Source organism: Glycomyces sp. NPDC047010 (assembly GCF_040644205.1).
Lineage (GTDB): Bacteria > Actinomycetota > Actinomycetes > Mycobacteriales > Micromonosporaceae > Glycomyces.
Genome location: NZ_JBEYVY010000006.1, coordinates 334,361 through 424,554 on the forward strand (window position 1 = coordinate 334,361; position 90,194 = coordinate 424,554).

Below are 90,194 nucleotides of genomic sequence, written 5' to 3' on the forward strand. Positions count from 1 at the left end.
CGCGCTTCCCGGAGGCGGTGGCCTTCTCGTGGACGTACTTGGCGATCGGGGTGGAGCCGACGAACGAGACGGCCGCGATGCCGGGGTGGTCGAGGATCGCGTCCACGGCGGCCTTGTCGCCGTGGACCACGTTGAACACCCCGTCGGGGAGCCCGGCCTCGGCGTACAGCTCGGCGATCCGGTTGGAGACGGACGGGTCGCGCTCGGAGGGCTTGAGGATGAACGTGTTCCCGGTGGCGATCGCCATGGGGTGCATCCACATCGGGACCATGATCGGGAAGTTGAACGGGGTGATCCCCGCGCACACCCCGAGGGGCTGGCGGAAGTTGAAGACGTCCACGCCGCCGGAGACCTGGTCGGAGTAGGAGCCCTTGAGCGCGTCGGCGATCCCGCACGCGTACTCGACCACTTCCCGCCCGCGGACGATCTCCCCGCGGGCGTCCTCCACGACCTTGCCGTGCTCGGCCGAGATGAGCCGCGCCAGCTCGTCCTCGTGCCGCACGAGCAGCTCCCGGAAGCGGAACATGACCTTGGTGCGCTGCGAGAGCGACGAGTCGCCCCAAGCCTCGAAGGCCTTCGCGGCGGCGGCCACGGCCGCGTCCACATCGGCCGGTTCAGCGAGCAGGACCTCCCCGGTGGCCGCGCCGGTGGCGGGGTTGCGGACCGTGCCGGTCCTCATTGCGGCGCCGCGGGTGAAGGCCCCGCCGATCCAGTGTTCGATGGTCGTCATCGCTGGTCCCTCAGAGGTAGTGGCGCTGGGCGCGCCGATTGTCGATGTAGGCGTCGAAGGCCGCGCGCGTCGAGTCCAGTTCGGACACCTCGCTGACGGGCACGTCCCACCAGGCGCTCTGCGGCAGGCCCGGCGAGTGGAGGTCGGTCTCGACATGGACCACAATGGTTCCGGTGGCGGCCTTCGCGGTCGCCAAGGCGGCCTTGAACTCCTCCAGGCTGCTCGCGGTGAGCACGTTCGCGCCGAGGCTGGCGGCGTTCGCGGCCAGGTCGACCGGGAGCACGTCCCCGTCGAGGAGCCCGGACTCGGCGTCCCGGTACCGGTACTTCGTGCCGAAGCGCTGGGAGCCCAGGGACTCCGAGAGCGCGCCGATCGAGGCGAAACCGTGGTTCTGGACGATCACGATGACGACCTTCAGGCCCTCGGAGACCAGCGTCGGGATCTCCGAGGCGAGCATCAGGTACGAGCCGTCGCCGACGAGCACGTACACGTCCCGGACCGGGTCGGCGAGCTTGCAGCCGAGCCCGGCCGCGATCTCGTAGCCCATGCAGGAGTAGCCGTACTCCACGTGGTACTGCTTCGGGTCCCTTGAGCGCCACATCATCTGGAGGTCGCCGGGCATCGACCCGGCGGCGTTGACCACCACGTCGCGCTCGCCCATCGCGTCGTTGAGCGCCCCCAAGATCTCGGTCTGCGCGGGCAGCGGCTCGTGCCCCAGGTCCTTGGCGCGGTCGATGACGCCCTGCCACTCGGCCGCGAGGCCCTGCGCGCGGGCGGTCCAGGCCGCGTCGGCCCGCCACTCCCCCAGGCCGCGGCCGAGCGCGTCGATCCCGGCGCGGGCGTCGGCCACGAGCATGGACGCACTGTGCTTGGCGGCGTCGAGGGCCGCCACGTTCAGGTTCACGAACCGCGCGTCCCCGAACACGGTGTGACTCGCGGTCGTGAAGTCCGAGTAGCGGGTCCCGATGCCGAGCACCACGTCCGCCTCGGCCGCGAGGAGGTTCGCGGCCCGCGAACCGGTGGAGCCGAGCGCGCCCACGGCCTGCGGGTGGTCCCACTGGACCGAGCCGCGCCCGGCGTGGGTCTCGGCGACCGGGACGCCGTGCGCGGCAGCGAAGGCCCGCAGCTCCTCGGTGGCCCGCGAGTAGACGACCCCGCCTCCGGCGACGATGAGCGGTCGCTGCGCCTGACGCAGGACCGCAAGGGCCGCTTCGAGTTCGGCGGCGTCGGGTTCGGGACGGCGCACGGTCCAGACGCGCTCGCGGAAGAACTCCGCGGGCCAGTCGTGGGCCTCGGCCTGCACGTCCTGCGGGAGGCAGAGCGTGACGGCGCCGGTCTCGACCGGGTCGGTGAGGACCCGCATCGCCGCCAGCGCGGACGGGATCAGCTGCTCGGGGCGCCAGACGCGGTCGAAGTACTTGGAGACGGGCCGGAACGCGTCGTTCACGGACACGTCGCCCGCGCGGGGGTCCTCCAGCTGCTGGAGCACGGGGTCGGGCGCGCGGCTCGCGAAGATGTCGGAGGGCAGGAGTAGAACTGGGAGCCGGTTGACCGTGGCGAGCGCGGCGCCGGTGACCATGTTGGTGGAGCCCGGACCGATGGAGGCGGTGCAGGCGTAGGTGGAGAGGCGGTCGGTGGCCTTCGCATATGCGGCGGCGGCGTGGACCATGGCCTGCTCGTTCCTGGCGAGCAAGTAGGGCATGTCGGCTTCGCCGGTGCGGGCGGCCTGGAGGAGGGCCTGGCCGAGTCCGGCGACGTTGCCGTGACCGAAGATGCCGAACGTGCCGTTGACGAGTCGGCGGCGCTCAGTGTCGCGCTCGGTCCACTGGTTGGCGAGGAAGCGGACGAGGGCCTGCGCGGTGGTGAGGCGGACGGTGCTCATCGGTCGGTCTCCCAGGTCGTGCGGATCCAGGCGTGGGCGGGGTCGTCGGTGATGCGCCAGGCGCGCTCGGGGCCGGGTCCGGCCATGACGTTGAGGTAGAACAGGTCGTAGCCGGGGGCGGCGGCGCTGGGGCCGTGCCAGCCGTGCGGGACCAGGACCACGTCGCCGGAGCGGACCTCGGCGTTGACGTCGATGGGGCGCTCGGGGGTGCCGTAGACGCGGTGGAACGCGAAGCCTTCGGGGCGGTCGATCTCGAAGTAGTAGACCTCTTCGAGCACGGATTCGCCGTCGCGGTCCTCGTCGTGCTTGTGCGGCGGGTAGGAGGACCAGTTCCCGCCGGGGGTGACGACCTCGCAGACCAGGAGCCGGTCGGCGTCGAAGGTGCCGGGGAGGCAGTAGTTGCGCACCTGGCGGGCGCAGGTCCCGGCGCCGCGGTCCTCGACGGGGACGGCGTCGGCGGTGCCGTACCGGAACGGGAGGCGCTGCTCGCAGACCGCGGAGGTGAGCGCGAAGCGGCCGCCGGTGAGGGTGGTGACGGTGGCGGCGGCGTCGCGGGGGACGTACGCGAAGTCGGTGGCGGCGGCGAAGACGTCGGGGCGGCCGCGGAGGGCGAGGGCGTAGCCGTCGCAGGCGACCTCGCAGGAGCCGGAGAGCGGGAGCACGAGGTGCTCGGCGTCCCCGGTGGTGAAGGTATGGGACGCACCGGGTTCGAGTTCGAGGATCTTGAGGCCGGAGTAGGTCCAGCCGGCGGACTCGGGGGTGACGACGGTGTCGTAGAGGCCGTCCTCGGTGGAGCGGGCGGGCAGGTGGTATCGGTTCACAGCAGGTCCACCACTTTCCGGACGGCCGCGGCGACGTTGCCGTCGGCCGGGTAGAGGAGGGATCGTCCCACGGTCAGGCCGATCGCGTTCGGTGCTTCGAGGGCTTGCGCCCACTTGTCGCGCTGGGCGTCGAGGTCGGCGACCTCGCCGCCGAGGAGCACGACGGGGAGGGTGGTCGCGGCGGCGACGCGGGCGGGGTCGGGGGCGGTGGGGAGTTTGAGCCAGGTGCGGGCGGTGGTGGTGCCGAGCCCGGAGGCGATGGCGACGGACCGGACGACCGCTTCGGTGGAGAGGTCGTTGACGGTCTTGCCGTCGCGCTTCGTGGAGATGAAGGGCTCGACCATGGCGATGAGGCCGCGGTCGGCGAGGTCGTCGATCGCGTGCGCTGTGGCTTCCAGGACTGCGGGCGTGGCGGGGTCGGCGAAGTCGATGCGGGTGAGGGTCTTGCCGCCGTCGAAGCCGAGGCGCGCGATCCCGGCGGCGGTCATGCCGGTGAAGCGGTCGTCGATCTCCCAGGCGGCCCCGGCGAGGCCGCCGCGGTTCATGGACCCGAAGACGCTCTTGCCTTCCAAGGCGCCCAAGAGGAGCAGGTCTTCGAGGATGTCGGCGGTGCCGAGGACGCCGGTGCAGCCGGGGTCGGCGAGGGCGGTGCGGAGGCGGTCGAGGAGGTCGGCGCGGTCGGCCATGGCGAGGGGGTCGCCGCCGGTGCCGAGGGCGCCGCGGGCGGGGTGGTCGGCGGCGATGACGAAGCACTTGCCGGAGGGCCCGACGGGGCTCGCGGCGCGGGTGCGCGCGGCGGCGGCCTCGGCGACGGCGTCCGGCCGCTCGACGCGGGTGCGGGTGAGGCGGGCGAGTTCGTCAGCGCGCATCGGTGCCGCTTTCAACCGCTGCCTCTGCGAGCTTGGCGTCCACTTCGGCGGCGGTGGGCATGGCGGAGGAGCAGGCGAGGCGGCCCGCGACGATCGCTCCGGCGGCGTTGGCGCGGGCGATCACGGTCTCCAGCGGGAGGCCGGAGAGGAGCCCGTCCACGAGGGCCCCGCCGAACGCGTCCCCGGCGCCGAGGCCGTTGACGACCTCGACGGGCGCGGGCGGGAGCTCGACCTCGCCGGAGTCGTCCACGGCGAGCACGCCCCTCGGGCCCTGCTTGACGACGGCGAGCTTGACGCCCTTGTCGCGCAGGCGCTTCGCGGCCTCGCGGGGGTCGCGGGTGCCGACGGCGACCTCCACCTCATCGAGGTTCCCGACCGCGACGTCGGCGAATTCAAGCGCCCTCTCCACCCACCGCCGCCCTTCATCCGGGCTGTCCCAGAACATCGGCCGCCAGTCCAGGTCGAGGACGGTGAAGCGGCAGGGGCGGCTGGCTTCGAGGGCCGCGAGAGTGGCGGTGCGGCTCGGCTCGGCGCACAGGCCGGTGACAGTGGCCCAGAAGACGTCCGCAGAAGCTATGGCAGCGAGGTCGAGGTCCTCGGTCGTGACGTTCAGGTCGGGGGCCTTGGGGAAGCGGTAGAAGTACAGCGGGAAGTCGTCGGGCGGGAAGACCTCGCAGAACGTGATCGGCGTGGGGTTGGCCGGGTCGGTCCCCACGAAGCGGTCGTCGACCCCGAACTCCCCCAGGGCCTTGCGCACGTACGCCCCGAACGGGTCGTCGCCGACCTTCGCGACGACGGCGGCGCGGCGCCCGTACCTGGCGGCCGCGACGGCCACGTTCGTCGGGGAGCCGCCGAGGTACTTGCGGAACGACTCGACCTCGGGGATGGGGACGCCGGTCTGCGCCGGGTACAGGTCGACCCCGATGCGGCCCATGGTGACGACCGCGAAGGGGCTCGGACCGGTTCGCCGCTGCGGGGCCAACGGTGCCTCCTCTGGGGGCATGGTGGGGCGGCCGCCGGGGAGGGCGGTCGGCGTTGGTACGGAAATGTCTGGTTAGCGCGCGCTACTAGAGCGCGCTAGTACGGATAGAATGGCATGCGCCACGTCACCCGGTCAAGGGGTCGCGTATGAAAAACTTCATCACGAGCAGATCGGAAGGACCACGACCCGATGACCCCCCCGAACCCGCGCAGAGGCGCCGACCGCACCCCGGCACCGCGGTCGCGCAAACCCACCATGGCGGACGTCGCCGCCGAGCTCGGCGTCTCCCGCGCCCTCGTCTCCCTGGTCTTCAGGGACCAGCCCGGCGCGAGCCCCGAGACGCGCGAGCGCGTCTTCGAGGCCGCCTCGCGCCTGGGCTACAAGCCCGACATGGCCGCGCGGCTCCTCGCCCGCGGCCGCAGCAAAGTGCTCGGCGTGCTCTTCACCGCCCGCAACCCCCACCACGTGGACCTCGTCGAGGCCATCTACCCCACCGCCGAGGAGCTCGGCTACGACCTGGTGCTCAGCGCCGCCGTCCCCAGCCGCGACGAGCACAAGGCCGTCGAGGCGCTCGTGGGCCACCGCAGCGAGGCGCTCCTGCTGTGCGGTCCCACGATCAGCGAGGAGGACATCGCCGACCTGGGCGCACGGCTCCCCGTCGTCGTCCTCGGCCGCCACCTCAAGAGCGCGCCCGTCGACATCGTGACCTCGTACGACCGGCCCGGCGCCCGCGAGGTCGTGGACCACCTCGTCGGCTTGGGCCACCGCGACATCGCGCACGTCGACGGCGGCTCGAAGCCCGGCGCGCCCGAGCGGCGCCGCGCCTACCGGGACGCGATGCGCTCCCACGGCCTCGCCGACCGCATCCGGATCATCCCCGGCAACCACACCGAGGAGGGCGGCCAGGACGCCGCGCGCGGGATGCTCGCCGACGACGCGGTGCTGCCGACCGCGGTGTTCGCCTCGAACGACCAGTGCGCGATCGGCCTGCTCGACGTGTTCACGCGGGCCGGGGTGAAGATCCCAGAGCAGGTCTCGATCGTCGGCTACGACGACTCGCACATCGCCGGGCTCAGCCACATCGACCTGACCACGGTCCGCCAGGACGTGCCGCGGCTCGCGCGACTCGCCGTCGAGGCCGCGGACGAGCAGCTCAGGGGCGTCCGAGAGCCGGGCGCAACCCTGAAACTGGAGTCGAAGCTGGTCGTGCGCGGCACGAGCGGCCCGCCGACCCAGCGCTAACCCGATCGGGTGAACGGGGTCGCGGCGAGCCGGTTCTTGTCACACCCGCGGCGGAGCATCGCCACTACGGTCCCCCGTGGTGGGTGGGGGTTGTGGACGGCTCATCCTTGACATTCACGTCCGTCAATGACAGGATGTGCGTGGAATCGCTCCCAACCCCTGCGAGGAGAGCACCCCCATGCCGCGACCCGCACGACCGATCCGATCCCGGCGCCGACACCTGGCACTCGCCGCCGCGACCGCCTTCGCGCTCGGGGCGGCCGCCGCCGCGCCCGCCGCGCAGGCGCAGGACGAACCGACCGACCTGATCACCAACGGCGACTTCGCGAACGGCACCACCGGCTGGTGGACCACCGCGAACCTCACGGGGGCCGTCGACGTCGGCGAGTGGTGCATCGACGTCCCCGGCGGCACCGCCAACGCCTGGGACGCGATCGTCGGCCAGGACGGCCTCCCGCTCGCCGCGGGCGAGTCCTACGAGCTCCAGTTCACCGCGCGGGCCTCGACGGACGTGAGCGTCCGCGCCCTCGTCCAGCGCCCCGTCGACCCGTGGCCCACGGCCATGGAGGAGTTCCCGGCGCTGGGCGCCGAGGCCCAGGACTTCAGCTACTCCTTCACCGCCGGGGCCGACTGGACCGACGCCCAGCTCGCGTTCCAGATCGGCCGCCACGCCGAGCCGTGGCAGCTCTGCCTATCGGAGGTCAAGTTGCTCACCGGTGCCGAACCGCCCGTGTACGAACCGGACACGGGCCCGCGCGTGCGGGTCAACCAGGTCGCCTACCTCCAGGACGGCCCCAAGCGGGCCACCCTCGTGACCGACGCCGAGGACGCGCTCCCCTGGCAGCTCCACGCCGCCGACGGCGCGGTCGTCGCCGAGGGCGACACGGCCCCGCACGGCGCCGAGTCCACTTCGGGCGCATCGGTCCACGTCATCGACTTCTCGGGGGTGACCGCCGCGGGCGAGGGCTTCACGATCACCGCCGACGGCGAGACGTCCTACCCGTTCGCGATCGGCGGCGACGCCTACCGCGACATGGCCGTGGACGCGATCTCGTTCTACTACCCGCAGCGCTCCGGCATCGCCATCGACGACGCCGTCGCGCCCGGGTACGGCCGCGAGGCGGGGCACGTGGACACGGCCCCGAACCAGGGCGACGGCGCCGTCCCCTGCTACGCCGGCGCGTGCGACTACACGCTGGACGTCACCGGCGGCTGGTACGACGCGGGCGACCACGGCAAGTACGTCGTCAACGGCGGCATCTCCGCCGCGCAGCTCCTGTCGGTGTACGAGCGGGCGCTCCACGCGCCCACCGGCGACACCGGGCGGCTCGCCGACGGCTCCATGCGCATCCCCGAGCACGGCGACGGCGTCCCCGACGTCCTCGACGAGGCCCGCTGGGAGGTCGAGTTCCTCATGTCCATGCAGGTCCCGGCCGGTGAGGAACTCGCTGGCATGGCGCACCACAAGATCCACGACGAGCACTGGACCGGCCTGCCGCTCCTGCCCGCCGACGACCCGCAGGCCCGCTACCTCCAGCCGCCCTCGACGGCCGCGACCCTGAACCTGGCCGCCGCGGCCGCGCAGGCGTCGCGCCTGTTCGAGCCGTACGACGCCGAGTTCGCGGGCCGGGCCCTGGAGGCCGCCGAGACCGCCTGGGCCGCAGCGCTCGCGCACCCCGACGTGTACGCGCCGGAGACCAGCCCCGACGGCGGCGGCCCCTACGGGGACTCCAAGGTCGAGGACGAGTTCTACTGGGCCGCAGCGGAGCTGTTCCTGACCACCGGCGAGAAGACCTACGAGGACTTCGTGCTCGACTCGAAGCTCCACGACGCCGACGTGTTCACCGCGGGCGGCTTCTGGTGGGCCGAGGTCGCGCAGCTCGCGAAGCTCGACCTGGCGCTCGTTCCGAACGCCCTGCCGGGCCGCGACGAGGTCGTGGCGCAGGTCGTGGCCGGGGCCGACCACTACCTGGCGGAGCAGGACGCGAGCCCGTGGGACCTCGGGTACGGGGCGGACGGGACCTTCGAGTGGGGCTCGAACAGCGTGGTGCTCAACCGGCTCGTCGTCGTCGGCACCGCGTTCGACCTCACCGGCGAGGCGCAGTACCGCGACGGCGTGGTCTCCGGCCTCGACTACGTCCTGGGCCGCAACGCCCTCGGGAACTCCTACGTCACCGGCTACGGCTCGCACTTCTCGGAGAACCAGCACAGCCGCTGGTACGCGAACCAGCTCGACCCGGCCCTGCCGAACCCGCCCGCGGGGACGCTCTCGGGCGGCCCGAACTCGATCGCGGGGACGTGGGACCCGGTGGCGCAGCGGTGGCTCACCGGCTGCGCGCCGCAGCGGTGCTACATCGACGACATCGGGTCGTGGGCCACGAACGAGCTCACGGTGAACTGGAACGCGTCGCTCGCGCAGGTCGCGAACTTCGCGGCCGACCAGTCCGGCGGGGTGCGGACCGCGCCGAGCTGCGACGTGGAGTACCGGATCAACGGCCAGTGGCCGACCGGGTTCAACGCGCAGATCCTGGTGACGAACACCGGGACGGTGCCGCTGGAGGACATCACCCTCAAGTGGACGCTGCCGACGGGCCAGTCGGTCGTCCACTCGTGGAGCGTGCGGCTCGACCAGGACGGACAGGTCGTGACGGCCACCGACGTGGCGGGCGGCAAGGCCCTCAAGCCGGGTCGGACCTTCACGTTCGGGTTCATCGGCGCCAAGGACGGGCGGCCCGCGGTCGCGCCGTCATGGGTCGGCTGCACCACCGGGTAGCCCAGGCGCCTTACTGCTTTACCGCGCCGCGACCGGGAAGGGTGAGCCCGGGGACGGCGAAAGGGGCGGCCATCGTTCGATGGCCGCCCCTCGACGTGCGTCCGGGCCGGTCGGGCCGCGGCAGTGCGTCGTTCACCGGGGCCGGTGGGCCCCGGACGGACTAGTTCGCGTGGGCCGCGAGTTCGTCGTCGGTCCAGTCGCAGACCGTGTCGACGTCGGAGACGCCGAGCAGGCCGAGGCTGGCGGCGTTGCTCCAGTCCCAGTTGAGCGCGCAGACGTTGGAGGCGACGTTGACGCCGTTCGGGTTCTGGTCCCACCCGTTGCACAGGCTGGTCACGTCGCTCTTGCCGACGTTGAGCAGGCTGAGGACGTCGCCGCTCCAGTTGCCGACGCAGAGGTTCGACAGGAAGTTCACGCCTCCCCAGTCGTCCGGGTCGTAGTGGCCGCCTTCGGACGGGCCGGCCGCGAACGCCGGTGCGGCGGCTCCGGCGGCGAGGGCTGCGGCGGCGCCTGCCGCGATGGCGGATTTGGCGATGAAACGAATCACTGTCACCTCTCAGTACTCGGTGTCTCGTGTGACCCTTTGATGCCAGGTCGGCCATGAATATAACTACGGCACCGGCCATGCAAAGCCGAATCGAGAAAACCGCGCAACGATCGGGTGACGGCTGGAATTTCGGGAGCGTCTCCACAAATCGGACCCCTGGGGACCCCCCATTTTCAATCCTGCCCCACGGGTACGACATTTCTCCGCCCGAACCTAACTCGCATTCAGGAAGCGGCGAGCGGGCCTACGGCGAGTGCGGCCGCGGCCCCGAGGAGGATCGCAGGGCCGTACGGGAAGTCCTTGCGGCCCATGGCGATCACCACCGCCGCTTGTCCCCCGCCGATGCACGCGGTGGCCGCGAGCGCGACCGCGGCGGTGCGCCAGTCCTCCCACGCGAGCACCAGCCCGAGCAGCCCGGCGAGCTTCACGTCCCCGAACCCGGCCTGCCCGGCGGCGCAGGCGATCCCGAACAGCCCCATCGCCACCGCGGCGATGACGGCGGCCCGCAGCAGCCGGTCGCCGCCGCCCGCGGCGACGAGCAGCGCGGCGACCGCCGGGTACAGCGGCAGGATGAGCACATCGGGCAGCCGCTTCTCGTAGGCGTCGATCCACCCGGCCGCGATCCCGGCCGCACCCACAAGGGACAGCGCCATGAGATGCAGCGGTCCCTCACCGCGCCAGGCGATCAGCACCGCAGCCCCGACAGCGACCGCCGCAACCAGCCACCACGCGGGCCGCCGCTCCGTCGCGACCACGACCGCCCGCCGCACCCCCGGAACCACGAACATCGCGACCACGACCGCCCCGGCGTACAACATCCCCCGATGCTCGCACTCCGCCTGCCCCACAACCCGCAACGACCCGCCGCCGAGCGCCGCTTCGCAGCGCTCGGCGCTCGGCGCTCGGCGCTCGGCGCTCGGCGCTCGGCGCTCGGCGCTCGGCGCTCGGCGACGGATTGTCGTACCCCGATGCCATCGTTGAATCCGGGGGCGGCCGAGAACCGACACGCCCGAGCGCGTGATCCGGTTGGGGCCCACCGATGTCGGACCCCTGTGGGATCGTTGAAGACGGGGGCGACGGCGAAGCGACACGCCCGAGCCCCGGATTGGGACCAACCTCCCGACGGCCCAATGCATGAGGGGCGCGGCCTGGCGGCCGCGCCCCTCATGTCGAGCCGGTGCTACTTCCTGGTGCGGCCGTTGCCGGTCTTGGCGCGCCTCGCGGCGGCGCCCGTGCCGTTGCCCTTGCCTTCGAGGCCGAGGAGCGGGCGCAGGTACTCGCCGGTGTGGCTCGCCGCGATCGCGGCGATCTCCTCCGGGGTGCCGGTGGCGACGAGGGTGCCGCCCTTGTCGCCGCCCTCCGGGCCGAGGTCGATGACCCAGTCGGAGCACTTGATGACTTCAAGGTTGTGCTCGATCGTGATGACCGTGTTGCCCTTGTCCACCAGGCCGTCGAGGACCCCGAGGAGCTTGCGCACGTCCTCGAAGTGCAGGCCGGTGGTCGGCTCGTCGAGGATGTAGACGGTCTTGCCGGTCGAGCGCTTCTGGAGCTCGGAGGCGAGCTTCACGCGCTGGGCCTCGCCGCCCGACAGGGTCGGGGCCGGCTGGCCGAGGCGCACGTAGCCGAGGCCGACGTCCACGAGGGTCTTCAGGTGCCGGTGGATCGACTGGATCGGCTCGAAGAAATCGGCCGCCTCCTCGATCGGCATGTCGAGGACGTCGGAGATGGTCTTGCCGCGGTAGTGGACCTTGAGCGTGTCGCGGTTGTACCGGGCCCCGCTGCACTCCTCGCACGGGACGTACACGTCCGGCAGGAAGTTCATCTCGATCTTCAGGGTCCCGTCGCCGCCGCACGCCTCGCAGCGCCCGCCCTTGACGTTGAAGGAGAACCGGCCCGGGCCCCAGCCGCGGACCTTCGCCTCCGGGGTGCCCGCGAAGAGCTTGCGGACCTTGTCGAACACGCCCGTGTAGGTCGCCGGGTTCGAGCGCGGCGTGCGCCCGATCGGCGACTGGTCGACGCCCACGACCTTGTCGACCCCGTCGAGGCCCGTGATCGTGCGGTGCTTGCCCGCGACCAGCTTGGCGCCGTTGATCTCCGAGGCGAGCGTGTTGTAGAGGATCTCGTTGACGAGCGTGGACTTGCCCGAGCCGGACACGCCGGTCACCGAGACCATGCAGCCCATCGGGAACGCCACGTCGATGCCCTTGAGGTTGTTCCCCGTGGCGCCCTTGACGACGAGTTCGCGGCTCGGGTCGAGCTTGCGGCGCTGCTCCGGGACCGGGATGCTGCGGCGGCCCGCCACGTAGTCGCCGGTGATCGAGCCCTCGGCGTCAGTGAGGCCCGCGACCGGACCGGAGTAGATGACCGCGCCGCCGTGCTCGCCGGCGCCGGGGCCGATGTCGACGATGTGGTCGGCGATGCGGATCGTGTCCTCGTCGTGCTCCACGACGATGAGCGTGTTCCCCAGGTCGCGCAGGCGCTCCAGCGTGGCGATGAGCCGGTTGTTGTCGCGCTGGTGCAGGCCGATCGAGGGCTCGTCGAGCACGTACAGGACGCCCACGAGGCCCGCGCCGATCTGCGTGGCGAGGCGGATGCGCTGGGCCTCGCCGCCCGAGAGGCTCCCGGCGGCGCGGGCGAGGGTGAGGTAGTCGAGGCCGACGTCGAGCAGGAAGCGGAGGCGGGCCGTGACCTCCTTGACGATCGGCGCGGCGATCATCGTGTCGCGGTCGGAGAGCTTGAGCGCGTTGAAGAACGAGGAGCAGTCGTTGATCGAGAGGGTGCAGACCTCGTGGATCGACAGGCCCTCGACGGTGACCGCCAGGATCTCCGGCTTCAGGCGCGTGCCCTCGCAGGTCGAGCACGGGATCTCCCGCATGAACAGCTCGTACTTCTCGCGCGTCCACTCCGAGTCGGTCTCGTGGTGGCGCCGCTCGACCCACGGGACGACGCCCTCGAAGCGGGTCTCGTAGGAGCGGCGCTGCCCGCGCTTGTTGCGGTAGGCGACCTGGAGGGTCTCGTCGAACCCGTAGAGGACGGCCTTCTGCGCGTGGCTCGGCAGGTCGGCCCAGGGGGTGTCCACGTCGAAGCCGACGGCCTCGCCGAGGGACACGATCTGGTACAGGAAGTAGTCGCCCATACCGACCGAGGACCACGGCGCCAGCGCGCCGTCGCGGATGGTGGCCTCCTGGTCGCGGATGACCAGCTCCGGGTCGACCTCCTTGCGGACGCCGAGGCCGTGGCAGACCGGGCAGGCGCCGAACGGGGCGTTGAAGGAGAACGTGCGCGGCTCCAGCTCGTCGAGCTGGAGCGGGTGGTCGTTGGGGCAGGCGAGCTTCTCGGAGAAGCGGCGGGTGCGGGCCGGGTCGCCTTCGGGGACGTCGACGAAGTCGAGTTCGACGACGCCGTCGGCGAGGCCGAGCGCGGACTCGACGGAGTCGGTGACGCGCTGCACGGAGGAGGGCTTGACGGAGAGTCGGTCGATGACCACGTCGATGTCGTGCTTCTCCTGCTTCTTGAGCTTGGGCACGTCGGTGAGGGCGTAGACCTCGCCGTCGACGCGGGCGCGGGCGTAGCCCTGCTGCTGGAGGTCGGCGAACAGGTCGACGAACTCGCCCTTGCGCTTGCGGACGACGGGGGCGAGGACCTGGAAGCGGGTGCCCTCCTCCATCGCCATGATCTGGTCAGTGATCTGCTGCGGCGACTGGCGGCCGATCTCCTCGCCGCACTGCGGGCAGTGGGGGACGCCGACGCGGGCGTAGAGGAGGCGCAGGTAGTCGTAGATCTCGGTGATGGTGCCGACGGTGGAGCGCGGGTTGCGCGAGGTGGACTTCTGGTCGATGGAGACGGCCGGTGAGAGGCCCTCGATGAAGTCGACGTCGGGCTTGTCCATCTGGCCGAGGAACTGGCGGGCGTAGGCCGAGAGCGATTCGACGTAGCGGCGCTGGCCCTCCGCGAAGATCGTGTCGAACGCGAGGGAGGACTTCCCGGAGCCGGAGAGGCCGGTGAAGACGATCAGCGAGTCGCGCGGGAGGTCGAGGTCGACGTCCTTGAGATTGTGCTCGCGCGCGCCGCGGACGACGATCGTGCCTGCTGAGTGCTGTTTCGGTTCGGTCGGTGAGTGCTCGTTGGCCACGTTGGGAATCTAACCTTCGGGTCCGACAGTTCTGGGAGGCCCGCTGTACGAAAAAGCGCCGGGGTGGCCCCGGCGGCGGGCCGCCTGTCGAGGTTACCTCGCTCGGAGCTGGGGTTCGATCCCCGAGTGTGAGCTTTCACTCATCCTTCACCGCCAAGAAAAACGGGCGGGGGCTGTCGCCCCGGCCCGTTCAGGTTCACTCGTCAGTCGTACTTGTACAGGTCGTAGTCGTCCATGATCCCGATGAGCTTCTCGGCGTACTTCGGGTCGGTGGCGTACCCGGCCTTGTGGATCTCGGTGGCGAAGCGTTTGGCGTCGTCGGCGTGGTCCATGGCGGTGGCGTAGCGCGACCAGTTGGAGAGCAGGTCGCCGTGGTCCTGGAACGAGTCCTCGACGGAGGCGTAGGCGCGGAAGGTCGCGTCCATGTCGAAGCAGCCGCCGGTGGGGCTGCACTCGAAGGTGGCGTAGTCGCGGCAGCCGAGGGCGTGGTCGCCGGGCGAGCCGAAGCACTTCATGCCGAACAGGTTGTGGTCCTCGCGGGCGAGCGCGCCCTTGCCCCAGCCGGTCTCCAGGATGGCCTGGGCGAGGGTGACGGAGGCGGGGACGCCGGTCTCGCGGTCGCTGGCCTGGGCGGCGGCGGCGTGGGCGTCGATGAAGCCCTGGTTGCCGCCGCGCGGGACGGCGGGCGGGTCCTGGCCGCACCAGGGGAGCCAGGGGAGGCCGGCGCTCCATTTGATGTAGGCGGCGCTGAGGTAGCGCTTGTCGCCGATCTTGTACCAGACACCGGACTTCCCGGCGGTGCCGTCGACCTGCTGGCCCCAGACCTGGCATTGGACGAGGACGCTGGCGCCGTTGGCGAGGCCGCCCTGGCGTCCGGCGGTGGAGGAGGCCGCGGCGCGGACGTTGAGCTCGCCGCCGCCGGTGGTGACGGTGGAGGAGGTGGGCGCCTTGGTCTTGGCGGCGCACCAGGGGACGTCCTGCGAGGGCGACCAGGTGACGTAGCCGTTGGAGATCCAGCGGTCGGTGCCGATGCGCAGCCAGGTGGAGGAGGTGCGCACGTGTCCGGCGATCTGCTCGCCCCGGGTCTTGCAGTAGACCTCGGGGTTGGCGCCCTTGGCGAGGGTGGCGACCGCTTTCTGGTCGGTGGCGGGTCCGGATCGCACGTTGATCGTGCCGGAGGTCGTCGAGACGATCGCGCCGGTGATCTTGGCGTAGCCGGGGAGCGCGCCGACGAGGATCGCTCCGGCGGCGAGTGCGAGAACCATAACGAATCGGATGGATATATGGATTGCGCCCATAGCACGACAGTGTATGAATGGGCGGACGATCTGTCATGGAAAGCATCAATGTGAGCAGTACTCTCAGGCGTGGCGGGGGCGGGGTGTCCGCGATCACCTGGGTTGACGCCAGGTGGACGGGCTCACTGAGCGACAATTGTCGTCGTGTCTACACGCTCTGACTTGCGAAACATCGCCATCGTCGCCCACGTCGACCACGGCAAGACCACCCTCGTCGACGCCATGCTGAAGCAGGCCGGCGCCTTCCGCGAGGGCGCGGCCGTCGACGACCGCGTCATGGACTCCGGTGACCTTGAACGCGAGAAGGGCATCACGATCCTCGCGAAGAACACCGCGGTCCACTACGCCAACCCCGCCGACGGCTCCGAGATGATCATCAACATCATCGACACGCCCGGCCACGCCGACTTCGGCGGCGAGGTCGAGCGCGGCCTGTCCATGGTGGACGCGGTGGTCCTGCTGGTCGACGCCTCCGAGGGCCCGCTGCCCCAGACCCGCTTCGTGCTGCGCAAGGCCCTGACCGCCCGCCTGCCGGTCATCCTGTGCATCAACAAGACCGACCGTCCCGACGCCCGCATCGACGAGGTCGTCAACGAGACGTACGACCTCTTCCTCGACCTGGACGCGGACGAGGACCAGATCGAGTTCCCGATCGTCTACGCCTGCGCGCGCGACGGCGTCGCCTCGCTGAACAAGCCGAAGGACGGGACGGTCCCGGAGGACTCCGACAGCCTGAAGCCGTTCTTCGACACGATCATCGAGCACGTCCCGGCCCCGGAGTACACCGACGGCGCGCCGCTCCAGGCGCACGTGACGAACCTCGACGCCGACAACTTCCTCGGCCGCATCGCGCTGTGCCGCGTGGAGGAGGGCGAGCTGCGCAAGGGCCAGACCGTCACGTGGATCAAGCGCGACGGGACCCAGCAGAACGTCCGCATCACCGAGCTGCTCATGACCGAGGCGCTCACCCGCAAGCCCGCCGAGAAGGCGGGCCCCGGCGACATCTGCGCGATCGCGGGCATCCCCGACATCATGATCGGCGAGACCCTCGCCGACCCGGAGAACCCGGTCGCGCTGCCGCTCATCACCGTCGACGAGCCGGCGATCTCGATGACCATCGGCACGAACACCTCGCCGCTGGTCGGCAAGGGCGGCAAGGGCCACAAGGTCACCGCCCGCCAGGTGAAGGACCGCCTCGACCGCGAACTGGTCGGCAACGTCTCGCTCCGGGTCCTGCCGACCGAGCGGCCGGACGCCTGGGAGGTGCAGGGCCGCGGCGAGCTGGCCCTGGCGATCCTGGTCGAGCAGATGCGCCGCGAGGGCTTCGAGCTCACCGTCGGCAAGCCCGAGGTGGTCACGAAGCAGGTCGACGGCAAGACCCACGAGCCGGTCGAGCGCATGACCATCGACTCCCCCGAGGAGCACCTGGGCGCGATCACGCAGCTCATGGCGACCCGCAAGGGCCGCATGGAGACCATGACGAACCACGGTTCGGGCTGGGTCCGCATGGAGTGGCTGGTGCCCTCCCGCGGCCTCATCGGGTTCCGCACCGAGTTCCTGACGCAGACCCGCGGCACGGGCATCGCGCACTCGATCTACGAGAAGCACGAGCCGTGGTTCGGCGAGCTGCGCACCCGCAACAACGGCTCGCTGGTGGCCGACCGGGCCGGGGCGATCACCGCGTTCGCGATGATTAACCTCCAGGAGCGCGGCGTCCTGTTCTACGGGCCGACCACCGAGGTGTACGAGGGCATGATCGTCGGCGAGAACTCGCGCTCCGACGACATGGACGTCAACATCACCAAGGAGAAGAAGCTCACCAACATGCGCGCCGCCGCGGCCGACTCCACGGAGAACGTGGTGCCGCCGCGCCTGCTGTCGCTGGAGCAGTCCCTGGAGTTCTGCCGCGACGACGAGTGCGTGGAGGTCACGCCCGAGACCGTGCGCATCCGCAAGGTCGTGCTGGACCAGAAGGAGCGCGGGCGCACCGCCTCCAAGAACAAGCACAAGTAAGCGCCGCGAGACGAGGGACGGGGCCCGACCGGAAGGTCGGGCCCCGTTCTGCGTGCGCTGCCTAGTCGTCGTCGCGCTTGTTGTCCCTCTGCGCGAGGAAGTGCTCGAACGCGGCGCCCAGCTCGTCGGCGGTCGGGATGCGGCCCTCCTGGAGCATCTCGTCCGCGTCGGCGGCCTCGGTGAACGAGTCGTACTGCTCCTCAAGCGTCTTCACGACGTCGGCGACCTCGTCGGACTCGGCGACCTGCTCGGCGATGTCCGTGTCCACTTGGGCGCGTTCGGTCTCCAGCTCCGCGTCGGCGGGCAGGTCGAGGCCGGTGGCCTCGCGGATGCCCTCCAGGAGCCGCATCGTCGCGGCCGGGTAGGTCATCTGCATGACGTAGTGGGGCACGTGCACCGACAGGCCGATCGCGTCGCGGCCGGACTCGCCGAGGCGGTACTCCAGCAGGCCCGCGGCGTTCCCGGGGACGGTGACCTCGTTGAACACGGGGCGGTTGTCGAAGACCAGTTCGGGGCGGGTCGCGTGGACGGTCATGCCGAGCGCGCGGGTGTGCGGGACGCCCATGGGGATGCCCTGGAACCCGAGCGTCAGCGGCACGTGCCAGTGCTCGACCAGGTCCTCCACCGAGTCCACGAACCGCTCCCAGGCGAAGTCCGGCTCCGGCCCGGTCATGAGCAGGAACGGCTTGTCGGAGGCGTCGCGCATGAGGTAGACGACCAGCTGCGGCGCCTCGAAGTCCGACCAGCGGTCGATCGAGAACGTCAGGTTGGGCCGCCTGGACCGGTAGTCGATGAGCTGGTCGACGTCGAATGAGGCGATCGGCGTGTGCTCGCAGGTCTTGAACAGGTGGTCCACGACCCCGCGTCCCGCCTGGCCCGCGTCCATGAACCCGTCCAGGAAGTGCAGCAGCACCGCTCCCCGGGCCTCCGGCGGCTCGGCGAGGACTTCACACAGTGCCCAAGGGTCATCGTTCAAAACAATCGGCTCCTTCTTCCTTGACGCCTTCGATGCTAACGCCGGACGCCGACCCCCGATTCCCCCTCGGGGAGGTTTCCGGGAAGCATCACGCCCCGCCTCATCCCCAGACGTCGAACACCGGAGCGGGGGTCGTCGCGGGACGAACCCCGAAGTAGCCCAAGGCGAACTCGTTGATCTCCTTGAACGCCTCGCCCGTGGTCGAACCGCCGCCGCCCCCGCCGGGGACGTAGACGCTCACGGCCACGACGTACTGCGGGTCCTCGGCCGGCGCGAACCCCACGAACGAGGCCACGTTGCCCGGCGCGTACTCGCCGTCCACCACGAGCCCGCCCGTGCCGGTCTTCCCGGCCAGGTGGTAGTTCTCCAGCTGGGCGTTGCGGCCCGTCCCGGTGTCGGCCGCGATGGGCGCCTGGAGGAGGTACTGGAGCTCCTGCGCGGTCTCGGTCGAGATGACCCGCCGCGTCTCCGGCTCGTCCTGCTCCTCGACCGATCCGTCCGCGTTGACGAGGTGGTCGATCACCGTGGGCTGCACGTACACGCCGTCATTCGCGATGGCCGCGTACACCGCCGCCATCTGGATGATCGTCGCGGTGCCCTCGTGGCCGATCGGGACCGAGCCGTACGACGTGCCCGACCAGTTCTGCGGCTCCTGGAGGATGCCGGTGGCCTCGCCCGCGACGCCGACGCCGGTCAGCTCGCCGAGTCCGAACGCCCGCTGGTACTCGTACAGCTTGTCCTTGCCGATGCAGTCGGCCAGCTCGATCGTGCCCACGTTCGAGGACTGCGCGATGATCCCGGCGAGGCTGAGCACGGCGTCGCCGTGCTGGTAGGTGTCGTGGTACTCCTGGTCGCCCTTGGTGATCGTCTGGTTGACCGGCATCGTCCCGTCCGGCGTGATGCAGCCCTCTTCGAGCGCCGCGGCGAACACGATCGCCTTGTGGATCGAGCCCGGGTCCACAGTGGCCTGGGTGCCGTAGTCGCGGTACGCCTCGTCGCTGTCGACGTCGAACGGGTCCGCCGCGTCGTACGTCGGCGTGGAGGCCATCGCCAGCATCTCGCCGGAGTGGACGTCCATGACCATCGCCGAACCGAACGTCGCGTCGTGGTCGGTCACGGTCCGCTCCAGGATGTTCTGCACCTGGAACTGGAGGTCCGCGTCGATCGTCAGCTGGAGGTCGTTGCCCGGCTCGGGCGACTCCTCCCGGTAGAACGCGCCCGGGATCGGCTGCCCGGACTGGCTGCGCTCGTAGGAGACCTCGCCGTCGGTGCCCGAGAGCCACTCGTTGTACTGGGCCTCCATGCCGGCGAGGCCCTCGCCCTGGTCGCCCCCGGTGAAGCCGAGGATGTTCGCGGCCAGGTCGCGGCCGGGCACCACGCGGCGCTCGTCGTCGCCGACGATCAGCCCCGGGTTCCCCATCTCCTCGATCTCGTCGCCCACCGCGAGGTCCACGCCCCGCTGGAGGTACGCGAACCGGATTGGGTCGCCCTGCGCGGTCTCCTTCGTCGAGATGATCGGCTCTATCTCCGAAGCCGGGCGGCCCAGCAGTGTCCCGAGCGCCCTCGACAGCGTCGCCGGGTCGCCTTCGACCATGCCGGGGTCGACCGCGATGTAGTTCGCCTCGATCGAGTAGGCGAGGCGGTTCCCGTTGCGGTCCAGGATCGCCCCGCGCTCGGCCGGGAGCGGCTCGGTCGTGAGGCGCTGGTTCATCGCCTCGGCCGCGTACGCCGCGGAGTCGGTGACCTGGAGCTGGATCAGGCGCGTGCCCGAGAGCACCAGGAGGATCATGACGAACGCCGCGGCCATGCGCAGGCGCCGCCGCGGGCTGCCGAGCTTCGGCAGGTGCGGCAGCGGCTTGACGACCACGGGGCCGGTCTCGCGGGAGAGCGGGCGGCGCTGGGGGCCGAGGGTGCCGGTGCGGCGGGTCGCGTTCGAGCGGACGGTCCCGGTGCGGCGCACCGGCTCCGACCTGGCGCTGCGGCGGGGACCGGAGGTACGGGGGGCGGGGCGGGTCTCGGTGCGGGTCTCGGGGATCGTGCCGGTCTCGCGCTCGCGCCGCTCGCGGGAGCGGGCCGCGGCCTCGCGGCGGCGCTTCGCCGCGAGGTCCTCGGTCCCGTTCTCCTGCTGTGCGGCCCGGTTGCGCTCGCGGCGCGCGGCCTCGCGGTCGCGCGCCCCGTTCTCCCTGGCCCGGTTGTCCTCTCCCGCCTCCGCCGCCTCGCGGACCGTGCGTCCGCGGGGCGTGTACCGGCGCGCCCGGCTGATCGAGGAGGGGTCGCGCCGGCGCGGGGGATCGGCTTCGGTCATCGAACTCCCTACTCCTCGTTCCAGGGCATCTCGATGGTCTCCCCGCCGGGGAGGTACAGGAACGTCACCTTCTCCGGGTGCACCATGCCGAAGCGGGACGCCTCGGCCTGGAGGTTGTTCGGCGAGTTCAGATTCGTGAGCTCGTCGGCCAGCGCCTGCTCGGTCTGGTCGAGGTCGCCGCCCTGGCTCCGCAGGTCCTGGAGGTGGTAGGCGTCCTCGTTGATGACAGAGTTGAGCAGCAGCAGGCCGACGATGCCCGCGACGACGAGGCCGACGATGCCGCCGACGAACGCCGGGCGGGGCACCTCGACCGGCTCGGGGGCCGGCTTCGCCGAAGTGCGCTCGCTGGTCTTCGTCCGCGGGATGACGACGGTCTCGCGCTGCGGCGCGGCCGGGGCGCGGGTCGGCGCTTCGACCAGGTCCTCAACGGGCGCGGTCTCGACGGGCGCGGGCTGGACGGCGAGGTTCCCCTCGAACACGGGAGCGTCGGAGGAGTCGCCGACGAGGCCGCGGCGCCGCGAGGACGCGGCGCGGGCCCGGCGGCGGGCGGCCTTGATGATCTCCTCGGGGTCGGCCTGAGCACGACGGTACTGGTCGCTCATGTTGCGCCTCCTGCTCCTGTGGACGGTGCGATCCGTTCGGCCGCGCGGAGCCGGGCGGGCGCCGATCGCGGGTTCCGGTCGAGTTCGGTCTGGGTCGGTTGCTGGGCCTTCTTCGTGAGGAGTCGAAAGGTGGGCTCGGTGCCGGGGAGGTCGACGGGCAGTCCGGCGGGGCTGTTGGACTTGGCGCGCTTGGCCAGTTCCTGCTTGGTGATGCGGTCTTCGAGGGAGTGGTAGGAGAGGACGACGACGCGGCCGCCGGGGTTCATGTGGTCGAGGGCGGCGGGCAGGGCCCGCTCCCAGGTGTCGAGTTCGCCGTTGACCTCGATGCGGAGCGCCTGGAAGGTGCGCTTCGCGGGGTTGCCGCCGGTGCGCTTGCCCGCCTGCGGGATGGCGTCCTTGACGAGTTCGGCGAGGACGGCGGTGGAGGTGATGCGCTCCTGGGCGCGGGCCTTGACGATGGCGGAGACGACGCGGGTCGCGAACTTCTCCTCGCCGTAGGTGCGCAGGATCCTGACGAGCTCGCCGGGCTCGTAGGTGTTGACGACGGTCTCGGCGGTGAGGTCGTCGTCGGGGTTCATGCGCATGTCGAGGGGCGCGTCCTGGCTGTAGGCGAAGCCGCGGTCGCGCTGGTCGAGCTGCATCGAGGAGACGCCGAGGTCGAACAGGACCGCGTCGAGGGCCTTGAAGCCGTTGTCGCGCAGCACGTCCGGGATCGCGTCGTAGACGGCGCGGGCCGGGAGGAAGCGGTCGCCGAATCCGGCGAGGCGCTTGGACGCGAGGTCGAGGGCGTTCGGGTCGCGGTCGACGCCGATGACGGTGAGTCCGGGGTGCGCGGTGAGGAGGGCCTCGGTGTGGCCGCCGGCGCCGAGGGTGGCGTCGACCGCGAGCGCGCCGGGCCGGGACGCGGCGGGCGCGAGGTACTCCAGCACCTCGTCGAGCATGACGGGCACGTGCGGTGCGTCGGACATTGCGCTCACCTCCTTCTCACATTCCTTCGGGCAGGTCGCCCTCTTCGATGTCGGCGAAAGCCTCCTCGGAGGCTTCCAGGTACTCGTCCCAGGTCGGGGCGTTCCAGATCTCGACCCGGTTGGAGGCGCCGATCACGACCAGGTCGCGGTCGAGTCCGGCGTAGTCGCGGAGCCGCTGCGGGATGGTGACGCGGCCCTGCTTGTCGGGGATCTCGTCGTGGGCCGAGGCGAAGAACACGCGGCTGTAGGCGCGCGCGGTCTTGCTGGACATGGGGGCCTGCTGGAGGTTCTCGGCGATGCGGGTGAACTCCGCTTCGGGGAACACGTAGAGGCACCGCTCCTGGCCCTTGGTGATCACGACTCCTTCCGCCAGTCCTTCCCGGAATTTGGCGGGAAGGATGACGCGGCCCTTGTCGTCCAGGCGCGGGGTATGGGTGCCGAGGAACATCGGCGCCACCCCCCGTGACTCTCAGACTGCGCGGCCTCCCCGACCGCTCCGGCGGGTCACCTGCCCCGCCATTGCGCCCCACCTTACTCCACTCTCCCCCACCTATGGGGGTTGTTTCCGCGTGGCATCCGTGTTGGGCGCGGCGTCGGAGCTGGTCAGGGGTGGTGGAGGGGAGTGGAGTGACGCTTGCGCAACAGGGGGCGCGAAAGGCGAGTTTCACTCACTGTTCACTCGTTCGAGTGGCCTGGGACGCAGGGGATCCGACGCTGCGCGACGCAGGGCGCACGCTGCGTCGCCGATCCCGCGCACGGGCCGTCCCCGATCGGTCACAGTGGAGGGCGGGGGCGGGCGGGCTCCGCTGGGGCGGGGCGCCTCACGCTTCACCGCCGCTCGTCACGGGTTCGCCGAGTCGTGTGACAAACTCTTCTCAACAGTCGCCGAGTCCGTTCAAGCCGAAAGCGAGCCCGCATGAGCGCGAATCTGACCCCACGCGCGAAATTCGCCACCACGCTCCTCAGGACCGCGGCGGCGCTGTCGCGCGCCACGGGCCGGGGCGACGGTTCGGTGATCGGCGGCCGGGTCGGGTTGATCGTCGAACCCCGGCTGCTCGAACTCCTCGCCGAGGGGCGGCACGTCGTGCTGATCTCCGGCACCAACGGCAAGACCACGACCACGCGGTTCACCACGGCCGCGCTGGAGTCGATCGGGAAGGTCGCCACCAACTCGTTCGGCGCGAACATGCCCACCGGGCACACGACGGCGCTCGCGAAGGCCCCCAAGGCCGAGTACGCGACCCTCGAATGCGACGAGCACTACCTGGGGCAGCTGCTGGACGCGGCCAGCCCGAAGGTCGTGGCGCTGCTCAACCTCTCCCGGGACCAGCTGGACCGGGCCATGGAGGTGACCGCGCTCGCCGCGAAGTGGCGCCAGACCCTCCAGGCGTCGGCCGCGCAGACCACCATCGTCGCGAACGCCGACGACCCGCTCATCGTGTGGGCCGCGTCGGTGTGCCCGCGCGTGGTGTGGGTCGCGGCGGGCCAGAGCTGGACCGCGGACTCGGCGATCTGCCCGAACTGCGGCGCCCACCTGGACCGCTTCGGCGAGTTCTGGCGCTGCACGAACTGCGGCCTGAACCGTCCGAGCCCGCAGTGGTCCGTCGCCCACCAGGGCGAGGCCGTGGTGGGCCCGGACGGGCGCCGCTACGAGCTGAACCTCCAGCTCCCGGGCCGGGTCAACCGCGCGAACGCGGCGACCGCGCTCGCCGTGGCGAGCCTGTTCGGGGTGGACCCGGCGCTGGCGGCGCCGCGGCTGTCGGAGGTCGCGTCGGTCGCGGGCCGGTACGCGAAGGTCGAGCGGGACGGGCGGCACCTGCGGCTGCTGCTGGCGAAGAACCCGGCGGGCTGGCTGGAGTCGTTCGACATGATCGACCCGGTGCCGCCGGTGGTCCTGTCGCTGAACGCGCGCGAGGTCGACGGCTTCGACACGTCGTGGATCTACGACGTGGACTTCACGTCCCTGGCGGGCCGGAAGGTCGTCGTCACGGGCGACCGGCGCACCGACCTGGCCGTGCGCCTGGAGGTCGACGGGGTCGACTTCCTGGTGGTGGACGACATCCGGGCGGCCATCGCGGCGGTGCCGCCGGGCCCGGTGGAGGTCGTCGCGAACTACACGGCGTTCCAGGACATCCGCGCCGAATTCAACCGGGTCAACTAGCGAGAAGAGAGCGACCGACCGTGGCAATCAGCACCCTGCGCATCGTCTGGCTCTACCCCGACCTCCTGTCGACCTACGGGGACCGGGGGAACCTCCTCGTGCTCGCCCACCGGGCCCGCGCCCGCGGGATCGACGTGGAGCCCATGCAGATCCGCTCGGACCAGCACATCCCGCACACCGCGGACATGTACCTCATCGGCGGCGGCGAGGACGGCCCGCAGGCCGTCGCGGCCGACCGGCTCCTCCAGGACGGCGCGCTCAGCCGCGCCGCCGAGGCCGGGAAGCCGATCCTCGCGATCTGCGCGGGCTACCAGCTCCTCGGCTCCTCGTTCTACGCGAACGGCCGCGCCTACGAGGGCCTGAACATCCTCGACCTGCGCTCGGACCGGGGCCCGTCGCGGGCCGTCGGCGAGATCGCGGGCGACGCCCACCCGCAGCTGGGCATCGGCCCGATCACCGGGTTCGAGAACCACGGCGGCCGCACCCACCTCGGCGAGGCCGTGCAGCCGCTCGCGCGCGTCACCGCGGGCGTCGGCAACGACGGCGCGACCGAGGGCGCCTGGGCCGGGCACGTCATCGGCACGTACATGCACGGGCCGGGCCTGGCCCGCAACCCAAAGCTCGCGGACCTGCTGCTGGCGTGGGCGGTCGGCGTCGACCCCTCGCAGCTCCCGCCGCTCGACGACACGTGGCCCGAGCGGCTGCGCTACGAGCGCTTCCAGGCGCTCCAGACCGCGTCGCAGTAGCGGCCCGGGGCGCCGACCGGGACCTGTCGCGTGGTCCACTCGCATTAGGCTGGGCAAAACACCCGAAGCCAGTTAGTTTTGCTTGAAAACTAACTGGCCCCCCTTTTGCGCGCGTGGAGGACCCATGGACTGGCCCCGAGGTCTCGACGGCCTGAGCTACGGCGGCGACTACAACCCCGAGCAGTGGCCCGAGGACGTCTGGGACGACGACGTCCTCCTCATGCGCGAGGCCGGGGTCAACCTCGTCACCGTCGGCGTGTTCTCCTGGGCGCGACTGGAACCGCGCGAAGGCGAGTACGACTTCGGGTGGCTCGACACGGTCCTCGACAAGCTCCACGCCGGCGGCATCCGCATCAACCTCGCGACCCCCACCGCCTCCCCGCCGCCGTGGTTCACCCTCGCCCACCCCGACGCGCTCAACGTGCGCCCCGACGGGGTCCGGCAGGTCCACGGCTCCCGCGACACGTACGACGTCAGCGCGCCCGCCTACCGGGAGGCGTCCCGGCGCATCGCCGCCGCCCTCGCCGAGCGGTACGCCGAGCACCCCGCGCTCGCCATGTGGCACGTGCACAACGAGTACGGCTCCGCGTCCCACTCCGAGCACGCCGAGCGGGCGTTCCGCACCTGGCTCGAAGCGAAGTACGGCACGCTCGACGCCCTCAACGACGCCTGGTGGGGCTCCTTCTGGAGCCAGCACTACGGCGAATGGGACCAGGTCCTCGCCCCGCGCGCCACCCAGTACCTCGCCAACCCCGCCCACGAGCTCGACTTCAAGCGGTTCACCTCCGACGCGATGCTGGAGCACTACAAAGAGCAGCGCGACCTCCTGCGCGAAGCCAACCCCGAGGTCCCGATCACCACGAACTTCGTGTTCGGCCAATGGGTCCCGGTCGACCCGTGGAAATGGGCCCCGGAAGTGGACCTCGTCGCGTTCGACTCCTACCCCTCCCACCCCGACGAGCGCGCCGAGCAGCAGAGCGCCCTCCACGCCGACCTGGCCCGGTCCTGGGCCGGAGGCGACTGGCTCCTCATGGAGCAGGCCGCGGCCACCGTCCACTCCAAGGACGGCGCGATCGCCAAGACCCCCGGGCGCATGGCACGCCACTCCATGGTCCACATCAGCCGCGGCTCCAAGGGCGCCATGTTCTTCCAGTGGCGCGCCGGGCGCGGCGGCGCCGAGCAGTGGCACTCCGCGCTCCTCCCCCACGCGGGCAAGAACACCCGCATGTTCCGCGAGGTCACCGAGTTCGGGAACACCCTCCCCGGCATCGCGCACACCGTCGGCGAGCCCGTCGACGCCACCGTCGCGATCCTGTGGAGCCCCGAGTCGTGGTGGGCCACCTCCGGGGCGCACCTGCCCGCGCCCGTCGACTACCTGGAGAACGTCGCGCAGATCCACCGCGTCCTGCGCGACCGCGGCGTCGTCGCCGACTTCGCCGCCCCCGACGGCGACCTCTCCAAGTACTCCACCGTCATCGCCCCGACCACGTACGTCCTCTCCAAGGCCGCCGCCGAGAACCTTCGCTGGTTCACCGCCGGGGGCGGGCGCCTCGTCGCCTCCTACCTCACCGGCGCCGTCGACGAGCACTGCCAGGTGTGGCTCGACGGGTACCTCGGCGGCCTCACCGACCTCTTCGGCGTCCGCGTCACCGAGCACCTCCCCCAGCCCTCCGGCGAGCGCCGCGCCCTCTGGAACTTCGGCGCCGCCGAGCGCTTCTGCGAGCTCGTGGAGCTGCGCGGCGCCCAGTGCGTCACCCAGTACGCCACCGGCGACCTCGTCGAGGGCCAGCCCGCCGTCACCGTCAACCCCTTCGGCGAGGGCGAGGCGTGGTACGTCTCCTGCAAGCTCGCCGACGACGCCTGGGACCGCCTCTTCGAGGAGCTCGAACTCACCGGCCCCGGCGGCCCCGGCCTCGACGTCGTCGACCGCGGCCCCTGGCGCTTCATCGTTAACCACACCGACCGGGAAGTCCAGGTCGCCCACGTCATCGTCCCCCCCGGCTCCTGGGCGGTCGACAAGAAACCCCAATAGGCCGGTTTCGGCCCGGGTGCTCGGAGGGGGGTCATACGCTCGCTCGTATGGGAGACCGGCCGACTGCGGCGAGCATGAGCAAGCGGGAGCTGTACACGCTCTTCGGGGCGCTCATGCTCACGATGCTGCTGGCGTCGCTCGACCAGACGATCGTGGGCACGGCGCTGCCGACGATCGTCGGGGACCTGGACGGGATGGGCGACTACACGTGGGTCGTCACCGCCTATCTGATCGCGACGACCGCGTCGACGCCGCTGTACGGGAAGCTGTCGGACCTGTACGGGCGGCGGCCGGTCATCCTCGTGGCGATCGTGATCTTCCTCGTCGCCTCGGCGCTCGCGGGCCTGTCGCAGAACATGCTCCAGCTGATCGTCTTCCGCGGGCTCCAAGGGCTCGGCGGCGGCGGGCTCATCTCGCTCGCGTTCACCGTCGTCTCGGACGTGGTGTCGCCGCGGGACAGGGGCAAGTACCAGGGGTTCTTCGGGGCGGTCTTCGGGATCTCCTCGGTCGCCGGGCCCGTGCTCGGCGGGTGGCTCTCCGAAGTGGACTGGCGCTGGATCTTCTACATCAACCTGCCGCTCGGCCTCGCCGCGATGATCGCCGTCGACCAGGTGCTGCGGCGCCACTCGTTCCCGACCCGGCCGCGGCGCATCGACTACCTCGGCGCGGCGTGCCTCGTCCCGGCCGTGGTGTGCCTGCTGCTGGCCGTCACGTGGGGCGGCGACGACTACGCGTGGGACTCGGGCGTCATCATCGGGCTGTTCGCGGCCTCGGCGATCCTCGCGGTCGTGTTCGTCGTGGTCGAGACGCGCGCGGAGGAGCCGATCCTGCCGCTGCGGATGTTCCGGCAGGGGACGTTCGCGCTCGCCAGCGTCATCGCGCTGATCTTCGGCGTCGGCATGTTCTCGGGGATCGTGTACATCCCGCTGTTCTTCCAGATGGTCCGCGGCTACTCCCCCACCGCGTCGGGCCTGCTCATGATCCCGATGATGGCCGGAATGGTGCTCACGTCGGTGTCGTCGGGGTTCGTGATCTCGCGGATCGGGCGGTACAAGTGGTTCCTCGTCGCCGGATCGATCGTCATCACCACCGGGCTCGCGCTGTTCACGCAGCTGCACGTCGAGACGCCGCTGTGGCTGTCGAGCCTGTACCTGCTGGTCCTCGGCATCGGCATGGGCATGTTCATGCAGCCCTTGGTGCTCGCTATGCAGAACATCGTGCGGATCGAGGACCTCGGCGCGGGCACGAGCACCAACAACTTCGCCCGCTCGCTCGGCGGCGCGATCGGCACGGCCGTGCTCGGCGCCGTCATGACCACGAAGCTGAACGACGAGCTCGCCGCGAATCTCCCCGGCGCGCTCGCGAAGCTCACGCCGGAGGAGGCGGCCGGGTTCGGGAAGACCGACCTGTCGGCGGTCATGGAGTCCCCGACGGTGGTCGCGCACCTGCCGGAGCCCGTGCGGATCGTCGTACGGCAGGCGTTCACCGACGGCCTTGACCTGGTGTTCGTCGTCGCGGCCGCCATCGCCGCCGTCACGATCGTCCTGACGCTGTTCCTGCCGAACCTGACGCTGCGCGGCGCGAAGCCGCCCATGGACGACGACGCGAAAGCGTGCGAAGTGCGCGCCGAGACGGCCCCCTGACACCCCGCCTGGATGTCCCTACCGGACGATTAGAGGAGGAGACACGCATGGAAGTCCTGATCGTGGGCTCGGGCAACATGGCGCGCGGCATCGGGTTGCGCCTCGTGCGCGGCGGGCACCGGGTCCGCATCGCCGACCGCGAACCCGACAAGGCCGCCGACCTGGCGGCCGAACTCGGCGACAGCGCGGCGGGCGAGCCGCTCGACAGCGCCGCCGGGGCCGAGGTCATCGTGCTGGCGACGCCGTACGAGGGCAGCAAGCAGGTCGCGGAGATGTGGGCCGCGGACCTCGCGGGGAAGACCGTGATCGACATCTGCAACCCGGTCGACTTCAGCACCTTCGACGGGCTCGTCACGCCCGAGGGGAAGTCCGCCGCGGAGGAGATCGCCTCGGCCGCGCCCGGCGCGCGGGTCGTCAAGGCGTTCAACACGACGTTCGCGTCCCGCCTCGCCGAGACCGTCCGCCTCGACGTCTTCGTCGCGGCCGACGACCCGGACGCCAAGCAGACCGTCGTCCAGCTCTGCCTCGACGGCGACCTGCGCCCGATCGACGTCGGCGCCCTCAAGCACGCCCGCGCGCTCGAAGCGTTCCAGCTGCTCCACATGAAGGTCCAGGACCAGATCCAAGGCGGCTGGTCCACGTCCCTGACCTTCGCCGCCGCCTGACCGACCTGCGAACCGAGGCCCCCGCGCGGTGCGCGGGGGCCTCGCTCGCTACACAGTCGAATCGACGACGAAGTCCCGGCCGAGGCCGAGCAGTACGGCGTCGGCGGTCAGCAGGGTGAGGCGGTGCTGATACGCCTGCGAAATGATCAGCCGGTCGAACGGATCATGCCGCATCAGTTCGGGGAAGTCGCGCAGCCCTTCTGCGTGATCAGCCGAGATCTCAAGGAGTTCGAGCCCGTTGGACTCGACCTGGTCGGCGAAGTCGTCGGGGATCTTGAGCTTGCCGAGCATCGACTTGATGGTCAGCTCCCAGACCGTTGCGACGGAGACGTGCACCGCCGACGCCGCCTCGATCCGCTGCCGCGCCCGGTCACCGAGACGGGAGTTGTCGTCCATGACCCACAGCGCGGTCTGGCTGTCAAGCAGGAGCATCGGCGTCTCCGTAGAACATCGCCTGAATGTCGGGGTCGATGCCGAACGCATCGTCGTCGTACTCGATCCGCCCTTTCAGACCGCCGAATACCACCGGCCGATTGCGGTGCGGAATGAGGTCGACGACCGGTTTCCCTGCCTTCGCGATGACGATGTGCTCGCCACGGGACGCCCGCTCGATCAGTCGCGACAACTGGGTCTTGGCCTCGTGGATGTTCACGACGTATGCCATGCAGGGATCATAGCATGGTTAGTCGGACTTAGCTAAGTCCTTGCGGGGATGAGTGAGGCTCCGGTCGGGGCCTGCCTGTGGGCCTTGAGGAGCCAGATGCCGCAGGTGAGGAGGGTGAGGGCTATGGCGATGTGCATGGCGAAGGGGACGGGTTCAGTGGTGAGGATCTGGGTGAAGTCGCTGGCGGCGTGGAAGAGGATGAGCGGGAGGACCCAGGTGAAGCGGAACTGGTAGGCGCCCAGGGCGAAGCCGTAGACGCCGGTGAGGACGAGGATGGTGAGGAGGTCTTCGGTAGAGGGGCTGCCGGTGGCGAGGAGGGAGAGGTGCTGGAGGCCGAACATGACGCCGGCGAGGACGACGGCCCAGGTGGAGGAGAAGGCCGTGCGGAGGGTCTGGAGGACCGCGACGCGGGAGGTGAGCTCCTCGTTGACGCCGACGAGGAGGAGCGTGAGGGCCCACAGGCCGAGGCCGGGGGCCTGGGACGCGAAGCCGCCGGGGTAGGCGAGCCAGATCAGGGCCTCGATCGCGAAGGGGAGCAGGAGGAGTGCGGCCTTCTTCGACCTCCAGAGGACGAACAGGCCGGAGTGCTTCCACAGCTTCAGCCAGGTGACCGCGCCGATCGCGAAGGCGGCGCACACGGCGTTGGCGAACAGGCCCGTGTACCAGCCGCTGATGCCGAGGTCGGGGGCGATCTCGATGGCGCCGATGATGAGGCCGAAGCGGACCAGTTGGATCGCGGCCGCGAGGACGAGGGCGCGGGCGGGTGAGGTGCTGATGGCGGCGTCCTTCGTGGAGGGGGCGGGACGGCCTCAGTGTAAGTCGGCGGCGCCCGGGACGACGCGGACGCGGAAGCCTATGGCGCGGTAGGCGGTCTCGGTGAGGAGGGACTGCTTGGGTTCGGCTATGTCGCCGAAGTGGGCCGAAGGATGCAGCTTCGCGAGGCGGGGGTCTTCGAGGATGCCTTCCACTACGCCGCCGGTGACCAGGGCGTCGAAGTGGGCGTTGCCGAGGACCGCGAACGTCGCGTCCCTCGCTCGCTTCTCGGCGGCGTGCGCCTGGCCCTCGCGGCGGCGGGCGAAGCGCTGCTGGGACTGGCCGCCCGCCTTGGTCTTGCCCTGCACGTAGGCGGTGTCGGTCTTGGAGGTCTGGATGCGGCCGTCTTCGAGGACGCCGACCGAGTAGGCGCCCTTGCGGGCGAGGAGCACGGCGAGGCGGCGGGGTTCGAGGGCGTAGGCGCTCAGGTGCTCGGCGGCGGTGAGCGGGTCGTCGTCGAGGAGCCAGCCCGCGGGGAGGCCGTCGGCCAGTGCCCATTGGACACCGGCCGACGTGCCGTCGTTCGATTCGATGGTCCACGCGTTGCCCTCGGCGTGGTGGGCCGCGATGCCGCCGTTGCGGGCGGCGAAGTTCTCGACCCAGCGCCTGAGGCGCTCGGGCTGGACCTCTACGACGCTGCCGCCGCCGGAGGCGGGGCGGATCTTGACCATCTTTAGACGTTGAAGCCTAGGGCCCGCAGCTGGTCGCGGCCGTCGTCGGTGATCTTGTCCGGGCCCCACGGCGGGATCCACACCCAGTTGATCCGCAGGTCGGAGGCGAGGCCGCCTTCGGCGCCGGAGCAGAGGGCGGAGCGGGACTGGTCCTCGATGACGTCGGTCAGCGGGCAGGCCGCCGAGGTCAGCGTCATGTCGAGGGTGACCACGTTGGTCTCGTCGATGTGCACGCCGTAGATGAGGCCGAGGTCGACGACGTTGATCCCCAGCTCGGGGTCGACGACGTCCTTCATGGCTTCGAGGACGTCGTCCTCTTTGGCCTTGACAGTGTCGGTCATGCGTCGGTCCTTCCGGAGGTCGAGGCCGCTTCGGCGCGGACCAGGGCGTCCTTGAACGCCATCCAGCCCAGGAGCGCGCACTTGACGCGCATCGGGTACTTCGAGACGCCCGCGAACGCGACGGCGTCCTCCAGGGTCTCCTCGTCGCCCTCGCCCTGGCCCTTGGAGTTCATGAGCTCGGTGAACTCGGCCAGGCGGGCCAGCGCGTCGTCGACGGTGGCGCCGCTGACGAGCTCGTAGAGGACGGAGGCGGACGCCTTGGAGATCGAGCAGCCGACGTTCTCGTAGGAGACGTCGGCGACCTTGTCGCCGTCCACGTGGACCCGGAGGGTGATCTCGTCGCCGCAGGTCGGGTTGACCTGGTGCGACTCGCCTTCGTAGGGTTCGCGCAGGCCGGCGCCGCGCGGGTGCTTGTAGTGGTCCAGGATGACTTCCTGGTACAGCTCGTCGAGATTCATCAGGTGAACACCTTTCGCACCTTGCCCAACGCGTCCACGAGCCGGTCTATTTCCTCGTGCGTGTTGTACACGTACGCGGAGGCGCGGGTCGTGGCGTTGACGCCGAAGCGGTCGCAGGTGGGCTTGGCGCAGTGGTGGCCGACGCGGACGGCGACGGCCTCCGAGTCGAGGACCTGGCCGACGTCGTGCGGGTGGACGCCTTCGAGCGTGAAGGAGACGGTGGCGGAGCGGCCGATCGGGACGCGGGGTCCGATGACCGCGAGGCCGTCGACGGTCTCCAGGCGTTCGAGCATGTACCCGGCGAGTTCCTTCTCGTGGGCGCGGACGTTCTCCATGCCGAGCGCGTCGAGGTAGTCGACGGCGGCGGCGAGGCCCACGGCTTCGGCGATCGGCGGCGTGCCGGCCTCGAACTTGGCGGGCGCGTCGGCGAAGGTCGTCTTCTCCATGGTGACGGTCTTGATCATGGAGCCGCCCGTGAGGAACGGCGGCATGGCGTCGAGCAGGTCCGCTTTCGCCCAGAGGACGCCGATGCCGGTGGGCCCGAGCATCTTGTGTCCGGTGAAGGCGATGAAGTCGACGCCGAGTCCGGCCACGTCCACCGGAATGTGCGGGACGGACTGGGAGGCGTCGAGGCCCACCAGCGCGCCCACTTCGCGGGCGCGGGCGGTGATCTGCGAGGTCGGGTTGACGGTGCCGAGCAGGTTCGCGACGTGCGTGAACGACACGAGCTTGGTGCGTTCGGTGATGACGTCGGGGACCGATTCGAGGTCGAGGCGGCCGTGGTCGGTGATGCCGATCCATTTGAGGACGGCGCCGGTGCGCTGGGCGAGCTGCTGCCACGGGATCAGGTTCGCGTGGTGCTCCATCTCGGTCACGACGATCTCGTCGCCGGGGGCGAGGCGGAGCCTCGGGTCGGCGTGCGGGTCGAGCGCGGCGTTCTGGAACGCGTAGGCGAGCAGGTTGATGGCCTCGGTGGAGTTCTTGGTGAACACCACTTCGTCGGCGCTGGGGGCGCCGATGAAGGCGGCGACCCGGGCGCGGGCGCCCTCGTAGGCCTCGGTCGCCTCGGCGCCGAGGGTGTGGACCGAGCGCGAGATGTTCGCGTTCGAGTGGTCGGTGAACCGGCGCATGGCGTCGACGACCTGGACGGGCTTCTGCGAGGTCGCAGCGGAGTCCAGGTAGGCGAGCTGCCTGTCCCCGATCATGCGCTTGAGGATCGGGAAGTCGGCGCGGACGGCTTCGACGTCGAGCTTGGTGACAGCCTCCACGGGCTCCTCCTGGTCTAGGCGGCCTTCGTGCCGACGTAGGACTCGTAGCCTTCGGCTTCGAGCTTCTCGGCGAGTTCCGGGCCGCCTTCTTCGGCGATCCGGCCGTCGACGAAGACGTGCACGAAGTCGGGCTTCACGTACCGCAGGATGCGGGTGTAGTGGGTGATGAGGAGGACGCCGGAGTCGGTGGTCTCCTTGGCGTGGTTGATGCCTTCGGAGACGACGCGGAGGGCGTCGACGTCGAGGCCGGAGTCGGTCTCGTCGAGGATCGCGAACTTGGGCTTGAGGAGCTCCATCTGGACGATCTCGTGGCGCTTCTTCTCACCGCCGGAGAAGCCCTCGTTGACGTTGCGGTTGATGAACGCCTCGTCCATCTTCAGCTCGGCCATGGCGCCCTTGAGGTCCTTCATCCAGGTGCGGAGCTTGGGGGCCTCGCCGTCGACCGCGGTCTTGGCGGTGCGCAGGAAGTTGGAGACGCTGACGCCGGGGACCTCGACCGGGTACTGCATGGCGAGGAAGAGGCCGGCGCGGGCGCGCTCGTCGACGGTCATGGCGAGGACGTCGTCGCCGTCGAGGAGGACCGTGCCGCCGGTGATCTCGTACTTCGGGTGCCCGGCCAGCGAGTAGGCCAGGGTCGACTTGCCGGACCCGTTGGGGCCCATGATGGCGTGGGTCTCCCCGGAGTTGATGGTCAGGTCGACGCCGTGCAGGATCGGCTTGGCGCCCTCTTCGGTGTTGACCGAGACGTGCAGGTCGCGGATCTCAAGCTTGCTCATTACTGGCTTCCTCTAGGCGGTTTCACTGGTGGTCTTGGGCTTCAGGCTGAGGTAGACGTCGCCGTCGCGCAGTTCGACCGGGTAGGTCGGGACGGGCGTGGTGGCGGGCGGGCCCGACGGCTTGCCGGTGCGCAGGTCGAACATGGACCCGTGCAGCCAGCACTCGATCGAGCAGTCGTCGACGTCGCCCTCGGAGAGCGCCACGGCGGCGTGGGAGCACTCGTCGTAGAGGGCGAACACCTCGTCTGACTTGCGCACGAGCACGATCGACGTGCCGTGGATGTCGGCCGCGACGGGCTCGGACTCCGGCAGGTCGTCGAGCGCGCACACGCGCAGGAAGTCGGGATCGGTCATTTGGCCGCGGCTCCGGCGTCCAGGCGGGCGACGACGAGTTCGGTGAGCTCCTCGCGGAGGGCCTCGTCGGGGACCTTGGCGACGATCTCGTTGAAGAAGCCCTTGACGACGAGGCGGCGGGCCTCGGGCTCGGGGATGCCGCGGGACTGGAGGTAGAACAGGTGCTCCTCGTCGAAGCGGCCGGTCGTGGACGCGTGGCCGGCGCCGGCGATCTCTCCGGTCTCGATCTCCAGGTTGGGGACCGAGACGGCGCGGGCGCCGTCGGAGAGGACGAGGTTGCGGTTGATCTCGTACGTGTCGGTGCCGGTGGCGGCGTCCTGGATGAGGATGTCGCCGACCCAGACCGTGCGCGCGGTGTCGCCCTGGAGGGCGCCGCGGTAGTTCACGTTCGAGCGGCAGTCGGGGACGGAGTGGTCCACGAGCTGGCGCTGCTCCAGGTGCTGGCCGGTGTCGGCGAAGTACAGGCCGTACGCGTCGACGGAGCCGCCGCGGCCCGCGTAGTCGATCGACAGGTACTGGCGGACCAGGTCGCCGCCGAGCGTGACGGCGATGTGGTCGAGCTTCGCGTCGGTGCCGAGGCGGGCCTTCTGGTGCTCGACGTGCGTGGACTCGCGGTCCCACTCGGCGAGGACGACGAGGCGCAGGTGCGCGCCGTCGCCGACGGAGATCTCCACGTTGTCGCCGAGCCGGGCCTGGCCGGTGTGGCGCAGGATCAGCGTCGCGTCGGCGTGGTGCCCGATCTCGATGTACGTGTGGGCCCAGGTGGCGCCGTCGAGGCCGCCGCCGGTGACGTCGATCCAGACGGGCTCGGACACGGCGGTCTCGGGCGCGACGGACACGAGGAGGGCCTTCTCGGTCTTGGCCCACGCGACCGCGCTGGGGCGGTCGAACGGGGTCAGGATCGAGCCGAGCCGCTTGTCGTCCTTGCCGACCGCCTGCGCGCCGACCCCTTCGGGGAGGCTGCGCACGGCGTACTCGGCGGCCTTCGCCGCCGGGGCGGTGCCGGTCGCGTCGAGCCCGGCGAGGCGCTTGACGGGCGTGTACCGCCAGTCCTCCTCGCGGCCGTTCAGCTCCGGGAACTCCTCCGGGTCGAAGGAGCGCAGCAGCTGCGACTTCGTCTTCGGGGGCACCTCGCCGAGGCCGTGGGTGTGCGGCTTGGGCGCCACTTCAATGCTCATAGAAAACTCTGGTTCCTAGTCTCCGGGCCGGGTCGCTTAACCGACCGCGCCTTCCATCTGGAGTTCGATCAGGCGGTTCAGCTCCAGGGCGTACTCCATCGGCAGCTCCTTGGCGATCGGCTCGATGAAGCCGCGCACGATCATCGCGGCCGCCTCGTCCTCGGTGAGCCCGCGGCTCATGAGGTAGAACATCTGGTCCTCGCCGATCTTGGAGACCGTGGCCTCGTGGCCCATGTCGACGTCGTCCTCGCGGATGTCGACGTACGGGTACGTGTCGGAGCGCGAGATGGTGTCGACCAGGAGCGCGTCGCACTTGACGGTGGACTTCGCGTGGTGGGAGCCCTCGTCGACCTGGACCAGGCCGCGGTAGGAGGTGCGCCCGCCGCCGCGGGAGATCGACTTCGACACGATGGTCGAGGACGTGTGCGGCGCGGCGTGCGTCATCTTCGCACCGGTGTCCTGGTGCTGGCCCTCGCCGGCCATGGCGACCGACAGGACCTCGCCCTTGGCGTGCTCGCCGACCATGACCACGGCCGGGTACTTCATGGTGACCTTCGAGCCGAGGTTGCCGTCGACCCACTCCATGGTGGCGCCCTGCTCGGCGATCGCGCGCTTGGTGACCAGGTTGTACACGTTCGAGGACCAGTTCTGGATCGTCGTGTACCGGACGCGGGCGTCCTTCTTCACGATGATCTCCACGACCGCGGAGTGCAGGGAGTCCGAGGAGTACACGGGGGCGGTGCAGCCCTCGATGTAGTGCACGAACGAGCCCTCGTCGGCGATGATGAGCGTGCGCTCGAACTGGCCCATGTTCTCGGTGTTGATCCGGAAGTACGCCTGGAGCGGGATGTCGACGTGGACGCCCTTGGGCACGTAGATGAACGAGCCGCCCGACCAGGTCGCGGTGTTGAGCGCGGCGAACTTGTTGTCGCCCACCGGGATCACGGAGCCGAAGTACTCCTTGAAGATCTCCGGGTGCTCCTTGAGGCCGGTGTCGGTGTCCATGAAGACCACGCCCTGCTGCTCCAGGTCCTCGCGGATGGAGTGGTAGAGCACCGTGGACTCGTACTGGGCGGCCACGCCGGAGACGAGCTGCTGGCGCTCGGCCTCGGGGATGCCCAGCTTGTCGTAGGTCTTCTTGATGTCCTCGGGCAGGTCCTCCCAGGACTCCGCCTGCTTCTCGGACGCCTCGACGTAGTACTTGATGTTGTCGAAGTCGATGCCCGAGAGGTCGGCGCCCCAGTTCGGCATGGGCTTGCGGCCGAACAGCTTGAGGCCCTTGAGGCGCAGGTCGAGCATCCACTCGGGCTCGTTCTTGCGCGCGGAGATGTCGCGGACGACCTCCTCGGTCAGGCCGCGCCGCGCGTTCGCCCCGGCGGCGTCGGAGTCGGCCCAGCCGTACTCGTACCGCTCCAGGGAGGCGAGGGCCTCCTCCTGGCTCAGGGGTTCGCTCTTCTGCGTGTCGGTCATCTGAAGTCTCACCTTCGACCTGTCGGGTTGTCGGTCTGCGCGCGCTCGGGGGCGGGCAGCGGGATCGGTCCGCGTCCCCCGGCGCCGTGTGCGGCCTTGCGGCCGCGGTTCGAGCCGGGAACGTGGGTGGTGCACACCCCGTCCCCGTTGGCGATCGTCGCCAGGCGCTGGACGTGGACGCCCAGCAGGCGGCTGATCACCCTGGTCTCCGCCTCGCACAGCTGCGGGAACTCCGCGGCCACGCCCGCCACCGGGCAGTGGTGCTGGCAGATCTGCCCGCCGGAGGCGATGACCGACGCCGTGGCGGCGTAGCCCTCGCTCGACATGGCGGATGCCAGTGCCTGCGCCCGCGCCATCGGATCGTCCGCGTCGACCGCGTCCAGGGCGGCCCGGCAACGGGCCTCCAGGCGCGCGACCTGCTCGGCGGCGAAGCCGCTGACGGCCCCTTCGCCCTCGAAGCGGCGGATCCAGCGGAGCGCCTCCATCGCGAGGTCGTCGTAGGTGTGGCCGAAGGAGGTGCGGGCGGCGGGCGTGAGCTGGTAGCTCCGTGCGGGCCGTCCGCGTCCGGCGGTCTTGACCACGCGGGTCTCGACCTGGCCTTCGGCCTCCATCGCGTCGAGATGGCGGCGGGTGGCGGTGGCGGTGATGCCGAGGTCCTGCGCGAGGTCGGCGGCCGTGGCGTGGCCGCGTTCGAGCAGGAGGCGGGTCACTCGGCGGCGGGTGTCCCCGTCCGTCGAGTGGCTGGTCGCCCTCGTCACCATTTCCACAAGATAAATGTTACTTAATTCGTCGGGGGCCGTCGAGACGGACAAAGGTGAGACGGGGCACGCAGGTTTGCCTAACCTCACAAACCCCGGGGACGCCTGGCGCACACCCCTGTACGGCGGGAGTTCGCCCTCCCGGCACGGCATATACATTCGCCGGGTGAACCTGTTGCAGCGGTGGTTCAGCAAGCCCGGCGCGGTGCGCAGGTGGGCGCTGGCCAGTGTGATCGCCAATATCGGCATCATCGTGACCGGCGGCGCCGTGCGCCTGACCGAGTCGGGCCTGGGCTGCCCGGAGTGGCCCAAGTGCACCGAGGACTCCCTCGTGGCGACCCCCGAGATGGGGATCTACGGGGCGATCGAGTTCGGGAACCGGGTGCTGACCTGGGTGCTCGTGGCGATCGCGGTGGCCGCGCTGCTCGCGGCGTGGCTGCGGGTGCCGCGGCGGTCGTCGCTGGTGAAGCTGGCGTTCGGGGCGTGCCTGTACGTCCCGGTGCAGGCGGTCCTCGGCGGGATCACCGTGTGGACCGGCCTGAACCCGTGGGTCGTGGGCCTCCACTTCCTGGCGTCGATCCCGCTCGTGGCGCTCTCGATCGCGCTGTACGTGCGCTCGGGCGAACCGGACGGCGAGGTGGTGCCGCTGGTCCCCCGCCCGGTGGTGCTGCTGGGGCGCGGCCTGGTCGGGGTGGCGGCCGCGGTGATCGTGCTCGGCGCGATCGTGACCGGCTCGGGCCCGCACGCAGGCGACGCCGACACGCCGCGCAACGGGCTGGACCCGGCGATGATGTCGCAGTTCCACGCGGACCTGGTGTGGCTGCTGGTGGGCATGACGGTGGCGCTGATCGCGGCGCTGCACGCCGTCAAGGCCCCCGAGCGCGCGGTGCGCACGGCGTACGTGCTGCTGGTGGTGGAGCTCCTCCAGGGCGTCATCGGGTACACGCAGTACTACCTGGACCTGCCGGTGCTGCTGGTGGGCCTGCACATGCTCGGTGCGGGCGTGCTGTGGGCGGCCGTGGTCGCGGTGCCGTTCAGCCTGCGCAAGCGGGAGCCGAGCACCGACGCGGTGCCGCTGCACTACGAGATCCACGGGGAGCGCGAGGGCGACTTCATCGTGGAGCGCGAGCCGGAGCCGGCCGCGTAGGCGAGACTTTGACACGGCCCCGGGCTCTCGCCCGGGGCCGTTCGTCATTCCACGGATTCGGGGGCGGCCTCGCCGCCGTAGGTGGCGATCTTGAACTCGGTGGCGGCGAGGGAGAGCGTGAGTTCTCGGATGCGGCGGCGCACGGTGTCGCGGTGCTCGATGAGCATGTCGAGGCGTTCGGGCACGGTGTCGGCGCCCGCGTCCACGAGGTCGACGTAATGCTGGAGGTCGCGCATGGGCATGCCGGACAGGCGCATCCGGGTGAGGAACACGAGGCGGCGCACGGCGGCGGCGTCGTATACGCGGTGGCCGAGGGCGTCGCGGGCGACCGCGACGAGCCCGGCGCGCTCGTAGTAGCGAAGCGTGTGGGCCGAGACGTCGAGGAGGTCGGCAGCCTCGGCGATCGTCATGGACTCGGGGACGGCGGCCGGGTCGGTGAGGCGGCGGATCGCCTCGGCCGAGACCGGGCCGTCGTCGCCGAGCGATGCGAGCGCCCGCGCCAGGAGTTCGTCGGTGGCCATGGCCCGAACCTTAGACCGGGCGGACGGAGGGGGCCACTCCGTCGAAGTCGGCACTGCGGGCGAGGTCGGCGAGGCGTGCGACCTCGTCGAGGCCGTGCTGGTGGGCGGCGTAGAGGCGCTGCACGGCCTCGGCGCCGAGGGGGAGGCGCAGCGGCAGGTCGTCGGTGGCGACGAGGTCGAGGATGATGCGGGCGGCCTTGTCGGGGTCGCCTTCCTGGCGGCCCGCGACGCTGGCCATGTCGGCGCGGACTGCGGCGAGGGTGTCGCCGTAGGCGGTCGCGGTGTCGGCGAAGTCGAGGGCGCCGTGGAAGCCGGTGCGGAAGCGGCTGGGCTCCACGATCATGACGCGGACGCCGAAGGGCGCGACCTCCCCGGCGAGGGACTCGGACCAGCCTTCGAGGGCGAACTTGGAGGCGGAGTAGGCCGAGACGCCGGGGAAGGAGATGCGGCCGCCCTGGCTGCTCATCTGGACGACGGTGCCGCGGCCCTGGGCGCGCATGGCGGGGAGGGCGGCGCGGACGAGGGCGGCGGGGCCGAAGAGGTGGAGGTCCATCTGGTCGCGCAGCTGCGTGTCGCTGACTTCTTCGACGGCGCCGACGACCGCGCCTCCGGCGTTGTTGACGAGGACGTCGATGCGGCCGAAGCGGTCGAGGGCGGCTTTGACGAGGCCGGGGGCGGACCCGGTGTCGGTGACGTCGAAGGCGACGGCGGCGAGGCGGCCGGGGTGGGCGGCGGCGAGGTCGTCGAGTTGGGCCGAGTCGCGGACGGCGGCGACCACGTTGTGGCCGTTGGCGAGTGCGGCGGCGGTGAGGGAGCGGCCGAGGCCGCGGTTCGCGCCGGTGATGATCCAGGTTTCCTGCTGCATGGGGACGACGCTATGGCTTCGAGCGCGCTCGAACGCAAACCGTTGTGGCGGGGGTCATGGGGGCGGCCCCGGAACGGGTTCCGGGGCCGCCTCGTTAGCACTGTTGTATCAATGTCGGCCTTGGGGGGTGAGGGTGATGAAGGTGACGGAGTAGGGCGCGAACTCGTAGGTGAACTCGTTGCCGAGGCCGCGGACGCGTTCGGTGACCGGGTAGACCACCTGGTCCTGGCCGAGGATGTTGTCGCAGCCGGGGTCGCAGGCGAGGGTGGTGACCTCGCCGCGGTCCTTGAGGCGGCGGCCGGTGAGGCTGACGTCGGTGGTGACGGCCTCGGACTGGGCGTTGACGACCTTGAGGGTGACTTCGCCGGTCTTCTCGTCGCGGGTGACGACCTGGTAGAGCGGTTCGATGCCGCCGTCGTCCTCGATGCTGAAGACCTGCTCGCCGTCGACGGAGCCGGTGATGGTGCGGCCGTCGACTTCGAGCTTAAGGTCGTAGGTGCGGCCGGTCTCGATGACGGTGTCGTGGTTGACGAGCGTTGACTTGCCGCCGTTGGAGGACTTCTCGACCGCGCTGGTGGTGTTGTTCCAGCCGCCGAGGTTCCACCAGTAGTAGTCGTCGGTGCCTTCGACGCCGAACATGATGAGGAAGCCCTCGCTGCCGGCGGTCTTGGTGGCCTTCACTTCGTAGGTGTAGTTCGACCAGTCGGCCGAGCCCGCGGTGGAGCGGGCGTCCTCGACCAAAGCGGTCTGGGTGTAGGCGCCGTCGGTGGCGGCCCAGGTGCCGCGGGGCGTGCCGCCGGGGCCGGTGACGGTCCAGCCGTCGCTGCCGGTGGCGAAGTCGTCTTCGAGGAGGACGGTGCCGTCGGCGGCGGTGACCTTGGCGTCGTCGTAGGAGGCGGCGGTGTTCCAGGTGGCGAGGCCGACGCCGCCGGAGATGTCCTCGGGGACGAGCGGGTCGGCGTCGAGTGCGGAGGCGAGGACCTGGTCGCCGGTGTTGTTCGCGAACAGGTGCTGCACTTCGTAACTGGCGGACTTGACGGTCTGGTGGTTGTCGAACCAGATCATGTCGGGGGCCCAGTCGACGTAGTCGATGTTCGAGAGCAGCGGGGCGTAGGAGGCCATGTCGACCACGTCGCCGTTGCGTTCGATGCCCGTCAGGTACGAGGCTTCGGAGAGCGCGGACCACCAGGTGTTCGAGCGGGAGGCGTACTCGCCGACGAACACGTGGGGGCCGGTGCGGTCGTAGGAGTCGTAGCGGTCGTTGTTGGCGAGGAACCACTCCGGGGCGTTGTAGTAGTGCTCGTCCACGGCGTCGACCTGCTGCTCCCGCATGAACTCCCAGGAGCGGTCGAAGACGGCCCCGGCGTCGTCCACACCGGAGTTCCCGATGATCTCGATGTCCGGGTGCGCCTCGCGGATCGCGTCCTTGAAGGCCGGGAAGTTCGCATAGAACTGGTCCTTGTACTCCTCGTTGCCGAGGCCGATCTTCTCCAGGCCGAAGGGCCGCGGGTGGCCCATCGCGGCGCGCAGGGCGCCCCACTCGGTCCTGGTGGAGCCGTTGGCGAACTCGATGAGGTCGAGGGTGTCCTGGACCCAGCGGTCGAGCTCGGCGGGGTCGGTGATCTCCGGGGAGTCGCCGCAGCCGGTGGTGCCCACGGGCACGACGGGGAGCGGTTCGGCGCCGATGTCCTCGGCGAACTGGAAGTACTCGAAGTAGCCGAGGCCGTAGGACTGGTTGTAGCCCCAGAAGTTCTGGTTGGTGAGCCGCTCCTCGACGGGCCCGACGGTGTCCTTCCAGTTGTAGGCGCGCTCGCGGGAGTCGGGGTCGAACGAGCCGGTGTTGACGATGCAGCCGCCGGGGAAGCGCAGGAACGACGGGTCGAGGTCGTCGATGAGCTTGGCGAGGTCCGTGCGGAGGCCGTTCTCGCGGCCCTTGAAGGTGTCCTCGGGGAAGAGGGAGACCATGTCGAGGTCCACGGCGTCCGTGACCGCGAGCGCGAGGCGGCCCGTGGTGGTGTCGGCGTCGGCTTCGAGTTCGGCCTCGTACTTCGTCCACTCGCCTTGGCTGTCAATGGGAACGGTAACAGCGTCAGCGAGGACGGTGCCTGCGGCGTCGGCGAGGTGGACTTGGACCTCGCTGGCGCCGCGGGCCCAGAAGCTCAGGTCGTAGTCGGCGCCCTCGGTGAAGGCCATGCCGGTGTTGTACCCGGCGTTGACGAGGGTCGCCCCGGCCGCGGCGACGGCGTAGGTGGCGTTCCGGTCGTTGAGGGGGTTCGCAGTGGAGGCGGTGACTCCGGTTGCGGCCCAGGCGGTGAGCGCGTGGTAGCCGGGGAGGTCGGCGGGGGCGTACTCGAAGGAGCGGTTCTGCACGAGCTCGGCGTAGAGGCCGCCGTCGGCGGCGTGGTTGATGTCCTCGTAGAAGAGGCCGTAGAGCTCGTCGGAGATGTCGGTGGCGGACCGGAGGTCCACGGTGATGGCGGCTTCGGCCTCGGCGGCGGAGGCGCCGGACGCGGTGAGGGAGGCGAGGACGACGGCCGCGGCCGTCGCGACGGTCACCGCCCTCGTGCGGGTCGGAGGCTTCATGGTCTCCCGTCCTGAAGGGGTCGAAACATGTCAATGTATTGTGCATGTTAGCGGTCACCCGGTCAAGCTCCGCCCGACACGGCCCGTCTGGTGGAGGCCGGACCGGCAAGGACGCCATAGAATCCCGGCGTGACTGAAGCGCTCACGCGGCACGACCGCGTCCTCGGCTGCCTCGTCGGCGGCGCGGTCGGCGACGCCCTCGGATACCAGGTCGAGTTCGACGCCTGGAGGTTCATCGAAGCGGAGTTCGGCCCCGCCGGGGTCACCGAGATGCGGTACAACCGCGTCTCCGACGACACCCAGATGACGCTGTTCACCGTCGAGGGGCTGCTCCTCGCCGCGCCCGGCGACGAGGTCGAGTCCGTGCGCGAGGCGTACCTGCGGTGGCTGGAGACCCAGCGGGAGCCCATGCCGCCCTTGGCGTCCGAGGGCCTGGCGGCGCAGCCGTGGCTGTACGCGCGCCGCGCCCCCGGCAACGCGTGCATCTCCGGGCTCGCCCACGGCGCCCGCCCCGGCGTCAACCCGAACTCCAAGGGCTGCGGCACCGTCATGCGCTCCGCCCCCTTCGGACTGCGCTTCTCCCCCGCCGAGGCGTACTCGCTCGCCGAGCAGTGCTCCGCGCTCACCCACGGGCACCCGACCGCCGGGTCCTCCGCGGGCGCGTTCGCGATGATCACCGCGCACCTCGTGGACGGCGAGCCGCCGCAGCGCGCCGTCTCCGAGACCATGCTCCACCTGCGCCGCACCCTCGACCGGTCCGAGACCGCCGACGCGCTCCAGGCGGCGTACGCGCTCGCCGGGAACGTCCCGCCCGGACCGAACACCTGCGCGCCCCTCGGCGAGGGCTGGGTGGCCGAGGAGGCGCTCGCGATCGCCGTGTACTGCCTGCTCGGGACCGACGACGTGCGGGACGGCCTCGTCGCGTCCGTCAGCCACGGCGGCGACTCCGACTCGACCGGCGCGATCCTCGGGAACCTCTACGGCGCCGCGTACGGCCACGCCGCGCTCCCCCGCGAGTGGGCCTCGCAGGTCGAGGGCCGCGAGGTGATCACCGCGCTCGCGGAGCTCCTCTCGGCGTGAGGGGGCGCAGTGGGCCGGAACCGGCTGCGCCGCATCCGAAGCGCCGATGTGCCAAGCTGACACGATGACCGCACACCCCCTCCGGGCCCGGCGCGAGGTGCTGTTCGCGCTCGGGTTCGCCCTCGTCCTCGGCGGGCTCTACTCGTGCTACGGGGCCCTGAACCACGGCCCCGCGGACTGGATCCCGCGCACGCCGCTGGACGAGCACATCCCGTTCGTGCCCGCGTTCGCGATCCCGTACCTGTCGGCGTTCCTGCTCGCGATCCTCACGGCCGTCGTGTTCGCCCTCAAGGACGCGGACCTGGCGCTGAGCACGCTGCTTGCGGGGATCGTCCTGCTGCTCATCGCGTACGCGTGCTACCTGACGGTGCAGACCTATGTGGAGCGGCCGACCGACGTCGGGGAGGGGTTCCTGCCGGACCTGGTGCGGTTCGTGTACGGCAACGACGAGCCGTACAACGCCTTCCCGAGCCTCCACACCGGGTTCTCCACGGTGTTCGCGATCCACTGGCTCCGCTACGGCGGCAAGGCGGGCGCGCTCTGCACGGCGTGGTGCGCGCTCATCGTGCTGTCGACGCTGTTCATGCACCAGCACTACGTCGCCGACCTCGCCGCCGGGATCGCCGCCGGGACGATCGCCTCGCTCATCGCCTGGCGCGCAAGGGGACTGTGGGCCCCGAAGGCGCCCGCCGAGTGAACCCCGCCGCCGCCCAGGGGCCCCGGCCGACCGGCGGGAACGCCGTGGAGTTCCTGGTGGACAACGAGGACGCGTGGGGGCGCCTGGCCGAGGCCGTCGGTTCCGCGCGCGAATCGGTGCGGTGCCTGCTGTTCATGCTCGACCTCCCGCACGTGCGCATGGCCTTCGGCGAGCCGGTCGAGGGCCGGCGCGGCGCGCCCGGGAGCGTCAGGCTGGAGGAGCGGCTCGCGCAGGCCGCCGCGAACGGCGCCGAGGTGAGCGTCCTGCTCAACCACGTGCTCCCGGTGTGGTCCCCCGCGAACACCTCGCGGCAGGTCGAGCGGTACTTCAGGCGGTGCGGCGCCGAGGTGCGGATCAGGCGGCTGCGGACCCCGCAGGCCGTGCCGGTCCACGCGAAGCTCTTCGTCATCGACGGACGCACGGCGTTCTCGATCGGCTCGATCTTCGCGCAGGAGTACTTCGACGGCACCGGGCACCTCGTGGACGACCCGCGGCGCGGGCACCTGCGCTGGCGCAGTTCGGTCCTGGCGCCCACGCACGACGTGAGCGCGGTCGTGCGCGGCCCGGCGGTCGCCGACCTCGACGCGGCGTTCGGCCTCCACTGGGGGCACGCCGGACCCGCCGACCTCCCCGCGGCCGAGCCGCCCGAACCCGCCGGGACGCTTCAGGTCCAGGTGACGCGGACGCTCCACGGGGCGCGGTACCGGGGCCTCCCGGAGGGCGAGACCGGGATCTTCGAGTCGTACCGGCGGGCCCTGGAGCAGGCCGGGGACTTCGTGTACCTGGAGAACCAGTACCTGACGTCGGTGGAGGTCGCCGACGCCGTCGCGGCGGCGCTGCGCGGCAACAAGCGGTTGCAGGTGATCGCGCTGCTCAACTCCCGGCCCGACATCCCCGGGTACCCGCAGTGGCAGCGCGACGCGCTCCACCGGCTGTTCCGCAAGGCGGGGGACGCCACGGACCGGCTCGGGGTGTTCACCGCGTGGAGCCACCAGGGCCGCTCGGTGATCCGCACCCACATCCACTCCAAAGTGGCCGTCGCGGACGACGCGTGGGCCACCGTCGGGTCGGCGAACCTGGACGGGCTCTCGCAGCTCGCGTCCGAGCACCAGGCGCGGGCGCCGTGGCCGATGCGGCTGGGCGGCAGGCTCATCGGCGCGTTCGGAGCCGGGGAGGACTGCGACGCGCGGGCCACGGAGGTGAACCTCTCGATCGCCGACTTCGACGGCACCGGGGGCGCGACCACGGGCGCGCAGATCGCGGCGCTGCGGCGGCGGCTGTGGGCCGAGCACCTCGGGCTCGGCGCCGAGGAGCTGCGCGAGCGGCCCGCGGGCGGGTGGCTCGCCCTCTGGCGCGAACGCGCGGAGGCCAAGCGGCGCATGCTCATCGAGGCCCCGGAGCGGCCCGTGCCGTGCCGGGTCCTGCCGTTCCCCGGGGACGCGGGCGGGTTCCCGGACGGCACCCAGGACTCCGCGGTGTACCTGCGGGAGCTCGGGGTCGACCCCGGGTCACTCGACCTCCGGAAGCGCCTGCGCTCCTTCTCGTTCGCCTCGGGGGCGTGGCAGAACTGACGCGGGCGTCCACGCCTCGATCGCCGCGGCCACGCTCTCGTGCCGGAACACGTACGCGCCCCCGGCCTGGCGGCGCAGCACGCCGCGCTGGTGGGCCTCTTCGAGGAACCGCATGACGTGCCACGGCAGGTGACCGCGCGGCGCTAGCGCGAGCACCGCGAGTCCGAGGTGGACGAACGCGGCGGCTCCGGCCTTGCCGCCCTGGAGGGCGAAGAACCACTGGAGGCCGTAGAGGGTCGCGCCCGCGAGGGCGGCGGTGACGCCGAAGGCGGCGCCGAGGCGCCAGTCGCCGGAGACGAGGAGGCCGACGAGGAACGCGGGGAGGCCGTAGGCGGCGCCGAAGACGTAGCCGACGCGCAGGTCGCGGCGGAGGAGGAGCCGGGGGTTGGTGGCGGTGGGCTCGGCGTCGGGGGCGACCATCGCGTACATGGCGGCGATGGGGACGGCGAACGCGAAGCCGACGATGGGGCCGCGGGTCACGCCGACCATGGCGATCCCGGCGACGGTGGCGAAGATGAAGATGGGGACGCCGCTCTTCAAGGCGGCCATGAGGTGCTGTCCGTCCACTTGCACCTGGGTCTCGGCGGGGGCGGGCGGCTGGTTGCGGTAGCAGGCGGTGCCGAGGGCGATCCCGGCGACGAGGCCGAGGAGGACCGCGAGCGTGAACGTGGCGGGGGCGCCGATGCCGGTGCGGGCGAAGCCGATGGCGGCGCCGGTGAACACGGACGCGAAGCTGAGGCCCGCGCCGACGGCGCACGCGGCGATGCGGGTGGCGCGGCGGGCGAGGAGGGAGAGGCGCCACCAGCGGACGGGTTCGCGGTCGTCGCCGCGGGCGGTGCCGCGGGCGAGGAAGGCGAGCCAGCGCATGGCGTCGTCGCGGGCGACGCGGCCGCGTCGGCGCTCTTCCTGGCTGGGGGCCTGGGCGAAGCGGGTGGGGGCGAACTTGCGGAGGACTTCGGCTTTGATGGCCTCGGGGTCGGCGGGGGCGGTGAGGCGGGCGGGGTCGGTCTCGTCGTCGGCGCCGGTGTAGACCTTGGGCGCGAGGGCGAGCACGAGGGGGGTGGCGAGGGCGTCGGCGAGGGGGCCGCCGGTCTCGACGGCGGTGAGGACGGGTTCCCAGCGGGGGCGTTCGGCGGGGCGGAGGGCGGCGTCGAGGTAGTCGCGGATCTGGGCGGTGTCGAGGCGCTGGAGTTCGATGACGACGGCGTCGAAGCGGGGGGCGTGGCGTTCGGCCTCCCAGTACTCGGCGCGGCGGGAGGAGACGACGGCGCCGGGGATGTGGCGGGCGTCCTTGACGGCTTCGATGAGGGCGGCGCGGCTGTGCTGGGCGGTGCGCGGGGCCTTGGCGGGGGCCTCGTCGAGGGCGTCGAGGACAGGGAGGATGAGCTTGTTGTGGACGAGGCGGCGGGGCAGGTCGCGGCCGTGCTCGTCGGCGCCGAGCCAGGGGTGCTGGTCGGCGAGGCGGCGCACGAGCCAGTCTTCGAGGCTCTTGTCGGGGTCCCAGTCGGCGAGGGGGAAGAGGACGGGGACGGGGGCGCCGGGGTCGGCGGGGCGGGCGGCGAGGAGCGCGAGGGTCAGGTTGACCATGGAGGCGGTCTTGCCTGACTCGGGGTCGCCGAGGACGACGAGGGTGTGGTGGTCGGTCTGGTCGTAGAGCTCGACGAGTTCGGAGAGGGCGCCGGTCTGGTCGCCCCAGGGGCCGCCGCGGTCGGCGGCGGTGCGCCAGCGGACGTCGATGAGGGTGTCGGCGCCGGGGGCGAGGCCGAGGCGGGCGGCCTCGGCGGACCACTCCTCTTCGACGGCGTCGGCGAGGAGGGCGAGGGGGCCGTGGAGGTCGCCGCGGTCGCCGTAGCCGCGGGGGGCGGTGCGGCGGCGCAGGAGGCCGCGGAGGCCGATGACGGCGCCGGGGACGACGAGGGCGACGGCGATGATGATGCGGAGGGTGAGGTTGCCCTGGAAGAGGGGTTCGGCGGCGGGCAGCACCAGGGGGATCGCGACGACGGCGAGGAGGCCGGTGGAGACGCGGGTGCGCAGGTTCGGGGGTTTGGGCTCCGCCACTGCTCGTCTCCTTTCAGGGAGGGTTCAGTGCGGTGTCTGGGGCACGTCCTCGCAGTATGACAGCTGGCAGCCACTCTGTGTTCCCTTGCGTCCGAACGGGGGAACGGCCCGGCGGAGGCCGCCGGGCCGTTCGTTCCGGTGGTTCAGGCCGCGGCCTTGACGGCGGCGGCGACCGCGGGGGCCACCCGCGGGTCGAGCGGGGAGGGGACGATGCGGTCGGCGGCGAGGTCGTCGGCGGCGATGTCGGCGATGGCCTGGGCCGCGGCGAGTTTCATCGCCTCGGTGATCTCGGTGGCGCCGGCGTCGAGGGCGCCGCGGAAGATCCCCGGGAACGCGAGGACGTTGTTGATCTGGTTCGGGTAGTCGCTGCGGCCGGTGGCGACGATCGCGGCGTGCCGGTGCGCGACCTCAGGTGCGACCTCCGGGGTCGGGTTCGCGAGGGCGAACACGATCGCGTTGGGCGCCATGCCTTCGAGCGCGGACTCGGGGATCGAGCCGCCGGAGACGCCGACGAGGACGTCGGCGCCGCGGAGGGCCTCGGTGACGTCGCCGCGGCGGCCTTCGCGGTTGGTGACGGTGGCGAGGCGGGCCTTGACGGAGTTGAGGCGGCCGCGTCCTTCGTGGATGATGCCGGTGGAGTCGCAGACGATGACGTCGCCGACGCCGGCCTCGGTGAGGATCTTGGTGATGGCGACGCCCGCGGCCCCGGCGCCGACGACGGTGACCGTGAGGTCGGCGGCGCGGCGGTCCTGGAGGCGCAGTGCGTTGGTGAGCGCGGCGAGGACGACGACGGCGGTGCCGTGCTGGTCGTCGTGGAACACCGGGATGTCGAGGAGGGCCTTGAGGCGGTCCTCGATGTCGAAGCAGCGCGGTGCGGCGATGTCCTCCAGGTTGATGCCGCCGAAGGACGGCGCGATGGCGGCGACGGCCGCGACGATCTCGTCGGGGTCCTTGGTGTCCAGGCAGATCGGGACGGCGTCGACGTCGGCGAACTGGCGGAACAGCGCGGCCTTGCCCTCCATGACGGGGAGGGAGGCGGCGGGTCCGATGTCGCCGAGGCCGAGGACGGCGGTGCCGTCGGTGACCACGGCGACGACGTTGGAGCGCCAGGTGTGCGTGCGCGCCAGGGACTCGTCGGCGGCGATGGCCTCGCACACGCGGGCCACGCCGGGCGTGTAGGCGACGGAGAGGTCCTCGCGGCTGTCGAGGGGGACGGTGGTCGAAGTGCGGAGCTTGCCGCCGCGGTGGGCGAGGAAGATCGGGTCTTGCAGGTCGATCACAGTGTGTGATGGCACGGAAAGCCTCATTGCTTTGCTTCGTGGTGGATCGCCGACTCTGCGGAGGGGACGGTTGGTCCCGGTGGTGTTCGAGTGGCTGGTGTTGTGGCTGGGGATCTTCCCAAGAGACGGCTAGTGTAGCTCAGCGGTGACCAGCATCCGGACGGCGGCGGCGGTCCAGGCGGCGCTCTTCGCGGCCTCGTCCTCATTCCCCAATGCTTTGGACAGGTGCACGAAATCCGTTGCGGCCCTTTGGAGCCCGACCCGGTTCAGGGCCGAGGCGGCGGCCTCGACGCGGACGCGGGAGGGCTCGCGGGAGCGGCGCAGGCCCTGGTGGGCGAGGTCGGCGCAGACCGCGATCGCGTCCTCGATCGCGGCCGAGACCGGTTCGGAGACCGCGGACTCCCCCGCGGCTTCGAGCTCCGCGGAGTCGTCGCCGGGGGCCAGGTCGGGGACGACCGGGCCGTCGGCGGTGAGGATCGCGGTCGGCTCGACGATGAGCTCCCCGCGGTGGCGGTGGACGTGCCCGGCGACCGCGAGCGGGCCCGCGTTCAGGGCCTGCTCGGCGGCTTCGAGCGCGCCGGGCGCGGCCGAGGTGTGCGAGACGAGGACGCGCGCGGTGCCGCCGTCCGGTCCGGTGACGAGCGCGTGGAGGCGCTGCGAGGCCGGGTCGTAGCCGAGGAGTTCGGTGGACTCGACGGCGAGCACGCGCAGGGACTCGGCGGCCACGCGCGGGCGCACCAGCGCGGGCGGGCGCTCCCCCAGCTCGGCGGCGAGCGCGTCGAGGTCGGTGGCGCGCAAGGAGGCCGGGAGGTCGTTCCAGGCCAGGCCGAGCGGGAGGACCTGAGTCTTGGCGAGGCGGCCGGTGCCGAGCTTGAGGGCGCGGGCGGCGGTGCGGGTGGCGGCCTCGGTGACGGTGTTCCCGGCGGCGAGGGAGCCGATGCGGCACCCGGCGAGGCGGCGCGCGGCCACGTCGGCGCCGGTGACCTGCTCGTTCTCGGGGATCGGCCAGTCGCGGCGGATCGACAGGACCATGCCGGTCTCGGGCTGCGCGAGGTACAGCTCCAGGGTGCGGCGGTCCCCTTCGGTACCGACGCGGGCGCCGAGCCCGGTGAGGCGCACCAGGGTCAGCGGGGTCGCGTCCGCTTCTTCCGAGCCGAGGACGTGCGCGGCAGGGGTTCCCGTCGGGTGGGCGGCCGCCCTGGCACGGGCGGGGATCTCGGCGAGGAGCACGGCGAGGCGGTGCGGGTCGTACGCGGCGGAGCGGTCCTCGTAGCGCTGCAACTGGTCGATGAGGTCGTTGACGGCGCCCGCGGGCCAGTGGGCGCGGCGGCGGGTCAGGGCCTTCGACTCGCGCTGGAGGGCCGCGCGCAGGACCGCGTCGGCCCCGGCGGCGCCGTCCAGGAGCACCTGGTGGACCAGGTGGACCGATTCGGCGAGGGTCTCGGAGGGGTCCGAGCCGCCGACGCTGACGGTGGCCGCGTCGGCTTCGGCCTCCCGGAAGGCCCAGACGGCGAGGACGATCGCGGCGTCGCGGGCCGGGCCCGTGGCGTCGGAGTGGGCGTAGCCGACGTCGCCGGGGACGAGGAACTTGACGGTCGCCGCGGGGAGCTCCGCGGTCGCGTGCAGGTCGGGGCCGGGCCAGGTGAGGCGGGCGGTGTACCCGGCCTTGCGGGTGGCCTCGGCGGCCTTGAACGCGTGCGGGCCGAGCGCGGCGCGCAGCTGGTCGTCGGTGATGACCGCGGGGGTCTTCACCGGACCGGCGTCCGCGGGAGTCTCGGCGGCGGCGGGCGCGGCCTCCTGCTCGCGCTGGTAGGCGAGGACCGCGCCGACGCGGTGGCGGCACTTGCCGGGGGCGCCGCAGGTGCAGGTGGCCGCTTCGAGGCCGCCTTCCGCGGGGAGGACGGCGGTGGCGCCGTCGGGGAAGACCGCGGTGAGCGCGCCGTCCGCGAGCGCCAGCTCCGGGACGGTCCCGGCGTCGAGGTCCTTCGCGGCGCGCTTGACGAGGCCGCGGTTCGCCAAGGCGGCCAGCGCGTCCGGGGTGAGGGCAAGGAGGTCGTCTCTCACGTGCCGAGCCTTTCCGCTACGAATTCGACCAGGTGGGAGGGGGTCATGGCGCCGATGTGGGCGCCGACGTCGGACATGCGCTTGGCGAGGTTCCGGTCGTAGGACGGGTTCGCGTCCTCGTCGAGGGCGGCGAGGCCGAGGAACTGGGTGCCCTGCTCGCACAGCTGCTTCGTGGTGTGGACCAGCCGCGCCTCGCTGCCGCCCTCGTAGAAGTCGGTGATGAGCGCGACGATCGAGCGGCGCGGGTTCTCGATGAGCCCGGCCGCGTAGTCCACGGCCTTCGCGATGTCGGTGCCGCCGCCGAGCTGGACCTTCATGAGCAGCTCCACCGGGTCGTCCACTTCGGAGGTCATGTCCACCACGGAGGTGTCGAACGCGACGAGGTGGGTCTTCAGGCCCGGCAGGGCGTACAGGCACGCGGCCGTCACCGCCGAGTGGATGACCGAGCTGGTCATCGAGCCGGACTGGTCGACCAGGAGCACCAGCTGCCACTGCTCCAGGCGCTTGGAGGTGCGCGAGTGGAAGTGCGGCCGCTCGATGGAGACCTGGCGGTCCTCGGGGCTGTAGTGCTTCAGGTTGGCCTTGAGGGTGCGCTTGAGGTCGAAGTCGCGGGCGCGGCGGTGGAAGCTCGGCTTGCGGCTGCGGCTGCCGGTGAAGACCGTGCGCACCTGCACCGAGAGCTTCTCCACGAGCTGTCGCACGACCTCCTCCACGATGCGCCGCGCGGCCTGGAGCACCGCGGGGTTCATCAGGTGCTTGGTCTGGAGCACGGCCTTGAGGAGCGCCGGGTTCGGCTCGATCCGGGCGAGCACGTCGGGGTCGGTGAGCACGTCGTTGATCTGGTAGCGCTCGATCGCGTCCCGTTCGAGCCGCTCGATCGTCTCCTTGGGGAACAGCCGGTGGATGTTGTCCAGCCAGTCCACAGTGGTCACGATCGAGGGCTCGTCACCGCCGTGGCGGTCCGCGCCGCGGGCGCCGCCGCGGCGCACGTCGCGCTTGCCGAGGTCCTCGTCCCGGCCGTACAGCCAGTCGAGGGCGGCGTCGCGGCCCGCGTTCTCCTGGCTCAGGCCGCCCGTGCAGCGCTCGGCGGCCGGGCCGAGGATGAGCCGCCAGCGTTCGAGGTCCGCGCTCATGAAGTCTCCGTTCGGAAGTCGAGGTTCTCGCGAGCGAGGACGGCCTCCACGCGCGCTTCGAGCGCGAGCGAGCCCGCCACGGTCATCGGGTCGACCTCCAGGCGCGCGGTCAGGGACGCGGCGTCGCCGCCGCCCTGGAGGGACACGACCCGCTCGGCGATGAGGCCGCGCTCGCGCGGCGGGAACATCGCGAACGCGCCGCGCAGCGCCGGGAGCGCTTCGAGGAACTCGGCCTCGTTCAGGTCCCCCACGAGCTCGTCCACGGCGGCGATGACACCCTCGTCCTCCGCCACCACCTCCTCACGGGCGAGCGAGAACAGCCCTGCGAGCCAGTCCCCCAGGCGGTCCGGCGAGGCCGCGCCTTCGGCCGCCGCGGCGGCGTCGGCGGGCGCCCCGAGGGCCCAGGCGAGGCCCAGGGCCGCGCCGCGCAGGTCCGGCGGGGCCTGCGGGTCGAGCGCGATCCGGTCGGCCGCACCGGTGACGGTGCCCGCCGCCGGGGCGAGCCCCGGCGCGTGGCGCACCGCGTCGCGCAGCGCCACGAGCGCACGCAGGCGCCCCGGCTCAGCGGGACCGGGCGGGGCGTGGAGCCCCTCCACGAGCCACAGGATGCGGTCGCAGCAGGACGAGACGACCGAGCCGTACAGGTCGCTCCCGGCCGTGCCGAACAGGTGGTCGTGGCGCCACAGCGCGAGCGCCACGGCGAGCGCCTGTCCCACGGCGGCCACGTCGCTGGAGTCGGCCACGGCCGCCTCCACCGCGGCGCCGAGCCGGTCGGTCAGGTGCGCGCGGCCGCACAGGGCGGCGTCGAAGAGGATGGAGGCCAAGGCGTCCAGGGCGCCGTCGCGGTCGAGGCGGTGCTCCAGGACGGTCTGGGCCGCGTCGCCCAGGGTCGCGCCGAGCGCGCCCGCCTCGATGAGCGCGGGCAACCGCTCCTCGCCGGGGCGGAGCGTCCAGTGCTCCTCGGCGGTGACGTCGGCGCCCGCGGAGGGGCCGTCGTCGCGGCGGACTCCCGGGACGCTGAGCAGCCGCAGGCAGTGCAGGACCCGGCTGCGTTCGAGGTCGGCGGGGCGCGCGAGGTCCAGGCGCAGCGACCCGTCCTTGTCGAGCCCGAGCCGCTCCATCTCGGCCTGCGCGTCCGCGACGAGCGGCGGCGCGGGCGTGTCGGGGTGGAGGCGGCCCACGCGCTCGCCGGTGAGGGCCGCGGTCATCTCCACGACCACCGGATGCGTTCCGGCAGTGAGGGTCCCGCGCCGCGTCCACGGCAGCGGGGTTTCGAGGTCGTCGCTGATGAGCGCGCTCGCGAGGCCGTCGAGGAGGTCGGTGCGGCCCGGCACGCGGTGCCCGCGCAGCCGCGCGAGCCCGTCGGTGAGCGCCCGCGCCCCGATGAGGTCCGAAGTGGAGACGTGGAGGCCCTTGCCGCGCAGGCGGGTCGTGATGCGCTCCATGAGGGCGCCCGCCGCGACGGCGGGGCCGTCCTCCCACAGGCGCTGGTAGAACTCGGGCGAGGGCATCCCGGACTGGTAGCCCGCGAACGCGTCGAGGCGCCGGAACGAGTACGGGACGAGGAACCCGCCGACCTCGGTGCCCTCGGGCGGGCGCGGCACCTCGGGGGCCGCGGTGTCGCCCTCGGCGGCGAGGCGGCGCAGCGCGGGCGCGTGGAAGCCGCCGCAGACCACCAGGACCGGTCCGTCGGTCTCGGCGAGGGCGGCCCGGATCCACTGGGCCATATGGGCTTCGCGGACCGTGTCGGTGCCGTTCGCGTCGGCTTCGCCGCGGACCAGGTCGAAGTAGCGGTCGAGGCGCTCGGCGAGCCCCTCGGGCTCGGCGTTCTCGACCAGGTGGTCCCACAGTGCGTCCTGGTTGTCGGCGCTGAACGCGGCGCAGAGCCGGTCGGTGGCCTCGGTGTAGCGGCGCTCGGCGTCGGAGTAGCGGTTCTCGACGCCGTCGAACGCGTCGTGCCAGGCGGGGAGGTCGATGAAGCGGACCTCCGCGCCGGTGCGGCGGCCCTCGGTGAGCGCGGTCCACTCGGGCGAGTAGTCGCACAGCGGGGTCCACGAGCGGCGCACCGAGTTCTCGGTGCTCGCGTACGAGTAGATCGCCACGGGCAGTTCGTGTTCGAGCGCGAGCTCGTCGAGGCGCCCGTTGAAGTCGGCCGGGCCCTCGATGAGCACGGCCGCGGGCCGCAGCTCCTCGATCCGCTGGGCGACGAGGCGGGCGCAGGCGGGCGAGTGGTGCCGCACGCCCTGGACGTGGAGGCGGTCTGTCATCCCGGCAGCAGGTTCCGGGCCTGGTAGAGCGACTGCCAGTGCGGGCCCTTGCGCTTGGGGGCCTTCTGCTCCAGGTACCGGCGCAGGCGCGCGAGGTCCTCGGTGGAGTCCTTGGCGGCGGCGCCGGCCATGCAGTCGACGATGTCGCCGGCCTCGGCGTTGCCGCCGCGCAGGTACCACGCCTTGATGCCCACGGCGTGGGCCACCGAGACGGCCTCGGCGGTGGACATGACGGCCTGGGGGCGCCCGCCGTTGGCGTCGCCCACGCGCAGGTCGCGGAAGACCCGCACGAGCACTTCGAGGACGTCGCGGGAGGGGGCCTGCGGGACGCCGGAGCGGGCCAGCGCGTTGGCGGCCTCGTGCTCGACGAGGTCGAGCTCGGTCTTGAAGTCGGCGATGGGGAAGACGGTCTCGAAGTTGAAGCGGCGCTTGAGGGCCGCGCTCATCTCGTTGACGCCGCGGTCGCGGGTGTTGGCGGTGGCGATGATGTTGAAGCCCTCGCGGGCGAAGACCATGGAGTCGCCTTCGAGCTCGGGGATGGCGAGCACGCGGTCGGAGAGCGGGGACAGGAGCGAGTCCTGCACTTCGAGGGGGCAGCGGGTGATCTCCTCGAAGCGCACGACGCGGCCTTCGGACATGCCGCGCAGGAGGGGCGCGGGGACGAGGGCGCGCTGAGTGGGGCCTTCGGAGACGAGGAGGGAGTAGTTCCAGGAGTAGGCGATCTGGTCCTCGGTGGTGGAGGCGCCGCCCTGGATGGTGAGGGTGGAGTCGCCGGAGACGGCGGCGGCGATGAGCTCGGAGAGGAGCGACTTCGCGGTGCCGGGTTCGCCGACGAGCATGAGGCCGCGGCTGGTGGCGAGGGTGACGAGGCCGCGGTCGATGAGCGAGGGGTCGCCGACGAACTTCTTGGCGATGCCTCGGGCCTCGTCGCCGCAGATGAACGTGCGGGCGGCCTGGAGGCTGAGGGCCCAGCCGGGCGGGCGGGGGGCGTCGTCCTCGGCGGCGAGCTTGGCGAGCTCATCGGCGTAGCGCTGCTCGGCGGGGGGCCTCTGGAGGCGCGGTTCGGCGGTCTTGGCGGTCATGTGCGCCTTTCTTGGCGGTAGGGCTTTAGTCGGTCGGGTCGGTGTGGCCGCTGAGGCGGGCCAGGAGTTCCGCGGCGGCCACCGGGTCGACGGCGCTGCCCGGAAGGGGGCGGGCGGCGTCGGGGCGGCGGTTGCGGTTGGTCTGGAGGCGGACGTCGGTCAGGGTGTGGACGACGGCCGGGTCGGGGTCGTGGCGGGCGGGCGCGGGGTCGACGTCGCCGAGGAGCCAGCCGCCGGGGACGGCGCGCTGGAGGCGCCAGACCCAGGCGTCGGAGGTGGCGAAGGAGGCGCGGGTCTGGGTCCAGCCGAGGCGGGCGCCGAGGTCGGCGAAGGTGCCCTGGTACCCGTCGAAGCGGGTGAGGCGGCCGGTGGCGAGCTCGTCCTCAGTGAACCCGGTGCCGGGGCGGGAGAGCTGGTCGAACGGTTGCAGGAGTTCGTAGTCGGCGATGAGGGAGATCCACGCGGCGGTGTCGTCGCCGAGGAGCGCGGGGTGGGCGAGGCGGATCGCGGCGGGGTCGGGGTGGAAGACGCGGTCGTGGACGTCGGCGAAGCCGCCGTCCTCGGCGATGCGGAAGCCGGTGCCGCCGGAGTGCCAGACGAGGCGGCGGGGGAAGACCCCGGCGATGGGGTGGGCGTCGAGGACGCGGAGGTCGTCGAGGGTGAAGACGCGGCCGGTGAGCATCGCGGAGCGGAGGCGTTCGGCCTGCTCCTCGGCGGTGGCCTCGACCCGCTTGACGAGGGCCCGGTAGCGGGTCTGGCTGGCTTTGCCGAGGGCGGGGTCGTCGCGCTGGGCGGGTTTGGGGAGGGCCTTGCGGGCCTTGCCGTCGCCGTCGGTGAGGTGCGGGGTGAGGAGCCGGTCGAAGGCGAGGTGGAAGCGCCTGGGGCCGTAGTCGAACGTGAGGGTCTCGGGGTCGGTGATCCCGGCGTCGGAGAGGAGCCGGTCGGTGAGGCCCTCGTAGGTGAGGTCGCGGGCGGCGGCGATGCGCTCGGCGTGCTCGCGGGCGCGGTCGGAGGCGGTGTTGCGGAACTTGAAGGACCGCTCGATGTCGCGCAGGGCGGTGAAGGCGGCTTCGGTGCCGATGTGGTTGAGGACGTCGAGGCCGGTGAGGGCGCGGTCGTGCTGGCTGCGGCCGGGCCATTCGGCGACGAGCGGGCCGAGGGCGGTCGCGGTGGCGTCGTCGCCGAAGGCGCCGAGCTGGTCGACGGCCCAGGAGTCCTTGCTGGGGGCGTCGGCGCGGAGCCACAGGTCGAACAGGGCGAGCGAGAAGCGTTGCAGGGACGCAGGGTCGCAGTGCTCGGCGTAGTCGTCGACGCCGGGGAACGGCAGGCGCGGCGTCCACAGCGCGAGGGCGGCGATGAGGTGGCGCACGGCCTCGGCGGGGAGCGCGGTGGAGCTGTCGCGCAGCATGACCGGGGGGAGCATGGCGGGGTCGGCCCACGCGCCGGGGCTGACGGTGCCCGCGAGGGGGATGCGGGCGTCGGTGGCGAGGACCGCGGCGGTGCGGGGGCGGGCCTCGGCGGGCGCGGCGGCGAGGACGGCGGGGGTGCCGAGGCGGCGGGCGAGGTAGCGGAGGGCCGCTTCGCCGCCGTCGCGCAGGCGCTTGTCGGGGCCGAGGGCGCAGGGGACGAGGAAGGGGACGGCGTGCTCGGCGTGGCGGTCGAGCCAGTCGGCGGCGTGGGTGCGCGCGGACTTGAGGCGCGCGAACCAGTCGGCGGCGAGCGCGGCGGCCTCGGCGCTGCGGACGGGCACGAGCGCGTACGCGTACTTGGGGGCGTCCTTGAGCTTCTTGAGGATCGCGGGGGCCTCGGCGGCGCCGCCGCGGGCGAGGCGGCCGCGGAGGCGGTCGGCGAAGCCGAGGCCGAGTTCGGTCTCGGCGGCCCAGTACTCGGCCTCGTCCCATTCGCCGAAGGCCGGTTCGAGGGCGAGGGCGGCTTCGCGTTCGCCCGGGGCCCAGACGATCTCGACGGTGCCAGGGGCGGTGAGGCCATCGAGGGGCTCGGGGGCGCGGCGGCGCTTGCGCTCGGCCCACGGGGGCGCGGTGAGCGCGGGAGGGAGCGTGTCGGCGACGGCGGGCGCGGCTTCGGCGAGGAGCGCTTCGACGGCGGCGCGGTCGGTGTCGGCGAGGTCGTGGAGGACTTCGGCGAGGGGGACGGCCTCCTGGCGGAGGGCCCCGGCGAGGCGGAATCGGTCGGCGGGCGCGGTGGTCGCGGCGAGGGCGGCGACGGCGCGCGCGAAGCGGCGCGGGTACCGGACGGCGGCCGCTTTGACGGCGGCGAGGGCGCCGGGCCGGTCGACGCGCTCGACGATGAGGAGCGCGGCGTCGTCGCCGGGGAGCAGCGCGATCGCGTCGAACAGGAGGGTCCGCTGGGCGAGGTCGAGGCTGCGCTGGTCGAGGGTCTTGACGAGCGCGGGGAGGGCCGCGGCGCCGGTGTTGCGCACGAGCTCGGCGAGGAGGTGCGGGCGCACCTGGTGGGTCGGGAGGGCGTTGAGGCGGAACGACTTCAGGTGCCCGGCGCTGGAGGCGGAGCAGAGGACCGCGTTCTCGACGGCGGCGGTCCCGGCGTACCCGGGGTGGGTGTTGCGGGCGAGGCAGGCGGCGTCGACCCAGTCGGTCTGGCCGGGGAGCAGGACGGCGGCGGCAACGAGCTTGAGGACGGTGTCGCCAGTCTCGCGGGCGGCCTCGACGGCGCGGCCGTACTCGGCGTCGTCGGCGGCGGCGAGGAGGCCGCGCAGGAGCGGCAGGGCGCCTTGGGGGTCGGACCAGACGACGGTCCACTTGAGGCTGGAGAAGGACCCGGCGGCGATCGTGGGGAGGGAGTTCGGGGACCAGGTGCCGGGGGTGGTCCAGCTCGTGTCGAGGGCGAGGTCCTCCATGGCGGCGGCCACGGCGAACGGGAGGCCGTGATCGGCGGCGACGGCCGCGTACAGCTCCCGGTTGTTCGCGGCGTGCTCGCCGCCGGACTCGAAGAGCGCGCCGCGGTAGTGGTCGTCGAAGCGGAGGATGCTGAGGACGGCGGCGGCGCCGAGCGGGCTCGGGTCGCCGTTCAGGTGGGCGAGTCCGGCGCGGCTCGCGGCCGGGTCGCAGTCGGGGTGTTCGAGGGCCGCAATGAGGTCGTCGCGGCGATCGTTGCGGATCACCGCGAACTTCTTCGACGCCTCGGGGTCCGGCTCGACCGCTTCGCCCGTTCCGTCCCCGCGCCGGGGCAGCAGCCGAGCCGTCCACTCGGCAGGAAGGATCAGTCGATCTTCTTGCGCTGCAACGGTTTCGGTCATGTCGGTCCTTCGCGGGGGCGGTCGGTTCCCCAAGATCATAGAGACAGGGTGCGACATCCCCCCGGAGTCATCGCACCGTCAGCTGTTCGAGAAAGGAGAGGACCTCGGAGGCGGCGACCGGGTCGAGGCCGCGCGGCGCAGGGTCGTCCGCGGACTCGCCCGTACTCAGCCGCACCGCCTTCAGTGTCTGCCGCGGCTCGTAGGAGGGCGCGGCGGGGTCGATGCCGGGCGCGAGGCCCAGCAGCAGGAACCCGTCCCCGGGCAGCTCGCGCTTCAGCCCCAGGGGTTCGCCCGGGGCGGAGTACGCGTCGCTGTAGCTCCACCACGAGCGGCCACGGCGCAGCCCGATGAGCGGCCCGACCGGGACGCTCAGCCCCTCGAAGCGGGCCAAGCGACCGGTCGCGGCCTCCTCCGGGGTGAGCGCCACGACGGTGCGGGCGAGCTGCGGGAACGGCTGCGCCAGTTCGTAGTCGGCGAGCACCTCGGCCCACGCGGGGACCTCGGGGCCGAGCAGCAGCGGATGCGGCAGGCGCACCGCGCAGCGTTCGGGGAGGCGCCTGGCGTTGTCGTGGACGTCGGCGAACGTGCCGTCCTCGGCCACCCGGAACGAGGTCCACTCGCGGCCCTCGGTGTACTGCCACACCAGGCGGCGGGCGAGGTGGCGCATGAGCGCGTGCCCCGCGAAGTACCGCTGGAAGTCGGCGCGGGCCCACACCCGGCCCGCGGCCATCGCCCGTTCGAGGCGCTTGGCCTGCTCGGTGCCCACAGACTTCAGGCTCCGCTTGAGCCGGTCGAACCGCGCGGCCGCGTCGGCGGCGGCCTCCGGGTCGTCGTCGGCGGCGGGCTTCGGGAGGCTCCTGCGCACCTTGCCCTTCGGGTCGATCGCGAACGGCTTGAGCTGCTCGTCGAAGCCGACGGTGAACGCCCGCGGCCCGAAGTCCAGGGCCATGCGGCCGTCGGCGTCGAGCTCGAAGTCCGGCACGAGCCGGTCGAGGAGCTGCTCCTCGTCGAGCCCGAGCCGGGCCGCGATCCGGTCGACCTCCGCGAGCGCGGCCTTCTTCAGTCCCTTGTAGGCGGACGTGCGGGAGACGCGGTGGACAGCGGCGAGGGCCTCCTCGGTGCCTATGGCGCCGAGGAGTTCGAGGCCGCGGACCGCGCGCTTGTGGAGGCTCCGGCCCGGCCACTGGAGGATCAGCGCTTCGAGGCGCCGCACGCCCTCATCGTCGGCGAAGCGCACGAGCTGTGCGAACGCCCACGGGTTGCCGCGGTCGGCGGCGAGGTCCCAGGCGGTGAACACGCCCCAGGACAGCTCGCGGAGGCTCGCGGCGTCGCAGGTCGCGATCGCCGCGTCCACGGCGGGGTGCGGGGACTTCGGGGTGTCGAGCGCCAGCGCGGCGATGAGGTGGGCGACGGCGGCCTGCGGGAGGCGGGCCTTGCGGCCCTTGAGGAGCACGGGCGTCGCGGCGCACATGGCGGTCCAGGCGGGCGCGGCCTTGCGGGACGGCGGCTGGGCCAGGGCCGCGGGGACGTCGGGGGTCTCAGGTGGGAGGCCGCGGTACTCCAGGAGCGCGTCGACGCGGTCGCGGTCGGCGGGGTCGAGCGCGTCGCGGGCGGGGCCGGACAGGACCGGGTGCGACTGGACGAGGCCGGTGAGGCGGGTCAGGTCCTCGCGGTCGGCGGAGACGGCGAGGTCGGCGACGGCGCGGAGGGTGCGCACGGGGAAGCGTGCAGCGACGCCTTGGAGGCGGTCCCAGGTGCGGTGCCGCGCGATGCGTTCGAGGAGGTGCCGCACCGCTTCGTCGCGCGGCAGGGACGCGAGCACGTCGAGGACGAAGTCGCGGCGGCCGTCGTCGATGGTGGCGAGGTCTGCGGCCCCGGTGAGCAGGGGCGTGCAGTCGAGGCCGATCCCGTCGAGGAGGGTCCAGACGACGTGCGGGTAGAGCCCGACCGCGGGGAGCCGCGTGAGCCGCGCCCGTTCGAGCTGGTCCATGGTGGAGGCGCACTGGAGGAGCCAGGCGTCCACGCCGAAGTTGGCGAAGCGCCGGTGCGGCCGCTCGTCGCAGACCGCGTCGACCCAGTCGGTGCGCTCGGGCGCCAGGTAGGCGCGGGCGGCGCGCTGGATCGGGTTGCGGTCCTTCGTCTCGAAGACCGCGGTGACGCGCTGGTACTCGGGTTCGGGCATGTCCGCGAGGTGGGTGCGGAGGCGGGCCAGCTCGCGGCCGAGGTCCCGCCACGGGAACTCGTCGGGGTCGGCCGGGACCGCCGCGACGGCGAGCGATTCGAGGTACCGGCCCGGGTCGGGCACGCCGCGGAGGACCGGGTGGACCATGGCGACCGCGAAGTAGTCCAGGACCGCGGCGGCGGCGAACTCGGCGCCGTGCTCGCCCAGCCAGGCGTCGTACTGGCTGTAGCCGGGCTCGCGCCACAGCGGCGTCCCCACGGCGTCGTCCACCAGGAACGCCGCGGCCGCGCCGAGCGGGTCTGGAGTCCCGTCGAGGTAGGACCGCAGTGCGGCGGCGATCGGCGCCGCGGTCAGGAGCTCGGCGGCGGCCCGGTCCAGTTGCTCCCGCCGCTGCTCGATCCCGGCGTACCGCCACCACTCGGTGTCGCCGCCGCGGGGCGCGAACGGGCGGGCCGAGCGCCCGCCGCGGCGCGGGAGCGCCTCGGCGAGCTGCTCGGGGGTGAGCGCGAAGACGTGCTCGTCGGGGAGGTCCACGGTCACTCCTTCGCGGTGATCCGGGTGAGGGCCGCGAGGACCTCGGAGGCGGTCACCGGGTCGATGTCGGTGGGGTGGTTGGGTTCGGGGTTGCGGCCCGCGGCGGACCACCAGTAGTCCTCGGAGGCCATGATGCGCACGCCCGAGAGGGTCTGGACCGGGTTCTCGGCGATCATGCCGACCCAGATGCCCGGGTCGAGGGCGACGGTGATGAACCCGCCCTTGGGGAGCGGGAAGTACATGCCCGGTTCGACGCCGCCGTCCTCGGGCGAGGACCGCTGCCAGCCCTTGCCGGTGAGGCCGAGGAGTTTCCCGACCTCGACTTTGGCGCCGTCGAAGCGGGCGAGGCTGCCCGTGGCCAGTTCCTCTTCGGTGAAGGCGAGGATCGGGCGGGAGAGCTGCTCGAAGGGTTGCAGGATCTCGTAGTCGGCGAGGACGCCGGCCCAGTCGGCGGCCCGCTCCCCCATGCGGATCGGGTGGTCGAGGCGGACCACGGCGTCCTCGGGGAGGTCGAACGCGTCGTCCTCGACGTCGGTGTAGGTGCGGTCCTCGGCGACGCGGAACGCGGTCGGGACGCCCCCGGATTCGGCGGACCAGACGAGGCGGCGCGCGAGGTGCCAGGTGAGCGGGTGGTGCACGTAGTAGCGCTCGAACTCGTCGCGGGTCCAGGTGCGGCCGTTGACCATCGCCGCTTCGAGGCGCTGCACCTGGTCGGCGGAGACCGTGCGCAGCTCCTTCTTGAGGAGCGCGAACCGCTTGTAGGCGGCGTCGGCCTTCTCGGCGTCGTCCTTCGCGCCGGGCTTGGGGAGGCTCTTGCGGGGCTTGCCGGTCTCGTCGGTGACGAACGGCTTGAGCTGCTCGTCGAACACGACGGTGAACGTGCGCGGCCCGTAGTCGAGGACGAGCGCGCCCTCCTCGCCGAGGCCGTAGTCCGGGAGGAGCCGGTCGGCGAGCTGCTCGCGGGTGAGGCCGAGGCCGTCGGCGATGGCCGCGATCTGGACGCGGGCCTCTTCCTTGAGCGCCTTGAACTTCACCTTCTCGGCGATGCCCTGGATGGCGCGCAGGGCCGCCTCGGAGCCGATCGCGCCGAGCACGCCGAGGCCGTTGACGGCCCGCTTGTGCTGGGCCTGGCCGGGCCATTCGCGCACGAGCGGGGCGAGGAGGCGCACCGTCTCGTCGTCGGCGAAGTGGGCGAGCTGGGTGAGCGCCCAGCCGTCCTTCGAGGGCGACCCGGAGGAGAGCCACAGGCGGAACAGGCCGCGGGAGAAGCGGGTCAGGGACGCGCGGTCGCAGGCGGCGGCGACCGCGTCGATGCCCGCGTACGGGTAGTCCGGGGTGGACAGTGCGAGGACGGTGACGAGGTGGCGCACCGAGTCGGCGGGGAGCGCGCGGTCCCCCGCGGCGGTGAGGACCTGCGGCAGGAGCCGCGGGGCGACCCACGCGCCGGGCTTGGGGACCTTGACGCCGCGCGGTTCGAGGGGGTCGCCCGCGAGGAGTTCGGCGATCGCGGCGACGGCTTCGGGGCCGTACGGCTCGGCGGCGGCGGTGACGGCCTCGGTGCCGACGCGGAGCGCGATGTTCCACAGGGCCCCTTCGGCGTTGCCGCGGAGCTTCTTGTCGGCGCCGAGCGCGTCGGGGATCAGCAGGGCCGCGGCCGCGGCGCCGTGGCGCTCGAACCAGGCGACGGCGCCGACGCGGGCGCCCTTGAGGCGGGCGTACCAGTCGGCGGCGAGGCGCGCGGCCTCGACGCTGAGGATCGGGACGAGGGCCTCGTGGTAGTTCGGGTGCGAGCGCAGGGCGGTGACGACCTTGTCGGCCGCGGGCGGCCCGAAGCGGCCGAGGACCACCTTGAGGTCGCCGGTCGTGTAGGGGCTGAAGGAGCCGTCCCACTTCTCCAGGGCCTGGAGGGCGAAGGACGTGGGCGCGTAGGTGACCATCACGGAGTAGTTGTGGCGCACGGCCCCGCGGCCGACGCCGCCGCGGTCGAGCATCTTCTGCCAGTCGGCGTCGGTCTGGTTCCGGAAGTAGTCGTACTCCGGTTTCGCCCAGCGGTCGGCCTCCCCTGCGGCCCAGACGACCTGCGGCTTCGCGTCCGAGTGCACCTCGATGACGACGGGCTTGCGCTTGGCGCGCTTGGCGGTCCACGGCGGGGCGGTGAGGACCCCGGGCAGGTCGGCGGCGTCGGCGTCCGGGATCAGCGCGGGGGCCAGCAGTTCGGCGATGGCGGCCGCGTCGTTCCCGGCGAGGGCCTCGCGGGCCGCGGCCGGGGCGGCGTCGGCGACCGCGGCGAGGCGCGGCAGGAACTCGGGCTCGGCGGTGCGGGACGCGGCGGCGACGGCGCGCAGGACGCGGCCGGGGAAGCGCACGGCCGCATCGGCCGCGACCTCGAAGACCTGGGCCTCGTCGAGGCGGGACACCAGGTGGGCCATGGCCTCGTCGGTGGGCACGAGCGCGATCGCGTCGAGGACGGTGCGCTTCGCGGCCGCGTCGAGCTGCTGGCGGCCGGTGGCGATGAGGAACGGGAGCGCGGCCGTGCCGAGGTTGTCGAGGATCGCGGTCGTGGCGTACCGGCTGACCTGCCACTGGTCGAGCTTGGAGATCCCTGCGGCCGTGAGGAGTTCGGGGCGGTCGACGTTGATCCACAGGAGCGGGTGGAAGTAGCCGTAGCCGCTGGTCTTGTGCTCGCGGCAGACCTCTTCGGCCCAGTCGGGCCGCTCGGGCATGAGGACCGTCGCGATGAACCGGAGGACCGGGCCGGTGCGGTACTTGGCGAGTTCGTCGGCCACGGCCGCGTACTCCTCATCGGAGGCGGCGGCGAGGAGCGCGCGGAGGCGGCGCACGCCGCGGTCGTGCTCGGCGTAGAGCCGGTTCATCTCGGTGGGGCCCACGGCCCTGAGCCTGCGGTCGCGCAGCTCGTCGGGCTTGTTCCAGCCGCCGCTGGGGTTCCACGCGTGGATGCCGAGGCGGACCGCGCAGGCGGCGACGGCGAACGGGAGGCCGAAGTCCTGCACCCACGCGTCGAGCTCCGGCCGGAGCGTCGTGTCGGTGCTGCGGCGGTCCGACTGCTCGCTCAGGGCCGCGAGCGCCGCGGCCCCTTCGGGGTCGGGCTCGCCGTCGAGGTGGCGCAGGGCCGCGTCGGCGTGCATCGTGTTCGCGCCGGGCGCGAACGCGGCCCGCAGGTCGGCGTCGCGGGACTTGAGGCGGGCGCGGACGAGCAGCGGGGCCTTGGGGTCGAGCTCCCCGGGCTCGCCGGTGCGCACGCCGCGGCGCGGCGGCAGCTCGGCGAGCCAGTTCGCGGGGATCTCAAGGCGGTCTTCAGAGGTCATGCGGTGTCCTTCGGATCAGGAGCCGGTGAGGCGGGCGAGGGCGCCGAGGGCCTCGGCGGCGGCGACGGGGTCGATGGGGCCGGTCGGCGGCACGGGGTCGGTGCCGAAGGTCCCGAGGTCGACGAAGTGGACGGAGGCGGTGGTCTGCACCGGGTGCTCGGCGGTGTACCCGAGGTCGATGCCGGGCGCGACGTGGAGGACGAGGAAGCAGCGGCTCGCGAGCATGTACGTGAACCCGGGGACGAGCCCGCCGTCGCCGGGGTAGCCGCGGGCCCAGCCGCGTCGGGAGAGGCCGAGGAGGCGCCCGGTGTCGACGGCCGCACCCTCGAAGCGCGGGAGGCGGCCGGTCGACAGTTCCTCCGCGGTGAAGGCGAGGACGGGCCGGGCGAGCTGGTCGAACGGCTGGAGGACCTCGTAGTCGGCGAGCAGCTCGGCCCACCGGCCGGTGGCGTCCCCGAGAAGCGCGGGGTGGGCGAGGCGCACCGAAGCGCTCGCAGGGAGCTCGAACGCGTCGTCGGCGAGGTCGCTGAACGTGCCGTCCTCGGCGATGCGGAACGCGGCCCCGTCGGCGAGCCAGACGAGGCGGCGCGCGAGCTGCCCGGTGAGGGCGTGGTCTGCGAGGTACCGGCGGAACTCCCCCGCGTCCCAGGTGCGGCCGGAGACCATCGCGGCCTCAAGGCGGGTCACCTGCTCTTTGGCGACGGACTTGAGCTCCTTGCGGAGGGCCTGGAACCGCTGGTAGGCGTCGTCGGCGACGGTGTCGTCGTCCTTGGCGCCGGGTTTGGGGAGGCTCTTGCGGGCCTTCCCGGCCTCGTCGATCACGAAGGGCCGCAACTGCTCGTCGAAGGCGACAGTGAACTTGCGGGTGCCGTAGTCGACGGTGAGGACGTCGGCGTCGCCGAGCCCGAAGTCCGGCACGAGCCGGTCGGCGAGCTGGTCCCGCGAGAGCCCCAGCTCCTCGGCGATCCGCCGGATCTGCTCCATGGCCTCGTACATGAGGCCCTTGAACTGGACCTTGTCGGCGGTGGTCTGGATGGCGCGCAGGGCTTCCTCGGTGCCGATGGCGCCGAGCACGCCGAGGCCGGTGACCGCGCGCTTGTGCTGGCCGTCGCCGGGCCACGTACGCAGGCGGTCCGCGAGGAGCCACACCGTCGCGTCCTCGGCGAAGTGCGCGAGCTGCGTCAGCGCCCACTGGTCCTTCGCGGGGGCGCCGACGGCGAGCCACTGCTCGAAGACCGCGCGGGAGAACCGCGCGAGGGACGCCCGGTCGCAGGTCGCGGCGACCACGTCCAGGCCCGGGTAGGGGTACTCGGGCGTGGCGAGCGCGAGGACGGCGAGCAGGTGCCGCACCGCGTCATCGGGCAGCGCGCGGCCGCCGTCCGCGAGGAGGACCTGCGGGAACATGACCGGGACGGCCCAGGGGCCGGGCTTGGGGGGCTTCGCGCCGCGCGGTTCGAGGGGGTCGCCGTCGAAGAGCGCGGCGACGGCCGCGACCGCTTCGGGGCCGTAGGGTTCGGCGGCTGCGACGACCTCCTTGTCGCCCAGGCGCACCGCGAGGTGGAACAGCGCGGCCTCGGCGTACTTGCGGCGGTCCTTGTCGGCGCCGAGGGCGTCGGGGACGAGCACGGTGGCGACGGCGGGGCCGTGGCGCTCGAACCAGCCGGCGGCGAGGGCGCGGTCGGTCTTGCGGCGCGCGTACCGCTCGGCGACGTGCCTGGCGGCGCCGAGACTGAACACCGGGCCGAGGACCTGGTCGAAGTCGCAGTACTCGGCGGCCTTGACGGCCTTGGGGATCGAGTCGGGCCCGTAGCGGGCGAGGATCGCGAGGACCTGGTCCTGGCCTGGCTCGGCGTCGGTGGCGAGCCACTGCTCGTAGTACGGGTCGGCGACGTCGGGCGGCCCGAACGCGAGGAGCGAGGGCAGGAGGTACCGGGCCGAGTCGCCGGTCAGGCGGCGGGCCGAGACGCCGCGCCATCTGGCGGCGGCCTCCGGGTCGTCCACATAGCTGGCGACGAGGTCGAGCCAGCGTTCCCGTTCGCCGTCGTTCCAGGCGAGGCGCGGCTCCCCGACGGGTTCGAGGCCGTCGATGACCTGGGGTTTCGGCTTGCGCCGCTTGACGGTCCAGGGCGGGGCGGTGAACAGGTACGGGAGGTCGGCGGGGTCGGCGTCGGGGACGGTCCGCTGGGCGAGTCCGGCGATGGCGGCGCGTTCGGCGTCGGTGAGGCCGTCGAGGGTCCCGGCCGCGGCGGCGACGGCGGCGAGGCGGCCGCGCTGGGCGGGGGCGGCGTCGGGGGCGGCCGCGGCGACGGCGCGCAGGACGGGGCCGGGGTGGCGGCGGGCGGCCTCGACGGCGCCGTCGAAGACGTACGCCTTGTCGAGCTTCTCGACCAGGTGCACGGCGCCTTCGGGGAGCAGGGCCAGGCCCTTGACGAGGAGGCGGCAGTTGGCCGCGCTGACGTGCCAGCGCGAGCCGAAGGTGCGCGAGAGGAGGCCGAACGCCTTGGGGCCGAGGGAGTCGAGGGCGGCGGCGATGTGCTCGGCGCCGAGGTAGTACTCCTCGAACCTGTGGACCCGGGCGGCCTTGAGGTGGGCGGTCGTGGAAACGAAGTGGTACAGGAACCGGTCGGTGGTGCCGGAGGAGCGGTGCTCGTGGTACTCGTCGCAGACCTCGGCGACCCAGTCGGCCTCGTCGGGGAGGAGGAGCGCGGCGGTGAGGCGCTGGGAGGGGCCGCGGCGGTGCTCGGCGACGGCCGCGACGACGGCCCGGTACTCGTCGTCGGAGGCGGCGGCGAGGCGGGCGCGGAGGCCGGCGATGACGCCGTTGTCCATGTCGCGGTGGAGGGACCGGTACTCGTACCAGGAGGAGTCGGTGAGGTACAGGTGCCCCGTCTGCGGGCGCACGCCGTCGCGGAGGTGGGCGGCCAGCTCGACGGCGTGGCGTTCGATGAACGCGCTCAAGGTCCACGGGAGGCCGCGGGCGACGAGCCAGGCGTCGAGTTCGAGGCGGGTCCACTCGTCGGGGGTGTGGGGGCCGACGTGGCGCAGCAGCTCCCCGGCGGCCACGGCGCCCGCGACGTCCGGTGCGCCCGAGAGGTAGTCGCCGATCGTCTGGCGGTGGCGGCGGTTGCGCTTCATGTGGAGGATGCGCGCGAGGAGGTCGGCGTGGACCTCGAACCGCTCGGCGAGGAGGTCGGGGGCGTCGGGGTCCGGTTCGGTCGGCGTCCCGGGGCGGGTCCCGCGGCGCGGGAGGAGCTTCGCGGTCCAGGCCGCGGGGAGTGCGGGCGCTTCAGGCGTCATCTCGGTCTTTCCAGCGTGGGGGGTGCCGCCCCGAGGATACGGTCCCGGTGCGACACCCCCGCAGGTGAGCGGGTCAGGAGCGGCCGGTCAGGCGGGCCAGGGAGCCGAGGACCTCGGCGGCGGTGACGGCGTCGACGTCCTTGGGGCGGTTGCGCTTCGCGACCTCGTCGGCGGTCCAGTAGTAGCGCTCGTGCTCGGCGAGGTGGACGCCGCGGAGGGTCTGCTCGGGGGTCTCGCCGATCGCGCCGACGTAGATGCCCGGGTCGAGCTCGATGAGGGCGTAGCCGCCGTTCGGGAGCTTGTAGGCGAGGCCCGGTTCGACGCCGCCGTCCTCCGGGGAGGCCCGCCGCCAGCCGCGCTTGGTCATGCCGAGGACACGGCCGACGTCGACCTTCGCGCCTTCGAAGCGGGTGAGGCGGCCGGTCTCCAGCTCCTCGTCGGTGAAGGCGAGCACGGGCCGGTCGAGCTGGTCGAAGGGCTGGAGGATCTCGTAGTCGGCGAGGATCTCGGCCCACGCGGCGATGGCGTCCCCGAGGTGGACGGGGTGGGCGACGCGGATCGCGGCGTCCTCGGGGATCTCGATCGTCTCCTCGTCGGCGTCGCTGAAGGAGCCGTCCTCGGCGATGCGGAACCCGGCGTAGGCCCCTTCCACTTCGGCGGTCCACACGAGGCGGCGCGCGAGGTGCCTGGTGAGGGCGTGGTCCACGAAGAACCGGCGGAACTCCTCAAGGGACCACGAGCGGGTGGAGGTCATGGCCGCTTCGAGGCGTGCGATCTGGTCGGTGGCGACGGCCCGCAGCTCCTTCTTGAGGGCCGTGAACCGCTGGTAGGCGGCGGGGGCGAGGTCCGGGTCGTCCTTCGCGCCGGGCTTGGGGAGGACCTTGCGGGGCTTGCCGCTCTCGTCGGTGACGAACGGCTTCAGGGCTTCGTCGAACGCGACGGTGAACTGCCGCGGGCCGTAGTCGAGGACGAGCGCGGCGTCCTCGCCGAGCCCGAAGTCCGGCACGAGCCGGTCGGCGAGCTGCTCGCGCGAGAGCCCCAGTTCGGCGGCGATGTGCTCGATCTGGCGGCCCGCCTCTTCCTTGAGCGCCTTGAACTTGACGCGGTCGGCGATGACCTGGATGGCGCGCAGCGCCTCCTCGGACCCGAGGGCGCCGAGCACGGCCAGGCCGGTGACCGCGCGCTTGTGCTGCGACTGGCCGGGCCATTCGCGGATGAGCGGGGCCAGCGCCCACACCGTCTCGTCCTCGCCGAAGTGCGCGAGCTGGGTGAGGGCCCAGGAGTCCTTCGGGGGCGCGCCGATCGAGAGCCAGAGCTGGAACACGGCGCGGCCGAAGCGGGCGAGGGACGCGCGGTCGCAGGTCTCGGCGACCACGTCGAGCCCCGGGTAGGGGTATTCGGGGGTGGCGAGGGCGAGGACGGTGAGGAGGTGGCGCACCGACTCGGCGGGGAGGGCCTCGCCGTTCTTGAGGAGGACCTGCGGGAGGGTCGCCGGGGAGGCCCAGGCGCCGGGCTTGGGGAGCTTGACGCCGCGGGGTTCGAGCGGGTCGCCGTCGAGGAGCGCGGCGATCGCTTGGGCCGCTTCGGGTCCGAAGCCTTCGGCGGCGGCGGTGACGTCGGCGGCGCTGAAGCGCATGGCGAGGTGGAGGAGCGCGGTCTCGGCGTACCGGCGGAGCTTCTTGTCGGCGCCGAGGGCGTCGGGGACGAGGTAGGGGACGGCGGCGAGGCCGTGGCGCGCGAACCACTTCGCGGCGGAGGGGCGGGCGGACTTGAGGCGGTCGAGGCGCTCGGCGCAGAGGCGGGCGGCCTCCAGGCCGAGGATCGGTCCTGGGAGGCGCTGGAAGGTGGCGTCCCGGCGGGCGGCGGCGACGGCGCGGTCGACGGTGCGGTCGCCGTAGCGGGCGAGGACGCGCAGCACGCTGTACTCGTAGCCGTGGTAGTCCTTGGCGATCCAGTGGTCGAGGTACTTCTCGGCCTTCACGGGGTCGCCGAAGACGAGGTACTGCTCGATCTGCCAGTCGTGGGGGTCGGGTCCGGGCTCTTCGGCGTCGTCCTCGTCCCAGTACTCCTTGAGGCCGAGCCACTCCTCCCGCTCGCCTGCGGCCCAGGTGACCGTGTGGCCCTCGGGGGCTTCGAGCCCTTCGATGACGACGGGCTTGGCCTTGGCGCGCTTCACGGTCCACGGCGGTGTGGCGAGGAGTGCGGGGACGTCGGCGGGGTCGGCCTCGGGGGCGCGGCCGTTCTCGGCCAGGAGCGCGTCGAGTGCGGCCCTTCCGGTCTCGTCGAGTGCGGCGCGGTGGGCCTCGGGGACGAGGGAGGCGAGGGCGATGAGGCGGAAGCGGGCGTCGCCGCTGGTGCGGCCGGCGCGGGCGAGGACGGTGCGAAGGGTGCGCTGCGGGAAGCGGGCGGCGGCCTCGACGGCGGGCTCGAACACGTGGGGTTCGTTGAGGCGCTTGACGAGGAGGTCCATGGCGGCGTCGGCGGGGATCGCGGCGACGGCCCGGTAGAGGGTCTTGCGGAACTCGGCGGGCAGGTGGCCGCTCTGGGTGAAAGTCCTCTCGATGACCGGGAGGGCGTCGGCGCCGAGTCCGCTGAGGAGCGCCGCGACGGCCGCGGTGTCGATGTAGTACTCGTTGAGCTGGGTGATCCCGGCGGCGTCGAGTTGCGACGGGGTGCTGACGGACTGGACCAGGATCCTGTCGTTCCAGCCGTAGGTGCGCATCTGCCCGTACTCGGGCATGGCCTCGTCGACCCAGGCGGCCTCGTCGGGCAGGAGGATCGCGGCGCCGATGCGCTTCAGGGGGGTGTCGCGGACGGGGGCGACGGCGGCGACCACGGCGGCGTACTCGTCTTCGGGGAGTTCGGCGAGCAAGGAGCGGATCGCGGCGAGGCTGCCCTGCTCGTACTCGTGCATGTACTGGTTCATGTAGTCGAAGCTGGCGGAGGCGACGACGCGGTGCTCGTACCCGTTGCCGCTGCCGGAGTACTGCTGGACCGCGAGGCGTTCGACCGCGGCGGCGACGGCGAACGGGAGGCCGTGCTCGGCGGCCCAGCCGTCGAACTCGGGACGCAGCACGGACACGGAGCGGCGGCTGTACTCGTCGCACATGAGGGCGGCGACCGCGGCGGCGCCGCGCGGGTCGGCCTTCCCGGCGAGGAACGCCTCCGCCGCGTCGACGTAGTCGGCGTTGTCCTCGCGGGCCAGCGCGATCCGTACCTTCGGCGCGCGGGCCTCGACCTTGCGGCGCAGCTTCTCCCCCGCCTCGGCGTCGAGCACAACGGCCTTCCCGGTCCGGCGCCCCCGCCACGACATCGGCCGCGCGGCCCATCCGGAGGGCATTTCAAGCGAGTCTTCTTGGGGTGCAACGTAATCAGTCATGCGCGTCCTTCGAGCGACCGGGGTTGGAAGCACCGAGACTATGCGCCGGGTGCGACAGCGCCCCTCGAACGGGTCGCTTCGCGGGATCTTGCGTGGATTGGGGAGGTGAACTAGGCTCAGGGAGTCCCGTTCAACGACATACCGTCCCGTTCATCGGGACTCTCGTCCTGGGAGGACCCCTTGACCGAATCCACGTTCCTCGACTTCACCAGCGCCTCTGAGACCTCCGAGGTCAACGAGCGGCATTTCAGTGCGCTGCAACGGGGCGAGGCGAGCCTCGACCGGATCGCCTCGGTGACGGTGTCGCAGGTGGTGCTGCCGCTGCGCGCGGCGATCAGCGACGCGAAGGTCCTGACGGGGCGGCAGAAGCCGCTCACCGAGATCCCGTTCCTGTTCGCGGAGATCCGCACCGAGTCCGGGCTCGAAGGCGTCGGGTACAGCTATTCCAAGCGCGCGGGCGGCGACGGCCAGTACGCGCACGCGCGCGAGATCGCCCCCGAGCTGATCGGCGAGGACCCCAGCGACATCCAGCGGATCTGGACGAAGCTGGTGTGGCGCGGCGCCTCGGTGGGCCGCTCGGGCCTTGCGGTGCAGGCGATCGCGGCGTTCGACATCGCCCTGTGGGACCTCAAGGCCAAGCGCGCCGGGCTCCCGCTCGCGAAGCTCCTCGGCGCGCACCGCGACTCGGTGGCCTGCTACAACACCTCGGGCGGGTTCCTGTCCTCGTCCATCGAGGAGGTCATCGAGAACGCGCACGCGACGGCCGCGAACGGCATCGGCGGCGTCAAGATCAAAGTGGGGCAGCCGGACACGCGCATCGACCTGAAACGGGTCGCGGCCGTGAAGGACGCGATCGGCGAGGACGGCATCGCGCTCATGGTCGACGCGAACCAGCAGTGGGACCGGTCGACCGCGGTGCGCATGGGCCGGGCCCTGGAGGAGTTCGAGCTGACGTGGATCGAGGAGCCGCTCGACGCCTACGACGCGGAGGGCCACGCCGACCTCGCCCGCGAGCTCGCGACGCCGATCGCGACCGGCGAGATGCTCACGAGCGTCGCCGAGCACGCCGAGCTGATCCGCCACCGCAGCGCCGACTTCATCCAGCCGGACGCGCCGCGCGTCGGCGGCATCACGCCGTTCCTGAAGATCATGGCGATGGGCGAGGCGGCGAACGTGCGGATGGCCCCGCACTACGTCATGGAGATCCACCTGCACCTCGCGGCCGCGTACGAGCACGACCCGTGGGTCGAGCACTTCGACTGGCTGGAGCCGCTGTTCGACGAGCGCCTGGAGACCAGGGGCGGGCGCATGGTCGTGCCGTCGCGTCCGGGCCTGGGCGTGAGCATCAGCGGGCAGGCGCGGGCCTGGACGACGGCCACCGAGACCTGCTGAGGGACGGCCCGGCACGGTGGCGTGCCGGGCCGCGTTTACGCTTGTGGACACCGGCGCCCCCTCCTCGAAGTGCGCCGCCGACGACTGCGGAGGATGAGGTCATGCCGCGCGCGGAGGCGCCCCCGAAAGGCTCGCTCGACCGGGCCCTGGAGATCTTCGACGTGCTCACGGTGCGCGGCGGGGCCACGACCGCGGAGCTGGTCGCGGCGACCGGCGCGTCCCGCAGCGCGGTCTACCGGCTCGTGGAGCGGCTCCAGGCCGCCGAGTACCTCGCGCACGCCGACGGCCGCTGGCGCCTCGGGCCCGCGGCCGCGCGCATGGCGATGGCCGCCGTGCAGCGCATGGACGTGTTCGCCGCGGCCCCGCCGCTCCTGCGCGACCTCGCGGCGCGCACCGGCGAGACCGTGAACCTCGGGGTGCTCTCGGGGGACGAGATCGTGTTCGTGTTCCGGGAGCTGGGCCGCCACGCAGTGCAGGTCCGCTCCGAGCTGGGCGCGCGAAGGCCGTTGCACGCCACCGCGGTCGGCAAGGCGTACCTGGCGGGGCTGGGCCCCGAGCGGTCCGGGGTCCTCATCGAAGGACTGTCCCTGGAGAAGTTCACGGGCGAGACGATCACCGACCCCGCGCGCCTGCGCCGCGAGGTCGAGGCGATCCGCCTCCGCGGCTGGTCCGAGGAGCGCGGCGAGTTCGACGCGTCCAGCACGTGCTTCGGCGCGCCCGTGTTCGACCAGGCCGGGGAGGTCGTCGGCTCGGTGAGCGTCGCCGGTCCGACCGCGCGCATCGCGGGCGCCGCCTTCGGGCCGCTCGTGGCCGAGGCCGCCGGGACGGTGTCCCGCCGGCTCGGATACGTCCGGCCCGAAGGCGCCTGACCGCATATCAGTCGGCCGCGGCCCGCTCAGTCTGCCTGGCGCGCACGGTCCGCAGGACCGGCACGACCACGACAGTGAGCACCAGGACCGCGACGAGCGTCCCCGACACCGGGCGCTGCACGAACTCGGTAACGTCGCCGCCGAACAGGCGCATCGACCGGCGGAACGAGGCTTCCAGAAGCGACCCGAGGACGAACGCGAGCACGAACGGCCCCGGCTCGAACCCCAACTTGCGCATCCCGTAGCCGAGCAGCCCCAGCCCGATCATCAGCAGCATGTCGAAGGCGTTGTTGCGGATCGAGTACGCGCCGAGCATCGTGATGACCACCGTCAGCGGCGCCAGGATCCCCGGGCGCACCTTCAGCATCCGCACGAACACCCCGATGAGCGGGATGCTCAGCGCCAGCAGAAGGATGTTCCCGACGTACATCGAGTTGACGACGCCCCAGAACACGTCCGGGTGCTCGTTCATCAGGCCCGGTCCGGGCGTGATCCCTTGCAGCATCAGCGCGCCGAACAGGACCGCCATCGTCGCGTTCGCCGGGATGCCCAGCGTCAGCAGCGGGATGAACGAGGACGTCGCCGCCGCGTTGTTCGCCGACTCCGGCCCGGCCACGCCTTCGATGGCGCCCTTGCCGAACCGCGACGGGTCCTTCGCGACCCGCTTCTCCACGGCGTACGACACCAGCGACGACATCGTCGCGCCCCCGCCCGGCAGGATGCCGAGCACGAAACCCGTCACCGAGCCGCGCAGGATCGCCATCCGCGAGCGCAGCCAGTGCAGGCGGCTCGGGATCGCCCGCCCGAAGGCGGGCACGGCGGGCTGCGGCCGGTCGCGGTGCTCCAGGTTGTACAGGATCTCCCCGACCCCGAAGAGCCCCATGGCGACCAGCGTGAAGTCGATGCCGTCAGCGAGCTGGTCGGTGCCGAACGTGAACCGCGGCGTCCCCAGCAGCGGGTCCAGGCCCACCGTGGCGATGAGCAGGCCCAGCGCGGCCGCGGCGGCGCTCTTGACGAGCGAGCCGGAGCCGAGCGTGCCCACCAGGAAGATCCCGATGAGCGCCAGCACCGTGTACTCGGCCGGCCCGAACGCCAGCGCGACCCCCGCAAGGGCGGGCGCGATGAACGTCAGCAGCAGGATCGAGGCGGTGCCGCCGATGAACGAGGCGATGGCGGCGACGCCGAGCGCGGGCCCGGCCTCGCCTTTGCGGGCGAGCGCGTGCCCGTCCAGGGCGGTGACCACTGTGGACGCCTCGCCGGGCATCCGCAGGAGCACCGAGGTGATCGTGCCGCCGTACTGGGCGCCGTAGAAGATCCCCGCGAGCATGATGACCGCCGCGGTCGGCTCCAGCGTGTACGTGATCGGCAGCAGGATCGCGATCGTCGCGGCCGGGCCGAGGCCCGGGAGCACGCCGATGAGCATCCCCACGGTGACGCCGATGAGGCAGAACAGGAGGTTCTGCGGCTCGAACGCCACCGCGAAGCCGGAGAGCACGGTTGAGAAGTCCATGGTCCGCTCCGGCTAGAACACGATGATGTGCGGCAGGGGCACACCGAGTCCGAGGATGAACAGGGCGTACGCGACGGCGGTGGCGACCACGGCGACGACCGCGCTCGACAGCCACGACTCGCGTCCGAGGAACCGCAGCCACGCGAACAGCAGCAGCAGCGTGGGCACCTCGAACCCGACGACCTCGAACAGCGACGCGTACACCGCGAGCGCGGCCGCGGCGACGAGCACCGCGCCCGTCCCGCGCGTGAACGCCTCAGTGCCGTTCGCGGGCGCGGCCTCGAACACCTTGGCGGACAAGGCGACCACGACGATCCCGACCCCGCACGCCACGAGCAGCGCGGCCACGACCAGGGGCCACAGCCCCGGGCCGGGCGAGGTGAGCGTCCCGATCTTCAGGCCGAACGCGAGCCACGCCGCGAAGGCGCCGAGCGCGATCGGCAGCGCCCCGGCCACGACGGCCTGGACGCGCCCGCCCGCGCGCGGTTCGTCGATCCCCTCCTCCTGGGGCGCATCGGCATCGGACATGACGGCCTCGCTCATGCGTCACCGAGCTGGAGGCCGGCGTCGTCCACCAGCGCGGCGTACTCGGCGGCGGCGTCGGAGAGGTGCGTCTTGGCCTCCAGGTTGTCGACCTCCCAGCGGTCCATGTAGTTGTCCTGGAGGAACTGCCCGTACTCGGCGCCCTCGCGGGCCTCCTCGAACGCGAGCGAGAGGACCCCGGCGGTCTCGTCCGGGACGTCGGCGGGGGCGACGATGAAGCGCCGCTGGTCCACGACCACGTCGAACCCGGCCTCGACGGCGGTCGGCACCTCCTGGAGGAACGGGCTGCGCTCCTCGGAGAACACCGCGATCGGACGCAGCTCACCGGCCTCGACCTGCGGCATCGTCTCGGCGAGGGAGGCGGACACGGCGTCGACCTCCTGCCCGAGCAGGGCCGTGACGGCGGAGGCCCCGCCGTCGAACGGCACGTCGGTCGCGTCGATCCCGGCGCCGGTGAACAACAGCTGCGCCGAGAGCTGCGAGCCGGTGCCGACCCCGGTGGTCGCGTAGTTGACGTGGTCGGCCGCGAGCAGGTCCTCCAGGGTCTGGTACGGCGAGTCCGCGTGCACGACGAGGACGTACGCCTCGTTCGTGAGCGTGGTGATGATCCGCAGGTCGTCGATGACGACCGCGTCGGGGTCCTCGACCGCGAGCGGCGTGATGGCGAACAGGGACTTGACGGCCAGGGCGATCGAGTAGCCGTCGGCCTTGCCCGACAGCAGCTCCTTGAGGCCCACGGCGCCGTTCGCGCCGGGCTTGTTGGTGACGGCGAGGGACTCGCCCAGCGGCTCCTCGGCGGCCTTCGCGATCGCGCGGCTGATCAGGTCGCCGGACCCGCCCGGGTCGAAGGGCACCATGAAGTCGACGGCTCGCTTCGGGAAGTCGCCTTCGGCCGCGTCGCCTCCCTGGACCTGGCAGGCCGCGAGGGCGGCGAAGGGGGAGACGGCGGCCGCGGCGAGCAGCCCGCGTCGGGGGAAGGGGTTCATGCTTTCTCGACTCCTCATTGAGTGTTCAGGCGTTTCGGTTCGTAGGGACGGAATCAGCCCAGGCAGGGGCGCTTCGGGTCGAAGGTCCAGCCGGGGACCAGGTACTGCATGGCCGCGGCGTCGTCGCGCGCGCCGAGGCCGTGCTCCAGGTACAGCTCGTGCGCCGCCGCGACCTGGTCCAGGTCGAGCTCGACGCCGAGTCCGGGCGCATCGGGGACGTCGATGCGGCCGTCGCGGATCTGCAAGGGCGCCTTGGTGAGGCGCTGGCCGTCCTGCCAGATCCAGTGGGTGTCGATCGCGGTGATCGCGCCGGGGGCGGCCGCGGCGGCGTGGGTGAACATCGCCAGCGACACGTCGAAGTGGTTGTTGGAGTGGGAGCCCCAGGTGAGGCCCCACGCCTCGCAGAGCTGGGCGACGCGCACGGAGCCGGACATGGTCCAGAAGTGCGGGTCGGCGAGGGGGATGTCGACGGCGCCGGCGCGCACGGCGTGGCCGAGTTCGCGCCAGTCGCAGGCGATCATGTTCGTGGCGGTGGGCATCCCGGTGGCGCGGCGGAACTCGGCCATGACCTCGCGGCCGGAGTACCCGTCCTCGGCGCCGCAGGGGTCCTCGGCGTAGGCAAGAATGCCGCTTAGGTTACGACACAGGGCAATTGCCGCTTCAAGGGACCAGGCCCCATTGGGGTCCAGGGTGATCCTGGCTTCGGGGAACCGCCCAGCGAGCGCGGTGACCGCGGCGGCCTCCTCAGCCCCGGGGAGCACGCCGCCTTTGAGCTTGAAGTCCCGGAACCCGTAGCGGGCGTAAGCGGCCTCGGCGAGCGCGACGATCCCTTCAGGGGTGAGGGCCTCCTGGTCGCGCAGGCGGAACCAGTCGTCCGCGTCCCCGTCGCCGTCGCGGTACGGGAGGTCGGTCTTCCCCTTGTCCCCGATGTAGAACAGGTACCCGAGGACCGGCACGAAGTCCCGCTGGACGCCGTCCCCAAGGAGCGCCGCGGCCGGGACGTCGAGGAACTTCCCGAGGAGGTCGAGCAGGGCCGCTTCCAGGGCCGTCTCGGCGTGGACGGCGACGCGCTGGTCGAAGGTCTGGCGCCCGCGCCCGGCGGCGTCGCGGTCGGCGAACGTGCGCCTGACCTCGGTGAGGATCGCGTTCCAGGTCCCGATCGGCTTGCCGACCACGTACTCCCGGGCGTCCTCGATCGTGTCGGCGATGGCCTGCCCGCCGGGGACCTCGCCGACGCCGGTCGCGCCGGAGTCGTCGGTGAGGATCACGAGGTTGCGGGTGAAGAACGGGCCGTGCGCGCCGGACAGGTTGAGCAGCATGGAGTCCCGTCCCGCGACGGGGACGACGCGGAGACCGGTGACGACGGGACTGCTCACCGCAGCTCCTCCGGGAGGAGCTCGGCGGGGAGATCCTGGTAGGCGACGGGGCGCAGGAACCGGTCGATCGCGAGCGTCCCGACGGAGGTCGTGCGCGCGTCGGTGGTCGCGGGGAACGGCCCGCCGTGGACGGTGGCCGGGCCGACCGCGACCCCGGTGGGCCAGCCGCCGTGGACGATCCGCCCGGCGAGCAGTTCGAGCCGCGGCACGAGCCGGGCGGCCTCCTCGGCGTCACCGGGTCCGGTGTGGAGGGTGGCGGTGAGCTGGCCTTCGAGGACGTCGAGGATGCGGTGGACCTCCACCTCGGAGTCGACGGTCACGATGATCGAAGTCGCTCCGAACACCTCATCCCGAAGCGCCGGCTCGGCGAGGAAGGTCGCGGCGTCGGTCCGGTACAGCGCGGCGGCGGGTTCGCCTGTGCCGCTTGCGAGGAGCTCGGTCCCGGGAAGGGCGGCGAGGCGGTCGCGGCCGGCCTCGTAGGCGGCGCGGATGCCGTCGGTGAGCATGGGCTGCGCGGGCGTCTCGGCGAATACCGCGGCGGCGGTCTTCAGGAACGCGTCGAGTCCGTTCCCGTTGCGCGCGAACACGAGTCCGGGATTCGTGCAGAACTGCCCCGACCCGAGGACCGCGGACGCGGCGAAGCCGCGCGCGAGCCCCTCGGCGTCCGCGGCGAGCGCGCCCGGCAGGAGGAACACGGGGTTGACGCTCGACATCTCGGCGTACACGGGGATCGGCACGGGTCTTGCGGCGGCGGTCGCGGCGATGGCGAGCCCGGCGGCGCGCGAGCCGGTGAAGGCCACGGCCTTGATCCCGGGGTGCGCGACGAGCGCCTGGCCGAGAGTGCGGCCGGGGCCGAACAGAAGCGTGAAGACCCCTTCCGGCAGGCCGTGCTCCTTCAGCGCGTCGCGGATCGCGGCGCCGACGAGCCTTGACGTCCCCGGATGCGCCTCATGGGCTTTGACGACCACGGGCGCCCCGGCGGCCAGCGCGGCGGCGGTGTCGCCCCCGGCCGCGGAGAACGCGAGCGGGAAGTTGCTGGCCCCGAACACGGCGACGGGCCCGAGCGGAATGTGCCGCAGCCGCAGGTCCGGTTCGCCGGGCGCGGTGCGGGGACGGTTCCAGGCCGCGTCTTCGAGGAGGCGGGCGAACATGCGGAGCTGGTTGCAGGTGCGGCCGCGTTCCGACTCGGCGCGGGCGACCGGCAGGTGCGTCTCGCGATGCACCGTGGCGGGGAGCTCGGGGATGGCCTCGATGCGGTCCGCGATGGCGTCGAGCAGCGCGGCGCGAGTGCTCGGGGACGTCTGCCGGTACGACCCGAACGCGGCGGACGCCGCGGCGACGGCCTGGTCGACTTCAGGGAACGTGCTCATGCGGCGGCCTTCCCGATCAGGGCGGCGAGGGCGGCGAACTCGTCGTCCTTCAACTCGGTCAAAGGCGGTCGGACGGGCCCGGCGCCCCGCCCGACCGCTCGCATCCCGGCCTTGACGATCGAGACGGCATAGCCCTTACCGAGATTGCGGATCTCCAGGTAAGGGAGGACGAACTCGCGGAGGCGCCGGTACACCTCGGCGGTGTTCTGCGCCCGCACATCCTCGTAGAACGCGAGCGCGAACTCGGGGACGAAGTTGAAGATCGCCGAGGAGTAGGTGGTGACCCCGAGCTGGAGATAGGGAAGCGCGAACGTCTCCGCGGTGGGAAGCCCCCCGACATAGAGCAGCCGGTCCCCCAACGTCGCATACAGCCGGGTCATGAACTCGATGTCCCCGACGCCGTCCTTGAACCCGATGAAGTTCGGGCACGCATCGGCAAGGCGCGCAACGGTGTCGACCTCGTACACGGCATTCGCGCGGTGGTAGACGATGACCCCGAGCGAGGTCGCGTCGCAGACGGCCTTCACATGTGCGAACAACCCGTCCTGACCGGCCTCGGTCAGGTAGGGCGGGAACAGCAGCAGGGCGTCAGCACCGGCTTCCTCCGCGTCCCTCGCGAACGCCGTCGCTTGCGCGGTGCCGAGGCCCGCGGGGGCGACGATCGGGACCGCCCCGGCCGACTCGTTCACGGCGGCCCGCACGACCTGCCCGGTCTCCTGGGGCGTGAGCGAGAAGAACTCGCCGGTGCCGCCCGCGGCGAACAGCCCGGCGGCCGGGTAGGTCGCCAGGTGGGCCAGGTTCTCGCGGTAGGCCGCCTCGTCGAACGACAGGTCGTCGCGGAAATGCGTCACCGGGAAGGACAGCAGTCCGGAACCGAGGGCCGTCTGGATCTCCGCGGGGGCGAATCGGGTCATTCGGGGGGAACTCCTGTGGTCGTAGGGATGGGACGACACTAAAAGCAGTTCCCATACCCGTCAAACACCGTTTCGACATCACCCGATACCTTCAAGGCATGACCGAAGGCAGCTACACGCTCGACCAGCTCCGCGGCTTCGTCGCGGTCGCCGAAGAGGGCCATTTCGGCCGCGCGGCGACCCGCCTCCACATGACGCAGCCCCCGCTGAGCCGTCAGGTCCAGCGCCTTGAGCGAACAATCGGCTTCGCCCTGTTCACCAGAAACGCCACCGGAGCGGACCTCACCCCCGCGGGAAGGGTCTTCCTGGAAGAAGCCCGCCGCCTGCTCACCGCCACCGAAATGGCGCCACTCCGCGCCCGCCGAGTGGCGGCGGGAACGGCCGGAACGATCAGAATCGGCTTCACGGCCGTCTCCGCCCTCACGGTCCTCGGCGAATGGATCAAGATCGCCGCCGCCGAACTCCCCGAAGTCGACCTGGTCCTCTCCGAGATGGTCACCCACGCCCAGCTGGACGCGCTCCTCGCCGGGGAGATTGAAGTCGGCCTGGTCCGCCAGGTCCCTCGCTCAGAAATCCTCGACTCGCGCCTGGTCGCCACGGACACGCTGGTCCTGGCCGCCCCGAAGGAGCACCCGCTCACGCGCCTCGGCAAAGCACCGTCGTTGGCCGACATCGCCGAGCACGACGTGGTGACCTACTCCCCCAGCGAAGCCTGGTACTTCTACGAACTCGTCGTCGCCGCGTTCCGCAACGCCCACGTCAAGCCCCGCTACGTCCAGCACATCAGCCAGGTCCACACGGTCGCCGCCGTGGTCAACGCCGGTCTGGGCGTGGCCCTGGTCCCCAGTTCCGCGGCCACCCTCGCCCTCCCCAACCTCGAATTCCTCACCATCCCCGACATGCCCCGCGACACCGTGGAACTCTTCTGCACCTGGAGGACGGCCCAGACCAACCCGGCCCTGACAGCCCTCCTCGCCCGGGTGTGACCTCCGTCTGCCGACCCGCGTTGAGCACGGGACCACCGGCGGGGTTCGATTGGCGGGTGAGCATTCGATTCGAGGAACTGGACTGGCGCCCCTCTCCGATGGGTGAGATCAGTCTGAGGCGGCGGTACGACGAGACGGCGCAGAGCGAGGTCTACGAGGTCAAGCTCGGCGAGGAGTTCCTCATGTCGAGCCTCTTCCCCGTCGCGGAGATCGAACTCGCCCGCCTCGGCCTGGCCCGGACGCCCGGCACCGGCCTCGACGTCGTCGTCGGCGGCCTCGGCCTCGGCTACACCGCCCAGGCGGCCCTCGAAGACACCCGCATCGCCACCGTCACGATCGTGGAGTACTCCGAGGCGGTCATCGACTGGCACCGCAAGGACCTGATCCCCGACACCGCGGGCCTGGCCGCAGACCCGCGGGTCCGCTTGGACCGGAACGACTTCTTCGCCGCCGCGATGAGCGAGCAGGGCTTCCATCCGGACGAGCCCGAGCGCCGCTACGACGCGGTCCTACTCGACATCGACCACACCCCCCGCCACGTCCTCCACTCGCCGCACGCCGCGTTCTACACCGTCGAGGGCCTCCGCGCCGTGTCCGCCCACCTGCGCTCAGGCGGCTGCTTCGCAATGTGGTCGGACGACCCCGCCGACGACGAGTTCATGGCCGCCCTCACCGAAGTCTTCACCGACGTCGAAAACCGCGAAATCTGGTTCGACAACCCCTACACCGGAGGCCAGTCCTCCAACTCCATCTACCTCGCCACTAAACCCTGACCCGACCGCGAGAAGCACCACCGGCCGATCTGGAGCGCCCTCCTCGCCCGCGTCTGACCGGGCTGACCTGTGTCGGAAATCCGACACCTCGCCGAAAAGGCGGTATCCACCGTATTCTCAGGCATGACCGATCCGCGTACGGATCGTATGGTTGTTCTTGTGCCCCCTGACGTTCCGGATCCCGTTGAGGTCTCCGAATTCACCAGATTGTTTAAGAAGTACCGCGATCGCTCCCGCTATTCGCAAGCCGCTCTCGCGGAGCTGACCGATGTCTCCACGAAGACGATCGGAAACTGGGAGCGCGGCTCGGTACTCCGGCCGCGAAAGAAGACGCTTGAGTTGTTCAAGAGCGCCTTCAGCCTCACCGATGAGGAGTACAAGGAGTTCGTCGCAGCTGCACGCAAGACTCGGTCCGAAGACAAGCCGTCGATCATCGTTCGGCGCCTTCGCCGGGCGGCGGACAAGCTCGCCTATGAAGTGGGCCGAAACCTCAAGTACGAGGAGGAGCGCCAGGGCCTCCACGATCCCTTTTCGCTGCCTGTCTCATGGCAGACCGTCAAGACCGCGATCGCCGATCGCAAGGAGAACACCCTCGGGACGACGTACGACCCCCCGCTCGACCTTGACGGGTCCCTTCCCCAGCTCACCGAGACCTACAGGCGCATCCCCTCCGGACGGCTCGTGGTCCTGGGCGGGGCCGGGTCCGGGAAGTCCGTGCTGGCCATGCGGCTCGCACGAGAGCTGCTGGCGGACCGCGGACCGGACGAGGCCGTGCCCGTGATCTTCCGGCTCGGATCGTGGCACCCGCGCACCGAGCTGCACGCCTGGCTGGCGACGCAGCTTGAGAACGATCACCCCGACCTGCTCAGGCCCATGCCCGATCGCTCGACGACGGCCGCCGCGCTCATCGCGTCCGGCCGCATACTTCCCGTGCTCGACGGCTTCGACGAGATGGCGAAGGGCCTGCATTCCGCCGCAATCAAGAGACTCAACCTGCACGCCGGGCCGCTGGTCCTCACCAGCCGGACCGAGGAGTACGCCGCAGATGTCGCCGATCCTGTCCGCCCCCTGGTGTCCCGCGCCGCGGTCATCGAGCTCGAACACCTCACCCACGGGCAGTTCGCGGGCTACCTGCTCCAGAGCGCGTACCCGCCGGACCGCTGGCAGAAGGTGCTCGACGCCATCAAGAGAGAACCCGAAGGCCGCCTTGCGAAGGTGTTCACCACGCCGCTCATGGTGTCCCTCGCCCACGAGGTCTACGGCGGCGACCGCGATCCCACCGAGCTGCTCGACAAGGAGTTCTCCACCGCCGAATCGGTGGAGCAGCACCTGCTCCGGACGCTGGTGCCCACCGTCTACCGCGACCAGCCCGAGGGGGCGCAGTACGAGGTCGAACGGGCGCGCCACTGGCTCGGTTACCTCGCCCGGCATCTCCGCTCGCTCGGCGAGCAGGACCTCGCGTGGTGGAGGATCGGCGGCTCGCTGCGGCAGTGGGAGCGCATGCTCGTGCTCGCGGTGGTACTCGGGATCGGATTCGCGGTTCTCGACGCGACCACCATGGTGCTCATGGGATTCGAGCCCGACCGGTTCGTGGCGGGCGTGGCGATCGACATCTCGGTCGGGGCCGCGTTCGCCGTCGCCCACGTCCTCCTCGCGCGGTTCCGGGGCGCGGCGTTCGAACCGTCGCGGATGCGGATGCGCCTGCGCGGGAGGCCGACCCGGGCCTGGGGCGATCTCGCGCGCCGCTTCCGCCTCGGATTCGCCGTCGGATTCCTGCTCCCGTTGGGGCTCAACATCGTCAACGCCATAGCGCTGGGCCTCGGAGGCGTGCTCGATGTGGGCGGGGCCTTTGCCTTCGCCTTGGTCAACGGCATCACGTACGGGCTGCCGGCCGCGATCTGCGGCGGCTTCGTCTTCGCGGCCATCGCATTGCTGGAGCGGCCGCTCGACTTCACCTCGGTGCGGAGCCCGGCCGAGCTCGTTCGCGCCAGCCGCCGGACGCTGCTGGGGCAGATGCTGATCTTCGGACCGGTGCTCGTGGTCGCCCTGCCTGTCGTGTACTGGGCTGAGGTCATCCTGCTGCGGCAGCTTCCCTTCGGGATTTGGAGCTGGGATGCCGGGCTCGCCATCACACTCGGCCTGTACGCCGGGACGTACGGCCCGATCGGCTACGTCCTCGCGTTCACCGGCTGGGGGCAGTGGCTGGTGTTCGGGCGGATCTGGCTGCCGCTCACCGGGCGCCTGCCGTGGACGCTCCCCGCGTTCCTGGAGGACGCGTGCGGACGCGGCGCCATGCGCCGCTCCGGGGCCGTCCACCAGTTCCGGCACGCCCTCCTCCAGGACCATCTCGCGACGGCCTACAGCGATCGACCTTGACGGCGTTTCCCCTGTTGATGGCAGTTTCAAGGATCGGACACTCGAAGTTGCCGATATGATTTGTTCGCATTTGTCATGATTTGCGACTTGCCGTGAACCAGGACCGACCACATGATCGGTGGATCGACGTCGGCGCCCCGCCGACGGTGCGGACCCGAGGACTGGCGGGCCCCGAAGGTCCGCCCTTCACGAGGAAGGTCCTGAACATGGCAGAGAACGAGTTCCCCACCGGCGGGCGACCGTCGACCGGGTCCGAGGCCGTCGCAACCGCCCTCCGCGAAAGGGCGGAGGCATGAACACTCGCGCACTGACGACCGCAGTCGTCGCGGGCACCCTAGCCTCCGGGGTCTTCGCCCTCCCCGAAGCGAACGCGGCCGTCACACCGCCGCAGTTCGCGGACGCCTTCGGGCTCACCGTGATCAGCCAGCCCGAATGGGCCGACGGCAGCGATCGCACGTTCACGTTCACCGTGACCACCGAGGAGGTGCCGGCGTTCACGGTCCTGCCCGGCCAGGTCTCGGGCGAGCACGTGGTGATGGTGACGCTCCCCGACGGGTACGACCCGGCGGTGGCCTACCCGGTGCACTACACGCTGCACGGCGGCGCGGACTACCCGAACACGCGGTGGCTCAAGGACGCCGTCGAGACCTCGACCGCGGACGAACCGCTGATCACCGTGGCGCCGAACGGCGGCGGTCGCGGCTGGTACACGAACTGGGTCTACCCCGGATCGCTGGGCGCGCAGAACTGGGAGACGTTCCACCTGGAGCAGCTCATCCCGTTCATCGACGCGAACCTCTCCACCATCGCCGCGAAGGAGGGCCGGGCGATCTCGGGCCACTCGATGGGCGGCTACGGGGCGCTCACCTACGCCGAGCGCAGGCCGGACCTGTTCGCGTACGCGGCCAGCTTCTCCGGCGCGCTCGACCTGCTCAACCAGGAGATGCGCGCGGTCGTCCTGGGCACCACACAGCTGTCCCAGTGGGGGTATCCGACGGTCGCACCGGACGCGATCTTCGGGTCCCCGATCTGGCCGCTCGACTGGAACTGGAACCAGCGCAGCCCGGCGCAGCACGTCGAGTCGCTGCGCGGCATGGGGGTGGCGCTGTACTCCGGCGACGGCGGCGACCTGACCGAGAACCCGATCCAAGCGGTGGCGGAGAACCGGGCGTACCAGACCGCGGTCGTGACCTCGGCGAACTTGACCGCCGCGGGCATCGACCACGTCTTCGTCGACTACGGCGACGGGAGCGGCTGGGCTCCTGGATGCACCGGCAAGCACGCCCAGGCCGCCTGCCTCCAGGCCGACCTGGACCACTTCATCCCGCTGGCCATGGCCAGCCTTCAACACCCCTGATGTAACCGGGACCGCGGCGCGGCGGTAAGGGCACACCGCCGCGCCGCTTCACCCTTCCTGCCGGTGGGGCAGGAGAATCCGAGGCAAGAGAAATGAGCACTACCACTTCCGGCTCCGCGACCCCCGGGGGCGGTTCCGTCGGCGAACCGTTCGTCAAGAGCATCGGCATGGCGATCGTCGTCGAGGTGATCGCCGGAGCGGTCATCGCGATCTTCGCGTTCAGCCCCGATACGGACGACATCGTGGTCGACGACCCTGCGACCGCGCACCCGACCGACGACTACCGGATCGAACCGAACACCTGGCCGGACGACGAGTCCGAGCCGGAGACGGAACCCGAACCCGAACCGGAGCCCGAACCCGAACCGACACCGGATCCACTGGCGGACATCTCTGTCGGCGACTGCATCACCCGCGACGGCGACGGCCAGTACATGCCGACGGGCTGCGACGAGGGCACCCTCATGGTGCTCGAACGCATCCAGGGCGAGAACGACTCCGCCTACTGCTCCGAATGGGAGTTCTACAACGGCTCGATCGTCATCCGCGAGTACCCCGACTCGCCGGACGTCCTGCTGTGCCTCCGCATCCAGTACCCGGACGACATGGGCTATGCCCAGGTCGACCACTGCATGTACGCGAGCGGCCCGGACGGCGACATGACCTTCGCGTTCGCCGACTGCGACTCCTCCAACATCTACATTGTCGGTCGGACCTACGAGTACGGCGACACGGACTACTGCGGCGACTACGGCTGGGCCACCTGGCAGAGCGGAGATTTCCCCGACTACGCCTACACCGTCTGCTTCGCATGGTGGTGAACCATCACACCGTCGAGGGCCCGTCGGAAGCTCTCCGACGGGCCCTCGACGGCGAGTCCGGGCATTCATCACCCGGTCCGGCGGTATCCGCACCAGCTGTGAGTTGCGGTGTCGCAACAACTTTCGTAGGCTGACCATCCCCTGCGGCGAGGATCCCGGATGGCATCGATAGGCGGCCAACCGCTCACCACCGCAGGTACGACCCTGATAAGGCCGAACCGATCTGAGGAGATGTCGGTAGCCGAGCTTGGCGACTATGTTCAGGGGACTCTCGGGATCGCGCCGCCTGATGATGAGCCGGGTTGGTATGTGCGAGTCGACTTCGTGGACTCGCTGGATGGGCGTGCCGAGCGGTTCACTTGACAGCGCACGATGCGGCATGTCATCGAGCCCGGGGATGTCAGCCCGGAAGGTTAGTTGTTGAAGTCGAACTCGCCGTCTTTGGCTCCGGCGAGGAAGGCCACCCACTCCGCGCGGGTGTAGACGATCACCGAGCCCTCGGGGTGGTGCGAGTGCCGCACCGCGACCCGGCCCGAGTCGTCGGCCAGGGGTCCGGCTTCCACACACTGGCCGCTGCCACTCGTGCTGCGAGTGCTCTTCCGCCAGTTGATTCCAGCGAGCTCACCCACCGAGAGCTGCTGATTGGTGCTCATCGAATCTCCTTCAACCGGTCAGCGATCAGTTTCGCCGACTGCTTTTCCGTTAGCGCCGATCGTTCAAGATCCTGCCACACCGCCTCGAAGGTGCTGGTTCTGGGCGCTTCGACATAGAGGCCACCGGCCCGGGTCTCGACATGGCCGACCGCGGCATACGGCTCCGGCAGCTCGTAGAGCATGAAGCTTCCATCGGAGCCCTTGTGCGGTCCGGATTCCTCGGTGATGATCCGGATCGATACTGTTTCGCGCTCGCCGAGTTCGAGCAGCCGCGCAAGCTGAACGCGCATGATCTCCGCAGAGCCGGGGATGCGCTTCAAGACCGACACCTCGAAGATCGCCTCGATTCGCGGCGGTTCATCGGCATCCAGGATCTGCTGGCGATCCATTCGAAGATCAGTCCACCTGGCGATCTGGTCCGCAGTGTCTTGCTCGTATCGCAGCTGGTCGATGACCGCCATCGCATAGTCTCGGGTTTGGAACAGGCCGTACACCAGGTAGTGCTGGTAGGCGAGGATGCGGTCTGCGCGGCTTTCCAGCCAGGGCACATTGATGAAGTCCTTGCCGAAGTCATCCTTGTGACTGTCCCACCAGTCTCGCTGCCAAGCATCTTCGCAAATCTGCTCAAGGTCGGCGCGAACCTTAGGATCGGCGACATCGTAGAGCGTCATGAGCGCGACCAGGTCGGCCCGGCGAAGCGGATACTCACCGTTCTCGTAGCGGCTCATGGTGCTTGCATCGCGTTGAAGGTACTCGCCCGCCACCCGGAGGGACATCTTCTTGGCAGTGCGCAGCTCTCGGAGCTTGTCCCCGAGCCACTGCGAGCGGAGTGAAGGTCCTGGGCCGGTGATGATCGCCATCGCTACTCCAATCTTCTGTCGGAGAACCGACAGCAGAATCCTGCCCGATCGAGCGAGGCAATATTGCTCAGCTCGATGGTGTGTGCCATGATACCAACTAGGCGTGAGAAGTCGATCACCGGATTCTGGTGACAGGGTTCGCGGAAGCGGGCATTTCGCGTCTTCCACCATAAGCAGCCGGGGCGGGTCCATCAGTTTCCAGACCTTGTTCCCGCCCCGGCCTAACAGACAGCGGAGGCAAATCCGTGTCCACATCTATTGTCGCGCACGCGCCCGACAATCCCAACCGCGATCCGCGCGGGGCCGACCCGCTCGTGCGGGGGAACTTCGGGGACCGGCACAGCCGGTTCACCGTCCGAGCGTCATCGGGGACCGCGCCGGACTCGTTCCAGGTCTCGGTCGCAGACAACCCGGCCGATCTCGTGCTCATCGTGTCCGGGCTCAACACCGGGCAGCTGCATGCCACCTGGGGGCAGGGGTGGCGGGCGTTCGCGCCCGAGTGGAAGGCGTGGTTCGAGGACTCCGCGTTCGCCGTGTTCTACAACGGCCGCGCCATCGACAACCGGCCCCGGCCCGAGGGGCGGGTGCGGTTCTGTGAAGGCTGAGCACCCCGAGAGCGAGTCGCACCCGGACTCGGACGGGTGGCTCGGGGACTTCCGACGCGGCCCGGCCGTGTTCGCCCTCTACCGGGAGGACGGGCATCCGCTGGGACCTGCGGAGTACCGCATCGAGTGCAACGACGGCGCCGGACCGAAGGTGATCTGCCGGTTCATCGACGAACCAGAACCGGTGCCTGAATGGGTGGTCGGCTGGGCGGGCGACCCGTGGTGCCCGTCCACACCGCGCTCGACCCGATCCCGGTCGCGGCCGAGATCGTCACCGCGCTCCAGACGCTCGTCACCCGCCGGTTCTCGGTGTTCGACCCGATCG

General features: G+C 71.6%; 68 protein-coding genes (1 of these 68 cut by a window edge). 20 read left to right on the top strand and 48 right to left on the bottom strand.

Translation table 11 applies throughout. The annotated features are described in order from the left end of the window. The 5 genes in view from AB0A65_RS14900 to iolC are tightly spaced (at most 10 nt apart) and all read right to left on the bottom strand, a layout consistent with a single transcriptional unit that may run on beyond the window. Positions 1 to 730 carry the 5' portion of a CoA-acylating methylmalonate-semialdehyde dehydrogenase gene (locus tag AB0A65_RS14900; protein WP_359951467.1) on the bottom strand. Its footprint begins 767 nt before the window's first position, so only the first 730 of its 1,497 coding nucleotides appear in the window; the start codon lies at positions 728 to 730; its stop codon lies off the left edge, out of view. Between the two features lie 10 nt (positions 731 to 740). Further along, positions 741 to 2,612: a 3D-(3,5/4)-trihydroxycyclohexane-1,2-dione acylhydrolase (decyclizing) gene (gene iolD, locus AB0A65_RS14905; RefSeq protein ID WP_359951469.1), complete on the bottom strand. Its 1,872-nt coding sequence runs from the start codon at positions 2,610 to 2,612 to the stop codon at positions 741 to 743. Further along, entirely contained in the window at positions 2,609 to 3,433 is an 825-nt protein-coding gene (gene iolB / locus AB0A65_RS14910; protein WP_359951471.1) for a 5-deoxy-glucuronate isomerase, read from the bottom strand. The genes iolD and iolB overlap by 4 nt, the downstream gene beginning before the upstream one ends. Beyond that, entirely contained in the window at positions 3,430 to 4,302 is an 873-nt protein-coding gene (locus AB0A65_RS14915; protein ID WP_359951473.1) for an aldolase, read from the bottom strand. Before AB0A65_RS14915 ends, iolB begins: the two co-directional genes overlap by 4 nt. After that, positions 4,292 to 5,305, bottom strand: a complete 1,014-nt coding sequence (iolC, locus tag AB0A65_RS14920) for a 5-dehydro-2-deoxygluconokinase (protein ID WP_359951475.1) — start codon at positions 5,303 to 5,305, stop codon at positions 4,292 to 4,294. Before iolC ends, AB0A65_RS14915 begins: the two co-directional genes overlap by 11 nt. Before the next feature lie 168 nt (positions 5,306 to 5,473). Between iolC and AB0A65_RS14925 the strand changes: the two genes are divergently transcribed. Together AB0A65_RS14925 and AB0A65_RS14930 are read left to right on the top strand one after the other, a co-directional pair. After that, a complete protein-coding gene (locus AB0A65_RS14925; protein ID WP_359951477.1) occupies positions 5,474 to 6,526 on the top strand; it encodes a LacI family DNA-binding transcriptional regulator in 1,053 nt (350 codons plus the stop codon). 178 nt (positions 6,527 to 6,704) lie between these two features. Further along, a complete protein-coding gene (locus AB0A65_RS14930; protein ID WP_359951479.1) occupies positions 6,705 to 9,299 on the top strand; it encodes a glycoside hydrolase family 9 protein in 2,595 nt (864 codons plus the stop codon). A gap of 160 nt (positions 9,300 to 9,459) precedes the next feature. Here the strand turns inward: AB0A65_RS14930 and AB0A65_RS14935 are convergent, their stop codons facing one another. The 4 genes from AB0A65_RS14935 to gsmA form a co-directional block, all read right to left on the bottom strand. Then, positions 9,460 to 9,852, bottom strand: a complete 393-nt coding sequence (locus AB0A65_RS14935; RefSeq protein ID WP_359951481.1) for a hypothetical protein — start codon at positions 9,850 to 9,852, stop codon at positions 9,460 to 9,462. 218 nt (positions 9,853 to 10,070) lie between these two features. Further along, positions 10,071 to 10,664: a prepilin peptidase gene (locus AB0A65_RS14940; protein WP_359951483.1), complete on the bottom strand. Its 594-nt coding sequence runs from the start codon at positions 10,662 to 10,664 to the stop codon at positions 10,071 to 10,073. 362 nt (positions 10,665 to 11,026) lie between these two features. Next, a complete protein-coding gene (gene uvrA, locus AB0A65_RS14945; RefSeq protein ID WP_359951610.1) occupies positions 11,027 to 13,927 on the bottom strand; it encodes an excinuclease ABC subunit UvrA in 2,901 nt (966 codons plus the stop codon). Positions 13,928 to 14,181: 254 nt separating this feature from the next. Next, positions 14,182 to 15,243: a sporangiospore maturation cell wall hydrolase GsmA gene (gsmA, locus tag AB0A65_RS14950; RefSeq protein ID WP_359951485.1), complete on the bottom strand. Its 1,062-nt coding sequence runs from the start codon at positions 15,241 to 15,243 to the stop codon at positions 14,182 to 14,184. A 177-nt stretch (positions 15,244 to 15,420) separates the two neighbouring features. Between gsmA and typA the strand changes: the two genes are divergently transcribed. Further along, the gene (gene typA / locus AB0A65_RS14955) at positions 15,421 to 17,289 is read left to right on the top strand and encodes a translational GTPase TypA (protein ID WP_359951487.1); all 1,869 of its coding nucleotides are present in this window, start codon (positions 15,421 to 15,423) and stop codon (positions 17,287 to 17,289) included. 61 nt (positions 17,290 to 17,350) lie between these two features. Here typA and AB0A65_RS14960 read toward each other — a convergent pair whose 3' ends face one another. The 5 genes from AB0A65_RS14960 to mraZ all read right to left on the bottom strand — a co-directional run bounded on the left by AB0A65_RS14960 (position 17,351) and on the right by mraZ (position 22,588). Next, positions 17,351 to 18,265 carry a PAC2 family protein gene (locus tag AB0A65_RS14960; protein WP_359951489.1) on the bottom strand — a complete coding sequence of 305 codons (915 nt, stop codon included), beginning with the start codon at positions 18,263 to 18,265 and terminating at the stop codon, positions 17,351 to 17,353. Between the two features lie 100 nt (positions 18,266 to 18,365). After that, a complete protein-coding gene (locus AB0A65_RS14965) occupies positions 18,366 to 20,570 on the bottom strand; it encodes a penicillin-binding protein 2 (protein WP_359951491.1) in 2,205 nt (734 codons plus the stop codon). Positions 20,571 to 20,578: 8 nt separating this feature from the next. Further along, positions 20,579 to 21,172 (bottom strand): hypothetical protein, encoded by a 594-nt coding sequence (locus AB0A65_RS14970; RefSeq protein WP_359951493.1) that lies wholly within the window; start codon positions 21,170 to 21,172, stop codon positions 20,579 to 20,581. Beyond that, positions 21,169 to 22,140 carry a 16S rRNA (cytosine(1402)-N(4))-methyltransferase RsmH gene (rsmH, locus tag AB0A65_RS14975; protein WP_359951495.1) on the bottom strand — a complete coding sequence of 324 codons (972 nt, stop codon included), beginning with the start codon at positions 22,138 to 22,140 and terminating at the stop codon, positions 21,169 to 21,171. Before rsmH ends, AB0A65_RS14970 begins: the two co-directional genes overlap by 4 nt. A gap of 16 nt (positions 22,141 to 22,156) precedes the next feature. Then, entirely contained in the window at positions 22,157 to 22,588 is a 432-nt protein-coding gene (gene mraZ / locus AB0A65_RS14980) for a division/cell wall cluster transcriptional repressor MraZ (protein ID WP_106364785.1), read from the bottom strand. Between the two features lie 468 nt (positions 22,589 to 23,056). On the opposite strand from mraZ, the gene AB0A65_RS14985 reads away from it, so the two are divergent. The 5 genes from AB0A65_RS14985 (at position 23,057) to AB0A65_RS15005 (ending at position 29,387) form a co-directional block, all read left to right on the top strand. Further along, a complete protein-coding gene (locus AB0A65_RS14985) occupies positions 23,057 to 24,301 on the top strand; it encodes a MurT ligase domain-containing protein (protein WP_359951497.1) in 1,245 nt (414 codons plus the stop codon). Positions 24,302 to 24,321: 20 nt separating this feature from the next. Beyond that, positions 24,322 to 25,047, top strand: a complete 726-nt coding sequence (locus AB0A65_RS14990; protein ID WP_359951499.1) for a glutamine amidotransferase — start codon at positions 24,322 to 24,324, stop codon at positions 25,045 to 25,047. A gap of 124 nt (positions 25,048 to 25,171) precedes the next feature. After that, a complete protein-coding gene (locus tag AB0A65_RS14995; RefSeq protein WP_359951501.1) occupies positions 25,172 to 27,079 on the top strand; it encodes a beta-galactosidase in 1,908 nt (635 codons plus the stop codon). Positions 27,080 to 27,126: 47 nt separating this feature from the next. After that, positions 27,127 to 28,722 (top strand): MDR family MFS transporter, encoded by a 1,596-nt coding sequence (locus AB0A65_RS15000; protein WP_359951503.1) that lies wholly within the window; start codon positions 27,127 to 27,129, stop codon positions 28,720 to 28,722. 47 nt (positions 28,723 to 28,769) lie between these two features. Then, a complete protein-coding gene (locus AB0A65_RS15005; protein ID WP_359951505.1) occupies positions 28,770 to 29,387 on the top strand; it encodes an NAD(P)-binding domain-containing protein in 618 nt (205 codons plus the stop codon). 48 nt (positions 29,388 to 29,435) lie between these two features. Here AB0A65_RS15005 and AB0A65_RS15010 read toward each other — a convergent pair whose 3' ends face one another. The 12 genes from AB0A65_RS15010 to AB0A65_RS15065 form a co-directional block, all read right to left on the bottom strand. Further along, positions 29,436 to 29,819, bottom strand: coding sequence for a type II toxin-antitoxin system VapC family toxin (locus AB0A65_RS15010; RefSeq protein ID WP_359951507.1), 384 nt, complete (start codon positions 29,817 to 29,819; stop codon positions 29,436 to 29,438). Then, positions 29,806 to 30,051, bottom strand: coding sequence for a type II toxin-antitoxin system prevent-host-death family antitoxin (locus AB0A65_RS15015; RefSeq protein ID WP_359951509.1), 246 nt, complete (start codon positions 30,049 to 30,051; stop codon positions 29,806 to 29,808). The genes AB0A65_RS15010 and AB0A65_RS15015 overlap by 14 nt, the downstream gene beginning before the upstream one ends. Positions 30,052 to 30,083: 32 nt before the next feature. Continuing rightward, positions 30,084 to 30,689 (bottom strand): CPBP family intramembrane glutamic endopeptidase, encoded by a 606-nt coding sequence (locus tag AB0A65_RS15020; RefSeq protein ID WP_359951511.1) that lies wholly within the window; start codon positions 30,687 to 30,689, stop codon positions 30,084 to 30,086. 171 nt (positions 30,690 to 30,860) lie between these two features. Next, positions 30,861 to 31,535 (bottom strand): acVLRF1 family peptidyl-tRNA hydrolase, encoded by a 675-nt coding sequence (locus AB0A65_RS15025; RefSeq protein WP_359951513.1) that lies wholly within the window; start codon positions 31,533 to 31,535, stop codon positions 30,861 to 30,863. Between the two features lie 2 nt (positions 31,536 to 31,537). Continuing rightward, entirely contained in the window at positions 31,538 to 31,876 is a 339-nt protein-coding gene (locus AB0A65_RS15030) for a metal-sulfur cluster assembly factor (RefSeq protein ID WP_359951515.1), read from the bottom strand. Then, the gene (sufU, locus tag AB0A65_RS15035; RefSeq protein ID WP_359951517.1) at positions 31,873 to 32,334 is read right to left on the bottom strand and encodes a Fe-S cluster assembly sulfur transfer protein SufU; all 462 of its coding nucleotides are present in this window, start codon (positions 32,332 to 32,334) and stop codon (positions 31,873 to 31,875) included. The genes AB0A65_RS15030 and sufU overlap by 4 nt, the downstream gene beginning before the upstream one ends. Beyond that, positions 32,334 to 33,602, bottom strand: a complete 1,269-nt coding sequence (locus tag AB0A65_RS15040) for a cysteine desulfurase (protein WP_359951519.1) — start codon at positions 33,600 to 33,602, stop codon at positions 32,334 to 32,336. The genes sufU and AB0A65_RS15040 overlap by 1 nt, the downstream gene beginning before the upstream one ends. A 14-nt stretch (positions 33,603 to 33,616) precedes the next feature. After that, on the bottom strand, positions 33,617 to 34,378 hold the full coding sequence (sufC, locus tag AB0A65_RS15045) for a Fe-S cluster assembly ATPase SufC (RefSeq protein WP_359951521.1): 762 nt from the start codon (positions 34,376 to 34,378) through the stop codon (positions 33,617 to 33,619). Between the two features lie 12 nt (positions 34,379 to 34,390). After that, on the bottom strand, positions 34,391 to 34,732 hold the full coding sequence (locus tag AB0A65_RS15050; protein WP_359951523.1) for a non-heme iron oxygenase ferredoxin subunit: 342 nt from the start codon (positions 34,730 to 34,732) through the stop codon (positions 34,391 to 34,393). Further along, positions 34,729 to 35,910 carry a Fe-S cluster assembly protein SufD gene (gene sufD, locus AB0A65_RS15055; protein ID WP_359951525.1) on the bottom strand — a complete coding sequence of 394 codons (1,182 nt, stop codon included), beginning with the start codon at positions 35,908 to 35,910 and terminating at the stop codon, positions 34,729 to 34,731. Before sufD ends, AB0A65_RS15050 begins: the two co-directional genes overlap by 4 nt. 36 nt (positions 35,911 to 35,946) lie before the next feature. Then, the gene (gene sufB / locus AB0A65_RS15060) at positions 35,947 to 37,380 is read right to left on the bottom strand and encodes a Fe-S cluster assembly protein SufB (protein ID WP_359951526.1); all 1,434 of its coding nucleotides are present in this window, start codon (positions 37,378 to 37,380) and stop codon (positions 35,947 to 35,949) included. Between the two features lie 8 nt (positions 37,381 to 37,388). After that, positions 37,389 to 38,141 (bottom strand): metalloregulator ArsR/SmtB family transcription factor, encoded by a 753-nt coding sequence (locus tag AB0A65_RS15065; protein ID WP_359951528.1) that lies wholly within the window; start codon positions 38,139 to 38,141, stop codon positions 37,389 to 37,391. Positions 38,142 to 38,304: 163 nt separating this feature from the next. Between AB0A65_RS15065 and AB0A65_RS15070 the strand changes: the two genes are divergently transcribed. Next, the gene (locus AB0A65_RS15070; protein ID WP_359951530.1) at positions 38,305 to 39,285 is read left to right on the top strand and encodes a COX15/CtaA family protein; all 981 of its coding nucleotides are present in this window, start codon (positions 38,305 to 38,307) and stop codon (positions 39,283 to 39,285) included. 44 nt (positions 39,286 to 39,329) lie between these two features. Here AB0A65_RS15070 and AB0A65_RS15075 read toward each other — a convergent pair whose 3' ends face one another. The 3 genes from AB0A65_RS15075 to AB0A65_RS15085 form a co-directional block, all read right to left on the bottom strand. Next, positions 39,330 to 39,806 carry a MerR family transcriptional regulator gene (locus AB0A65_RS15075; RefSeq protein WP_359951532.1) on the bottom strand — a complete coding sequence of 159 codons (477 nt, stop codon included), beginning with the start codon at positions 39,804 to 39,806 and terminating at the stop codon, positions 39,330 to 39,332. 10 nt (positions 39,807 to 39,816) lie between these two features. Beyond that, complete coding sequence (locus AB0A65_RS15080; RefSeq protein WP_359951534.1) at positions 39,817 to 40,671, bottom strand: SDR family NAD(P)-dependent oxidoreductase; 855 nt, start codon at positions 40,669 to 40,671, stop codon at positions 39,817 to 39,819. Positions 40,672 to 40,779: 108 nt separating this feature from the next. Next, complete coding sequence (locus tag AB0A65_RS15085; RefSeq protein WP_359951536.1) at positions 40,780 to 43,254, bottom strand: alpha-L-arabinofuranosidase C-terminal domain-containing protein; 2,475 nt, start codon at positions 43,252 to 43,254, stop codon at positions 40,780 to 40,782. 129 nt (positions 43,255 to 43,383) lie between these two features. On the opposite strand from AB0A65_RS15085, the gene AB0A65_RS15090 reads away from it, so the two are divergent. From AB0A65_RS15090 to AB0A65_RS15100, 3 genes are all read left to right on the top strand, one after another. After that, the gene (locus AB0A65_RS15090) at positions 43,384 to 44,334 is read left to right on the top strand and encodes an ADP-ribosylglycohydrolase family protein (RefSeq protein ID WP_359951538.1); all 951 of its coding nucleotides are present in this window, start codon (positions 43,384 to 43,386) and stop codon (positions 44,332 to 44,334) included. 64 nt (positions 44,335 to 44,398) lie between these two features. Beyond that, positions 44,399 to 45,031 carry a phosphatase PAP2 family protein gene (locus AB0A65_RS15095; RefSeq protein WP_359951540.1) on the top strand — a complete coding sequence of 211 codons (633 nt, stop codon included), beginning with the start codon at positions 44,399 to 44,401 and terminating at the stop codon, positions 45,029 to 45,031. Next, complete coding sequence (locus AB0A65_RS15100) at positions 45,028 to 46,602, top strand: phospholipase D-like domain-containing protein (RefSeq protein WP_359951542.1); 1,575 nt, start codon at positions 45,028 to 45,030, stop codon at positions 46,600 to 46,602. The genes AB0A65_RS15095 and AB0A65_RS15100 overlap by 4 nt, the downstream gene beginning before the upstream one ends. Here the strand turns inward: AB0A65_RS15100 and AB0A65_RS15105 are convergent. From AB0A65_RS15105 to AB0A65_RS15155, 11 genes are all read right to left on the bottom strand, one after another. After that, complete coding sequence (locus AB0A65_RS15105; protein ID WP_359951544.1) at positions 46,540 to 48,660, bottom strand: hypothetical protein; 2,121 nt, start codon at positions 48,658 to 48,660, stop codon at positions 46,540 to 46,542. The two genes, AB0A65_RS15100 and AB0A65_RS15105, sit on opposite strands and share 63 nt — an antisense overlap. Positions 48,661 to 48,803: 143 nt before the next feature. After that, positions 48,804 to 49,937 (bottom strand): NADP-dependent malic enzyme, encoded by a 1,134-nt coding sequence (locus AB0A65_RS15110; RefSeq protein ID WP_359951612.1) that lies wholly within the window; start codon positions 49,935 to 49,937, stop codon positions 48,804 to 48,806. Positions 49,938 to 50,069: 132 nt separating this feature from the next. Beyond that, positions 50,070 to 52,004, bottom strand: a complete 1,935-nt coding sequence (locus AB0A65_RS15115; RefSeq protein WP_359951546.1) for a hypothetical protein — start codon at positions 52,002 to 52,004, stop codon at positions 50,070 to 50,072. Next, entirely contained in the window at positions 52,001 to 53,137 is a 1,137-nt protein-coding gene (locus AB0A65_RS15120; RefSeq protein ID WP_359951548.1) for a VWA domain-containing protein, read from the bottom strand. Before AB0A65_RS15120 ends, AB0A65_RS15115 begins: the two co-directional genes overlap by 4 nt. Beyond that, the gene (locus AB0A65_RS15125) at positions 53,134 to 55,404 is read right to left on the bottom strand and encodes a DUF5682 family protein (RefSeq protein ID WP_359951550.1); all 2,271 of its coding nucleotides are present in this window, start codon (positions 55,402 to 55,404) and stop codon (positions 53,134 to 53,136) included. Before AB0A65_RS15125 ends, AB0A65_RS15120 begins: the two co-directional genes overlap by 4 nt. Continuing rightward, positions 55,401 to 56,486: an AAA family ATPase gene (locus tag AB0A65_RS15130; protein ID WP_359951552.1), complete on the bottom strand. Its 1,086-nt coding sequence runs from the start codon at positions 56,484 to 56,486 to the stop codon at positions 55,401 to 55,403. Before AB0A65_RS15130 ends, AB0A65_RS15125 begins: the two co-directional genes overlap by 4 nt. Positions 56,487 to 56,511: 25 nt before the next feature. Further along, entirely contained in the window at positions 56,512 to 59,760 is a 3,249-nt protein-coding gene (locus tag AB0A65_RS15135) for a DUF4132 domain-containing protein (RefSeq protein ID WP_359951554.1), read from the bottom strand. A gap of 67 nt (positions 59,761 to 59,827) precedes the next feature. Beyond that, positions 59,828 to 62,476, bottom strand: coding sequence for a DUF4132 domain-containing protein (locus tag AB0A65_RS15140; protein ID WP_359951556.1), 2,649 nt, complete (start codon positions 62,474 to 62,476; stop codon positions 59,828 to 59,830). A 2-nt stretch (positions 62,477 to 62,478) separates the two neighbouring features. Continuing rightward, on the bottom strand, positions 62,479 to 65,802 hold the full coding sequence (locus AB0A65_RS15145) for a DUF4132 domain-containing protein (RefSeq protein WP_359951558.1): 3,324 nt from the start codon (positions 65,800 to 65,802) through the stop codon (positions 62,479 to 62,481). A 15-nt stretch (positions 65,803 to 65,817) separates the two neighbouring features. After that, positions 65,818 to 69,099: a DUF4132 domain-containing protein gene (locus AB0A65_RS15150; RefSeq protein ID WP_359951560.1), complete on the bottom strand. Its 3,282-nt coding sequence runs from the start codon at positions 69,097 to 69,099 to the stop codon at positions 65,818 to 65,820. Between the two features lie 73 nt (positions 69,100 to 69,172). Next, on the bottom strand, positions 69,173 to 72,478 hold the full coding sequence (locus AB0A65_RS15155) for a DUF4132 domain-containing protein (RefSeq protein WP_359951562.1): 3,306 nt from the start codon (positions 72,476 to 72,478) through the stop codon (positions 69,173 to 69,175). Between the two features lie 255 nt (positions 72,479 to 72,733). On the opposite strand from AB0A65_RS15155, the gene AB0A65_RS15160 reads away from it, so the two are divergent. Both AB0A65_RS15160 and AB0A65_RS15165 read left to right on the top strand, forming a co-directional pair. After that, entirely contained in the window at positions 72,734 to 73,870 is a 1,137-nt protein-coding gene (locus AB0A65_RS15160) for a mandelate racemase/muconate lactonizing enzyme family protein (protein WP_359951614.1), read from the top strand. Positions 73,871 to 73,971: 101 nt separating this feature from the next. Beyond that, positions 73,972 to 74,739: an IclR family transcriptional regulator gene (locus tag AB0A65_RS15165; RefSeq protein WP_359951564.1), complete on the top strand. Its 768-nt coding sequence runs from the start codon at positions 73,972 to 73,974 to the stop codon at positions 74,737 to 74,739. A gap of 7 nt (positions 74,740 to 74,746) precedes the next feature. Here AB0A65_RS15165 and AB0A65_RS15170 read toward each other — a convergent pair whose 3' ends face one another. The 6 genes from AB0A65_RS15170 to kdgD are packed head-to-tail and all read right to left on the bottom strand — an operon-like array spanning position 74,747 to position 81,438. Then, on the bottom strand, positions 74,747 to 76,249 hold the full coding sequence (locus tag AB0A65_RS15170; protein WP_359951566.1) for a tripartite tricarboxylate transporter permease: 1,503 nt from the start codon (positions 76,247 to 76,249) through the stop codon (positions 74,747 to 74,749). Between the two features lie 12 nt (positions 76,250 to 76,261). After that, positions 76,262 to 76,792 (bottom strand): tripartite tricarboxylate transporter TctB family protein, encoded by a 531-nt coding sequence (locus tag AB0A65_RS15175; RefSeq protein ID WP_359951568.1) that lies wholly within the window; start codon positions 76,790 to 76,792, stop codon positions 76,262 to 76,264. Beyond that, positions 76,789 to 77,778 carry a tripartite tricarboxylate transporter substrate binding protein gene (locus AB0A65_RS15180; protein WP_359951570.1) on the bottom strand — a complete coding sequence of 330 codons (990 nt, stop codon included), beginning with the start codon at positions 77,776 to 77,778 and terminating at the stop codon, positions 76,789 to 76,791. The genes AB0A65_RS15175 and AB0A65_RS15180 overlap by 4 nt, the downstream gene beginning before the upstream one ends. Before the next feature lie 53 nt (positions 77,779 to 77,831). Continuing rightward, complete coding sequence (locus tag AB0A65_RS15185) at positions 77,832 to 79,097, bottom strand: enolase C-terminal domain-like protein (protein WP_359951616.1); 1,266 nt, start codon at positions 79,095 to 79,097, stop codon at positions 77,832 to 77,834. A gap of 53 nt (positions 79,098 to 79,150) precedes the next feature. Then, positions 79,151 to 80,524, bottom strand: coding sequence for an aldehyde dehydrogenase (NADP(+)) (locus tag AB0A65_RS15190; RefSeq protein WP_359951572.1), 1,374 nt, complete (start codon positions 80,522 to 80,524; stop codon positions 79,151 to 79,153). Then, on the bottom strand, positions 80,521 to 81,438 hold the full coding sequence (gene kdgD, locus AB0A65_RS15195; protein WP_359951574.1) for a 5-dehydro-4-deoxyglucarate dehydratase: 918 nt from the start codon (positions 81,436 to 81,438) through the stop codon (positions 80,521 to 80,523). Before kdgD ends, AB0A65_RS15190 begins: the two co-directional genes overlap by 4 nt. Before the next feature lie 98 nt (positions 81,439 to 81,536). Here kdgD and AB0A65_RS15200 point away from each other — a divergent pair, with 98 nt between their 5' ends. The 5 genes from AB0A65_RS15200 (at position 81,537) to AB0A65_RS15220 (ending at position 87,751) form a co-directional block, all read left to right on the top strand. After that, positions 81,537 to 82,424 (top strand): LysR family transcriptional regulator, encoded by an 888-nt coding sequence (locus tag AB0A65_RS15200; RefSeq protein WP_359951576.1) that lies wholly within the window; start codon positions 81,537 to 81,539, stop codon positions 82,422 to 82,424. Positions 82,425 to 82,480: 56 nt separating this feature from the next. Then, positions 82,481 to 83,197, top strand: coding sequence for a spermidine synthase (locus AB0A65_RS15205; protein ID WP_359951578.1), 717 nt, complete (start codon positions 82,481 to 82,483; stop codon positions 83,195 to 83,197). 147 nt (positions 83,198 to 83,344) lie between these two features. After that, the gene (locus tag AB0A65_RS15210; protein WP_359951618.1) at positions 83,345 to 85,573 is read left to right on the top strand and encodes an NACHT domain-containing protein; all 2,229 of its coding nucleotides are present in this window, start codon (positions 83,345 to 83,347) and stop codon (positions 85,571 to 85,573) included. 292 nt (positions 85,574 to 85,865) lie between these two features. Further along, entirely contained in the window at positions 85,866 to 86,930 is a 1,065-nt protein-coding gene (locus AB0A65_RS15215; RefSeq protein WP_359951580.1) for an alpha/beta hydrolase-fold protein, read from the top strand. Positions 86,931 to 87,022: 92 nt separating this feature from the next. After that, on the top strand, positions 87,023 to 87,751 hold the full coding sequence (locus AB0A65_RS15220) for a hypothetical protein (RefSeq protein WP_359951582.1): 729 nt from the start codon (positions 87,023 to 87,025) through the stop codon (positions 87,749 to 87,751). Between the two features lie 413 nt (positions 87,752 to 88,164). Here AB0A65_RS15220 and AB0A65_RS15225 read toward each other — a convergent pair whose 3' ends face one another. Both AB0A65_RS15225 and AB0A65_RS15230 read right to left on the bottom strand, forming a co-directional pair. After that, a complete protein-coding gene (locus AB0A65_RS15225) occupies positions 88,165 to 88,404 on the bottom strand; it encodes a DUF397 domain-containing protein (protein WP_359951584.1) in 240 nt (79 codons plus the stop codon). Next, entirely contained in the window at positions 88,401 to 89,264 is an 864-nt protein-coding gene (locus tag AB0A65_RS15230) for a helix-turn-helix transcriptional regulator (RefSeq protein ID WP_359951586.1), read from the bottom strand. Before AB0A65_RS15230 ends, AB0A65_RS15225 begins: the two co-directional genes overlap by 4 nt. 245 nt (positions 89,265 to 89,509) lie before the next feature. Here AB0A65_RS15230 and AB0A65_RS15235 point away from each other — a divergent pair, with 245 nt between their 5' ends. After that, the gene (locus tag AB0A65_RS15235) at positions 89,510 to 89,869 is read left to right on the top strand and encodes a hypothetical protein (RefSeq protein WP_359951588.1); all 360 of its coding nucleotides are present in this window, start codon (positions 89,510 to 89,512) and stop codon (positions 89,867 to 89,869) included. The last annotated feature ends 325 nt before the right edge of the window (positions 89,870 to 90,194 follow it).

Bases quoted from the DNA above. Each gene is read 5' to 3' on its own strand.
- iolD (WP_359951469.1), bottom strand. From the start codon at position 2,612: ATGAGCACCGTCCGCCTCACCACCGCGCAGGCCCTCGTCCGCTTCCTC.
- AB0A65_RS14915 (WP_359951473.1), bottom strand. From the start codon at position 4,302: ATGCGCGCTGACGAACTCGCCCGCCTCACCCGCACCCGCGTCGAGCGG.
- iolC (WP_359951475.1), bottom strand. From the start codon at position 5,305: ATGCCCCCAGAGGAGGCACCGTTGGCCCCGCAGCGGCGAACCGGTCCG.
- AB0A65_RS14925 (WP_359951477.1), top strand. From the start codon at position 5,474: ATGACCCCCCCGAACCCGCGCAGAGGCGCCGACCGCACCCCGGCACCG.
- AB0A65_RS14930 (WP_359951479.1), top strand. From the start codon at position 6,705: ATGCCGCGACCCGCACGACCGATCCGATCCCGGCGCCGACACCTGGCA.
- AB0A65_RS14940 (WP_359951483.1), bottom strand. From the start codon at position 10,664: ATGTTGTACGCCGGGGCGGTCGTGGTCGCGATGTTCGTGGTTCCGGGG.
- gsmA (WP_359951485.1), bottom strand. From the start codon at position 15,243: ATGGTTCTCGCACTCGCCGCCGGAGCGATCCTCGTCGGCGCGCTCCCC.
- AB0A65_RS14965 (WP_359951491.1), bottom strand. From the start codon at position 20,570: ATGACCGAAGCCGATCCCCCGCGCCGGCGCGACCCCTCCTCGATCAGC.
- AB0A65_RS14970 (WP_359951493.1), bottom strand. From the start codon at position 21,172: ATGAGCGACCAGTACCGTCGTGCTCAGGCCGACCCCGAGGAGATCATC.
- rsmH (WP_359951495.1), bottom strand. From the start codon at position 22,140: ATGTCCGACGCACCGCACGTGCCCGTCATGCTCGACGAGGTGCTGGAG.
- mraZ (WP_106364785.1), bottom strand. From the start codon at position 22,588: ATGTTCCTCGGCACCCATACCCCGCGCCTGGACGACAAGGGCCGCGTC.
- AB0A65_RS14985 (WP_359951497.1), top strand. From the start codon at position 23,057: ATGAGCGCGAATCTGACCCCACGCGCGAAATTCGCCACCACGCTCCTC.
- AB0A65_RS14995 (WP_359951501.1), top strand. From the start codon at position 25,172: ATGGACTGGCCCCGAGGTCTCGACGGCCTGAGCTACGGCGGCGACTAC.
- AB0A65_RS15000 (WP_359951503.1), top strand. From the start codon at position 27,127: ATGGGAGACCGGCCGACTGCGGCGAGCATGAGCAAGCGGGAGCTGTAC.
- AB0A65_RS15005 (WP_359951505.1), top strand. From the start codon at position 28,770: ATGGAAGTCCTGATCGTGGGCTCGGGCAACATGGCGCGCGGCATCGGG.
- AB0A65_RS15010 (WP_359951507.1), bottom strand. From the start codon at position 29,819: ATGCTCCTGCTTGACAGCCAGACCGCGCTGTGGGTCATGGACGACAAC.
- AB0A65_RS15015 (WP_359951509.1), bottom strand. From the start codon at position 30,051: ATGGCATACGTCGTGAACATCCACGAGGCCAAGACCCAGTTGTCGCGA.
- AB0A65_RS15025 (WP_359951513.1), bottom strand. From the start codon at position 31,535: ATGGTCAAGATCCGCCCCGCCTCCGGCGGCGGCAGCGTCGTAGAGGTC.
- AB0A65_RS15030 (WP_359951515.1), bottom strand. From the start codon at position 31,876: ATGACCGACACTGTCAAGGCCAAAGAGGACGACGTCCTCGAAGCCATG.
- sufU (WP_359951517.1), bottom strand. From the start codon at position 32,334: ATGAATCTCGACGAGCTGTACCAGGAAGTCATCCTGGACCACTACAAG.
- sufC (WP_359951521.1), bottom strand. From the start codon at position 34,378: ATGAGCAAGCTTGAGATCCGCGACCTGCACGTCTCGGTCAACACCGAA.
- AB0A65_RS15050 (WP_359951523.1), bottom strand. From the start codon at position 34,732: ATGACCGATCCCGACTTCCTGCGCGTGTGCGCGCTCGACGACCTGCCG.
- sufD (WP_359951525.1), bottom strand. From the start codon at position 35,910: ATGAGCATTGAAGTGGCGCCCAAGCCGCACACCCACGGCCTCGGCGAG.
- sufB (WP_359951526.1), bottom strand. From the start codon at position 37,380: ATGACCGACACGCAGAAGAGCGAACCCCTGAGCCAGGAGGAGGCCCTC.
- AB0A65_RS15065 (WP_359951528.1), bottom strand. From the start codon at position 38,141: ATGGTGACGAGGGCGACCAGCCACTCGACGGACGGGGACACCCGCCGC.
- AB0A65_RS15075 (WP_359951532.1), bottom strand. From the start codon at position 39,806: ATGGCCACCGACGAACTCCTGGCGCGGGCGCTCGCATCGCTCGGCGAC.
- AB0A65_RS15080 (WP_359951534.1), bottom strand. From the start codon at position 40,671: ATGCAGCAGGAAACCTGGATCATCACCGGCGCGAACCGCGGCCTCGGC.
- AB0A65_RS15085 (WP_359951536.1), bottom strand. From the start codon at position 43,254: ATGAAGCCTCCGACCCGCACGAGGGCGGTGACCGTCGCGACGGCCGCG.
- AB0A65_RS15095 (WP_359951540.1), top strand. From the start codon at position 44,399: ATGACCGCACACCCCCTCCGGGCCCGGCGCGAGGTGCTGTTCGCGCTC.
- AB0A65_RS15120 (WP_359951548.1), bottom strand. From the start codon at position 53,137: ATGAGCGCGGACCTCGAACGCTGGCGGCTCATCCTCGGCCCGGCCGCC.
- AB0A65_RS15125 (WP_359951550.1), bottom strand. From the start codon at position 55,404: ATGACAGACCGCCTCCACGTCCAGGGCGTGCGGCACCACTCGCCCGCC.
- AB0A65_RS15130 (WP_359951552.1), bottom strand. From the start codon at position 56,486: ATGACCGCCAAGACCGCCGAACCGCGCCTCCAGAGGCCCCCCGCCGAG.
- AB0A65_RS15135 (WP_359951554.1), bottom strand. From the start codon at position 59,760: ATGACCGAAACCGTTGCAGCGCAAGAAGATCGACTGATCCTTCCTGCC.
- AB0A65_RS15145 (WP_359951558.1), bottom strand. From the start codon at position 65,802: ATGACCTCTGAAGACCGCCTTGAGATCCCCGCGAACTGGCTCGCCGAG.
- AB0A65_RS15150 (WP_359951560.1), bottom strand. From the start codon at position 69,099: ATGACGCCTGAAGCGCCCGCACTCCCCGCGGCCTGGACCGCGAAGCTC.
- AB0A65_RS15155 (WP_359951562.1), bottom strand. From the start codon at position 72,478: ATGACTGATTACGTTGCACCCCAAGAAGACTCGCTTGAAATGCCCTCC.
- AB0A65_RS15165 (WP_359951564.1), top strand. From the start codon at position 73,972: ATGCCGCGCGCGGAGGCGCCCCCGAAAGGCTCGCTCGACCGGGCCCTG.
- AB0A65_RS15170 (WP_359951566.1), bottom strand. From the start codon at position 76,249: ATGGACTTCTCAACCGTGCTCTCCGGCTTCGCGGTGGCGTTCGAGCCG.
- AB0A65_RS15175 (WP_359951568.1), bottom strand. From the start codon at position 76,792: ATGAGCGAGGCCGTCATGTCCGATGCCGATGCGCCCCAGGAGGAGGGG.
- AB0A65_RS15180 (WP_359951570.1), bottom strand. From the start codon at position 77,778: ATGAACCCCTTCCCCCGACGCGGGCTGCTCGCCGCGGCCGCCGTCTCC.
- AB0A65_RS15185 (WP_359951616.1), bottom strand. From the start codon at position 79,097: ATGCTGCTCAACCTGTCCGGCGCGCACGGCCCGTTCTTCACCCGCAAC.
- AB0A65_RS15190 (WP_359951572.1), bottom strand. From the start codon at position 80,524: ATGAGCACGTTCCCTGAAGTCGACCAGGCCGTCGCCGCGGCGTCCGCC.
- kdgD (WP_359951574.1), bottom strand. From the start codon at position 81,438: ATGACCCGATTCGCCCCCGCGGAGATCCAGACGGCCCTCGGTTCCGGA.
- AB0A65_RS15200 (WP_359951576.1), top strand. From the start codon at position 81,537: ATGACCGAAGGCAGCTACACGCTCGACCAGCTCCGCGGCTTCGTCGCG.
- AB0A65_RS15210 (WP_359951618.1), top strand. From the start codon at position 83,345: ATGGTTGTTCTTGTGCCCCCTGACGTTCCGGATCCCGTTGAGGTCTCC.
- AB0A65_RS15215 (WP_359951580.1), top strand. From the start codon at position 85,866: ATGAACACTCGCGCACTGACGACCGCAGTCGTCGCGGGCACCCTAGCC.
- AB0A65_RS15220 (WP_359951582.1), top strand. From the start codon at position 87,023: ATGAGCACTACCACTTCCGGCTCCGCGACCCCCGGGGGCGGTTCCGTC.
- AB0A65_RS15225 (WP_359951584.1), bottom strand. From the start codon at position 88,404: ATGAGCACCAATCAGCAGCTCTCGGTGGGTGAGCTCGCTGGAATCAAC.
- AB0A65_RS15230 (WP_359951586.1), bottom strand. From the start codon at position 89,264: ATGGCGATCATCACCGGCCCAGGACCTTCACTCCGCTCGCAGTGGCTC.